General features: G+C 67.3%; 96 protein-coding genes, 1 tRNA gene, 1 other RNA gene and 1 pseudogene (1 of these 99 running past the window's edge). 33 read left to right on the top strand and 66 right to left on the bottom strand.

The annotated features are described in order from the left end of the window. The 4 genes and pseudogenes from ACT9AS_RS13615 to pilG form a co-directional block, all read right to left on the bottom strand. Positions 1-1908 carry the 5' portion of a methyl-accepting chemotaxis protein gene (locus ACT9AS_RS13615; protein ID WP_445100697.1) on the bottom strand. 114 nt of this gene lie to the left of the window's left edge, so only the first 1908 of its 2022 coding nucleotides appear in the window; its start codon is at positions 1906-1908; its stop codon lies off the left edge, out of view. A 64-nt stretch (positions 1909-1972) separates the two neighbouring features. Next, positions 1973-2533, bottom strand: a pseudogene (locus ACT9AS_RS13610) (chemotaxis protein CheW); the annotation flags it as partial. A 14-nt stretch (positions 2534-2547) separates the two neighbouring features. Continuing rightward, positions 2548-2913, bottom strand: coding sequence for a response regulator (locus ACT9AS_RS13605; RefSeq protein ID WP_445100696.1), 366 nt, complete (start codon positions 2911-2913; stop codon positions 2548-2550). 19 nt (positions 2914-2932) lie between these two features. After that, positions 2933-3331 carry a twitching motility response regulator PilG gene (gene pilG, locus ACT9AS_RS13600; protein ID WP_445100695.1) on the bottom strand — a complete coding sequence of 133 codons (399 nt, stop codon included), beginning with the start codon at positions 3329-3331 and terminating at the stop codon, positions 2933-2935. Positions 3332-3525: 194 nt separating this feature from the next. Between pilG and gshB the strand changes: the two genes are divergently transcribed. From gshB to ACT9AS_RS13585, 3 genes are all read left to right on the top strand, one after another. Next, a complete protein-coding gene (gene gshB / locus ACT9AS_RS13595; protein WP_445100694.1) occupies positions 3526-4479 on the top strand; it encodes a glutathione synthase in 954 nt (317 codons plus the stop codon). Then, a complete protein-coding gene (locus tag ACT9AS_RS13590) occupies positions 4476-5348 on the top strand; it encodes a TonB family protein (protein WP_445100693.1) in 873 nt (290 codons plus the stop codon). Before gshB ends, ACT9AS_RS13590 begins: the two co-directional genes overlap by 4 nt. 68 nt (positions 5349-5416) lie before the next feature. Continuing rightward, the gene (locus tag ACT9AS_RS13585) at positions 5417-7057 is read left to right on the top strand and encodes a hypothetical protein (RefSeq protein ID WP_445100692.1); all 1641 of its coding nucleotides are present in this window, start codon (positions 5417-5419) and stop codon (positions 7055-7057) included. Here ACT9AS_RS13585 and tsaB read toward each other — a convergent pair. The 4 genes from tsaB to mrcB are packed head-to-tail and all read right to left on the bottom strand — an operon-like array spanning position 7054 to position 12785. Beyond that, positions 7054-7788 (bottom strand): tRNA (adenosine(37)-N6)-threonylcarbamoyltransferase complex dimerization subunit type 1 TsaB, encoded by a 735-nt coding sequence (tsaB, locus tag ACT9AS_RS13580; protein WP_445100691.1) that lies wholly within the window; start codon positions 7786-7788, stop codon positions 7054-7056. The genes ACT9AS_RS13585 and tsaB overlap by 4 nt on opposite strands. Continuing rightward, positions 7785-9857: a helicase C-terminal domain-containing protein gene (locus ACT9AS_RS13575; RefSeq protein WP_445100690.1), complete on the bottom strand. Its 2073-nt coding sequence runs from the start codon at positions 9855-9857 to the stop codon at positions 7785-7787. The genes tsaB and ACT9AS_RS13575 overlap by 4 nt, the downstream gene beginning before the upstream one ends. 1 nt (position 9858) lies before the next feature. Further along, positions 9859-10392 (bottom strand): tetratricopeptide repeat protein, encoded by a 534-nt coding sequence (locus ACT9AS_RS13570; protein WP_445100689.1) that lies wholly within the window; start codon positions 10390-10392, stop codon positions 9859-9861. Next, positions 10389-12785: a penicillin-binding protein 1B gene (gene mrcB / locus ACT9AS_RS13565; RefSeq protein ID WP_445100688.1), complete on the bottom strand. Its 2397-nt coding sequence runs from the start codon at positions 12783-12785 to the stop codon at positions 10389-10391. Before mrcB ends, ACT9AS_RS13570 begins: the two co-directional genes overlap by 4 nt. 288 nt (positions 12786-13073) lie before the next feature. Between mrcB and ACT9AS_RS13560 the strand changes: the two genes are divergently transcribed. Both ACT9AS_RS13560 and ACT9AS_RS13555 read left to right on the top strand, forming a co-directional pair. Continuing rightward, entirely contained in the window at positions 13074-14207 is a 1134-nt protein-coding gene (locus ACT9AS_RS13560) for a glycosyltransferase (protein ID WP_445100687.1), read from the top strand. 7 nt (positions 14208-14214) lie between these two features. Then, the gene (locus tag ACT9AS_RS13555; protein ID WP_445100686.1) at positions 14215-15531 is read left to right on the top strand and encodes a glycosyltransferase; all 1317 of its coding nucleotides are present in this window, start codon (positions 14215-14217) and stop codon (positions 15529-15531) included. On the opposite strand, the gene ACT9AS_RS13550 is transcribed toward ACT9AS_RS13555, so the two are convergent. Further along, a complete protein-coding gene (locus ACT9AS_RS13550) occupies positions 15528-16940 on the bottom strand; it encodes a hypothetical protein (protein WP_445100685.1) in 1413 nt (470 codons plus the stop codon). The genes ACT9AS_RS13555 and ACT9AS_RS13550 overlap by 4 nt on opposite strands. Positions 16941-17087: 147 nt before the next feature. Continuing rightward, positions 17088-19280 (bottom strand): RelA/SpoT family protein, encoded by a 2193-nt coding sequence (locus ACT9AS_RS13545; protein ID WP_445100684.1) that lies wholly within the window; start codon positions 19278-19280, stop codon positions 17088-17090. A gap of 84 nt (positions 19281-19364) precedes the next feature. Here ACT9AS_RS13545 and ACT9AS_RS13540 point away from each other — a divergent pair, with 84 nt between their 5' ends. Continuing rightward, positions 19365-19913 carry a hypothetical protein gene (locus ACT9AS_RS13540; RefSeq protein WP_445100683.1) on the top strand — a complete coding sequence of 183 codons (549 nt, stop codon included), beginning with the start codon at positions 19365-19367 and terminating at the stop codon, positions 19911-19913. Here ACT9AS_RS13540 and hrpA read toward each other — a convergent pair. Further along, the gene (gene hrpA / locus ACT9AS_RS13535; RefSeq protein WP_445100682.1) at positions 19906-23913 is read right to left on the bottom strand and encodes an ATP-dependent RNA helicase HrpA; all 4008 of its coding nucleotides are present in this window, start codon (positions 23911-23913) and stop codon (positions 19906-19908) included. The two genes, ACT9AS_RS13540 and hrpA, sit on opposite strands and share 8 nt — an antisense overlap. Positions 23914-23997: 84 nt before the next feature. Between hrpA and ACT9AS_RS13530 the strand changes: the two genes are divergently transcribed. Beyond that, positions 23998-24576, top strand: coding sequence for a ferritin-like domain-containing protein (locus ACT9AS_RS13530; RefSeq protein WP_445100681.1), 579 nt, complete (start codon positions 23998-24000; stop codon positions 24574-24576). Between the two features lie 740 nt (positions 24577-25316). After that, entirely contained in the window at positions 25317-27140 is a 1824-nt protein-coding gene (recQ, locus tag ACT9AS_RS13525) for a DNA helicase RecQ (protein WP_445100680.1), read from the top strand. A gap of 21 nt (positions 27141-27161) precedes the next feature. Here the strand turns inward: recQ and ACT9AS_RS13520 are convergent. From ACT9AS_RS13520 to ACT9AS_RS13430, 19 genes are all read right to left on the bottom strand, one after another. Next, a tRNA-Lys gene (locus ACT9AS_RS13520) sits at positions 27162-27237 on the bottom strand. A gap of 34 nt (positions 27238-27271) precedes the next feature. Continuing rightward, the gene (gene queC, locus ACT9AS_RS13515; protein ID WP_445100679.1) at positions 27272-27973 is read right to left on the bottom strand and encodes a 7-cyano-7-deazaguanine synthase QueC; all 702 of its coding nucleotides are present in this window, start codon (positions 27971-27973) and stop codon (positions 27272-27274) included. Between the two features lie 167 nt (positions 27974-28140). After that, positions 28141-28818, bottom strand: coding sequence for a 7-carboxy-7-deazaguanine synthase QueE (gene queE, locus ACT9AS_RS13510; RefSeq protein ID WP_445100678.1), 678 nt, complete (start codon positions 28816-28818; stop codon positions 28141-28143). Positions 28819-28827: 9 nt separating this feature from the next. After that, positions 28828-29676 carry a tol-pal system protein YbgF gene (gene ybgF, locus ACT9AS_RS13505; RefSeq protein WP_445100776.1) on the bottom strand — a complete coding sequence of 283 codons (849 nt, stop codon included), beginning with the start codon at positions 29674-29676 and terminating at the stop codon, positions 28828-28830. A gap of 22 nt (positions 29677-29698) precedes the next feature. After that, on the bottom strand, positions 29699-30211 hold the full coding sequence (gene pal, locus ACT9AS_RS13500) for a peptidoglycan-associated lipoprotein Pal (RefSeq protein WP_445100677.1): 513 nt from the start codon (positions 30209-30211) through the stop codon (positions 29699-29701). Positions 30212-30283: 72 nt separating this feature from the next. Next, entirely contained in the window at positions 30284-31600 is a 1317-nt protein-coding gene (gene tolB, locus ACT9AS_RS13495; RefSeq protein ID WP_445100676.1) for a Tol-Pal system beta propeller repeat protein TolB, read from the bottom strand. Positions 31601-31707: 107 nt separating this feature from the next. Further along, positions 31708-32676 (bottom strand): cell envelope integrity protein TolA, encoded by a 969-nt coding sequence (tolA, locus tag ACT9AS_RS13490; RefSeq protein ID WP_445100675.1) that lies wholly within the window; start codon positions 32674-32676, stop codon positions 31708-31710. Next, positions 32673-33116, bottom strand: a complete 444-nt coding sequence (gene tolR, locus ACT9AS_RS13485; protein ID WP_445100674.1) for a protein TolR — start codon at positions 33114-33116, stop codon at positions 32673-32675. Before tolR ends, tolA begins: the two co-directional genes overlap by 4 nt. A 58-nt stretch (positions 33117-33174) precedes the next feature. Beyond that, positions 33175-33960 carry a protein TolQ gene (gene tolQ / locus ACT9AS_RS13480; RefSeq protein ID WP_445100673.1) on the bottom strand — a complete coding sequence of 262 codons (786 nt, stop codon included), beginning with the start codon at positions 33958-33960 and terminating at the stop codon, positions 33175-33177. Continuing rightward, complete coding sequence (ybgC, locus tag ACT9AS_RS13475) at positions 33957-34436, bottom strand: tol-pal system-associated acyl-CoA thioesterase (RefSeq protein ID WP_445100672.1); 480 nt, start codon at positions 34434-34436, stop codon at positions 33957-33959. The genes tolQ and ybgC overlap by 4 nt, the downstream gene beginning before the upstream one ends. Beyond that, a complete protein-coding gene (gene ruvB, locus ACT9AS_RS13470; protein WP_445100671.1) occupies positions 34417-35457 on the bottom strand; it encodes a Holliday junction branch migration DNA helicase RuvB in 1041 nt (346 codons plus the stop codon). Before ruvB ends, ybgC begins: the two co-directional genes overlap by 20 nt. A gap of 772 nt (positions 35458-36229) precedes the next feature. Continuing rightward, the gene (locus ACT9AS_RS13465; RefSeq protein ID WP_445100670.1) at positions 36230-38155 is read right to left on the bottom strand and encodes a KUP/HAK/KT family potassium transporter; all 1926 of its coding nucleotides are present in this window, start codon (positions 38153-38155) and stop codon (positions 36230-36232) included. A 39-nt stretch (positions 38156-38194) separates the two neighbouring features. Then, positions 38195-38785 (bottom strand): Holliday junction branch migration protein RuvA, encoded by a 591-nt coding sequence (gene ruvA / locus ACT9AS_RS13460; RefSeq protein ID WP_445100669.1) that lies wholly within the window; start codon positions 38783-38785, stop codon positions 38195-38197. Beyond that, entirely contained in the window at positions 38782-39309 is a 528-nt protein-coding gene (ruvC, locus tag ACT9AS_RS13455; RefSeq protein WP_445100668.1) for a crossover junction endodeoxyribonuclease RuvC, read from the bottom strand. Before ruvC ends, ruvA begins: the two co-directional genes overlap by 4 nt. Before the next feature lie 17 nt (positions 39310-39326). Continuing rightward, positions 39327-40055, bottom strand: coding sequence for a YebC/PmpR family DNA-binding transcriptional regulator (locus ACT9AS_RS13450; RefSeq protein ID WP_445100667.1), 729 nt, complete (start codon positions 40053-40055; stop codon positions 39327-39329). 63 nt (positions 40056-40118) lie between these two features. Then, positions 40119-40700: an esterase/lipase family protein gene (locus ACT9AS_RS13445; RefSeq protein WP_445100775.1), complete on the bottom strand. Its 582-nt coding sequence runs from the start codon at positions 40698-40700 to the stop codon at positions 40119-40121. A 59-nt stretch (positions 40701-40759) separates the two neighbouring features. After that, on the bottom strand, positions 40760-41284 hold the full coding sequence (locus tag ACT9AS_RS13440; protein WP_445100666.1) for a GNAT family N-acetyltransferase: 525 nt from the start codon (positions 41282-41284) through the stop codon (positions 40760-40762). After that, positions 41285-43072: an aspartate--tRNA ligase gene (gene aspS, locus ACT9AS_RS13435; RefSeq protein WP_445100665.1), complete on the bottom strand. Its 1788-nt coding sequence runs from the start codon at positions 43070-43072 to the stop codon at positions 41285-41287. Positions 43073-43689: 617 nt separating this feature from the next. Beyond that, on the bottom strand, positions 43690-44019 hold the full coding sequence (locus tag ACT9AS_RS13430) for an FmdB family zinc ribbon protein (RefSeq protein ID WP_445100664.1): 330 nt from the start codon (positions 44017-44019) through the stop codon (positions 43690-43692). Positions 44020-44190: 171 nt separating this feature from the next. Here ACT9AS_RS13430 and ACT9AS_RS13425 point away from each other — a divergent pair, with 171 nt between their 5' ends. Then, the gene (locus tag ACT9AS_RS13425) at positions 44191-45114 is read left to right on the top strand and encodes a PhzF family phenazine biosynthesis isomerase (protein WP_445100663.1); all 924 of its coding nucleotides are present in this window, start codon (positions 44191-44193) and stop codon (positions 45112-45114) included. A gap of 3 nt (positions 45115-45117) precedes the next feature. Here the strand turns inward: ACT9AS_RS13425 and ACT9AS_RS13420 are convergent, their stop codons facing one another. Further along, positions 45118-46350, bottom strand: a complete 1233-nt coding sequence (locus ACT9AS_RS13420; protein ID WP_445100662.1) for a cation:proton antiporter — start codon at positions 46348-46350, stop codon at positions 45118-45120. Between the two features lie 150 nt (positions 46351-46500). On the opposite strand from ACT9AS_RS13420, the gene ACT9AS_RS13415 reads away from it, so the two are divergent. Continuing rightward, positions 46501-47214, top strand: a complete 714-nt coding sequence (locus ACT9AS_RS13415; protein WP_445100661.1) for an SIMPL domain-containing protein — start codon at positions 46501-46503, stop codon at positions 47212-47214. A gap of 257 nt (positions 47215-47471) precedes the next feature. Here the strand turns inward: ACT9AS_RS13415 and ACT9AS_RS13410 are convergent, their stop codons facing one another. After that, on the bottom strand, positions 47472-49475 hold the full coding sequence (locus tag ACT9AS_RS13410; RefSeq protein ID WP_445100660.1) for an ATP-binding cassette domain-containing protein: 2004 nt from the start codon (positions 49473-49475) through the stop codon (positions 47472-47474). Between the two features lie 98 nt (positions 49476-49573). Between ACT9AS_RS13410 and ybaL the strand changes: the two genes are divergently transcribed. Beyond that, entirely contained in the window at positions 49574-51256 is a 1683-nt protein-coding gene (gene ybaL, locus ACT9AS_RS13405) for a YbaL family putative K(+) efflux transporter (RefSeq protein WP_445100659.1), read from the top strand. A 211-nt stretch (positions 51257-51467) separates the two neighbouring features. Here ybaL and clpB read toward each other — a convergent pair whose 3' ends face one another. Further along, the gene (gene clpB / locus ACT9AS_RS13400; RefSeq protein ID WP_445100658.1) at positions 51468-54050 is read right to left on the bottom strand and encodes an ATP-dependent chaperone ClpB; all 2583 of its coding nucleotides are present in this window, start codon (positions 54048-54050) and stop codon (positions 51468-51470) included. Positions 54051-54180: 130 nt separating this feature from the next. Here clpB and otsB point away from each other — a divergent pair, with 130 nt between their 5' ends. From otsB to otsA, 3 genes are read left to right on the top strand one after another with little or no spacing between them, the layout of a single operon-like run. Continuing rightward, the gene (gene otsB / locus ACT9AS_RS13395; protein WP_445100657.1) at positions 54181-54924 is read left to right on the top strand and encodes a trehalose-phosphatase; all 744 of its coding nucleotides are present in this window, start codon (positions 54181-54183) and stop codon (positions 54922-54924) included. Continuing rightward, positions 54921-56717 (top strand): glycoside hydrolase family 15 protein, encoded by a 1797-nt coding sequence (locus tag ACT9AS_RS13390; protein ID WP_445100656.1) that lies wholly within the window; start codon positions 54921-54923, stop codon positions 56715-56717. The genes otsB and ACT9AS_RS13390 overlap by 4 nt, the downstream gene beginning before the upstream one ends. Next, on the top strand, positions 56714-58081 hold the full coding sequence (otsA, locus tag ACT9AS_RS13385; protein WP_445100655.1) for an alpha,alpha-trehalose-phosphate synthase (UDP-forming): 1368 nt from the start codon (positions 56714-56716) through the stop codon (positions 58079-58081). The genes ACT9AS_RS13390 and otsA overlap by 4 nt, the downstream gene beginning before the upstream one ends. 229 nt (positions 58082-58310) lie before the next feature. On the opposite strand, the gene pgeF is transcribed toward otsA, so the two are convergent. Both pgeF and rluD read right to left on the bottom strand, forming a co-directional pair. Beyond that, positions 58311-59231 (bottom strand): peptidoglycan editing factor PgeF, encoded by a 921-nt coding sequence (pgeF, locus tag ACT9AS_RS13380; RefSeq protein WP_445100654.1) that lies wholly within the window; start codon positions 59229-59231, stop codon positions 58311-58313. Positions 59232-59233: 2 nt separating this feature from the next. After that, a complete protein-coding gene (rluD, locus tag ACT9AS_RS13375) occupies positions 59234-60208 on the bottom strand; it encodes a 23S rRNA pseudouridine(1911/1915/1917) synthase RluD (RefSeq protein ID WP_445100653.1) in 975 nt (324 codons plus the stop codon). Between the two features lie 114 nt (positions 60209-60322). Here rluD and ACT9AS_RS13370 point away from each other — a divergent pair, with 114 nt between their 5' ends. Next, complete coding sequence (locus tag ACT9AS_RS13370; protein WP_445100652.1) at positions 60323-61195, top strand: outer membrane protein assembly factor BamD; 873 nt, start codon at positions 60323-60325, stop codon at positions 61193-61195. Between the two features lie 308 nt (positions 61196-61503). Here ACT9AS_RS13370 and ACT9AS_RS13365 read toward each other — a convergent pair whose 3' ends face one another. Then, a complete protein-coding gene (locus ACT9AS_RS13365; protein WP_445100651.1) occupies positions 61504-63138 on the bottom strand; it encodes an NAD+ synthase in 1635 nt (544 codons plus the stop codon). Positions 63139-63260: 122 nt separating this feature from the next. Next, positions 63261-63914, bottom strand: coding sequence for an FCD domain-containing protein (locus ACT9AS_RS13360; protein ID WP_445100650.1), 654 nt, complete (start codon positions 63912-63914; stop codon positions 63261-63263). Between the two features lie 281 nt (positions 63915-64195). Between ACT9AS_RS13360 and ACT9AS_RS13355 the strand changes: the two genes are divergently transcribed. Beyond that, complete coding sequence (locus ACT9AS_RS13355; protein ID WP_445100649.1) at positions 64196-65365, top strand: M24 family metallopeptidase; 1170 nt, start codon at positions 64196-64198, stop codon at positions 65363-65365. A 174-nt stretch (positions 65366-65539) separates the two neighbouring features. Beyond that, positions 65540-68218: a collagenase gene (locus ACT9AS_RS13350; protein ID WP_445100648.1), complete on the top strand. Its 2679-nt coding sequence runs from the start codon at positions 65540-65542 to the stop codon at positions 68216-68218. Between the two features lie 228 nt (positions 68219-68446). On the opposite strand, the gene sucD is transcribed toward ACT9AS_RS13350, so the two are convergent. The 3 genes from sucD to ACT9AS_RS13335 form a co-directional block, all read right to left on the bottom strand. Beyond that, entirely contained in the window at positions 68447-69322 is an 876-nt protein-coding gene (sucD, locus tag ACT9AS_RS13345; RefSeq protein ID WP_445100647.1) for a succinate--CoA ligase subunit alpha, read from the bottom strand. A 12-nt stretch (positions 69323-69334) separates the two neighbouring features. Next, on the bottom strand, positions 69335-70501 hold the full coding sequence (gene sucC / locus ACT9AS_RS13340) for an ADP-forming succinate--CoA ligase subunit beta (protein WP_445100646.1): 1167 nt from the start codon (positions 70499-70501) through the stop codon (positions 69335-69337). Positions 70502-70785: 284 nt separating this feature from the next. After that, positions 70786-70863, bottom strand: a complete 78-nt coding sequence (locus ACT9AS_RS13335; protein ID WP_445100774.1) for a hypothetical protein — start codon at positions 70861-70863, stop codon at positions 70786-70788. Here ACT9AS_RS13335 and ACT9AS_RS13330 point away from each other — a divergent pair. The 3 genes from ACT9AS_RS13330 to ACT9AS_RS13320 all read left to right on the top strand — a co-directional run bounded on the left by ACT9AS_RS13330 (position 70832) and on the right by ACT9AS_RS13320 (position 74724). Then, the gene (locus ACT9AS_RS13330; RefSeq protein WP_445100773.1) at positions 70832-72442 is read left to right on the top strand and encodes an ATP-binding protein; all 1611 of its coding nucleotides are present in this window, start codon (positions 70832-70834) and stop codon (positions 72440-72442) included. The two genes, ACT9AS_RS13335 and ACT9AS_RS13330, sit on opposite strands and share 32 nt — an antisense overlap. Positions 72443-72467: 25 nt before the next feature. Continuing rightward, the gene (locus ACT9AS_RS13325; RefSeq protein WP_445100645.1) at positions 72468-73871 is read left to right on the top strand and encodes a sigma 54-interacting transcriptional regulator; all 1404 of its coding nucleotides are present in this window, start codon (positions 72468-72470) and stop codon (positions 73869-73871) included. Between the two features lie 178 nt (positions 73872-74049). Further along, the gene (locus ACT9AS_RS13320; RefSeq protein WP_445100644.1) at positions 74050-74724 is read left to right on the top strand and encodes a hypothetical protein; all 675 of its coding nucleotides are present in this window, start codon (positions 74050-74052) and stop codon (positions 74722-74724) included. A gap of 17 nt (positions 74725-74741) precedes the next feature. Here ACT9AS_RS13320 and ACT9AS_RS13315 read toward each other — a convergent pair whose 3' ends face one another. Both ACT9AS_RS13315 and ACT9AS_RS13310 read right to left on the bottom strand, forming a co-directional pair. Further along, positions 74742-75032, bottom strand: a complete 291-nt coding sequence (locus ACT9AS_RS13315; RefSeq protein WP_445100643.1) for a type II toxin-antitoxin system RelE/ParE family toxin — start codon at positions 75030-75032, stop codon at positions 74742-74744. Next, positions 75020-75280 carry a ribbon-helix-helix protein, CopG family gene (locus ACT9AS_RS13310; RefSeq protein WP_445100642.1) on the bottom strand — a complete coding sequence of 87 codons (261 nt, stop codon included), beginning with the start codon at positions 75278-75280 and terminating at the stop codon, positions 75020-75022. Before ACT9AS_RS13310 ends, ACT9AS_RS13315 begins: the two co-directional genes overlap by 13 nt. A 132-nt stretch (positions 75281-75412) precedes the next feature. Between ACT9AS_RS13310 and ACT9AS_RS13305 the strand changes: the two genes are divergently transcribed. From ACT9AS_RS13305 to ACT9AS_RS13270, 8 genes are all read left to right on the top strand, one after another. Next, positions 75413-75643: a ribbon-helix-helix protein, CopG family gene (locus ACT9AS_RS13305; protein WP_445100641.1), complete on the top strand. Its 231-nt coding sequence runs from the start codon at positions 75413-75415 to the stop codon at positions 75641-75643. Beyond that, positions 75644-75928, top strand: a complete 285-nt coding sequence (locus ACT9AS_RS13300) for a type II toxin-antitoxin system RelE/ParE family toxin (protein ID WP_445100640.1) — start codon at positions 75644-75646, stop codon at positions 75926-75928. A gap of 7 nt (positions 75929-75935) precedes the next feature. Further along, positions 75936-76208: a hypothetical protein gene (locus tag ACT9AS_RS13295; protein ID WP_445100639.1), complete on the top strand. Its 273-nt coding sequence runs from the start codon at positions 75936-75938 to the stop codon at positions 76206-76208. Between the two features lie 89 nt (positions 76209-76297). Then, positions 76298-78301, top strand: coding sequence for an acyltransferase family protein (locus tag ACT9AS_RS13290; RefSeq protein WP_445100638.1), 2004 nt, complete (start codon positions 76298-76300; stop codon positions 78299-78301). Positions 78302-78550: 249 nt separating this feature from the next. Then, on the top strand, positions 78551-78970 hold the full coding sequence (locus tag ACT9AS_RS13285; protein ID WP_445100637.1) for a pilin: 420 nt from the start codon (positions 78551-78553) through the stop codon (positions 78968-78970). Positions 78971-79100: 130 nt separating this feature from the next. Then, complete coding sequence (locus ACT9AS_RS13280) at positions 79101-79505, top strand: pilin (protein WP_445100636.1); 405 nt, start codon at positions 79101-79103, stop codon at positions 79503-79505. Between the two features lie 134 nt (positions 79506-79639). After that, positions 79640-81550, top strand: a complete 1911-nt coding sequence (locus ACT9AS_RS13275; RefSeq protein WP_445100635.1) for a hypothetical protein — start codon at positions 79640-79642, stop codon at positions 81548-81550. Between the two features lie 116 nt (positions 81551-81666). After that, on the top strand, positions 81667-83292 hold the full coding sequence (locus ACT9AS_RS13270; RefSeq protein WP_445100634.1) for a hypothetical protein: 1626 nt from the start codon (positions 81667-81669) through the stop codon (positions 83290-83292). Positions 83293-83320: 28 nt separating this feature from the next. Here ACT9AS_RS13270 and ACT9AS_RS13265 read toward each other — a convergent pair whose 3' ends face one another. The 4 genes from ACT9AS_RS13265 to ACT9AS_RS13250 all read right to left on the bottom strand — a co-directional run bounded on the left by ACT9AS_RS13265 (position 83321) and on the right by ACT9AS_RS13250 (position 86881). Next, the gene (locus ACT9AS_RS13265) at positions 83321-83566 is read right to left on the bottom strand and encodes an acyltransferase (protein ID WP_445100772.1); all 246 of its coding nucleotides are present in this window, start codon (positions 83564-83566) and stop codon (positions 83321-83323) included. Positions 83567-83912: 346 nt separating this feature from the next. Further along, the gene (locus ACT9AS_RS13260; RefSeq protein ID WP_445100633.1) at positions 83913-84776 is read right to left on the bottom strand and encodes a hypothetical protein; all 864 of its coding nucleotides are present in this window, start codon (positions 84774-84776) and stop codon (positions 83913-83915) included. A 38-nt stretch (positions 84777-84814) separates the two neighbouring features. Continuing rightward, on the bottom strand, positions 84815-85954 hold the full coding sequence (locus ACT9AS_RS13255) for a glycosyltransferase (RefSeq protein WP_445100632.1): 1140 nt from the start codon (positions 85952-85954) through the stop codon (positions 84815-84817). 42 nt (positions 85955-85996) lie between these two features. Beyond that, on the bottom strand, positions 85997-86881 hold the full coding sequence (locus ACT9AS_RS13250) for a glycosyltransferase (RefSeq protein ID WP_445100631.1): 885 nt from the start codon (positions 86879-86881) through the stop codon (positions 85997-85999). A gap of 132 nt (positions 86882-87013) precedes the next feature. On the opposite strand from ACT9AS_RS13250, the gene pilB reads away from it, so the two are divergent. From pilB to coaE, 4 genes are all read left to right on the top strand, one after another. Beyond that, positions 87014-88741 (top strand): type IV-A pilus assembly ATPase PilB, encoded by a 1728-nt coding sequence (pilB, locus tag ACT9AS_RS13245; protein ID WP_445100630.1) that lies wholly within the window; start codon positions 87014-87016, stop codon positions 88739-88741. Positions 88742-88796: 55 nt separating this feature from the next. After that, positions 88797-90062 carry a type II secretion system F family protein gene (locus ACT9AS_RS13240; RefSeq protein WP_445100629.1) on the top strand — a complete coding sequence of 422 codons (1266 nt, stop codon included), beginning with the start codon at positions 88797-88799 and terminating at the stop codon, positions 90060-90062. Between the two features lie 9 nt (positions 90063-90071). Further along, positions 90072-90935: a prepilin peptidase gene (locus tag ACT9AS_RS13235; RefSeq protein ID WP_445100628.1), complete on the top strand. Its 864-nt coding sequence runs from the start codon at positions 90072-90074 to the stop codon at positions 90933-90935. Between the two features lie 160 nt (positions 90936-91095). Continuing rightward, positions 91096-91728 (top strand): dephospho-CoA kinase, encoded by a 633-nt coding sequence (gene coaE / locus ACT9AS_RS13230; RefSeq protein ID WP_445100627.1) that lies wholly within the window; start codon positions 91096-91098, stop codon positions 91726-91728. A 156-nt stretch (positions 91729-91884) separates the two neighbouring features. Here the strand turns inward: coaE and ACT9AS_RS13225 are convergent, their stop codons facing one another. The 3 genes from ACT9AS_RS13225 to ACT9AS_RS13215 all read right to left on the bottom strand — a co-directional run bounded on the left by ACT9AS_RS13225 (position 91885) and on the right by ACT9AS_RS13215 (position 96775). Then, entirely contained in the window at positions 91885-92835 is a 951-nt protein-coding gene (locus ACT9AS_RS13225; protein ID WP_445100626.1) for a Nudix family hydrolase, read from the bottom strand. Positions 92836-92958: 123 nt separating this feature from the next. Then, positions 92959-95691, bottom strand: a complete 2733-nt coding sequence (gene secA / locus ACT9AS_RS13220) for a preprotein translocase subunit SecA (RefSeq protein WP_445100625.1) — start codon at positions 95689-95691, stop codon at positions 92959-92961. A 163-nt stretch (positions 95692-95854) separates the two neighbouring features. Next, positions 95855-96775, bottom strand: a complete 921-nt coding sequence (locus ACT9AS_RS13215) for a peptidoglycan DD-metalloendopeptidase family protein (protein WP_445100624.1) — start codon at positions 96773-96775, stop codon at positions 95855-95857. 7 nt (positions 96776-96782) lie between these two features. Here ACT9AS_RS13215 and ACT9AS_RS13210 point away from each other — a divergent pair, with 7 nt between their 5' ends. Then, positions 96783-97232 (top strand): DciA family protein, encoded by a 450-nt coding sequence (locus tag ACT9AS_RS13210; RefSeq protein ID WP_445100623.1) that lies wholly within the window; start codon positions 96783-96785, stop codon positions 97230-97232. Between the two features lie 204 nt (positions 97233-97436). Here the strand turns inward: ACT9AS_RS13210 and lpxC are convergent, their stop codons facing one another. The 17 genes from lpxC to ACT9AS_RS13125 all read right to left on the bottom strand — a co-directional run. Further along, the gene (lpxC, locus tag ACT9AS_RS13205; protein ID WP_445100622.1) at positions 97437-98348 is read right to left on the bottom strand and encodes a UDP-3-O-acyl-N-acetylglucosamine deacetylase; all 912 of its coding nucleotides are present in this window, start codon (positions 98346-98348) and stop codon (positions 97437-97439) included. Between the two features lie 228 nt (positions 98349-98576). Beyond that, positions 98577-99794: a cell division protein FtsZ gene (ftsZ, locus tag ACT9AS_RS13200; protein WP_445100621.1), complete on the bottom strand. Its 1218-nt coding sequence runs from the start codon at positions 99792-99794 to the stop codon at positions 98577-98579. Positions 99795-99874: 80 nt separating this feature from the next. Next, entirely contained in the window at positions 99875-101110 is a 1236-nt protein-coding gene (ftsA, locus tag ACT9AS_RS13195; protein WP_445100620.1) for a cell division protein FtsA, read from the bottom strand. After that, the gene (locus ACT9AS_RS13190) at positions 101107-101853 is read right to left on the bottom strand and encodes a cell division protein FtsQ/DivIB (protein WP_445100619.1); all 747 of its coding nucleotides are present in this window, start codon (positions 101851-101853) and stop codon (positions 101107-101109) included. Before ACT9AS_RS13190 ends, ftsA begins: the two co-directional genes overlap by 4 nt. Then, positions 101850-102833 (bottom strand): D-alanine--D-alanine ligase, encoded by a 984-nt coding sequence (locus ACT9AS_RS13185; protein ID WP_445100618.1) that lies wholly within the window; start codon positions 102831-102833, stop codon positions 101850-101852. Before ACT9AS_RS13185 ends, ACT9AS_RS13190 begins: the two co-directional genes overlap by 4 nt. Continuing rightward, positions 102830-104284 (bottom strand): UDP-N-acetylmuramate--L-alanine ligase, encoded by a 1455-nt coding sequence (murC, locus tag ACT9AS_RS13180; protein WP_445100617.1) that lies wholly within the window; start codon positions 104282-104284, stop codon positions 102830-102832. Before murC ends, ACT9AS_RS13185 begins: the two co-directional genes overlap by 4 nt. Then, entirely contained in the window at positions 104281-105414 is a 1134-nt protein-coding gene (gene murG / locus ACT9AS_RS13175) for an undecaprenyldiphospho-muramoylpentapeptide beta-N-acetylglucosaminyltransferase (RefSeq protein ID WP_445100616.1), read from the bottom strand. Before murG ends, murC begins: the two co-directional genes overlap by 4 nt. Next, positions 105411-106739, bottom strand: coding sequence for a putative lipid II flippase FtsW (gene ftsW / locus ACT9AS_RS13170; protein ID WP_445100615.1), 1329 nt, complete (start codon positions 106737-106739; stop codon positions 105411-105413). Before ftsW ends, murG begins: the two co-directional genes overlap by 4 nt. Beyond that, positions 106739-107821, bottom strand: coding sequence for a phospho-N-acetylmuramoyl-pentapeptide-transferase (mraY, locus tag ACT9AS_RS13165; protein ID WP_445100614.1), 1083 nt, complete (start codon positions 107819-107821; stop codon positions 106739-106741). The genes ftsW and mraY overlap by 1 nt, the downstream gene beginning before the upstream one ends. After that, positions 107811-109184 carry a UDP-N-acetylmuramoyl-tripeptide--D-alanyl-D-alanine ligase gene (locus ACT9AS_RS13160; RefSeq protein ID WP_445100613.1) on the bottom strand — a complete coding sequence of 458 codons (1374 nt, stop codon included), beginning with the start codon at positions 109182-109184 and terminating at the stop codon, positions 107811-107813. The genes mraY and ACT9AS_RS13160 overlap by 11 nt, the downstream gene beginning before the upstream one ends. After that, on the bottom strand, positions 109181-110653 hold the full coding sequence (locus ACT9AS_RS13155; RefSeq protein WP_445100612.1) for a UDP-N-acetylmuramoyl-L-alanyl-D-glutamate--2,6-diaminopimelate ligase: 1473 nt from the start codon (positions 110651-110653) through the stop codon (positions 109181-109183). Before ACT9AS_RS13155 ends, ACT9AS_RS13160 begins: the two co-directional genes overlap by 4 nt. Then, a complete protein-coding gene (locus ACT9AS_RS13150) occupies positions 110650-112509 on the bottom strand; it encodes a penicillin-binding transpeptidase domain-containing protein (RefSeq protein ID WP_445100771.1) in 1860 nt (619 codons plus the stop codon). Before ACT9AS_RS13150 ends, ACT9AS_RS13155 begins: the two co-directional genes overlap by 4 nt. Before the next feature lie 83 nt (positions 112510-112592). After that, positions 112593-112859, bottom strand: a complete 267-nt coding sequence (ftsL, locus tag ACT9AS_RS13145) for a cell division protein FtsL (protein WP_445100611.1) — start codon at positions 112857-112859, stop codon at positions 112593-112595. After that, a complete protein-coding gene (rsmH, locus tag ACT9AS_RS13140) occupies positions 112856-113815 on the bottom strand; it encodes a 16S rRNA (cytosine(1402)-N(4))-methyltransferase RsmH (RefSeq protein WP_445100610.1) in 960 nt (319 codons plus the stop codon). The genes ftsL and rsmH overlap by 4 nt, the downstream gene beginning before the upstream one ends. Then, positions 113812-114258 (bottom strand): division/cell wall cluster transcriptional repressor MraZ, encoded by a 447-nt coding sequence (mraZ, locus tag ACT9AS_RS13135; RefSeq protein WP_445100609.1) that lies wholly within the window; start codon positions 114256-114258, stop codon positions 113812-113814. Before mraZ ends, rsmH begins: the two co-directional genes overlap by 4 nt. A gap of 524 nt (positions 114259-114782) precedes the next feature. Next, an RNA gene (gene rnpB / locus ACT9AS_RS13130) (RNase P RNA component class A) lies at positions 114783-115150 on the bottom strand. Positions 115151-115162: 12 nt separating this feature from the next. Then, positions 115163-115343: hypothetical protein (locus ACT9AS_RS13125; protein ID WP_445100608.1), on the bottom strand; the 181-nt coding region annotated here is incomplete at its 5' end.

Below are 115343 nucleotides of genomic sequence, written 5' to 3'. Positions count from 1 at the left end.
CTGCTGAATCGTGTTCATCGTCTGGGTGATGTTGGCCGCCGCGCCGGACTGCTGCTGCGCCGCCGACGAGATGCCCTGAATCAAGCCGGACAGATCCGACGACACCTTTTCGATCTCGCCCAGCGCGGTACCCGCGTCCTCGGCCAGTCGCGCACCGGCGACCACTTCGGAGGTCGTCTGCTCCATCGAGCTGACCGCCTCGTTGGTATCGGCCTGAATGGTCTGGACCAGCGACTCGATTCGCTTGGTCGCGTTGGAGGAGCGTTCCGCGAGGCGCTGCACTTCGTCGGCCACCACCGCGAACCCGCGGCCGGCCTCACCGGCGGAGGCCGCCTGGATGGCTGCGTTCAGCGCCAAGATGTTGGTCTGCTCGGAGATGTCGTTGATCAGTTCAACGATGGAACCGATTTCCTGCGAGGATTCACCGAGGCGCTTGATGCGCTTGGAGGTTTCCTGGATCTGGTCACGGATGTTGTCCATGCCCTGGATCGTCTGGCGCACCACACCGGCACCGGCGGTCGCGATCTGCACCGAGCGTTGCGCCACGTCCGCGGACTCGGCGGAGTTCTTCGACACCTGGTCGATACTCGCCGCGATTTCGCTGATGCGGCTGGAGGCGGAGGTGATTTCCTGCGACTGGTGCTCGGCGGCCTCGGCCAGGTGCATGGCGGTGGCCTGCGTCTCCTGCGCGCTGGACGCGACCTGCACCGACGTGTCGGTAATCGTCTGCACCAGGCTGCGCAGCTGCTCGACGGCGAAGTTGATGGAGTCCGCGATCGCGCCGGTCATGTCCTCGGTCACGGTCGCCTTCACGGTCAGGTCGCCTTCCGCGAGCGAGCCCATTTCGTCCAGCAGGCGCATGATCGCCTCCTGGTTGCGGTCGTTGAGTTCCTTGGTGGTCTCGTAGCGCTTCTTCTGCTGGCTGTTGAGCGAGAGCACCAGGAACACGATCGCGAGCAGTGCCAGCGCACCGGACACGATCGAGATCCACAGGTTGCCGAGCAGGCTGGTGTCCTTCAGCGAGCCAAACGCAGTGAACGCATCGAACAGCGAGCGGCTGTCGGACAGCAGCTTGTCGGAACCGCTGGTGATCGCCTCGGCCGCGGCCTGCGCGCGGAACAGGTTCTGCGAGCTGGCGACGATGGCGTCGAGGTCCTTCTTCATCTCCGCCCACAGGGTCTCGGTCTGGGCCAGTGCGGCCAGCGCCCCCGCGTTGGTCAGCTTGTTGACGCCACCGGCCTCGTCGCCATTGCGCAGGCCGGCGAGCACGTTGTTGAAGATCGCGGCATCGCGGACCAAGCCGTCACCCGCGGCCTCGGCGCTGGCGCCGCCGGCGCGGATCTCGGTCACCCGGCGCGCCATGGTTCCCGACAACACCACCTGGCGCAGCGCGTAATAGACCTGCGACGACGGCGAGCCGCTGCCCGACATCGCACGGACCAGCTCGTCCAGCCGTGCCTGCAACTGCGGCACCTGCGCGGTGAAGTTGTTGGCGCTGTCAGCCAGGCCCAGCACCGCCTTCTGGCTCGCCAGCACCTGCTCGGCGCTCTTGTCCAGCGGCGCCCAGGTCGCGGTCACCGTGTTGATCGGCCCGGTCACGCCCGGGGTGGCGCCGAAGTCGGCGTTGAGGTCGCTGATGTTGCCGTCGATCTGCGACTGGGTGGTCCTGAACTCGGCAAACGCGCCGGCGTTGCCGCCGACCGCCTCCTGGCCCTGCACCGCGAGCTGCTGCGACTGCACCTGCAGGCTCGAGGCCGCGGCACTGGCGCCACCCAGGCGGGCGGCCTTCCAGGTCGCGTAACCGGTGTTGAGGCCGAATACCAGCACCGCCAGGCCCAGCACGATCAGCCAGGTGTTGACGCCGACATTGCGCGCCTTGCCGGCGACGGAATTCATCTCAGTGCTCATTTTCGACCTCAGGTACGTTGCTGGCGCGGGGTGTACCGCTGTGGTGTTCAGGCCGCGGCATGTCGGAAGCGGCTTGTCTAAACTCGGGCGTGCGGGCCAGCCGGTCCAGGCTGAAGATGCCCCACGTGGTGTCGTCCAGGCGGTAGGCCTGGGCGATGAAATTGGCGTAGCGGCCGTCTGCCAGGTGCGCCGCGACCTCGTCGCCGGCCGCCACCAGGTGCTGCTCGTTGAAGCTGCGCTGGCCGTAGAGCTCGTCGATCAGCACCGCCACGTCGCCGCCGGGCTGGCGCACCAGCAGGATCCGCTGGCTCTCGTGCAGCACGGTGCGCTCGCCTTCGAGGAACTGCTTGAGGTCGACGATCGGCAGCAGGTTGCCGCGGACGTTGGCCAGGCCGAGCATCCACGACTGCGCGCCGGGGACCGGGGTCACCTGCGGCAGCGGCAGGATTTCCAGCACCTCGCCGAAATCCGATGCCAGCCGCCGGCTGCCGATGCGGTAGCCGACGCCGCGCCACAGACCGGGCGCGTCGAGCTGCTCGGGCAGGCCGGCGACGTGTTCGAGGCTGCGGCGCTCGTAGTCGACCAGTACGTCGAACGGGGTCACGTCGATCGCCGGGGCGTTCATTGCGGGCGACTCGCTCACGACCCCAGCAGCGCGTTGATCCGGGCGATCAACTCGTCCTCGCGCGGCGGCTTGACGATGTAGTCCCTGGCGCCCTGGCGCAGGCCCCAGGCCTTGTCGGTTTCCATGCCCTTGGTGCTGACGATCAGCACCGGGATGGCCTTGGTCTCGTCGTCCCGGGACAGGGCGCGCGTGGCCTGGAAGCCGTTCATGCCGGGCAGGATGACGTCCATCAGGACCAGGTCGGGCTGCTCGCGGCGGCACAGGTCGATGCCGTCCTCGGCGCTTCCCGAGGCCAGTACGTCGTGGCCGTTGCGCTCCAGCAATTGGGTGAGTACCGCCGTATCGGTCGGCGAATCCTCGATCAGAAGAATACGTGCCATTTGGTGCCTTACCCCCCGGTCAGGCGTTGACGTGCGTGCGGATGGCGTCGAGGAGTTCCTCGCGCGTGAATGGTTTGGTGAGGTACTGCTCGGAGCCGACGATGCGACCGCGGGCCTTGTCGAACAGGCCGTCCTTGGACGACAGCATGATCACCGGCGTGCCCTTGAAGACCTGGTTGTTCTTGATCAGCGCGCAGGTCTGGTAGCCATCCAGCCGCGGCATCATGATGTCCACGAAGATGATCTGCGGCTGCTGGTCGGCGATCTTCGCCAATGCCTCGAAGCCATCGGTGGCCGTGACCACCGCGCAACCCTCTCGTTTGAGCAACGTTTCAGCGGTGCGGCGGATGGTCTTGGAGTCGTCGATCACCATGACTCGCAAACCATCGAGGCTGCCGTTGCGACCCTCGTCCTGCATTTTCCAATGTCCCCTGTTGCGAAGCGCGCCGACGCGGAACCCCCGGGCGCGTCGCGTAGAGTGCCTTTATTCCAAGCCCGGCGCGCGCTGTCAAGCTCGCAATTTTTGTCACGACGAACATGAATGCGAGTCCGGGGCCGGGTTGGCATGGACGTGCCTGCTACCATCGCCCGACTCCCACACCGCGTGCCGCCATGCCACTCGACGTCGTTGTCGTGATGGATCCGATCGGATCGATCAGGATCGCCAAGGATTCAACATTCGCGATGTTGTTGGAGGCCCGGCGGCGCGGCCATCGCCTGTGGTACGTGATGCCCGGCGGGCTGGCGCTGCACGACGGCCGGGCGGTCGCGAAGGTCGCCGCGCTGGAGGTCCGGGAGGATCCGGCGCACTGGTTCGATCTGGGACAACCGTCGCACATTCAACTCGGGACCGGCCACGTCGTGCTGATGCGCAAGGACCCACCGGTCGACGACGAGTTCATCCACGACACCCAGATCCTCGGCGTCGCCCAAGGCGCGGGCGCGCTGGTGGTCAACGACCCGCAGGGCCTGCGCGACTACAACGAAAAGCTGGCGGCGCTGCTGTTCCCGCAGTGCTGCCCGCCGACCGTCGTGACCCGCGACGCCGCGACCCTCAAGGCGTTCGTTGCCGAGCACCGCGAGGCCGTGCTGAAGCCGCTCGACGGCATGGGCGGGCGCTCGATCTTCCGGGTCGGGCATGGCGACCCCAATGCCAACGTGATCCTGGAAACCCTCACCCAAGGGGGTCGCAGCCTGGCGATGGCGCAGCGCTACCTGCCGGAGATCAAGGATGGCGACAAGCGCATCCTGCTGGTCGACGGGGTGCCGGTCGACTACTGCCTGGCGCGGATTCCGCAGGGCGACGAGTTCCGCGGCAACCTCGCCGTCGGCGGTCGCGGCGAAGGCCGTCCGCTCACCGAGCGCGACCGCTGGATCGCCGCCCAGGTCGCGCCGGAAATGAAGCGCCGCGGCATGCTGTTCGTCGGCCTCGACGTGATCGGCGACTACCTGACCGAGGTCAACGTCACCAGCCCGACCTGCATCCGCGAGCTCGACGCCCAGTTCGGCCTCAACATCTGCGCCGGCCTGTTCGACGCGATCGAAGCACGCGCCAACGCGGCATGAGCGCGGTCGCGGTGCAACCGGCGATCAACGAGGGCCAGCGCCTCGGCGCGACCCTGGTGCTGTCGTTGCTGCTGCACGGCGTGGTGTTGCTTGGCGTCGGCTTCGCACTGGAAAGCGCGGCGCCGGTGATGCCGACGCTGGACGTGATCCTGACCCGGACCAGCACCGTGCTGACCCCGGAGCAGGCGGATTTCCTCGCCCAGGCCAACAACCAGGGCGGCGGCGAGCACGACAAGAGCAACCGTCCGACCGAGCGCCAGTCCGGCCCGTTGCCGCAGGCGGCCAGCGGCGTGGCCCCGCGCGAGTTGCGCGCCCAGTCGCCGGCACCGCAGCCGCGGCCGGTGGAGCGCGTGGCCAGCAGCACCCGTGGCGAAACGCCCGTCGCGACCGCGCTTGCGACGCCCGAGCCGGACGAGCGACCGCTGCCGCCCGGCGACCGCAAGATCGCCCACGACATGGAAATGGCGCGGCTTGCAGCCGAGATCCACCTGCGCTCGGAACGCTACGCCAAGCGACCCAAGCGCAAGTTCGTCTCCGCCAGCACCACCGAGTACGCCTGGGCCGGCTACCTGCGTGGCTGGGTCGACCGGGTCGAGCGCGTCGGCAACCTCAATTACCCGGATGAAGCGCGCCGGCGCCGGCTGGCCGGACAGGTGGTGATCAGCGTCGCCGTGCGCCGCGATGGCAGCGTCGAGGATTCGGAGATCGTGGTCTCCAGCGGCATCCCGTTGCTGGACGCCTCGGCGCTGCGCATCGCGCGGCTGGCCGAGCCCTACCCGCCGCTGCCGAAGACCGACGAAGACCCTGATGTCCTGCATGTCACACGGACCTGGGCGTTCCTGGCCGGTGGCGAACTGGTCGACCGCTGAGGCCGGCAGCGCAGTCGCACTGTCAGCCGACCTCCCGTCGTGACCGCATCGATGTAGAGGACAATGCCATGGCTCGCCCCGGAATCGTCGCTGTGATGCTCGTGGCCGGTCTCGGCACGATTGCCGCCTGCACCGGCCAGGCATCCGGCCACGACCTGCGGATCCTGCTGCTCGAAGCCGATGACTGCGGGGCCTGCGAGCTGTACCGGAGCTTCGGCGACGGTTATCCGACCGAACTGCGCAACCATCCCGCGGTCGACGCCTCGATCCCGGTTTCGGTGGTCCACAAGTCAGCGATTCCCGCCGCGATCGCCGCGCAGTTCCAGCCACACGAATACTGGTCGCAATCGTTGTCGGTGGTGGTGCTCGACGGCGACGAGGTGCTGCATGTCGGCAACATCGCCGAGGCTTCCGACATCGCCAATGCGCGTTTTCCCGACGCGATCATGGCTCCGGCCAACGCCGCCGAGCGCGAACGCGCCGCGCAGTCGAGCCACTTCTACGGCGAGCATTTCAAGGCGACCTGGAAGCTCGGTTATTTCGTCGACGTCGCCCTCGGCCGGCGCCAGCCCCATCCGTCGATCCGCGAGGCGATGCTCGGCGCGGACGGCGGCATCGCCGGCGTGTCCGACAACAACCTGGTCCTGTGGGGCAGCACCGCCACCCCGTCGGGCAACCCGTTGTACATTTCCGAGCGGATCGCGGACACCCGCGAGGCGTTGGCCCCGATCGCCGGCCCGTCGTTGAACGTCATCACCCTGTACGGCAACGGCGACAATCCCCGCCCTGACACCAGCGTCCTGGTCGATGGCGAGGAGCGCTTCATCCAGTCGCCGATCGACACCCCGCATTCGCCCGACCTGCAGACGCTGGGCCGGTTGTTCGAAAGCCTCCGCGGCACCGGCCACAACCTGCTTGTCCAGATCGGCCACAGCGGTCCGACCGGCGCGCCGTTGTGGGGGCACCTGGCGACGGTCGATGCGCCGCTTCTCGAGAGCCTGGTCGACAAGACCGGCTCGGAACTGGTAATGGTCAGCGGCGCCTGCAACAGCGGCCAGTTCGCAGCGGCGCCGAGTTGCGGCTTTTTTGCTGCGCACCCCGAGGTCGTCGCCACCGGTTGCCAGAAGAGCCCGGAGGCACTGCGCGGCAGCGACGACTACCTGGGCGAGTTCTTTGGCGGCGTGCGCAGCAGCGAAGCCGATCTCGACCGCGACGGCGCGGTCAGTTTCGCCGAGGCGCACTGGTTCGCCAGCGTGCGGCTGGAGCACCACCAGATCCCATACGACAGCCTGGATGCACTCGTCGACGCGTACTGGCAGGCGAATGCCGATGCGTTGCCGGACGCGATCGGGTTCGCACGCTTGGGCAACCTCGCCCAACGGGTCGGCTCGGCGGAAGAGCAATGGGCCGTGGCGCAGTTCGTCGACCGCGTCCCGGGCGACACGCCGATCACCACCAGCGATGCGCTCCGGATCAATCGCGAGGCGCTGGAGAAGGTTGCCGCGATGACCGAAGCCTCGTCAGTGGAACGCAATGCGACGATGGCGCTGGATTACCCCCTGGTGCTGTCGTCGCTGGCACGGCGGCTGCTATGGCGCGACAGGGTCGAGGTCGGTCCCGCGGCGGCGAAGATCCGGCACTGTGCAAGCCAGGGGATTGGCGACTTCCTGCGCGGTGGCGAGCCGCAGGCCCTGCCTCCCCACGACTAGCGCGAGTCGCGCAACGCCTGCTGCTCGCGGATGGTAAGGGCAACGTTGTTGCGCAGGTAGGCTGGCTCGACGCGTTCCGGCGCGACGGCCTCGCCGCGCTCGAAGGCCACGGCGGCGAGTCGCGCGACATCGGCCGCGTGCGGTAGCGCGGTGGCGTCGATCGACTGCAATCGACCCGCAAAGCGATCACGCAGGGCGCCGTCGCAGGCGCCGAAACCGGTGCCGACGCCGTGCCAGCCGTCTCCACCATCGGGGACTTGCACCGTATCCGGTGCGCCGACGGTTTCACTGTCGAGCGCGATCGCATCGCCGCCGCGCAATTCGAACGCGGCGCTGTAGACCTCGTCCATGCGGGCGTCGATCGCGGCGAGGACGCGGGGGGCTGGCATGCCCTCACCCCGGCCCTCTCCGGCAAGCGGGAGGGGGAGCGAAGCGGCCAACGCCGCCAGCGTCGAGACCGGCACGATCGGCCGGTCCAGCGCCAGCGCGATGCCCTGCCCGATCGCGATCGCCAGCCGCACGCCGGTGAATGCGCCCGGTCCGCGACCGAGCGCGATCGCGTCGAGTTGCGACTTCGCCATGTCGGCCTCGGCCAGCAGGGCGTCGGCCCACGGCAGCGCCAGTTCGGCGTGCCGGCGCGGGGCGATCTCGAAGCGCTCGCGCACCTCGCCATCGATCCACAGCGCCACCGAGCAGGCCTCGGTCGCCAGTTCGAACGCCAGCAGTTTCACGGGTGGGTCTCCAATGCGCCGGCTTCACCATCGGCGTGGGCCAGCGATTCTGGCGCAAAGAACGCCTGCACGTCCTCGACCCGCCGCGTTTTCGGCAGCGGCGGCAGCGACTCCATGAACACCCGGCCGTAGCTCTTGCCGGTCAGGCGCGGGTCGCACAGCACCAGCACGCCGCGGTCGGTTTCGCTGCGGATCAGCCGGCCGGCGCCCTGCTTGAGCGCGATCACCGCCTGCGGCAACTGCTCGTCGCGGAACGGATTGCCGCCGCCGCGGCGGATCGCCTCCAGCCGGGCCTCGAACACCGGGTCGTCGGGCGCAGCGAACGGCAGCTTGTCGATGACGACCACGCTGAGCGCATCGCCGGCGACGTCGACGCCTTCGCGGAAACTGGCGGCGCCGAGCAGCACGCCGTTGCCGGAGGCGCGGAAGCGTTCCAGCAGCAGCGAGCGCGGTGCCTCGCCCTGCACGAACAGTGGCCACGGGCCATCGCGCAACAACTGGGCGGCCTCGCGCAGCGCGCGGTGCGAGGCGAACAGCACGAACGCGCGCCCGGCCGAGGCTTCGAGCACCGGCTTGATCGCGTCGACGATCGATTCGGTGTAGTGGCGCGCCGACGGTTCGGGCAGGCCGGAAGGCAGGTAGCACAGGGCCTGGGCCGGCCAGTCGAATGGGCTGGGTGCCAGCAGCGTGGTCGGCTCCCGCAGGCCGAGCTTGATCGCGTAGTGCTCGAAGCGGCCGCCGATCGCCAGCGTCGCCGAGGTAAACACCCATGCAGCCTGCGAGCGCGCGCGGTGCTGCGCCAGCGGGCCGGCGACGTCCAGCGGGGTACGGCTGAGGCGGAAGCCGCGTGCGGTGAGTTCGTACCAGAGCACGCTGGGGGCGTCGTCGTCGGCGCGCAGCGGGCCGCGGTCGTCGGGTGGCTCGTCGTCGCCGGTGGCCTCGTCGGCCATCTCGTCGCGCTCGCCGTCATCGTCGAATCCTTCGTCGCGCCAGCGCCGCAGGCGGTTCTCGAATTCCTTCGCCCGCGCCGTGCAACTGTCGAAACCGGGCGCGGCCTCGCGCAGTGGCAGCAACGCGGCATGCAGGTCGCGCAATGATTGCAGCAGGACGTCGATCGCAACTTCGACGTTGGCGTCCTCGGCCGCGCGGCGGCGGGTGCCGCGCACCGGCAGTTCGTCCATCGCCGCACGGAGGTTACGAACCGATTGCTCCAGCGCGCGTGTCGGCTCCTGCAGCACCGCCAGCGCGCCGGTGGCCTGCTTGCATTCGGCCAGTGCATCGCGCGCCAATTCGACCAGCGGCCGCGCGCTCAGCGCCTCGCCGAAGAACTGCGCGGCCAGCTCCGGCAACTGGTGGGCCTCGTCGACCACGAATGCCTGCGCCCCCGGCAGGATCTCGCCAAAGCCTTCCTGCTTGAGCGCCAGGTCGGCCAGCAGCAGGTGGTGGTTGACCACCACCAGGTCGGCCGCCTGCGCACGCTGCCGCGCCTGCACGACGAAGCAGTCGGCGAAGAACGGGCACTCGCTGCCGAGGCAGTTGTCGGTGGTCGATGTGACCATCGGCAGCAGCGGCGAGTCGTCGGGCAGGGTCTCCAGTTCGGCCAGGTCGCCCATCCGGGTGCGTCCGGCCCAGGCGACGATGCGCTGGAACTGGCCGGCCATCTCGCGGCTGTGGAAGCGGCCTTCGCCCTTGGCCTGCCCCAGCCGGTAATGGCATAGGTAATTGGCGCGGCCCTTCAGCAACGCGGTCTTGAGGCCGATCCCGAGCGCGTCGCGCACCCGCGGCAGGTCGCGGTGGTAGAGCTGGTCCTGCAGCGCGCGGGTGCCGGTGGAAACGATCGTCTTGAGCCCCGACAGGATCGCCGGCACGAGGTAGGCGAAGGTCTTGCCGGTGCCGGTGCCGGCCTCGGCCAGCAGCATGCCGCGGCTGTCGAACGCATCGGCCACGGCGCCGGCGAGGTCCTGCTGGGCACTGCGCGGCGCGAACGCGGCGATGTTGCGCGCCAGGTCGCCGCCTTCGCTCAATGCCGCGCGGCTGGCGCTGCCGAGCCGGCTTCCGCCCTCGCCCATCTCAGTACCGCGGTGGTGCGGCGACGGTGCAGGCGTCGCGCTGGCGGCGGGCGTCGGCGTCGGCCGGACTGGGTGTGGCAACGCCGGTGGCCGCCTGGGTCCGCGCGGCCAGCACCTGGACGATGGTTTCCCAGTGGCGGCGGCATTGCGGGCCGACTTCGGTCCCGATAGCGATCGCCTCGCGGGCGAGCCGCTCGGCACCTTCGAGGTCGTGCAGCAGCAACGCCGCCTCGGCGCGTTCCTGCAGCAGGGTCGGGTCGCCGGGACTGATCGCCAGCGCCTGGTCGAGCGCGCTCGCGGCGTCTTCGTGCCGGCCCTGGGCCTGCAACCGTGTCGCCTGCTCACGCAGGTCCTCGACTTCATTGCTGCCCAGCGGTTTGACCACCAGCTCGGCATCGCCGGAAGTGCCCGCGGCGCGGATCGCGGCGACCGCAGCCACTGCGTCGAAGCGTGGCGGCGGCTCGGCAGACGGAGCGCTCGCGCAACCCGCAAGCACGCCCGCCAACACCGTGGTGGCAAGCAGGGCGCGCATCATGGCGCGTCCATTGGCTGCGGCTGCGGGGTGGGCGCCGGTTCGGCCTCGCGTTCGTCGTCATCACGACCGAAACCGAACCACTCGCGCCAGCCGCCTTGCTCCGACTGCACCGGCTCCGGTGGCTGGCAGGGCTGGTAAGGCGGCGCGAACCCGGCCACGAACGCGAACCTGCGCGCACCGGCGCAACCCGCGTCGCTGGTGTTCGAGCCCACCACCCACTGCCAGTCCAGGCCCTTGTCGCCGACTTCCAGCGGCGCGCTGGGCAGGCGCTTGAACAGGTTGGACCACACCCGCATGCCGCCGGTGGATCCGTACAGGCCGGTCGGCTTGTTGTCGTCGTTGCCGACCCAGACCACTGCGAGGTGGTCGCCGGTGTAGCCGGCGAACCAGCTGTCGCGGCTGTCGTTGCTGGTGCCGGTCTTGCCGGCCGGGTGCAGGTCGCCGAGGCCATCCGACACCAGTCGCCGCGCGGTACCGCTGGTGACCGTGCGCTGCAACGCGATGTTGATCAGGCGGGCGGCGATCGCATCGCCTTCCTGCGCGGGGGCCGGGACGGTGTCGTAGCGGTTGAGCGCCCGGCCATCGGCATCGAGTACGCCCCGCACCGCATGCAGCGGCTGGATCTCGCCACCCGACGCGAGGAACTGGTACAGCTGCGCGATCGCGTACGGGCTCTGGTCGACCGAACCGAGGATCAGCGACGGGTTCGGTTCGGCCTCGATGCCTGCCAGGGTACGGATCAGGTCGGCGATCCGCCGCGGGTCGACCTGCATGCCGATCCGCACCGTCGCCTGGTTGTAGGAACTGGCCAGCGCATCGATCAGGCGCACGCTGCCGTGGCTGCGGCCATCGGAGTTGCCCGGGGTCCAGCGCTTGCCGTTGCCCAGCGCGACCGTGACCGGCGAGTCGTCGACCCAGGTCGCCAGCGAGAACCGGTCGGGCTGTGCCAGCGCGAGCAGGTAGACGAACGGCTTGAGCAGCGATCCGACCGGGCGCCGCGCCTCGATCGCGCGGTTGAAGCCGGGCCGCGCCGGCGTGCCGCTGCCGACCACCGCCAGCACCTCGCCGTCATGCACGTCGGTCAGCACCAGGCCGGCCTGCAGGTCGGGACGGTTCTTGCTGTCCAGGTCCTCCAGCGCCTTGACCACCGCGCCTTCGGCGTAGGCCTGAGCGGACGGCGACATGCCAGTCATCACGCTCAACCCGGCGCCGGCCAGCGCGTCCCTGGGGTAGTCGCTGGCGAGCTGGCGGCGGACCAGGTCGACGTAGGCCGGGAACCGGTTGGCCGACAGGCCGGGCTGCTCGGTCACGCCCAGCGGCGCCTTCAGCGCGCGCTGGTACTCGGCATCCTCGATGAGGCCGGTTTCGTGCATCTCGCCGAGCACGAAATTGCGGCGCGCGGTGGCGCGTTCGGGATGGTCGCGCGGGTCGTAGTAGGACGGCCCGCGGACGATGCCGATCAGCAACGCGATCTGCTCGGTGCTGATATCCGACAGGTCGCGGCCAAACCAGAAATCCGAGGCGGCGGCGACGCCATGGATCGCCTGCGCGCCGCGCTGGCCGAGGTAGACCTGGTTGAAATAGGCCTCGAGGATGGTCTTCTTGTCGTAGCGCGCCTCGATCAGCAGCGCGTAGATCGCCTCGTTGAACTTGCGGGTGAAGGTCTGCTCGCCGCCGATCCCGAGCAGGCCGCTGCGCGCCAGCTGCTGGGTCAGCGTGCTGGCGCCCTGCCGCGCCTCGCCGGCCTTCAGGTTGACCCATGCCGCGCGCAGGATCCCGCTGAGGTCGATGCCGTGGTGATGGGCGAAGTCCCTGTCCTCGACCGCCTGCAGGCCGGTGACCAGCAACTCGGGCACCTCCTCCAACTGCACGAGGCGGCGCTCCTCCTGCTTCTGGCCGTACAGGGTGGCGATGCGCGCCGGGTCGAGCCGGGCCGCCTTGAGCTTGTCGTCGCTGGCCGCGTCCGCCAGTCGCGCAACCTTGCCGCGCGACAGCGTCAGCTCGATCCGCCGCGGCGCGACCGCACCATCGACATCGTTGAAGCCGCGGCTGGAAATCAGCCACTGCCCGCCGTCGCGCTGGTAGCTGCCCGGACGCACGCCATCGCCCGCGTGGTAGCCGGCCGCGTCGAGTTCGGTCTTGAGCGTGGTCGCATCCAGCGCCAGGCCCGGCGCCAGCTCCAGCGGCCGCCCATAGACCCGCGTCGGCAGTTGCCAGCGCAACTGGTCGAAGCGCTGCCCGACCTCGTGGTTGAGGTACAGCGAATACGGAATCAGGAAGCCCAGGCCAAGTCCGATCGCCGCCAGCACCCAGGTGACCAGCCGGCGCCGCCACTGCGGCGTGTCGCCGTCGTCGGGGGTGAGGTCGTCGTCTTCGTAATCGATTCGGGCCACAGGTGCGACAATCGCCGTAAGTGCTTGGAATTTCCGAGTCTAGCGCACCCCAAAGCCGTCATTGCCTCATACCGGTGCGTCGCTGGTTACCATGTCCCGTTTGTTCATCAACCATCACCGATAACCGTGCCCATTTCCCTGCAGTTCCATTTTCGGCGCCACCTGCACCTGTTGCGCCGGGCATGGGAAAGCCTGCGGACCAAGGGTTGGCGCGCCACTTTGCAGCGCGTCCGCCCGACCGGCGCCGGAATGCCCGGGCAGGAAGCTCCGGAGACGCAGGGAATATCCATGCAACCGGCGCCCGCCTGGGGCCGTGATCCGTGGGTGCTGGTGGTGGATGGCGCGGTGCCGGCGCCGGACCGGGACTCGGGTTCGGTGCGCCTCCACAACCTGATGCGGGCACTGGTTTCGGCGGGCTACCGGGTTGCCTTCGTTCCCGACGAGGGCGGCACCGGTTCGGCCAATGCCGACCAGTTGCGCGCCAGCGGCATCCATGTGCCGCGACTGCGTGGCAGTCGCGACACCGCAGCCTGGGTTCGCCGGCATCGTCGGTCGCTGTCGTCGGCGATCCTGTGCAGGCATCACACGGCAGGGCACTGGCTTGCCTTCGTCCGCGCGCTCGCCCCGCAGGCCACCATCGTGTTCGACACGGTCGACCTGCACTTCCTGCGCGAAGGCCGCGAGGCCGAACTGCACGATGACCGGCGACTGCGGCGGCGGGCGGAATCGACGCGCCGCCGCGAACTCGGACTGGTCGACCAGGCAGACACCACCTGGGTGGTCAGCTCCATCGAGCGCGACCTGCTGCTCGAGATCCGGCCCGCTGCCGACATACGGATCGTGTCCAACATCATCGAAGAGGACACGCCAGGCCTGCCGTTCGAGCAGCGCCGCGACCTGCTGTTTGTCGGTGGCCTGCGGCACCCTCCCAACCACGATGCCGTCGAGTGGCTGGCGCGGGATATCTATCCCCTCATCAGGGAGGCGCTGCCGGGGGTGCAGCTGCACCTGGTCGGCTCGCCGGGCACCACCCCGACGACGGCGGCTTCCACCGACCCGGACATCCGGGTCCACGGCCACGTTCCGGATATCGCGCCCTACCTGGACGGGTGCCGGCTCGCACTGGCGCCGCTGCGTTTCGGTGCCGGGGTCAAGGGCAAGGTGAATCTCAGCCTGGCCCACGGCCAACCGGTGGTCGCGACCGATTGCGCGGTCGAGGGCATGCACCTCCGGCACGGAACCGAGGTGCTGGTGGCAAGCGATGCCGCGGCTTTCGCAGCGGAAGTCGTGCGGCTCTATGGCGACTCCGGACTGTGGCAGCGACTGTCGGCAAACGGGCGCGCGAACGTGCGTCGTCATTTCTCTCCCGCCGTGGCGCTGGAGGTTGCCAGCGCCACGCTCGGACCACCCCGTGATGCCTGAACCACCCATGCCCACCCGCAAACACCCGAGTCCGATGCGGATCCTGTTGATCGCCTACGAATTTCCACCCAGCCCGTCTCCGCAGTCGCTGCGCTGGGCCTACCTGGGCCGCGAGTTGCATCGACTCGGGCACGAGGTCCACGTGTTGACCATCGATCTCGGCGGTTCCTCGCCCGGCCTGCCCGACCTGCCCGCGGGGATCACCGTGCATCGGACCTATCCGGGCCACGTACGTGGGCTGATCGCCTGGCGCCGGCGCCACTTCCGGAAGGACCGGGCGTCCCGGGCCACCACCGCCGCAAGCGATGCACCTCCGGTCACGCCTTCGCGTGGCGGCTGGAAACACCGGGTCTCCGCGGTGCTCCAGCGCGTGGGCGAGCACATCTGGTTCCCGGATCTTCGCGGTGAATGGCACGCATACGCGCAAGCCCGGCTGGACGAACTGCTGGGCGAACACCATCCCGATGTGGTGATCAGCTCGCACGAGCCGGCCACGACCCTGCAGCTCGGACTGCGGGCGAAACAGGCGGGATTCCGCTGGGTGGCGGACCTGGCCGATCCAGTGCTGGCGCCCTACACCCTGCCGCGCTGGCGACCGACCGCGCGGCAACTGGAAGCCGATGTCTGCGACAACGCCGATGCCATCCTGGTGACCACGCCCGCGGCGCGCGAACTGTTGATGGACCGGCACGCGGGCATGGCACCCGTCACGGTCCTGACCCAGGGCTTCGACGACTCGGCGCCACCCGCGTCCCGGGTGGCCTCCCGCGAGCCCGGCACGCTGGAACTGCTCTACACCGGCAGCTTCTACAGTTTCCGCACCGCCAACACGCTGTTGCAGGCAGTACTCGATACGCCCGGCGTCCGCCTGAACATCGCGACGATCCAGGCACCGGACGACGTCGTCGCAGCCAGCCGCCAGCACCCGGACCGCATCCGCCTGCTGGGTTTCCTGCCGCACCTGGACGCCCTGGCCTGGCAGCGCCGGGCCGACGTGCTGGTCAACCTTGCCAATCGCGACCCGGCCCAGGTGCCCGGCAAGTGTTACGAATACATGGGTGCCGGACGCCCCATCCTGCACCTTGGCGTCGACCCCGGGGACGCGGTGGCCGCGCAGGTCCGCGGGCGTCACCGGGGTTGGGTCTGCGCACCGGATACGGCCACCGTCACCGGCCAGTTGCGGCAACTCGCGCAACTGCATGCCAACGGCCGCCTGGCGGAAGGCCTGCAACTGGATCGCACCGGCGTTGTCGAATTCGGCTGGAGCCAGCTGGCCCGTCGCCTGGACGAACTGCTCGGCACTATCGGGCAACCCCGGGACTAGCCTCCGCCGGCAAGCGCCAATCGGGCCGCGAGGTCGTCCAGACCCGGGGCATCCGCGTCCAGCGCCCGCGCGCTGGACAATGCGGCACCCGCCGCGGCCAGTTCGTACGCGCCCAATCGCTCGTTGGCGTAGGCGATCCACCGCGCGGCGAGCCGACGCCGGGCGTCGTCGACCGGCACACCCTCCGCGCCCAGCACGATCCAGGCGTCGAGACAGGCTCCGGCTTTCGACAAAGCATTGGCCCGGAGATTGCGCTGGAAGCAGTCCTGCGCCGACGGCGCGAGCCTCCCCGCCGCCGTCTGGACTTCCGCATCCCCCGGGGCGATCGCCCGGGCGGCGCGCAGTTTGTCGTAGGCGCTTTCGCCGGGAGGGTCGAGCAGGTCGCCGCGGGCTTCGGCCGCGGACGCTTCGGCCAGCAGCAGGGCCAGTTGCTGCTTGCGCCGGACGGTCGGTTCGCCGGTGCCGAGCCGCGCGTGCGATTGCCGGGCCTGGGCCAGGTAGGCCTTGGCAGCGACGACGTCCGGCGCATCCGGCGCGATTGCCTGCGCCTCCAGCAACGCGGCCTGGGCCTGCACGAACCGGAAGTCGGCGGCGTGGCGTTCGCTGGCGGCGGCGTGGGCACCCGCCACCGCGACCAGCCCGCGCGCGGCTTCGATGTTGTCCGGGTCGACCTGCTGCACCGCGCGGTACCCCGCCACTGCCAGGGACAGGCGGCCATGATCCAGCTCACCATCCGCCCGTCCCAGCTGCCGGGTGGTCGCGCGAGCCAGTGCCGCCCGGGCGTCCGGCAGGTCGAAATGCCCCGGGTCGACCGCCTGCACGCGTGCGACCAACGTTCCAGCACCAACGAGGTCATCGCCGGCGAGTGCATCGCGGGCGCGCTGCAGCAGGTCCGCCAGCGTGTCCTCGCGACCTTCCAGCGCATCGATGTGATTGGGCTGCACGGCCAGCACACGCTGGTACAGCGGCAGCGCGCTCTCGGCCGCCCCGTCCAGCCGGCCCGCCGCGCGCGCGGCATGGGCGGTCGCCAGCAGCAGATCGAGGCCGGCCGCATCGGCGGCGCGCTCGCGCAGCCTGGCTTCCAGTGCCTCGGTCCGGTTGCGCGGCACCGCAAGGTCGCGCGCCAGTTGCAGGGAGGCGTGGGCATCGTCGAAACGCCCCTGCGCGAACGCGGTCTCGGCCTGCACCAGCGCCGCACGGCCCACCCGGGCCAGGCCGTCGCGGGCATCCGGGCGGTCGGGATCGAGCGCCAGCGCGGCGGCATAGAGTTCGCGTGCGCCGCGCCCGTCGGCGCGGGTCAGCTCGCCGGCCAGCAGCGCGTTCGCGGCATCCGCACGCAATTGCTGGACGCGGGTGTCGGGCCAAAGCCATGCGGACACCGGTTCGCGTGCCAGCAGGAGCAGGGCCACGCCACCCACCGCGAGGCCCGATGCGGCCCAGCGCCGCCACGTGGGCACGGACGGTGCCTGCGTCTCCCGACCCACCGCGTCGTATCCGTCCACTGCGCCGCTTCTACGCATCGTCAAAGCATAGTCCGGCTGCACCTGCGCGGGGCATCACGCCCGCCGGGCCTGCTCGACTCCCGGCAGCGAGGCGAGCTTGCCGAGCAGGGTCGACAACTGGCCATAGTCATCCACCTTCAGCCGCATCAGGAACCGGATCCGCGCGGCGTTGCGCTGCTGTTCGCTGTGGATGCGGGTCACGTGGGCATTGCCCTGGGCGATCAGGTTGGTGATCTCCTTCAACAGCCATTTGCGGTCGACCGCGAGCACTTCGACGTCGACCTCGTAGGCGCTGCCCGCGCGACCCCAGTCTACCGGCAACGTGCGCTGCGGCTGGGCGGCCGCCAGCCGGCGGTACGAGGCGCAATCGCGGCGATGCACCGTGATCCCGCGACCGCGGGTCAGGTAACCGGCAATCGGCTCGCCCGGCAGCGGCTGGCAGCAGCGCGCCAGTTGCACCAGCAGGTTGTCGACACCCTGCACGGTGAAATCGGCGGCCTTGCCACGCGGGACGCGGCGCGGCAGGGCCGGCGCAGGGCGCTCGACCGGGGCTGGCGCACTGGCCGCGCGTTCGTGTTCGAGCAGGATCCGGCCGACCTGGTGCGGGCCGACATCGCCGAGCGCCACCAGCACGTGCAGGTCGGCGTCGCCGGCCAGGTTGAAGCGCTCGCGCGCCGGCGCGAGATCGGCGCCGAGCAGCCCGAGCCGGCGCAGTTCCTTGTCGAGCAGTTCCTTGCCGGCCGCTTCGTTGCGCGCGCGGTCGAGCTTGTGGAACCAGTTGCGGACCTTCTCGCGCGAGCGGCTGCTGGCGAGGAAGCCGTTCGACTCGATCAGCCAGTCGCGGCGCGGCTCGCCGGTCTTGGCGGTCATGATCTCGACCCGGTCGCCGCTGGCCAGCCGGTGGTCCAGCGGCACGATCCGGCCGTCGACCTTGGCCCCGCGGCAACGGTGGCCGACCTCGGTATGTACGCGGTAGGCGAAGTCCAGCGGGGTGGCGCCGGCCGGCAGGTCGATCACCTCGCCCTTCGGGGTCAGCACGTAGACCCGGTCCTCGACCAGTTCGGTGTCGAGCTCGCGGGCCAGCGCCGCCTCGTCGCGCTCGGCGCCGTCCGCGGCCGGCTCCAGCAGCTTGCGCATCCAGGCGATCTTGCGATCGAACGCGGCGTCGCCTGCGCCCGCGCCTTCCTTGTACTTCCAGTGCGCGGCGACGCCGAGCTCGGCCTGCCGGTGCATTTCGGACGTGCGGATCTGCACTTCGAGGGTCTTGCCTTCGGGGCCGATCACCGCGGTGTGCAGCGAGCGGTAGTCGTTGCGCTTGGGCCGGGCGATGTAGTCGTCGAACTCGCTCGGGATCGGGGTCCAGCTGGCATGCACGACGCCAAGCGCGGCGTAGCAGTCGCCGACGCTGTCGACCAGCACCCGCACCGCGCGCAGGTCGTAGAGCTCGCCGATCGGCACGTCCTTGCGCTGCATCTTCTTCCAGATGCTGTAGATGTGCTTCGGCCGTCCGGCGATGTCGGCCTTGATTCCCTGCGCGTCCATCGCCTCGCGCAGGGTCTGCTTGACCGCCTCGATGTAGCGCTCGCGGTCGACGCGCTTCTCGTCCAGCAGGCGCGCGATCTGCTTGTAGGTGTCCGGTTGCAGGTAGCGGAACGCGAGGTCTTCCAGCTCCCACTTGAGTTGCCAGATGCCGAGCCGGTTGGCCAGCGGCGCGTGGATGTCACGGGTCAGCGTCGCCAGCGCGGTGCGGCGGTCGGCAGGCAGCGCGTCGGCCAGCTGCATCCGCGCCAGTTGCCGCGCCAGCAGGATCGGCACAACCCGCAGGTCGCGCACGATCGCCAGCAGCAGCCGGCGCAGGCCTTCGCTGCCACTGCGGCCGGTCTGCTCGGCATGCAGCATCCACACCTGGGCGGCGGCCCGCTGGCCGTCCAACAGGGTGGCGATGCCCGGGTGTTCGCGCTCGAATGCCGGGCCGAGCCGTTGCTGCAGCACCGGATAGCTGTGGACGATCGCCGCGACCAGGGTGTCGCTGTCCGCGTCGAGGCGCTGGAGGGCCGCGAGCATGCGTTCGACCACGTCGGGCGGATCGCGCGCATCAAGCCCGGCACCGTCACCCGCGACCGGGCACAGCAGCTGTTGCATTGGCCGGGCGATCGCGGGACTGGCGAGCAGCGCGGCCAGCACCGGCTCGGTGGCAGCGGCTGCACGGGTCGTGGCGGACCCGGGTTCGGGGCGACGCGTAGTCATGGCGACGCAGGTTCATTTCGACGCGGGAGGGAATGACTACACTAGCGAGCAACCGTCCGCAGTCATAGCCTCAGGACCCGCCACATGAATGGTTCAACCTGCCCGATCGCGCCGACCTCTCGCCGGCTCCGTTCTTCCGCTGTGGCCAGCGCGCTGCTGGCGGTCCTGTTGACCATGCCGCAGGCGTTCGCGCAGCAGGCCGGGGAGCGGATCGAACAGCAGATGACGCCCGCGCAGTTCAAGGCCGCGGGGCTGGACCAGCTCAGCACGGAGCAGTTGCAGAACCTCAACGCCTGGCTCAACCGTACGCTGGTTGCGGAAACCACCAAGGCCGCCAGCGAGGCGACCCGGCAGGCCATGCAGGACGCCGGAGACAAACCACGGGGCATCCTGGATTCCAGTTCCGACGAGCCGGTCAGCGGGCAGTTGCAGGGCGAGTTCCACGGCTTCGCCAAAGGCCGCCAGTACCAGCTCGACAACGGCCAGGTGTGGCGCCAGACCGACACGTCCAGCCTTGTCGGCGTTCACCTGGACAATCCGGAGGTGACAATCAAGCCGTCGCTGATCGGCAGCGCCTGGTACCTCCGGGTCGAGGGCTACAACACTGCCGCCAAGGTCGAGCGGGTCAAGTAATCCGCGACAACCGCGTTGCCAGTTTCTTCGGCGAGACTCCACGTGCGCCGAGCTCCTGTGCGAACAGCGACACCCGCAATTCCTCCAGGTCCCAGCGCAGCGCCTGCCACTCGGGCTCGTCGCCCTTGCCGGCGGCGTTGGCGGCGTCCAGCGCGTCGGCGAACGGCTTGAGTTCGAGCATCTTGTCCTGGTCGCGCATCGGGTCGCGCAGCGCGCGCTCGCCGCGCAGGGCCAGCGCCTTCAGGTAGCGCGGATAGTCGCGCAGCGCCTCGGCCGGCACGTCGCGCAGGAATCCGGGCGGGGTCAGCATGGCGAGCTGGGCGCGCATGTCGTCGAGGTTGCCGCTGGCCCAGCCCATCAGCGGCGATTCCAGCTTGGCGCGCACTTCGGACACCGCGGCGAGGATGGTTTCGGCCTGGCGCAGGCGCTCGATCGCCTCGGGAAACAGTTGCTTGCCAACGTAGTCGCGGCGGGTGGCGAACGCATCGGCATCGCGGATGTCATCGAGACCTTCGGCGACCAGCGCGGCGAACGCGCCATCGACCAGGTCGTCACGCAGGCGGTCGCCGCCGGGCCCGCGTGGGGCCGCCGACTCGATCGCGGCGTACAGCAGGCCGGCCTTCGGCGAGACCGGCAGCTGCTTGCGCGCCTGCCTGCGCTTGTCGGCCAGCGCCAGCCACAGCAGCCGGCGGACGCCACGCGGATGGTGGCGCACGGCGGTGTCGCGCTCGGCGTGGACCTGCAGCGAGACGCTGTCGCCGTCGTCATGCAGCGCCGGGTACGCCGGCACACCCGCGGCACCGGGCACGCTGGTCGGGATCGGGGTGGCGGGGAAGTCGACCAGGCCACGCTGGCCGAGGCCGTCGGCGGCTCGCGCGGCGAATGCGCGGGCGGCGCGCGAGCCGAAGTCCGCGCGCAGGGCGTCGAGGTCGCGCGATTCGGCCAGCACTGTGCGGCCGTCGCGGTCATGCAGCCGCAGGTTGGCGCGCAGGTGTGGCTCGAGCGCGGCTTCGTCGAAGTCGGTCGGCGCCACCGCGGCGCCGGTAACCTTGTGCAGGAAACGCGCCAGCGCGCCGGTGAATGCATCCACGTCCGGCCCGGGATACGCCGCGGCGAACGCGCGGGCGAAGTCCGGCGCCGGCACGAAGTTGCGCCGCTGCGCCTTCGGCAACGCCTTGATCAGCGCGGTCGCCTTGTCGACGACGAAGCCCGGCGCCAGCCAGCCCAGCCGCACCGGATCGAGCGCGTTGAGCAGGTGCAGCGGCACCGCGACGGTCATGCCGTCGTCGATCGCGCCGGGCTCGAAGCGGTACTTCACCGCGAGTCGTGCCTCGCCGAGTTCGATCACCGGCGGGAAGCGCGTGGCGTCGGTCTCGTCGCCGATCAGCAGGTCGTCGAGCGACCATTCCAGCGCAGCCTTTTTCGGCTCGGGCAGTTTCTTGAACCAGGCATCCAGTGCCTGAGCGTTGTGCACGTCGGCCGGTAGCCGGTCGAGATACCAGCGCGCCATCCAGTCCTCGTCGACGACGATGCCGGCGCGGCGCTGCTTGGCCTCTTCCTCGCGCGCCTTCTCGACGGTGGCGAGGTTGCGCTTGAGGAACACGCTGCGGCTGTCGATCTCGCCGGTCACCACCGCGTCGCGGACGAAGATCGCGCGGGCCTCCTCGGGATACAGCCCGCCGTAGTGGATCGGCCGCTTCGGCGCCAGCACCAGCCCGAACAGGCTGACCTGCTCGCTGCCGAGCACCCGGCCCTGCGAGCGTGACCAGCGCGGGTCGAAGTGGCGCCGCGCCAGCAGGTGCGGCAGTTCGTCGATCGCCCACTGCGGCTCGATCGAGGCGTTGTTCATCGCCCAGACCTTCTCGGTGTCGAGCAGGGTCGCCGACAGCACCCACGGCGGCGGCTTGCGGATCAGCCACGAGCCCGGGAACAGCCCGAACTTGCGCCCGCGCGGGCCGTCGTAGACCGCGGCGGGCTTGCGTTCGCCCGGCTTTTTCGCGGGTGCCTTGGTGTCGGCAGGAGGCACGCGATGGCCGACCTGGGTCGGCAGGCCGGTGATCACGGCGCGATGCAGCTTGGCGTAGGCCGATGCGTCCAGGTAGCGGCCGGGCTCCGCCGGTCTCGATGGCGCGGGGCCCGCCGCGAGCGCCCATCCCAGTTCCTGCACCATAAGCTTGAGCTGGCGATGCAACTCGCGCCACTCGCGCATGCGCAGGAAGCCGAGGAAATTCTTCTCGCACCACTTGCGCAGTTGCGACTGGGTCAGGTCCTCATGCGCGGCCTGGTAGGCGTCCCACAACTTCAGGGTGCCGACGAATTCGGAGCTGTAGTCGACGAACTGCGCGTGCGCGTTGTCGGCGGCGGCGCGCTGGTCGGCCGGGCGCTCACGCGGGTCCTGGATGCCGAGGAACGAGGCGACCACCAGCATCTCGCGCAGGCAGCCTTTCGCATTCGCGGCGACCAGCATCCGCGCCAGCTTGACGTCGATCGGCATGCGCGCCATCAGCTTGCCGGTGGCGGTGAGCTTTCGATGCTCGTCGGTGGCGCCGAGCTCGACCAGTTGCTGCCAGCCATCGGCGACCGCGCGCGAATCGGGCGGTTCCAGGAACGGGAAGCTCTCGATGTCACCGAGGCCCAACGACAGCATCCGCAGGATCACCCCGGCCAGCGCGGCGCGGCGGATTTCCGGATCGGTGAATTCCGGCCGCGACTCGAAGTCCGCCTCGCTGTAGAGCCGGTAGCAGGTGCCTTCCGACACGCGGCCGCAGCGGCCCTTGCGCTGGTTGGCGCTGGCCTGGCTGACCGACTCGATGTGCAGGCGGTCGAGCTTGCCGCGCGGACTGTAGCGCTTGACCCGCGCCAACCCCGGATCGACCACGTAGCGGATCCGCGGCACCGTCAGCGAGGTCTCGGCGACGTTGGTCGCCAGCACGATGCGGCGCTGCGTGCCGGGATTGAACACCCGGTCCTGGTCGCGCACCGACAGACGCGCGTACAGCGGCAGCACCTCGGTGTGGCGGTACTTGCGACGCTCCAGCGCCTGGTGGACGTCGCGGATCTCGCGCTCGCCGGGCAGGAACACCAGCACGTCGCCGCGCGGGTCTTCGCGGGTGACCTCGTCGCAGGCGGCGACGATGCCGTCGACCACGGTGCGTTCGCCTTCGCGGTCGCCCTCGCCTTCCAGCGGCCGGTAGCGCACCTCGACCGGGTAGCTGCGGCCCTCGACATCGACCACCGGCGCGTCGTCGAAATGTTCGGCGAAGCGCGCGGTGTCGATCGTCGCCGAGGTCACGATGACCTTGAGGTCGCTGCGCTTCTTCAGCAACTGCTTGAGGTAGCCGAGCAGGAAGTCGATGTTGAGGCTGCGCTCGTGGGCCTCGTCGATCAGGATCGTGTCGTAGCGCGACAGCCAGCGGTCGGACTGGATCTCGGCCAGCAGGATGCCGTCGGTCATGAACTTGATCGCGGTGTCGTCGCCGACCTTCTCGTTGAACCGCACCTGGTAACCGACCGCGCCGCCCAGCGGTACCTGCAACTCCTCGGCGACGCGCTTGGCGACCGCGCGCGCGGCGATCCGCCGCGGCTGGGTGCAGCCGATCATGCCGGCGACGCCGCGGCCGGCGGCCAGGCACAGCTTGGGGATCTGGGTGGTCTTGCCCGAGCCGGTCTCGCCGGCGATCACCACCACCGGGTGTTCACGGATCAGCGCGACAATGCGGTCGGCTTCGGTCGCGATCGGCAACGACGGCTCGACCGGCGCCGACGGCAACCGCGCCGCGCGGGCCTGGCGCATCGCGACCGAAGTCGCCAACGCCTGCTCGAACGCGGCCTGCATTGCCGCATCATCGGGGCGTCCCCGCCAGCGCGACCACAGGCCATGCAGGCGCCCGCGGTCGCGGCTCAGCGCGTCGTCGATCGCCCCGCGTGCCTGGCGCAGCGCGGGCGGCAACGACGGCTTGCGTCGTGACGCGGTCTTAGCAGTGGCGTCGATAGGCTTCATTGATCACGGCGGAAGAAACAAACCATTTCACACGGCAAATCGCGGCGTCTATTGTCGCTGCATCAGGCAAAAAGGGAGAAACGCATGGCCAAGACCACCAAGAGCAAAGCCACCGGAAGCAAGTCCACCCGGGGCAAGTCGAAGGCACTCAAACCGGCGGCCTCGCCGGCGGGCGGCTCCAGCGCTCCGGCGATAGATATCGGGATCGGCAACGCCGATCGCAAGAAGATCGCCGACGGCCTGTCGCACTTCCTCGCCGACGCCTACACCCTGTACCTGAAGACCCACAACTTCCACTGGAACGTCACCGGGCCGATGTTCAACGCCCTGCACGTGATGTTCGAAACCCAGTACACCGAGCAATGGACGGCGCTGGATGACATCGCCGAGCGTATCCGCGCGCTGGGCTTCAATGCGCCGGGCTCCTACGCGGAGTTCATCAAGCTGTCGTCGATCCCGGAAGAAGCCGGGTTGTCCGATATCCCGGACTGGAAGGAGATGGTGCGCCAGCTCACCGTCGGCAACGAAGCCGTCTGCCGCACCGCGCGCAAGGTGCTCAAGACCGCCGATGATGCCGGCGACGATCCGACCGTCGACCTGCTGACCCAGCGGCTGCAGACCCACGAGAAGTACGCCTGGATGTTGCGGTCGCTGCTGCAGTGATTTTTCGTACGGCTTGTGGATGCAGGAAACCCCGGACTTTCGCTCCGGGGTTTTTTGATGGTTGGCTCTTGGCAGTTCTTCGGTAGATGCGGGAGCCGGCCTGTGGGGACTTGCTACTCCCCTCGGTCAGGCCCGCTCTGCGGTCCGGCCAGGCGCAGCGCGCCGGGCGTTCGCACAGGCGCGCGGCAATGCCGCGCAAGCCGCCTGCGCTCACCCTGCCCTGACTCGGGGCCGCCGGCCATCCATGGCCGGCTTTCCGCAATTCCCCACAGGCCGACTCCCACCCGACTGCCCCATCCACTTCGGCGAAGGAGCCTTGTGTAGGAGCGACGTAAGTCGCGATTTCCTCGACAACCGTGGGTTCAGAGCGTCGCGACTTACGTCGCTCCTACAACGAAGGGGTCCGCTTTGGTGGGGATTGCCCGCAACTGACGCTCCGCACCCGATCAACAAAGCCGCACCCTCCCAAACCGCGACGCGGCGTCCTGTCCGGGTATTGCGGAGAGTGGGCCATGGATGGCCCACGGCGGTGAGTGCGGCCATGGATGGCCGCCCGAACCGAGTAGCAATGCCCGGACAGGGCGGCGCTCCACCCGAAGGCGCATACACCACGCCCCGCTGCTGCTGTTGCTGTTGCTGTTGCTGTTGCGGTACGCCGGGGTCGCTGCGACATCCCCCCTACCACCCAAAGCGGACTTTTCCGACCACTCCCCACCCCGGCGCTTGCTACCCTGTAACCCATGCAAAACGCCGCACTCGACCTGCTCCGCACCACCTTCGGCCACCCTGAATTCCGCGGCGAACAGGCTGAGATCGTCGACTGCGTAGCCAAAGGCGGCGACGCCCTCGTATTGATGCCCACCGGCGGCGGCAAGTCACTGTGCTACCAGCTCCCGGCCCTGCTGCGCCACGGCTGCGGCATCGTCGTCTCGCCGCTGATCGCACTGATGCAGGACCAGGTCGAAGCCCTGCGCCAGCTCGGCGTGCGCGCCGCCTGCCTCAACTCCACCCTCGACGCCGCCACCGCCGCCGAAGTCGAGCGCGACCTGCTCGCCGGCGAGCTCGACCTGCTCTACGTCGCCCCCGAACGCCTGCTGACCGGCCGCTGCCTCAACCTGCTCGACCGCGCCAATGAGCGGCACGGCGTCGCCCTGTTCGCGATCGACGAAGCCCACTGCGTCTCCCAGTGGGGCCACGACTTCCGCCCCGAATACCGCCAGCTCACCGTCCTCCACGAGCGCTGGCCCGCGATCCCGCGGATCGCCCTGACCGCGACCGCCGACGCCCCGACCCGGCGCGAAATCGCCGAGCGTCTCGCACTGGAAGACGCCCGCCAGTTCGTCAGCTCCTTCGACCGCCCGAACATCCGCTACCGCGTCGTGCAGAAGGACGGCAGCGGCCAGCGCGCCCTGCTCGACTTCATCAAGGACCACCGCGGCGACAGCGGCATCGTCTACGCGTTCTCGCGCAAGCGCGTCGAAAAGACCGCCGAACAGTTGCAGGCCGCCGGCATCGACGCCCTGCCCTACCACGCCGGCATGCCCGCGGCCGAGCGCGCCGCCAACCAGCGCCGCTTCCTGCAGGCCGACGGCGTGGTGATGGTGGCGACGATCGCGTTCGGCATGGGCATCGACAAGCCCGACGTGCGCTTCGTCGCCCACGTCGACCTGCCCAAGTCGATCGAGGGCTACTACCAGGAAACCGGCCGCGCCGGCCGCGACGGCCAGCCGGCCGAGGCTTGGCTCAATTATGGATTGGGCGACGTGGTCAACCTGCGCCTGCTGATCAACCAGGGCGAAGCCGGCGAGGAGCGCAAGCAGCTGGAACTGCGCAAGCTCGACGCCCTGCTCGGCTACTGTGAATCGACCCAGTGCCGTCGCCAGGCGCTGCTCGGCTGGTTCGGCGAGGACCATGCCGGTGCCTGCGGCAACTGCGACAACTGCCTCGACCCGCCGGAAAGCTGGGACGGCACCGACGCCGCGCGCAAGGCGCTGTCGTGCGTGTATCGCAGCGGCCAGCGCTTCGGCGCCGGCCATGTCATCGACATCCTGCGCGGCATCGACACCGAGAAGGTGCAGCGCTTCGGCCACGAGCAGCTCAGCACCTGGGGGATCGGCGCCGACCTCGACGCCAAGCAGTGGAGCGGCGTGTTCCGCCAGCTGGTCGCCGGCGGCCTGCTGGAGGCCGATGTCGAGCGCCATAACGCCTTGCGACTGACCGCCAATGCCGGGCCGGTGCTGCGCGGCGAGCGACGCCTGAGCTTCCGCAAGGAGGCACCGAAGGCCCCTCGCCGCCGCGACCGCGGCACCGCCACCCCGCTGATCGACCTCGCACCCGAGTCGCTGGCGCGCTTCAACGCCCTGCGCGAATGGCGCGCGACCACCGCGCGCGAACAGAACGTGCCGGCCTACGTGATCTTCCACGACGCCACCCTGCGCGCGATCGCCGAGGCCGCGCCGGAAGAACTCGACGACCTCGCCACGATCCCCGGCATCGGCGGCACCAAGCTGGAGCGCTACGGCGAAGCGGTGCTGCAGCAGTTGCTGGATTGTGACGTCGCCTGAGCGCGGTGCCGCGTCGAAAAATGGTGGGCCGTGATGGATTCGAACCATCGACCAGCGGATTAAAAGTCCGATGCTCTACCGACTGAGCTAACGGCCCACGCGCGCCCGGCCTTGCGCCGGGGCCGGCAATTCTAACGCAAGTGGTCGACGTAGCGGGTCGGGTCGGCGACACCGGCGGCGGCGAAGCCTTCGGCGCGCAAACGGCAGGCGTCGCAATGGCCGCAGGCGCGACCTTCCGCGTCGGCCTGGTAGCACGACACGGTCTCCGCGAAATCCACGTCCAGCCGCAATCCCTCGCGGGCGATGTCGGCCTTGCTCATGTGTTGCAGCGGCGCGTGCACACGGATGCCGGCGCCTTCGACCCCGGCCCGGGTGGCGAGGTTGGCGAGCCGTTCGAAGGCCTCGATGAACTCGGGCCGGCAATCCGGGTAGCCCGAATAGTCGACCGCGTTGACTCCGCAGAAGATGTCGGCCGCGCCCAGCACCTCGGCCCAGCCCAGCGCCACCGACAGCATGATGGTGTTGCGCGCGGGGACGTAGGTGACCGGGATCTCGTCGACGACGCCCTGCCCGGACGACACGTTGTCGAGCGGAACCTCGATCGCCTCGTCGGTCAGCGCCGAGCCGCCGATGCTGCGCAGGTCGACGTTGACGGTCTTGTGCGCGACCGCGCCGAGGCTGCGGGCAATGCGGTCGGCGGCGTCCAGTTCGGAGGTGTGGCGCTGGCCGTAGCGGACGCTCAGCGCATGCACGGCGAAGCCCTGCTCGCGGGCCATGGCCAGCACGACGGCGGAGTCCATGCCACCGGAAACGAGGACAACTGCATTTTTCATGGGCGGGTTCATCAGAACGTTATTGAGGTGGCAGTGGCCGCAATGACGGGAATCGATCGCGACCAGGTCATGTTTGGGTAGGAGCGACGTGAGTCGCGACCTGTACTTCGTCATGGTTCGGCGGGTCGCGACTTACGTCGCTCCTGCAGAAGGCCGGGACCACGAGTTCACCGACCCGGCGCGTCGTCCCACAGGATCTTGTGCAATTGCAACTGGAAGCGCACCGGCAACCGGTCGGCGACGATCCAGTCGGCGAGGTCGCGCGGTGCGATCTGGCTGAAGCTCGGCGAGAACAGCACGTCGCAGGTTTCCACCAGCCGGTGCTCGGCGACGATCGCGCGCGCCCACTCGTAATCCTCGCGCGAGCAGATCACGAACTTGACCTGGTCGTGCGCCGTGAGCAGCGCGATGTTGCTCCACAGGTTGCGTCCGACCTCGGCCGAGCCCGGCGTCTTGATGTCGAGCACGCGCGAGACCCGCGGGTCGACCTCGCCGATATCGATCGCGCCGGAGGTTTCCAGCGAGACCTCGTAGCCGGCGTCGCACAGCCGCGCCAGCAGGCCGATGCAGCGCTTCTGGGACAAGGGCTCGCCGCCGGTGACGCAGACGTGGCGGACGCCGTGGCGGGCGACCTCGGCGAGGATGCCGTCGTAGTCCCACCACTCCCCGCCATGGAAGGCGTACGCGGTATCGCAGTACTGGCAACGCAGCGGGCAACCGGTCAGGCGCACGAACACGGTCGGCCAGCCGATGCTGCGCGATTCGCCCTGCAACGACAGGAATATCTCGGTCAGGCGCAGCCGCTCGGGCGACGCCGCGGCCGCCTCGGGGGTAACGGCGTTCATCCGGTGATTTTAGCGCAGACGGCCCAGTTCGATCGCGCCGAGCCGGTCGCTGGCGACGCGGGCGGCATCGGTGCCGGGGTAACGGGTCGCCACCTCGGCCAGGGTGCGTTCGGCCGCGTCGAGTTGCTGCAAACCCTGTTGCGACAGGCCGACCTTGAGCAACGCGCCCGGGGCCTTGTCGTGGGTCGGATAGCGTTGCAGCAGGGCTTCGAACTGCTCCAGCGCAAGCTTGTAGTTCTGGGTGACGTAGTAGCTCTCGCCGAGCCAGTACAGCGCGTTGGGCGCGTAGGCGCCGCCGGGATAACGCCCCAGGAAGGCATGGAACTGGCGCGCGGACTCGGCGTAATCGCCGCCCCGCAGTGCGCCGAACGCGGCATCGTAGGCTTCGCGCTCACCGGCCACCTGGTCCAGCTTGCCCGGATCGCCATATATCACCGGCACGTCCGCGGCCGCCGCGGGGAGGTCCGCACCTTCGACGCCATCGGAAGGCGCCGGTGTTCCGCCGGCAGGCGTAGCAGGCGTGTCCTGGCCGCCCTGGGGGTCCAGCGCCGGCACCACGCCGCCCTGCATCCGGTTGAGCCGCCCGTCGAGGTCCAGGTACTGCGCACGCGCGGTGGCCCTGGCCTGCTCCTGCTCGTGGGTCAATTGCTCGACCTGCGCACGCAGCGAGGTCACCTCGTCCTTCAGCATGTTGACCTGTCGCAGCAGGTCCACCGTGGCCTGGTTGTCGCCTTTCTGCTGTTCCAGCAGGGTGACCCGCTCGGCCAGGCTCATGCGCTGGGCCGAAGCGGGAGCGGCGGCCACCAGGGCCGCCGCCGCAACCAGCGATGTCGCAAGTGTGATCGACAGTTTGCGCATCATGGCTTACCTCTTTTCGTGCTTACTTCGCGGTGTAGATGATCTCGACACGGCGGTTCTTGGCCCAGCAATCCTCGCTCGACTGGGTGCAGGTCGGGCGCTCTTCGCCGTAGCTGACCACGGTCTGCTGGCTGCCCGAACCGCCGTTGGCCTGGATCGCCGACGACACCGCGTTGGCACGGCGCTCGCCGAGGCCCAGGTTGTAGTCGCGGCTGCCGCGCTCGTCGGCATTGCCTTCCAGGGTCATGCGCGAGGACGGGCGGTCACGCAGGTACTTGGCGTGGCAGCCGACCACCGACTGGAACTCCGGACGCAGCACGTCCTGGTCGAGGTCGAAGTAGATCGTGCGCTGGCGCAGGCAGGCATCGGTATCGAGGTCGCCCGGGCCGTAGGCACCGGCGGTGGTCGGGGCGGTATCGGTGACAGGAGCGGTGGTGCCGGTATCGACCGGAGCCTCTTCCTTGACCTTCTTGGAACAGGCGACGGCTGCGGTGCAAAGCAGGGCGACAAGCAAAACGCGCGTGCTGGTATTCATCTCTCGGTTCCTCGTCTTGGCGTGACTGTAAAGCTGCTATAGATCGAAAACACCGTCTCGTCGACGGTGGCACTACGGCTTGCGGAACGGCCCCCAGGCCGGTTCGCGGACATCGCCGCCGGCCAGCACCAGGCGCTGTCGCACCCGGCCGTCGGCGGACACGGCATACAGGACGCCGCGCCCGCCTTCACGCGCAGCATAGATGATCATCGCGCCATTTGGGGCAAAGCTCGGCGACTCGTCGAGCGATCCCGGCGAAAGTGTGCTCCAGCGCGCCGAACCGAGCGTGCTGTCCATCATCGCGATGCGATAGGTATTGCCGGCCCCTTGCGCGGTGGCGATCTTCTTGCCGTCGTACGACACCGTCGGGCTGGCGTTGTAGCTGCCCTGGAAGCTCACCCGGCTGGCGCTGCCGCCGCCGGCCGGGGCCTTGTAGACCTGCGGCTGGCCGCCACGGTCGGAAGTGAAATACAGGGTGCCGCCGTCGGCGCTCCAGGTCGGCTCGGTGTCGATCGAGAAATGGTTGGTGATCTGGGTCAGCGCCTTGCTGCCCAGGTTCATCACGTAGATCTCGGGGTTGCCGCTGCGCGACAGGGTCAGCGCCAGCCGGTTGCCGTCGGGCGAGAACGCCGGGGAGCTGTTGATGCCGCGGAACTTGGAGACCAGCTGACGGCTGCCGGTGCTGATGTCCTGGATATAGATCGAGGAGTTGCCGCCTTCGAAGCTGACATAGGCGAGCTTGTTGCCGTCCGGGCTCCACGACGGCGACAGCAGCGGCTCGGGCGAGCTGACCACGGTCTGCGGGTTGTAGCCGTCCGAGTCGGCCACCATCAACGCGTACTGGGCGTTGCTGCCGGTGCCGGTCGCGGTGATGTAGGCGATCCGGGTGAAGAACGCGCCGGGCACGCCGAGGATCTTCTCGTAGATGGCGTCGGCGATCTGGTGGGCGACGTCGCGCATGGCGTTGGCGCGCGCGGTCATCGCGAAGCCGAGCAGGCGCTGCTGGGTGGCGACGTCGAACAGTTCGTACTCGACCCGGTAACTGCCGCTCGCGCCATCGACCACCCGGCCGACGACGAGGTAGTCCTGGTTGAGTGCGCGCCAGGTCGGGTAGTTGACCTCGCCGCCGCGGGTCGGGCGTTCGACCAGGTCGGATTCGGGCAGGCTGCGGAACTGGCCGGAGCGGTTGAGGTCGGCCGCGACCACCGAAGCCACGTCGGTCTCCGGTGCGCTGCCACCGCCCTGGTACGGCATCGGCACAACCGCGATCGGCAGCGCCGCGGCGTTGCCGCCGACGATGTCGAGTTCGAGCCCCTGCTGCTGGGCGGCGACGGCGAACGGAAGCAAGGCGGCGAGCAAAGCGGCCAGCCAGGGGGCAAGTCGTTTCATTGGCGGTTCCTGACGTCGAAGCTTGAGGTTTAACAGCATCCGTGTGAACGCTTTCTCAAAGCTGAATGTGCACGGGAGGCTGCGGATGAGCGGGGGAACGGGTCGCGTCAGCGGTCGCGGGCCTCGAAATTGAGGGTGAGCGTGCGCGCGAACACCTGCTCGAACCCGGCGTATGGCAAGGGCTGCGCCTTGAGCACGGCCGCCTCGATCGAGCGCTTGCCCATCTCATCGTAGGCACACGGCGATGACACTTCCGCGCTCATGACTTCGCCACCGGGCAGTTGCCTGATCACCAGCCTGCACTTGGCGCCCAGGGGGACGGTTTCCGGGCGGGTCCATTTGGCCAGGATGGCCTCCTGCAAGGCGGCGGCGTAGCGCGCCTGCAGGCCGGCATCCACGCCGTTGTTGCCCGGCGGCGGATTCGTGCTGCTGGCGCTGTCGCTGGCCTGGGCGGCGCGGGCGTCGGCGATCTGCTTGAGTTTCTGCTCGGCGAGCTTGGCTTCCCTCGCCGCGGCGGCCTTCTTGCGGCGGATCTCGGCCAGCTTCTCCTTGCGCGCCTCCGCCTCGGCGGCGAGGCGGCGCTTGCGCTCGGCCTCTTCCTGCTTCTTCTTCTCGGTCAGGTCGACCTGGGCCTGGCGACGCTTTTCTTCCTGCAGCTTTTCCTCGTCGGACGGTGTCGGGGTCGGCGCGTCGACCACTTCGTCCTGTTCGACGCTGTCGGGCTCGGGCAGGAACTCCTGCGCCTGCTCCTGCGGCGGGGTCGGTGCGTCCTCGGGCACCGGCTCGGGAACCGGTTGCGGCGGCGGGGCGGTTTCTTCCTCGACCGGTTCCGGCAGCGGCTCGGGTTGCGGCTCGGGCTCTTCCACCGGCTCGGGGCGCTCGCGCAGGGTCTCGCGCATGGCCGGCGACAGCGCGTTGGCGTCGATCAGGGTGGCCTCCACCGGCGAACCGGCCGCGCTGATCGGGCGGCTGGTGTGGGTCCAGAACAGGCCGGCGAACATCAGCGCGAACAGCACGATGTGCAGGCCGATCGCCTGCAGCACCGCCTGCCGGGTATCGGCGCGGGTTTCCCTCACTGCTGCACGGCCTCCGACGGCGCGCTCATCAGTCCGACCCGCGGCACGTCGGCGTTCTGCAGCAACACCATCGCCTGCAGCACGACCTCGTAGTTGGCGGCGCGGTCACCGGCGACGTATACCGGCACGTCCGGGTTCTGCCGCACGAACGCGGAGACCCTGGCCTGCAATTCCTCGCCGGTCAGCGCCTCCTGCTCGGCGCCCTGCAGGGTCAGGAAGTAGTGGCCGTCCTTGTCGACGCTGACGATCACCGGATCCTTGTCCTGCGAGATGGTCTTGGCGTTGGACTTGGGCAGTTCGATGTCCACGCCGAGGTTCAGCAGCGGCGCGGTGATCATGAAGATGATCAGCAGCACCAGCATCACGTCGATGTAGGGCACGACGTTGATGTCGGCCTTGAGCTTGCGTTTGCGGATGCGGCGGCCGGTGGCGACAGGCATGGCGTTTCCCGTGGTTGCGTCGGGCCGGCGCCGCGTGGCGGCCGCGCCGGCGCGACAGTCAGTTCTGGTGGGTGTGCTGGCGTTCGAGGATCGAGGAGAACTCCTCGGAGAACGCGTCGTAGCGCACCGCGATGCGCTCGACCTTGGTCGCGAAACGGTTGTACGCCCACACCGCCGGGATCGCGGCGAACAGGCCCATCGCGGTCGCGATCAGCGCCTCGGAGATGCCCGGCGCGACCGTGGCGATCGTCGCCTCTTGCACGTTGGCCAGGCCCTGGAACGAAATCATGATGCCCCAGACGGTGCCGAACAGGCCGACGTAGGGACTGATCGAGCCAACGTTGGCGAGGAACTCCAGGTTGTGCTCCAGCCCGTCCAGCTCGCGCGCGACCGCGACCCGCATGCCGCGCTGCGCGCCTTCCAGTTGCAGGCGGCTGTCGGCGACCCGGCGTTCCCGCGAGAACTCGCGGAAACCGGCCTCGAAGATCGCCTCCATGCCGCCGACGTCGCGGTTGCGCTGGCTGGCGCCGGCATAGAGTTTGGTCAGGTCGGCGCCGGACCAGAAGCGCTCCTCGAACTGCTCGGACTCGCGGTCGGCGCGGTCGAGCACCTTCTTCTTGCGGAAGATGATCACCCACGAGGCGATCGACGCGAACAGCAGCAGCACCATCACCAGTTGCACCGGCAGGCTGGCGTGCAGCATCAGTTGCAGCAGGTCGAGGCCGCCGTCGCCGGTGGCCGTCGGTGGCAGCGCGGCAACGGCGTTGCCGACCGCGCCAGCGGTGTCCTCCGGCAGCGGTTCGACGGTGGTTGCGGCCTGCAGTGCACTCAGCAATGGGGTCATGCCTGGGTCTCCGGCGCCCGTTGTCCCGGGCGGGTTGTCGTGGGCGGCGCCGGTTGCTCCAGCGCCTTGAGTTGGTCGAGCAGTGGCTGCGGGATCGCCCGCGGCCGGAAGCCCGCGGCGTCGAGTGCGGCGACGCGCACCTGCGCGGTCAGCAGCAACTCGCCATCGCGGCGGATGTCCTGCGCGAACACCGCGCTGGCGCGACGGCATTCGTGCAGCGACGCGCCCACCTGCAGCGCGTCGTCGAGCCGGGCGGGCTTGAGGAAATCGATCTGCATCGCCCTTACGGCAAACACCAGACCGTGCTCGAGCCGCAGCAGTTCCTGACCGTACCCCTGCGCGCGCATCCACTCGGTCCGCGCGCGTTCGAGGAACGCCAGGTACTGCGCGTGGTAGACCACGCCACCGGCGTCGGTATCCTCCCAGTAGACCCGTGTCGGCCAGCTGAACACGGACTCAATTTCCACTGACGCCATCCTCGAACAGGCCGGCCGCGCCGGGTTTGGGCTTGAGGCCGATATGCCGGTAGGCCTTGGGCGTCGCCATGCGACCGCGGGCGCTGCGGACCAGGTAGCCCTGCTGGATCAGGTACGGCTCGATCACGTCCTCGAGCGTGCCGCGTTCCTCGCTGAGCGCGGCGGCCAGCGACTCGACCCCGACCGGGCCGCCGTCGAAGTTGTCGATGATGGTGCGCAGCATGCGGCGGTCGAGCTCGTCGAAACCTTCCGGGTCGACCTTGAGCATCGCCATCGCGGCATCGGCGACGTCGCGGCTGATGGCGCCGTCGGCGCGGACCTGGGCGTAGTCGCGCACGCGTCGCAGCAGCCGGTTGGCGATTCGCGGGGTGCCGCGCGAGCGCTTGGCGATCTCGGCCGCGCCATCCGCGGCGCAGGCGATGTCGAGGATCTGCGCCGAGCGGCGGACGATCTTCGTCAACTCCTCGGCGCTGTAGAACTCCAGCCGCTGGACGATGCCGAAGCGGTCGCGCAGCGGCGCGGTCAGCAGCCCGGCACGGGTGGTCGCGCCGACCAGGGTGAACGGCGGCAGGTCGAGCTTGATCGAACGCGCGGCCGGCCCCTCGCCGATCATGATGTCGATCTGGTAGTCCTCCATCGCCGGGTACAGCACTTCCTCGACCACGGGCGAGAGGCGATGGATCTCGTCGATGAACAGCACGTCGTGCGGCTGCAGGTTGGTCAGCAGCGCGGCGAGGTCGCCGGCCTTCTCGATCACCGGGCCGGAGGTCTGGCGCAGGCCGACACCGAGTTCGTTGGCGATGACGTGGCTGAGAGTGGTCTTGCCGAGACCGGGCGGGCCGAAGATCAGCACGTGGTCGAGCGCCTCGCCGCGGCCCTTGGCGGCCTCGATGAAGATCTTCATCTGCTCGCGGACCGGTTGCTGGCCGAGGTACTCGTCCAGCGACCGCGGCCGGATCGAAGCCTCGACGGCATCGTCTTCCAGGGTCGCGCCAGCGGCGATGATGCGCTCGTCGTTCATCGGGCTATGGTCGCATGGGGGCGAGGTGGGCGCGTAGGGGTGGGGTTGGCAGAAATGGCGTGCTGACTTGGGGCCAACTCGGCGGGTGGGGCGAACTTGCTGCGTGAGGAGTTCGGGGCAAATGCAAATGCAGCTTCGGAACGAGATGGCGCAGGAGGCGGCCGGTGGGGGGATTGCTCCAGCCCTTCATCAGGGCATCCTGCCCTGAGGCGGGCCGCGGGCCATCCATGGCCCGCTTTTACGCAATCCCCCCACCGTCCACCTCCTGCCCGGGTGTCCGCGCTTTGGGGAAGGAAGAGCAATGCGCTTTTCGTAGGAGCGACGTCAGTCGCGAATGCCTCGCCGCCTCGGGGGTTCAGAGCGTCGCGACTTACGTCGCTCCTACAACGGAAGGAAGTCGCGCGTTGGCGTACGCCACGCCACCGACCGGCCCGCTCCGCCACGTCGACGAGACGTGGCAGCCGAACAAAGCCACAACCCACAAACCGCGAAGCGGCGTCCTGTCGGGGTATTGCGGAGAGAGCGCCATGGATGGCGCACGTCCCCGACTCGGGCCATGGATGGCCCGACGGAGGGGCGGAGACAATACCCCGGCAGGGCGGCGCCTCTTGCCGAAGGTCGACAACCCAAGCTTTCGCCGTTGCCGTTGCTCCTATCGCTATCGCTATCGCTATCGCTATCGCTGTTGCTGTTGCTGTTGCTATTGCTGTTGCTATTGCTGTTGCGGCGATTGCGACTGTTGCTGTTGCCGCCGCAGCAGCCCCACCGCCAGCTAGATCTCGACCTGCGCCCCCAACTCCACCAGCCGATTCCCCGGAATCCGGAAGAACCCCGTCGCCGGTGCCGCGTTGCGGTGCATGACCGCGAACAGCTTGTCGCGCCACACCGGCATGCCGCGGTGGGCGATCGCCACCACGGTCTCGCGGCTGGCGAAATAGGTCGTCTCCATCGGATCGAAATGGATCCCGCCGGCATCGCATGAACGCATCAGCGCCAGCGGCACGTCCGGGGTTTCCATGAAGCCCGCGCGGATCACCACCCGGTAGAACTCGTCGCCGATCGCCTCGATGCTGAGCCGCTTGCCCGTCGGCGCATACGGCACCGCCAGCGTGTCCACCGTCAGGAACACGTTGCGCTCGTGGAGCACCTTGTTGTGCTTGAGGTTGTGCATCAGCGCGTGCGGCACCACGCCCTTGTCGGCGGTCAGGAAGATCGCCGTGCCCGGCACCCGCACCGGCGGCGCCAGCATCAGCCCCGGCAGGAAGCTGTCGATCTTGATGCCTTCCTTCTGGATCTCGTCCCGCAGCAACTCGCGGCCGCGACGCCAGGTCCGCAGCAGGGTGAACAGCACGATGCCCAGCGCCAGCGGGAACCATCCGCCCTGCAGCAACTTGGCGCCATTGGCGATCACGAACGCGATGTCGCCGATGACGAACAGCACGCACAGCGGCAACACCCACCACCGCCAGCGCGGCCACAGCGCACGCGCGACCAGTGCCAGCAAAAGGGTGTCGATCAGCATCGTGCCCGATACCGAGATGCCGTAGGCAGTAGCGAGGTTGGACGAACTGCCGAAGCTGACCACCAGCAGGATCACGATCACCATCATCGACCAGTTGATCCCGGGAATGTAGATCTGGCCGATGGTGTCGCGCGAGGTGTGCTTGATCGTCATGCGCGGGATGTAACCCAGCTGCATCGCCTGCCGCGTCACCGAGAACGCGCCGGTGATGACCGCCTGCGAGGCGATCACGGTGGCGGCGGTCGCCAGCACCACCATCGGCATCCGTGCCCATTCCGGCACGCCGACGTAGAACGGGTTGCGGATCGCCAGCGGGTCTTCCAGCACCAGCGCGCCCTGCCCCAGGTAGTTCAGCATCAGCGCCGGCAACACGAAGTAGTACCAGGCGTAGCGGATGGGTTTGGCACCGAAGTGGCCCATGTCGGTGTAGATCGCCTCGCCACCGGTGACCGCCAATACCACCGCGCCGAGGATGAAGATGCCGTGCCAGGAATGGGTGGCGAAGAAGTTCATCGCCCACCACGGATTGATCGCGTGCAGCACTTCCGGCTCGTGCAGGATGTTGAGCACGCCCAGCGCGGCCAGTGTCAGGAACCACAACCCGGTCACCGGCCCGAACACCTTGCCGACCTTCTCGGTGCCGAAGCGCTGGGTCGCGAACAAGGCCACCAGCACCGCCACCGTCATCGGCACGATCCAGGCGTCCAGTTGCGGCGCGACCACCTCCAGGCCCTCCAGCGCCGACAGCACCGAGATCGCCGGGGTGATCACGCCGTCGCCGAAGAACAGCGCCGCGCCGAACACGCCCAGGATGCCGACCCCGTAGGCCGACCGAGACCCCTTGGGCAACGTGCGCTGGGCCAGCGCCATCAGCGCCATGATGCCGCCCTCGCCCTCGTTGTCGGCGCGCATGATGATGGTCACGTACTTCAGCGTGACCACCGCCATCAGCGCCCAGAACACCAGCGACAGGATGCCGAGCACGGTGTCGTGGTTGGCGACCAGGCCGTAGTGCGGACTGAATGCTTCCTTCAGCGTGTACAGCGGGCTGGTGCCGATGTCGCCGAAGACGACGCCGATCGCGCCGACGACCAGCGCGGCAAGGCCCTGCCCGCCGTGATCATTGGAATGCGAAGCGGCGCCGGACGGCGCGGCACGATCGGATTTGGCGGTCATGGGTGCGTTTGGCTCGGGGGCGGACGTACCGCCGCTTGCTCAACGAAGCGCGGACTGTAGCGCCTTGCGGATGATGGTGCCGACGTCGTCGCCGGCAGCGGTGGCATCGCGCGCCATGCGCGCGGCCTCGGCGGGCTTGTAGCCCAGTTGCTGCAGGGCGATCACCGCCTCGGTCTGCGGATCGCCGGGGCCACCGTTGGCGTTGAGCACCGCACCGCCGCCACTGAAGTCGGCCGCACGATCGCGCAGCTCGACCACCATGCGCTCGGCGGTCTTCTTGCCGATGCCGGGAATGCGGGTCAGCGCGGTGACATCGCTGGACTGCACCATCCGCGCGAACTCGTCGACGCTGACCCCCGACAGCACCGCCAGCGCGATCTTCGCGCCGATGCCGCTGACCTTCTGCACGTCGCGGAACAGCCGCCGCTCGACCTCGCGCAGGAAGCCGTACAGCGACACGCTGTCCTCCTTCTGCGCGTAGTGGGTGAACAGCGAGACCTCGCGGCCGATGTCCGGCAGGTCGTAGAACGTGCTCATCGGCGCTTCGAGTTCGTACCCGACGCCGTTGACGTCGACCACCAGCCACGGCGGCTGCTTGTGGACGACGATGCCCTTCAATCGACCGATCATGTACCGCGCCTCCGTAACTGGTTCACCGCGACGCCGGTACGCATCTGGGTCGCGCTCATGTGGGCATGGGTCAGGGCGACCGCCAGCGCATCGGCGGCGTCAGCCTGCAGCCTGGCGTCGGGCAGCCTCAACAGCAACCGCACCATGTGCTGGACCTGGGCCTTGTCGGCGGCGCCGCCACCGACCAGCGACTGCTTGATCACCCGCGGCGCGTACTCGCTGATCGCCAGCTTGCGCCGCACCACGGTCGCCAGCGCGGCGCCGCGGGCGTGTCCGAGCTTGAGCGCGGAGGTCGCCGACTTGGCCATGAACACCGTCTCGATCGCGACCTGCTGCGGCTGCCAGTCGTCCAGCACCCGTTCCAGCCCGTCGCATAGCAGCCCCAGGCGCGACGGGAAGTCGGCGGCGTCGAGCAGCTTCAGCGCCTCGCAATGCACGTAGCTGCAACGGCCGTCGGCGCCAACGTCGATCACGCCGATGCCGGTCCGCTGCGAACCGGGGTCGATGCCTAGGATGCGGATCACGTCGCCAGCTTACGCCCTCAGGCGCGAGCGTCCCCGAGGTCGGCGTTGGAGTAGACGTTCTGCACGTCGTCGAGGTCTTCCAGCCAGTCGAGCAGCTTGACCACCTGCTGGGCGGTGTCGCCATCGACCGCGACGTCGTTGTCGGCGCGGTAGCTCACCTCGGCCAGGCCCGGCTCCAGCCCGGCGTCGATCATCGCCGCCTTGACCGCATCGAACGCATCGGGCGAGGTCAGCACGTCGATCGCGCCGTCTTCCGGATAGACCACCACGTCGTCGGCGCCAGCCTCGATCGCGGCGTCGGTGATCGCCTCCTCGTCGGCGTTGGCGGCGTAGCTCAGCACCCCCAACCGGTTGAACATGAAGGCGACCGAGCCGGCCGTGCCCATGTTGCCGCCGAACTTGCCGAACGCGTGGCGAACGTCGGCAACGGTGCGGACCTTGTTGTCGGTCAGGCAGTCGACGATCACCGCGATGCCGCCGGGCGCGTAACCCTCGTAGCGGATTTCCTCGTACTCGACGCCTTCCAGCTCGCCGGTGGCCTTCTTGATCGCGCGTTCGATCACGTCCTTGGACATGTTGGCCGACAGCCCCTTGTCGATCGCCGTGCGCAGCCGTGGATTACCCCCGGGGTCGCCTCCGCCGGCACGCGCGGCGACGGTGACTTCGCGGATGATCTTGGTGAAAATCTTGCCGCGCTTGGCATCGGTGGCGTTCTTGCGCCCCTCGATCGACGGACCTCGACCCATGGGAAATTCCGGACGGTTGCGGTGGAAGGAGCGGGATTCTACCCCCTTGCCCGGCCCGCTTCCTTATCCTGCATCATGGACAAACCGGCCATCGGCGAGGAAATGCGCCACCTGGCGGGCGGCGCGGGCCGAAAGCAGCAGGCCGGTATGGCTGGTCGGCAGCACGATGTGGTCGGCCAGCCCGTCGATCCGGGTCTCGGCGACCGCCACGGTGCCGTCGCTGCGGCCGGCAAAGCGGCCGAACATCTGTCCCAGTCCGATCGGCGAGTCGCCGGCGACCATGCCCAACTCGGCATGCCCGGTCCACGGCGGGCAACCGTCGCGCAGCAATCCGGCACTGCGGCCGAGCGTCCTCGCCCCCAGCGGCAGGCGTGCCATGCCGGCGGCGGCGGCGCTGCCGCACAGCGGCGAGCCCAGGCAGACCACCCGGCGAACCGGCAGGTCCGGCTCCTGTTGCAGCGCGTGCACCGCGACCAGTCCACCGAGGCTGTGGGCGAGGATGTCGCAGGGCTCGCGCAGCGTTTCCAGCAATGCCGGCACCGCCGCCTCCGGACCGCCGGCGACCGTGGCGTAGCTGAAGATGTGCGGGGTGTAACCGGCCTTGCGCAACTGCCGTGCATGCCATCGCATCGAAGCGCGCGGCATCCACAGGCCGTGCAGCAGGACGACGCGGCGGCCGGCGTTGTCCGGCGCAACGTGACCGCTCACCAGGCCTCCCGGCGCAGGATGAACTCGTGGTCGCGCACCCTGCCAACCGGGAATTCGTAGTCGCCGACGTGGACGAAGCCGTGGCGCGCATAGAACCGCTGTGCTCCGGGGTTCTGCGACCAAACACCGATCCACAACGCGCGCGGACCGTCGCGGAGCAGCCAGTCCAGCGCGGCAGCGAACAGGCGCCCGCCGTGGCCGCCGTTCTGCCACTCCTTCAGCACGTACAGGCGCTTGAGTTCGCCATCATCCGGCGCGACCTCCGCATGTGGCAGCCCGCACGGGCCGGCGGCGGCGTGGCCGATCGCTTCGCCATCGTGTTCCAGCAGCCAGACCGCGTAGTCCGGGTGCGAGAGGATGATCCGCTGGCGCTCGACCGCGTAGCTCGCGGCCAGGAACGCCTGCAGGTCCTCGTCCGGATACAGGTGGCCGAACGTCTCGGTGAACGTGCGCGTGGCCAGCCGCGCCACCAACCCGGCATCGTCCGGAGTGGCGCGGCGGATGACCGGCTCGCCCGCCATCTACTCGGCAGAAGCCTTGACCGGCTTCGGCCGCACCGCGATGTGGACCTCGGCCAGCTGCGCATCGGCGATCGGCGACGGCGCATCGGTCATCAGGCACTGCGCGCCGGTGGTCTTGGGGAACGCGATGACGTCGCGGATCGACTCGGTGCCGGCCATCAGCGCGGCGATGCGGTCGATGCCGAACGCGATGCCGCCATGTGGCGGCGCGCCGTACTTGAGCGCGTCGAGCAGGAAGCCGAACTTGGCCTGCTGTTCCCCGGCGCCGATGCCGAGCAGCTCGAACACCGCCGACTGCATCGACGAGCGGTGGATACGGATCGAGCCACCGCCGATCTCGTTGCCGTTGAGGACCATGTCGTAGCCGCGCGACACCGCGGTCTTCGCATTGGCCTTGAGGTCGGCGACGTCGTCGACCGCCGGCGCGGTGAACGGGTGGTGCAGGGCGACGTAGCGGTTGGCCTCGTCGTCCCATTCGAACATCGGGAAGTCGGTGATCCACAGCGGCTTCCAGCCCTCCTGCACCAGACCGAGGTCCTTGCCGAGCCTGAGCCGCAGCGCGCCCATGAAATCGGACGCGAGCTTGTACGTCGCCGCGCCGAAGAAGATCGCATCGCCGCCCTGCGCGCCGGTCGCCTCGAGGATCGCCGCCAGCGTGGCGTCATCGAGGAACTTGGCGATCGGCGAGCTGATGCCCTCGCGGCCCTTCGCCGGGTCCTCGACCTTCATCCACGCCACGCCCTTGGCGCCGTACTTGGCCGCGTGCGCGCCAAGCTCGTCAATCTGCTTGCGCGACAGCACGGCGGCGCCCGGGGCACGCAGCGCGATGACGCGGCCGTCCTCGGCGTTGGCCCAGTCGGTGAAGACTTTGAACTCGCAGCCCTTGACCAGCCCGGCGATGTCGGTGAACTCCATCGCGATGCGCAGGTCGGGCTTGTCGGAGCCGTAGCGGCGCATGGCTTCGGCATAGGTCATGCGCGGGAACTCGCCGAGCTCTACTTCCATCACCTCGCGGAACACCTCGCGGATCATGGTTTCAGTGGCGTCCTGCACGTCACGCTCCTCGACCCACGCGAACTCCATGTCGAGCTGGGTGAATTCAAGCTGGCGATCGGCACGCAGTGCCTCGTCGCGGAAGCAGCGGGCGATCTGGTAGTAGCGGTCGAAGCCCGCCATCATCAGGATCTGCTTGAACAGCTGCGGGCTCTGCGGCAGCGCATAGAACTCGCCGGGATGCATCCGCGCCGGCACCAGGAAGTCGCGCGCGCCCTCGGGCGTGGCCTTGGTCAGGATCGGCGTCTCGATGTCCTGGAAACCGCGCGCATCGAGCCAGCGCCGCAACGCCGCGACCAGCTGCGTGCGGATGCGCATCCGGCGCTGCATCTCCGGGGTGCGCAGGTCGAGGTAGCGATACTTGAGGCGGATGTCCTCGCCCGGGTTCTCGTGGGCATGGAACGGCAGCGGCTCGGCCTTGTTGAGCACCTCGATGGCGCTGGCGACCACTTCGACCTGGCCCGTCTTGATCCTGTTGTTGACCGACTCGCGCTTGCGCACCACGCCGGTAATGCGCAGGCAGTCCTCGTAGCCGACCTGGGCAGCGGTGGCGAGGACGGCGGCATTGCCCTCGGCATCGGACGGTTCGGCGACGATCTGGACGATGCCTTCGTGGTCGCGCAGGTCGATGAAGCACAGGCCGCCGAGGTCGCGGGCGACGTCGGCCCAGCCGCACAGGGTGACGGTCTGGCCGATCAGCGCCTCGTCGATGAGGCCGCAGAAATGGGTACGCATGGGGGCTCCGGGGGCGAACGGTCGGCGGCGGGCGCCGGAAAGCCCATTAGTTTAGCGGGCTTCGGATGGGGGGACTTTCCGGTTCGACGAACCCTGGCTCAACGAACTCGCGGATTGGGTCCGGGGCTCACTGATTCGAACGGCGAACTCGTGGGCTACAGGGGTTGGGGCTTCGGGTGGTGAACTTGTGACTTCTGGGTGCGAGCCGGGGGGCGTACGGGCTTCGGGGTGGGCGACGCCCGATGGGGGTGCTGCTCCCCGGTTCGGTCAGGGCTTCCTGCCCTGACTCACCGCCGCAGGCCATCCATGGCCTGCTGTACGCAGCACCCCCACCGGACGCCGCTTCGGCGTCTGCATGCCTGCCTCCCCGGGTGCTCGCACCCCAGCATTCGCGCACAACCACCAAGCAGCCAGACCTGTCCCAGCAGGTCGCTACTGCTTTGGCTTCCGTCACATCGAAGCGGCAGAAATGGGAGGGGACGTGGGTGGAGGGGGTAGTGCGGAAAGCCGGCCATGGATGGCCGGCGGCCCCGAGTCAGGGCAGGACGCCCTGACCGAGGGGAGTAGCACTACCCCCTCCGCCCGCGGCCCCGCGACACCCTCACGTAAAGCACCCTTCAGGCAGCCGGCTTCGGCTCACTCTTGGCAGGCTTCACATCAGCCTTCGCAGCGCTCTTGCCAGCATCAGCCTTGTCGGCTTTGCCACCACCTCCACCCGACTTCTCCGCCCCGCCATCACCCGCCAGGTTGCGCTTCTTGTCGCCATCCTTCTTGAAATCCGTCTCGTACCAGCCGCCGCCGGCAAGGCGGAACTGCGGTGCGGTCAACTGCCGGCGGATTTGCGCTTCACCGCATTCCGGGCACTCGACCGGATCGGCATCGGACAGCTTCTGCAGGCGGTCGAAACTGTGGCCGCAGGCGGCGCATTCAAAGGCATAGATCGGCATTTTCGGGATTCACGCAGGCGACAACAGGTTCGCGGAGTGTGGGGCCCGCCGGCCGGGTTTCAAGCACCGCACACATGCCGCCGGCGATCGGCACGCGCGGAAACCTCCGCTCGGACACCGCGTTTCCCATTGTTTTCAGCATGTTAAGTTTGATTGTCCGTTGCGGAGCCGATGACGTTGGACGATTTGCACGTTTACCGGATCGATGCCTTCACCACCGAACCGGGCCGGGGCAACCCGGCTGGGGTCGTCACCAATGCCATAGGGCTGGACGACGCGCGCATGCAGGCGATCGCGCACGAGCTCGGGTTCTCGGAGACCGCCTTCGTACTGCCCGCCCGGGGTGACGACCATGAGTTGCAACTGCGCTTCTTCACACCGACCACCGAGGTCCCCGTCTGCGGCCATGCCACCGTCGGCGCGCACTTCGCGCTCGCGATGGAAGGCGGGCCGGTCGGACGACGACGCCAGCTGACCGGTGCCGGGGTGCAGGTGGTCGAGGTGATCCGGCGCGGCGACGACCACGTGGTCCGGATCGAGCAGAACCCGCCGGTGTTCCATCCCCCGCTGCAGCCGGCCCTCGTGCAGGACGTGATGGCCGCGCTCGGGGTGGTCGCTACCGACCTCGACTTCCGCTGCCCGCTGCAGTTCGTCGGCACCGGCCACGGCAAGCTTCTGATCGGCCTGGAAAAACGCGCGCGCCTGACCGCGCTGCGGCCCGACCTGGCACGGCTCGCCGAACTGAGCCCCGCGGTCGGCAGCAACGGCTACTTCGTCTTCACCCTGGAAACCGAGGAGGATGACGACGCGTTCTGCCACGGCCGCATGTTCGCGCCCGCGATCGGGGTCGACGAGGACCCGGTGACCGGCAATGCCAACGGCCCGCTGGGCGCCTACCTGGTCCGGTACGGGCTGCTGCCCGTGCCGGCGGACGGACGGGCCCGCTTCCGCGCGCGCCAGCAGACCGCCGCCGGGCGTGGCGGTTTCATCGATGTCGAAGTCCGGGTGGAACGGGGCGAGCCGGTCGACGTGGCGATCGTGGGCCATGCCGTGCTCGGCTCCCACGTCACGCCGCTGGAGCCGCACCGGGCCTGACGGTCAGCCGGTGAGGCGCGGGGGTTGCCGGGTGGGCGGCGGCGGCCGGGGCGCATCGTCCTCGGCGCGCATGCGGTCCTCCGGGTGCGACCCGGGACGGTCGTCGACCGGGTCGACATCGAAGGGCGAGTGCAGGAGGAACGACGGCAGCATGGTGTTCAGCACGGTGTAGAGGATCAGCGCACCGAACAGCACGCCGGGCAGGTCGAAGCGCACGTGCAGGATGTTGGCCAGCACCAGCGTGAACACCAGCGTCGGCGCCAGCGCGACCGAGACCTTGAAGCTGCTGCCGCGCTCCTCGCGGAACATCAGCCGGCGCTGCAGCCAGGTGATCCCGACCCGCAGCGGCAGCACCACCAGCGTGATCACCACGCCCAGCCCGGCCGCCTCCCAGGTCAGCGCATCGCGCGAGATCCCGGTACCGGCGTGGAAGAAATAGAACGGCACGAAGAACGTCGCGAACAACCGCAACGCGTGCATGTTGTCGTCCGACGCCAGCCGCGGCATCCGCAGCCGCAGCATGCGCGCGACCAGTCCGGCGATGAACGCGCCCACCAGGTAGTACACGCCCAGCTTGTAAGTGATGAAGGCCGCGACCATGCCGACCATCACCAGCAGCGAGAACTCCGAGCCCGGGGCGTGCGGCACCACCCATCGCCCCAGCGCGATGAACAGCAGCGGCAGGCCGACGATCATCGCCAGCATCACCAGCGATGACGTGGCCAGTTCCATGGGGTCGCCGGCCTGCAGCACCACGAACAGCGCCGCCAGCGCCAGCAGCTCGCCGGCGATCGCCTTGCTGGTCACCCAGAAGCGCTCCTCCTTGTCGAGGCCGAGCCGCTCGAGGGTATCGAGGATGAAACCGGTCGAGGGCGTCAACAGCGCCAGCGCGACCAGCGCCGCCGCCTGCCAGGACAGGTCGAGGTAGCGCCAGGCCAACCAGCCCACGCCGGCCAGGGTCAATGTCCGGATACCCAGATGCACCGTCAGCCGACCCACGCCCTTGCTCAAGGCGGCCAGGTCGACCTCGAGGCCGGCGAACAGGAACAGCGAGGAGATTCCCAGCGTCGACAGCAGCACGATCACCGGGTCGTTCACCCGGTCGCCGAACGCCAGCATCGCGCCGACGCCCAGCGCCAGACAGGTGATCGGCGCCGGCAGCTTGAAGCGCTGCAGCGCGCGGGGAATGACCAGCAGGCCGAAGATCAGCAGCAGGTAGATCAGTTCGTTGCTCATGCGGCCTGGCCCGTGCGTTCGCGGCATGGTCGTTGCAAACGGGCTTGGCAGGCAACCCCGACCGTGTTTCGAGGCGCGCGCAACGGGTACATGCGGTCTTCATGCGCACGCGATACGCTGCCGTCGAATTCCCCCGCGAGGAACCGCCCGATGTCCGACAACCGCCGCCCCAGTGTCGCCCTGCTGGTTTCCGCCGTGCTGCTCGCGGCCGGGTTCGCCCTCGCCGGCTGGTTCGCCGCGCAGGGCATGGCGCGGCTGAAGACCGCCGACCGCTATGTCACCGTCAAGGGCTCGGCCGAGAAGATCGTCGAAGCCGACCGGGTGGTCTGGCCATTGCCGCACACCGTCGGCGGCAACGACCTGGCGCAGGTACAGCGACAGCTCGATGCCAACACCGCGGCGATCCGCAAGTTCTTCGTCGATGCGGGCTTCAAGGCCGACGACATCGTGGTGTCGCCGCCGCGGCTGGAGGACCGCTGGGCGTACGCCTACGGCGACAGCCGGCCGCCGGAGCGCTACCGCTACTCGACCACCGTCAGCCTGCGCACCACCGACGTGGCCAAGGCGCTCAGCGTGCTGCGCCGCAGCGGCGAACTGGTCGCCCAGGGCGTGATGATCGGCGAAGGCAGCGCGCCGGACTTCGACTACACCAAGCTCAACGACATCAAGCCGGCGCTGATCGCCGAAGCGACCGCCGCCGCCCGCGACTCGGCGGTGCAGTTCGCCAAGGATTCCGGTTCGCGCCTGGGCGGCATCCGCAGCGCCAACCAGGGCGTGGTCAGCATCAGCGACCGCGACCAGAGCAGCCCGCAGGTCAAGCGCGTGCGGGTGGTGACCACGGTGGAGTATTTCCTGCGGGACTGATGTGGGCGTCCGGCGCGAGGCGGCGGACCGCGATATTCCAACCGCCCCTCTTTTGTAGGAGCGACGTAAGTCGCGAACGCGCGGGGAACCGTCGGCCGATACCGCTGCAACCGCCGAAAACCCCAGCGCAAGCAACCCCGCCCTTCCGATGCGGTCTGATCGTGGATGAGTGGGCAGGAACGCCCGACTCCTGCGCGTTCGCGACTTACGTCGCTCCTACAGTCAGGCTGATAGGGTGCGGTTACCGGCAGGTGGAGCTACGCGGCGTCGGCTTCGTACAGCGCCAGCAATTCGGCTTCCGCCTGCTCCAGCTCGGCGCCCAGTTGCGCCTGCTGTTTGCCGAGGTCGGCGACGCGGGCGCCGCCGTCGGCGTAGATCGACGGGTCGGCCAGTTGGGCCTCGATCGCCGTCCGCTGCTCAGTCAGCTCCTCCACCCGCGCCTCGAGCTTCGCCAGCTTGTGCGGGTTGGCCTTGCCGCGTTTGGGCTTGGATGCCGCGGCCGCTGGCGCGGCCTCGGCCGGCTTGGCCGGCGCGCGGCCCTTGCCGTCGTTGGAGTTGTCGCGCGAACGCAGCCAGCTGGCATACGCATCGAGGTCGCCGTCGAACGGCTGGGCGACGCCATCGGCGACGCGCCAGAACGTGTCGCAGACCAAGCCGATCAGGTGCCTGTCGTGGCTGACCAGCACGATCGCGCCGTCGAAGCTCGCCAGCGCCTCGGCCAGCGCCTCGCGCATGTCGAGGTCGAGGTGGTTGGTCGGCTCGTCGAGCAGCAGCACGTTGGGCTGGCGCCAGGCGATCAGCGCCAGCGCGAGGCGCGCGCGCTCGCCGCCGGAGAACACGTCGACCGACTCGAACGCGCGGTCGCCGGGAAAATTCCACTTGCCGAGGAAGTCGCGCAACTGCTGGGTCGCCACGCCCGGCGCGATGTCGGCCAGGTGGTCGATCGCGCTGGTGCCGGCGCGCAGAGACTCGACCGTGTGCTGGGCGAAGTAGCCGATCCGCAGGTCCGGGTGGCCGCCGCGTTCGCCGGCCAGCAATGGCAGTTCGCCGACCAGCGACTTGACCAGGGTCGACTTGCCGGCGCCGTTGGGGCCGAGCAGGGCGACGCGGTCGCCGGCTTCGAGGATGAAGCCGACGTCGTGGAGGATCGTGGTGGTTGCCGTTGCTCCCTCTCCCGCTTGCGGGAGAGGGCTGGGGTGAGGGCGCGCGGAGTGGCCAGCGGTGTCGTCAACCATCGCTTCTCGCGTGCCCTCATCCGCCCTTCGGGCACCTTCTCCCGCAGACGGGAGAAGGGAGTAGCCGCAGTCGGCGTGTTCAAGCCGCAGCAGTGCATGCGGCAGCTTCGCGGGCGCGGGGAACTCGATCCGCAGCGCGCGCTCGACCCGCACCGCTTCGGTGTTCTGCATCTTCGCCAGCCGCTTGACCCGTGACTGCGCCTGCTTGGCCTTGGCCGCGCTGGCGCTGAAGCGGTCGATGAACTTCTGCAGGTGGGCGCGCTCGGCCTGCGCCTTCTCGTGGGTGATCTGCTGCAGCCGCAGCTGCTCCTCGCGCTGCCGTTCGAACGCGGTGTAGTCGCCGGTGTAGACCTTGGCCTTGCCATCGTGCAGGTGCAGGGTGTGGGTGGTGACCTCGTCGAGGAACTCGCGGTCGTGGCTGATCAGCAGCAGCGTGCCGGGATACTTCAGCAGCCACTGCTCCAGCCACAGCACCGCGTCGAGGTCGAGGTGGTTGGTCGGCTCGTCGAGCAGCAGCAGGTCCGACGGCGTCATCAGCGCGCGCGCGAGGTTGAGCCGCACCCGCCAGCCGCCGGAGAAACTGCTGACCGCGCGCTGGTGGGTGTCGGCGGCAAAGCCGAGGCCGTGCAGCAGCTTGCCGGCACGGGCGCTGGCGTCGTAGCCGTTGAGCTCCTCCAGCCGGTGGTGGGCCTCGGCGACCGCCTCCCAGTCCTCGTTGGCGAAGGCGTTGGCCTCGGCCTGGATCGCCGCATGCACCGCGGCATCGCCCGACAGCACAAAGTCCAGCGCCGGGTCAGGCAGCGACGGAGTTTCCTGCGCGACGCTGGCGATGCGCACCTTGTTGGGGATGCCCAGGTCGCCCTTGTCGGCCTCCAGCTGGCCCTGCACCGCGGCGAACAGCGAGGACTTGCCGGTGCCGTTGCGGCCGATCACGCCGACCCGCCAGCCCGTTTGCAGGACCAGGTCGACGTTGGACAGGAGCAGGCGTTCGCCGCGCCGCAGGGCGAAATCTTTGAAGGCAATCATGCCGTCATTGTACGTGTGCGAGCCTGTACGCCCGACGCCGCGCTTGCATCCGGCCGGGCCGCCCCACATTCTGGGAAGTCGAATTGAATGGATTGCCGATGCCGCACGAAACGTCCCTGATCACCATCCTCGTCGCCGGCTTCGTGCTCGCGTTCATCTTCGGTGCGCTGGCGCAGCGGCTGAAGCTGTCGCCGCTGGTGGGCTACCTGGTGGCCGGGATCGTGGCGGGGCCGTTCACCCCGGGCTTCGTCGGCGACATGGAGCTGGCGCCGCAGCTGGCAGAGATCGGCGTGATCCTGCTGATGTTCGGCGTCGGCCTGCACTTCTCGTGGCGCGACCTGATGTCGGTCAAGGGCATCGCCCTGCCCGGCGCGGTTGCCCAGATCACCGTCGCGACGCTGCTGGGCTGGGGCCTGGCGCGCTGGCTGGGCTGGTCGCACGGCGCCGGTTTCGTGTTCGGCCTGTCGCTGTCATGCGCCAGCACCGTGGTGCTGCTGCGGGCGCTGGAGGACCGCCGGCTGGTGGAGACCCAGCGCGGGCGGATCGCGGTCGGCTGGCTGATCGTCGAGGACATCGCCTGCGTGCTGGCGCTGGTGCTGCTGCCGGCGCTGGCCGGGCTGCTCAATGGCGAGGCGGCCGACGCGACCTCGGTGTTGACGGCGCTGTTCAGCACCTTCCTCAAGGTTGGCGCGTTCATGGTGCTGATGCTGGTGGTCGGCAGCCGGGTGATCCCGTGGATTCTCGAGCGCGTCGCCGGCGCCGGCTCGCGCGAGCTGTTCACCCTGTGCGTGCTGGCGATCGCGCTGGGCGTGGCGTTCGGCTCGGCGGCGCTGTTCGGGGTGTCGTTCGCGCTGGGTGCGTTCTTCGCCGGCATGCTGCTCAACGAATCGGAATTCAGCCACCAGGCGGCCAGCGAAACGCTGCCTTTGCGTGACGCGTTCGCGGTGCTGTTCTTCGTCTCGGTCGGCATGCTGTTCGACCCGATGATCCTGCTGGAGCACCCGACCGAGGTGCTCGCGACGTTCCTGATCATCGTGCTCGGCAAGTCGATCGCCGCCTACGTGATCATGCGGTTGCTGGGCAAGCCCAAGGGCTCCGCGCTGCTGATCTCGGCCAGCCTGGCGCAGATCGGCGAGTTCTCGTTCATCCTCGCCGGCCTCGGCCTGGCGCTCGACGTGTTGCCGCAGGAAGGCCAGGACCTGATCCTGGCCGGCGCGCTGCTGTCGATCATCACCAACCCCTTGCTGTTCGCCTGGCTGGATCGGCGCGAGAAGCGCGCCCGGCAGCCCGATCCGGTGGTCTACACCGCGCAGCCGGCGATTCCGCCGGACCTGCGTGACCACGTGATCCTGATCGGCTTCGGCCGCGTCGGCAGCGAACTGGGACGCCTGCTGCAAACCCGCGACATTCCGCTGGTGGTGGTCGACGACGAGGAGTTGCTGATCGACCGCGCGCGCGCCGCCGGCATCCCGGCAATCCGCGGCAATGCGGTCAACGAGCGGGTGCTGGCCGAAGCCCGCCCCGAGACCGCGCATACCGCGATGCTGGCGATCCCCAACACACTGGAGGCCGGCGAGATCATCGCCAAACTGCGCGAGATCAACCCGTCGCTGACCATCGTCGCCCGCGCCCACTCCGATGCCGAACTCAAGCACCTGCTGGAGCACGGCGCCGACGCCGCGGTGATGGCCGAGCGCGAGCTGGCGCACAGCCTTGCCGAGATGGTGATGGCGACACCGCCGTACCGCGGCGATCACCACCTGCCGCCGGCGGTCGCGTAACCCCGTCGAAGCTTGCCCCCGCACGCGCCCCATGTAGGAGCGACGTAAGTCGCGAATGCGTCGGGAGCCGGCGGACCTTGCCGGTCGAACCACGTGGACCCGCGTCGAAGCGCAACGTCGCTTGCGGGTGGACTTCCTGCGTGTCCACCCGCGTTGACCACCGATTCCAGCGCGTTCGCGACTTACGTCGCTCCTACAGTCTCCTGACGTGTCAGGCGGTTCGGAACACCAGTACGCCGCCTTCGGCGTCCACCCGGATCACGTCGCCGTTGCCGAACTCGCCAGCCAGGATCTTCTGCGCCAGCGGGTTCTCCAACTGCTGCTGGATCGCCCGCTTGAGCGGTCGCGCGCCGTAGACCGGGTCGAAGCCGACGTTGCCGAGCAGCGCGAGCGCCGCGTCCGACAGTTCGAGCTTCAGTCCGCGCTCGGCCAGCCGGCGCTCCAGCCCGGTCATCTGGATCTTCGCGATCTCGCGGATCTGCGCCTTGTCGAGCGGGTGGAACACGACGAGGTCGTCGAGCCGGTTGATGAATTCCGGGCGGAAGTGGTTCTGCACCACACCCATCACCGCGGCCTTCATCTGGGTGTAGGTCTCCGGCGTATCGGCGTCCATCTCCTGGATCATCTGCGAACCGAGATTGCTCGTCATCACGATCACGGTGTTGCGGAAGTCGACGGTGCGGCCCTGGCCATCGGTCAGGCGGCCGTCGTCGAGCACCTGCAGCAGGATGTTGAACACGTCCGGGTGCGCCTTCTCGACCTCGTCGAGCAGGATCACGCTGTACGGCCGGCGCCGCACTGCCTCGGTGAGGTAGCCGCCCTCCTCGTAGCCGACGTAGCCCGGGGGCGCGCCGACCAGCCGGCTGACTGCGTGCTTCTCCATGAACTCGCTCATGTCGATCCGCACCATCGCGTCGGTGCTGTCGAACAGGAACTCGGCCAGCGCCTTGCACAGCTCGGTCTTGCCGACGCCGGTCGGGCCGAGGAACAGGAACGAGCCGCTCGGGCGGTCGGGATCGGACAGCCCCGCGCGTGAACGCCGTACCGCATCCGACACGACCTTGATCGCCTCGTCCTGGCCGACCACGCGCGCGTGCAGCGCGTCCTCCATCTTCAGCAGCTTCTCGCGCTCGCCTTCGAGCATCTTCGACACCGGGATGCCGGTCCAGCGCGCGACCACCTCGGCGATCTCCTCGGCGGTGACGCGGTCCTGCAGCAGGGTGAAACCCTGGGTCTCGGCCTCCTGCGCGGCCTTCAGCTGGGTCTCCAGCTGCGGCAGCTGGCCGTACTGGATCTCGCTCATGCGCGCGTAGTCCTGCCGGCGCTGCGCGGCCTCGAGTTCGAGCCTGGCGGCCTCGATCTGCTCCTTGATCTTCGTCGCGCCCTGCAGCGTGGCCTTCTCGGCCTTCCAGATTTCCTCGAGGTCGTTGAACTCGCGCTCCAGCGTGTCGATCTCGGCCTGCAGGTCCGCCAGGCGTTGCTTCGACTCGGCGTCCTTCTCCTTCTTCAGCGCCTCGCGCTGGATCTTCAGCTGGATCAAACGACGCTCCTTGCGGTCGAGCTCCTCGGGCTTGGAGTCGATCTCCATGCGGATGCGCGACGCGGCCTCGTCCATCAGGTCGATCGCCTTGTCGGGCAACTGGCGGTCGGCGATGTAGCGGTGCGACAGGGTGGCGGCGGCGACGATCGCGGGGTCGGTGATCTCGACGCCGTGGTGCACCGCGTACTTCTCCTTGAGCCCGCGCAGGATCGCGATGGTGTCCTCGACACTGGGCTCGCCGACGAACACCTTCTGGAACCGGCGCTCCAGCGCGGCGTCCTTCTCGACGTACTTGCGGTACTCGTCCAGCGTGGTCGCGCCGATGCAGTGCAGCTCGCCGCGGGCGAGCGCGGGCTTGAGCATGTTGCCGGCATCCATCGAGCCCTCGGCCTTGCCGGCGCCGACCATCGTGTGCAGCTCGTCGATGAACAGGATGATCTGGCCCTCGTTCTTGGCCAGGTCGTTGAGCACGCCCTTGAGGCGCTCCTCGAACTCGCCGCGGAACTTCGCGCCGGCGATCAACGCGCCCATGTCGAGCGACAGCAGCCGCTTGCCGCGCAGGCCCTCGGGCACCTCGTTGTTGATGATGCGCTGGGCCAGCCCTTCGACGATCGCGGTCTTGCCGACGCCCGGCTCGCCGATCAGCACCGGGTTGTTCTTGGTCCGGCGCTGCAATACCTGGATGGTGCGGCGGATCTCCTCGTCGCGGCCGATCACCGGGTCGAGCTTGCCGCTCTCCGCGCGCGCGGTCAGGTCGATGGTGAACTTCTCCAGCGCCTGGCGCGCATCCTCGGCGTTCTCCGACTGCACGCTCTCCCCGCCGCGGACCTTGTCGATCGCCGCCTCGATGCGCGCCTTGTCGGCGCCGGCGGCCTTCAGCGCGCGGCCGAGTTCGCCGCCGTCGTCGAGCGCCGCCAGCACGAACAGCTCCGACGCGATGAACGCATCATTGCGCTGCTGCGCCAGCTTGTCGGTGACGTTGAGCAGCCGCGCCAGGTCGTTGCCGACGCTGACGTTGCCGGCCTGGCCGCTGACCTTCGGCAGCTTCTCCAGCGCCTCGCCGAGCCGCTCGCGCAGCAGCGGCACGTTGATACCGGCCTGCGACAGCAGAGGTCGGGTGCTGCCACCGGACTGGTCGATGAGCGCGGTCATCAGGTGGGCCGGTTCGATCACGCTGTGGTCGCGGCCCACCGCGAGCGATTGCGCGTCGGCGAGCGCCTGCTGGAAGCGCGAGGTGAGCTTGTCCATCCGCATGGTGGGTTCCTCGATTCGGGGCGGCGCAACGCCGCGATGTCCCGGGAATGCGGGCTACGGCGCCGGGGTTCAAGTTTCCGGCCGCCCGCGTGCACCCGATGCTTACACTTCCGTGCTCACAATCGCGTGCATGGATGCCCCCGCCCATCTGCCGCCACCCCCGGCGATCGCCGACGACTGGGCGCTGTTCCTGGATGTCGATGGCACGTTGCTCGAGTTCGCCGAGTCGCCCGAACTGGTGCGTGTGCCGGCGGGACTGGTCGACATGCTGGCATCGCTGCGGCAACACCTCGACGGCGCGCTGGCACTGGTCAGTGGACGCCGGCTGGCACAGCTCGACCAGCTTTTCACGCCGCTGCGCCTGCCCGCCGCCGGGCTGCATGGACTGGAGCGCCGCCACGCCGACAACCACATCGACCCGCCGTCGCCGCCGTCGCTGCTGGCCATCCTGCAGCGCAAGGCCGAGCTGGTCACCGGGCGTTTCCCGGGCGCGCTGGTGGAAGACAAGGACTCGACCATCGCCTTGCACTGGCGCGGCAACCCGGCGGCCGAGCAACCCCTGCGCGAGCTCGCCGAAGCCGCGTTGCCGTGGCTGCACGACTACCGGCTGCAGGCCGGCGACGGCGTGGTGGAGGTGCGCCCGTCCGGCACCGACAAGGGCGACGCGATCGCGGCGCTGCTGGGCGAGGCCCCATTTGCCGGACGCACGCCGGTGTTCGTCGGCGACGACCTCACCGACGAGCACGGTTTCGAAGTGGTGCTCCGGCACGGCGGCCTGGCGGTGCTGGTCGGTGATCGCCAGCCCAGCCTCGCCCGCCATCGCCTGCCCGACATCGCCGCGGTGATGGCATGGCTGGACGCAGCGACCCCATGAGCCAGGCTTCCGCGCCACCGACGCTCGACCTCGGCATGGTCGGCAACGGCGGTTTCGCCGCGTTGATCGACGCGCGCGCACGGGTGGTCTGGGGCTGCGTGCCGGCGTTCGATGGCGACCCGGCCTTCTGCGCGTTGCTGCAGCCGACCGCCCATCCCGGCGGCGATTTCGCGATCGAGCTGGAAGACTTCGCCAGCGCCGAGCAGCACTACCTGCCCAATACCGCGGTCCTGCGCACGGTGCTGCGCGACAGCCACGGCGCCGCGGTGGAAGTCACCGACCTCGCGCCGCGCTGGCGCCAGTACGACCGCGTCTACCGGCCGGTCATGCTGGCCCGCCACCTGCGGCCACTGGCCGGCAGCCCGCGCATCCGGATACGGCTGCGACCGCTGGGCGACCATGGCGCACTGCAACCGGAGACCACCTGGGGCAGCAACCACATCCGCTACCTGGTGCCCGGCTTCACCCTGCGCCTGACCACCGATGCGCCGGTGCGGCTGGTTCGCGAACAGCGGCCGTTCGTGCTCGAACGCGACCTGCACCTGGTCCTCGGCCCCGATGAAACCCTGACCCGGCCGGTCGCCGATTTCGTGCAGGGGGCGCAGCGGCGGACCGTCGCCTACTGGCGCGACTGGGTGCGCTCACTGTCGATCCCGCTGGACTGGCAGGACGCGGTGATCCGCAGCGCGATCACCCTGAAGCTGTGCCAGTACGAGGAAACCGGCGCGATCGTGGCCGCGATGACCACCTCGATCCCCGAGGCGCCGCACACGGTGCGCAACTGGGACTACCGCTACTGCTGGCTGCGCGACGCCGCCTTCGTGGTGCGCGCGCTCAACCGGCTCGGCGCCACCCGCACGATGGAGGGCTACCTGCGCTACGTGTTCAACATCGCCAGCACCGAGGATGCCGAACTGCAGCCGCTGTACGGCATCGGCTTCGAAGCCGAGCTGGCCGAGCACGAGGTCGACAGCCTCGCCGGCTACCGCGGCATGGGACCGGTGCGACGCGGCAACCTGGCCTGGCTGCAGAAACAGCACGACGTCTACGGCAGCGTGGTGCTGGCCTCGACCCAGTTGTTCTTCGACCAGCGGCTGGAGCACCCGGGCGATGCGGCGATGTTCGAACGGCTGGAGCCGCTCGGCGAGCGCGCATTCGCATTGCACGACCAGCCCGACGCCGGGCTGTGGGAGTTCCGTGGCCGCGCCGAGGTCCACACCTACTCCAGCGTGATGTGCTGGGCGGCCTGCGACCGGCTGGCCCGGATCGCCGTGCACCTGCGCCTGCCCGCGCGCGTGCGCCACTGGCGCGAGCGTGCCGACGCGATCCATGCGCGGATCATCGACGAGGGGTTCGATGCCGGACGCGGCCACTTCGTCGACACCTTCGGCGGCGAACGTCTCGACGCCTCGTTGCTGCTGCTGGCCGACTTCGGTTTCGTCAGCGCCGACGACCCGCGCTTCATCGGCACCGTCGACGCGATCGGGCGCGAGCTCAAGCGCGGCCACGGCCTGTTCCGCTACATCGCGCCGGACGACTTCGGCATGCCGGAAACCAGCTTCACCATCTGCACGTTCTGGTACATCGACGCGCTCGCCGCGATCGGCCGGACGGATGAAGCGCGCGAACTGTTCGAGGCCGTGCTGCAACGGCGCAACCCGCTCGGGCTGCTGTCGGAGGACCTCGCATTCGAGGACGGCGAGGCCTGGGGCAACTTCCCGCAGACCTACTCGCATGTCGGCCTGATCATCGCCGCAATGCGCCTGAGCCGCTCGTGGCAGGAGGCGACATGAGCCGGCTGGTGGTGGTCTCCAACCGCGTCGCCCTGCCGGACCAGCCGCAATCCGGCGGCCTGGCGGTGGCGTTACAGGCAGCGCTCGAAGAAACCGGCGGCCTGTGGTTCGGCTGGAGCGGCCGGATCGACCCCGGGCAATCCGGGCAACTGTCCGAACAAAGCCACGGCGACATCGACTACGTCACCCTCGACCTCTCCCAGCGCGACCACGACGACTACTACAACGGTTTCGCCAACCGCACGCTGTGGCCACTGCTGCATTTCCGGGTCGACCTGGTCGACTACAGCCGCGAGACCTACGCCGCCTACCGCCGGGTCAACGCGCTGTTCGCCGAGAAGCTCGCGCCGCTGCTGCGCGAGGACGACATCGTCTGGATCCACGATTACCACCTGATCCCGCTGGCCGGCCTGCTGCGCGAGCACGGCGTGCGCTGCAGGCTCGGCTTCTTCCTGCACGTGCCGATGCCGTCGTCGGACCTGCTGGCCGCGCTGCCGCACCACAAGCGGCTGTTCGAGGGGCTGTCGGCGTACGACCTGATCGGCTTCCAGACCGAGCGCGACCTGGAGCGCTTCCAGGATTACGTGCGGCTGTTCGGTCGCGGCCGGGTGATCGAGAGCGGCGTGCTGGAAACCGCCGGCGGCCGGCTGCTGCGTGCCGGCGCCTTCCCGATCAGCATCGACACCGCCCACATCGAGCAACAGGCCGCCGCGGCGGTCGGCAAGCCCAGCTTCAAGCGGCTGGCGCGCAGCCTGTCCGGCCGCGCGCTGGCGATCGGCGTCGACCGGCTCGACTACTCCAAGGGCCTGCCCGAGCGCTTCCGCGCGTTCGAACGCTTCCTGCAGCACTATCCGGACCATCTCGGCAAGCTGACCTTCCTGCAGATCGCGCCGGTGTCGCGGGGGGACGTGCTCGAGTACCAGAGCCTGCGCAGCGAGCTGGAGCGGTTGTCGGGCCATATCAACGGCGGCCATGCAGAGCCGGAGTGGACGCCGATGCGCTACGTCAACCGCAACTTCCCGCACGCGTCGCTGACCGGGTTCTACCGCCTCGCGGAAATCGGGCTGGTGACGCCACTGCGCGACGGCATGAACCTGGTCGCCAAGGAGTACGTGGCCGCGCAGGACCCCGACGACCCCGGCGTGCTGGTGCTGTCGACCTTCGCCGGCGCCGCGCGCGAACTGGACGGCGCCCTGCTGGTCAACCCGTACGACCTGGACGGCGTCGCCGCCGCGATCGCCCGCGCCGTCGAGATGTCGCCCCAGGAGCGCCGCGACCGCTGGCAACCCATGATGGACCGGCTGCGCAAACACGACATCACCGCCTGGCGCCGCGGCTACCTGGAGGCGCTGCGCGCGACGTAGCGGGGCCGTGTCCCCACGCTCCGACCGTATTACCGCCGCGCCCCGACTGTAGGAGCGACGTAAGTCGCGATCTCCTCAAAGCCTCCGGAGCCAGACAGGTTGGCTGCGACGAAAGCAACAGGAAATCACCGTCGACAACCCGGCCCGCATGCACGTACCACCCCTTCGGCCAGACCGTGGAATTCGCGACTTACGTCGCTCCTACAATCCCGCGACTACATCCCGGTGATTACGACTCCGCGATCCACACCACGCTCGCCATCCGCCCGGTGTGCCGGTCGCGACGGTGCGAGTAGAACCGGTCGGGGTCGCCGATCGTATCCAGGCCGCCGCCGTGGATATTGCCGGTGCCTAACCCGGCGCGTTCCAGCCGCCGTCGCGCCAGCGCATACAGGTCGACCCGCCAGTGGTGCGGCCGGGTGCTGGCAAACGCGCTGCCGGTGGACCAGTCCTGCGCGACGAAGGCGTCGTAGACCTCGACCCCGACTTCGTAGCTCGCCGGCCCCGCGGCCGGGCCGAGCCAGGCCAGCAGCCGCTCCGGCGGGGTCCGCATCGCGGCCACCGTGGCCTCCAGCACGCCCGCCGCCAGCCCGCGCCAGCCCGCGTGGGCGGCGCCGACTTCACTGCCGTCGTCGGCGCAGAACAGCACCGGCAGGCAATCGGCGGTGAGGATGGCGAGGACGATGCCGGGGGTGGAGGTGATCGCCGCGTCCGCTTCCGGCTCGCTGTCGCTCGCGCCCTCACCCCGGCCCTCTCCCGCAAGCGGGAGAGGGAGCACTGCCTTCCCTCTCCCCGCTTGCGCGTGAGGAGCCCCCGCTGTCCCTTCTCCCGTCCGGGCGAGAGGAGCCCCCGCTGTCCCTTCTCCCGCTTGCGGGAGAAGGTGCCCGAAGGGCGGATGAGGGCGCGCGCCAGCGCAAAAAACCTCCGTCCCATGCACCTGCCGCAACCACACCGGCGCCGACGGCAATCCAGCCACCTCCACCAGCTCCGCCCGGTTGCGCGCCACCGCCTCCCCCACGTCGCCACAACGCGAGCCCATGTTGAAGTGGTCGAACGGCGCCTCCGACACCCCGGCACCATGGCGCAGCGTGGTGAAACCGCGCACCCCGCGCGGCGCGGGCCAGTCGGCCGGCAGCAACGCGGGGGCCATCGTCAGCGATTCCGTTCCGCGAAGGCACGGCTGTCGTCCTGCAGCGCCTTCACCAGCGCCTGCATGTCGGCCGGCATCGGCGCGCTGCAGCGCACCGGTTCGCCACTCACCGGATGCACGAACTCCAGCGTCTCGGCGTGCAGCGCCTGCCGCCTGAAGCCGCGCAGCGCGGCGACCAGCTCATCGGTCGCGCTGCGCGGCAGCTTCAGCGAGCCGCCGTACAGCGGATCGCCGATGATCGGATGCTTCAGGTGCGCCATGTGGACGCGGATCTGGTGGGTGCGGCCGGTTTCGAGCCGGCATTCCAGCAGGGTGTGGGCGCGGAAGCGCTCGCGCAGGCGGTAGTGGGTGATCGCGTCGCGGCCGTCCTCGCGCACCGCCATGCGGATGCGGTCGCGCGGGTGGCGGTCGATGGCGGCGTTGGCGGTACCGCCCGACACCAGCGCCCCGGACACCACCGCCAGGTACTGCCGGTGCACCTCGCGCGCCGAGAGCTGGGCGACCAGCGCGGTGTGCGCCACCAGCGTGCGGGCGACCACCATGACCCCGGAGGTGTCCTTGTCCAGCCGGTGGACGATGCCGGCGCGGGGCAGCGCGTTCAGCGACGGGTCGCGATGCAGCAGGGCGTTGACCAGGGTGCCGGTCGGGTTGCCCGCACCGGGATGCACCACCAGCCCGGCCGGCTTGTCGATCACGATCACGTGCTCGTCCTCGAACAACACGTCCAGCGCGATGTCCTCCGGCTCCGAGCGGGTCTGCACGTCCAGCACCACGCTCAGGCTGACGGCCTCGCCGCCCCGGACCGGGTCGCGCGGGCGGACCTGCTGGCCGTCGAGCAGGGCGTCGCCGGACTTGATCCAGGCGGACAGCCGGGAGCGCGAGTAGTCCGGGAACAGCTCGGCCAGGACCGCATCGAAGCGGCGACCGGCGGCGGTCTCGGGAATCACGGCGTGAAGGTCGACGGCGGGTTCGGTCATGGGGGTTTGGAGGTCTTTGGGAGGTCTGGACGCCAATGGGGCGCGGTTAAGGGCGCGGGGCGTGGGACTGCTATTATCGGCGCTTCGTGCCCCCGGCGCCCGTTGACTTCGACCATGACCCATCGCTTCGCCCCGCGGCACCCCGTCGCGCGCACCGTCATCCTGCTGCTGACCCTCGCCCTGTTCGCCAGCGGCTGCGCCCGCTTCGGCAAGATGTTCAAGGACGAGGACGCCAACGAGGGCGTGCCGGTCGAAGAGCTGTACGACAAGGCCCACACCTCGATGACCCGCGGCAACTGGGCCAACGCCACCACCACCTTCAAGCGGCTGGTCGCGCAGTACCCGTATGGCCCGTACACCGAGCAGGCGCTGGTCGAGACCGCCTACGCGCAGTACAAGTCGGGCAAGCACGAGGAGGCGATCAGCAGCATCGACCGCTTCCTGCGCACCTACCCGACCCACCGCATGGCGTCGTACATGTACTACCTGCGCGGGCTGGTGAACTCCAGCCGCGACACCGTGTTCCTGCAGCGGGTCTGGCACCTCGACGCCAGCCGCCGCGACCTGGCCACGCCGATGCAGGCCCACAACGACTTCTCGATCGTGGTCGACCGCTACCCCAACAGCCGCTACGCCGCCGACGCGCGCCAGCGGATGGCGACCCTGCGCGACCTGTTCGCCCGCCACGAGCTGGAAACCGCGCTGTACTACCTGCGCCGCACCGCCTACGTCGCCGCCGCCGACCGCGCGACCTACCTGCTGGAAACCTACCCGCAGAGCCAGTACCAGAACGACGCCGTCGCCACGATGGCGGCCGCCTACGACGGGCTGGGCAACGAGCAATTGGCCGCCGACGCCCGCCGCGTGCTGGAACAGAACGAGCCGGACCACCCGTTCCTGTCCGGCGACTGGCCGGACTACCCGAGCAATTTCCGCAAGCTCAACCCGTTCGCGGGCGACAAGTCGGCGCTGGACAACGACGAGTAGTCGTCGTCCGGGCTCGGAGTGAAAAGACGCCGCCTACGGGCGGCGTCCTGCCATGCGGATGCCCCGCGCTTTCCGGCCCATGCTTTTTGTAGGAGCGACGTAAGTCGCGAACACCTCGAAGCCACCGGGTTCCGCGGATCCCGGCCGGGAGACGGCTTCCCGGAGGACGTTCCTGCAGTCCCAACGCCAACCGGGTCCCTCCCCTCCGGCCAGGTCGTGGAGTTCGCGACTTACGTCGCTCCTACAGTCAATGCGGCCTCATCTTCCGGCAACGTGCGGCCCACGGTCATGGGCCAGCAGTGCCTGCATCAGCCCTTGTAGCCGTTGCTGATCGGGTAGCGGCGCTCGCGGCCGAACGCGCGCCTTGACACCTTCGGCCCCGGCGCGGCCTGGTGCCGCTTCCACTCGCTGATACGCACCAGGTGCAGCACCCGGTCGACGGTCTCGGCGGCGAAGCCGGCGGCGGTGATCTCCTCGCGCGACTGCTCCAGGTCGATGTAGCGCGCCAGGATCGCGTCAAGCACGTCGTACGGCGGCAGCGAGTCCTGGTCCTTCTGGTCGGCGCGCAATTCGGCCGACGGCGGCCGCTCGATCACCCCGACCGGGATCACCGGGTCGCCGACCGTGTTGCGCCAGCGCGCCAGCTCGTACACCTCGGTCTTGTACAGGTCCTTCAGCGGCGCGTAGCCGCCGGCCATGTCGCCGTAGATCGTCGCGTAGCCGACCGCGTATTCGCTCTTGTTGCCGGTGGTCAGCAGCAGGCCGTGGAACTTGTTGGTCAGCGCCATCAGCATCGCGCCGCGGGTACGCGACTGCAGGTTTTCCTCGGTGGTGTCGACCGGCTCGCCCTCGAACAGCTCGGCGAGGGTGTCCAGGTAGCCCTGGAACGGTTTCTCGATCGGCAGCGTCAGCAACCGCACGCCCTGCTCGGCGCACTGCTCGGCGGCGAGGTCGTTGGACAGGTCGGCGGTGTAGCGCGACGGCATCCGCACCGCGGTGACGTTCTCCGCGCCGAGCGCGTCGACCGCGATCGCCAGGCAGACCGCCGAGTCCAGCCCGCCGGACAATCCCAGCCACGCTTTCCTGAAACCGTTCTTGAGCGCGTAGTCGCGGGTGCCGCGCACCACCGCGCGCCAGGCCAGCGCATCCCGGCTCTCGTCGCCGTCCTCCATCCATTCGACCGCACGGAAGCCGCGGGTCTCCGGGTCGAAGTCGACCACCAGCATCTGTTCGGTGAACGCCGCCGCGGCCGGTCGCACGGTGCCATCGCCGTCGGCCACCAGCGAGCCGCCGTCGAACACCACCGCGTCCTGTCCGCCGACGCAATTGACGTAGGCGATCGGCACGCCGAACCGGCGCGTCGCATCCTCCAGCAACGCATCGCGGCGCGCGTGCTTATCGCGCTCGAACGGCGAGGCGTTGATCGACAGGATCAGCTCGGCGCCCGCTTCCACCGTGGTATGCAGCGGTTCGGCGAACCACATGTCCTCGCAGACCAGCACCCCGCAGCGCACGCCATTCAGTTCGAACACGCAGTCGCCGCCATTCGGGTCGACCACGAAATAGCGGCGTTCGTCGAACACCGCGTAATTGGGCAACTCGCGCTTGCGGTAGGTCCGCTCGATCCGCCCGCCGCGCAGGATGCTGGCCGCGTTGTAGACCACCGAGCCCGCCGTCTCCGGCCAGCCGACGATCGCGGTGATGCCGGTTGCTGACGCGGCTATGCGTTCCATCGCGCGCTGGCAGTCGTGCAGGAAGCCGGGCCGAAGCAGCAGGTCCTCCGGCGGATAACCGCTGAGTGCGAGTTCCGGGAACAGCACCAGGTCGGCACCGCACACATCGCGCGCCTCGGCAATGAACTCGATGATCCGCTCGGCATTGTCGAACACGGCGCCGACCGGAAAGTCGAACTGGGCTAGGGCGATGCGCAGAAGCTTGGACATGAAGAGAACCGGGAGAAATGAGACGTCAAGTGACCACGGGCGAACGTACTGACAGATGCGCCCTAGCCTGCGATGCGATATTGCTCCAGAAACTGACGGACTGACTCCATCCGGTTCGAGAATTAGCCTTTTGTCCCGTTGAGCTGGATGCGCAGGTCATCAAGGGTGAGCTGCAGGTGTTCGGTCAACAGTCGTCGGACCAGGCCGCCATCGCGCGCGCACCAGGCATCCAGCAAACGCTGGTGCTCATCGTCGGCGCGACGATAACGTCCTTTCGGCTCCAAGTGCATATGGACATAACGATCCGCGAGCAGATGAAGCCGCTCGATCAGCAAAGCAGAGAGCGGGTGGTGGAGCGATTGGACCAGGAGCAAGTGGAAACGGCGATTGCATGCGGCCAAGCTCGCTTTGTCCTGCATGTCCACCGCTTCCAGCGCAACCAAGGCGTTTCGCGCTGCCTCCTGTTGGGCCTTATCGGCCTCAAGGCAGGCATCGGCTGCCGCATCGGGCTCCAGCTTCAGGCGCAGAGCAAATACCTCTTCGGCTTCCACTTCACTCAGCGCAGGGACAAAAAAGCCCCGATTTGGCAACGAGCGCAGCAGACCGCCCTGCTCTAGGCGCTTCATGGCCTCGCGTAGAGGGATCTTGCTGATGCCCAGATCATCCGCCAGCGCTTCTTGGCGGACAGGCGCCAAGGCCGGGATCTCGCCAGACAGGATGCGTTCCCGGATCACCTCGAACGCCTGGTCGGACAGGCTGCGACTTACGATGCTCATCCGCGCAGTGTACCGATGCAGGGATAGCGGCCGGGCGCCGCCGGCCCATTGCCCGTCTTGAGCAAGCCGACTCGGCACGCGTGGGAACCGGCAGAGAACACCACCAGAAGAGCGCCACAAACGACGAAAGGTGACGCTCACTGTAATTGTATACTATATTTTATATATGATATACATGATCAGTGCCGTCACTGCCTACCAGTCATACGTTTCCTGGACTCCTTCCCATGCAGGCAACAGCAACTCCTTCGGCCGGACGCAGTGCGCACCAGCGCTCCAGCATGGATGACGTATCCCCGGTTCCAGCCAATCACGAGCACACGGCCATCGGACGAGAGGAGTACCGGCAGCGCATCGCACAGGCGCGCCGCTACATGCAGGAGGCCGCGCTGGACGCGTGCGTCATCCATGCCGGCGCGAATTTGCGCTATTTCAGCGGCGTTGCCTGGGGCCCGACCGAGCGATTGGTCGCCATGGTTCTGTTCTCTGACGGCCTGCCGGTGATCGTGTGCCCCGAGTTCGAGGTCGGCTCGCTGCGCGACGCGATCCGGATCGATGCCGACCTGTGTACGTGGCAGGAGCACGAGAACCCGGCCGAATCAGTTGCCGCGATCATTCGCGACAAAGGGTGCGGTCGCATCGGTGCGGACCCGTTGGCGCCCTGGTTCATGGTCGAAGCGATGCAGCGGGCCTTGGCCGGCATCCAGGTCGGATCGGCCGCGGTGGTCACTGAACCCTGTCGCATGCGGAAGTCGGCGGCTGAACTTGCTCTGTTGCAACAGGCCATGGAAATCACGCTGCAGGTGCAGCAGCGGGCTTTCGAGTCGCTCAGGCCAGGCATCACCACCGGACAGCTGCGTACCTTTGTCGACCGCACCCACCGCGCTCTGGGCGCCGACGGGGGCAGCACCTTCTGCGCCATCCAGTTCGGTGCGGCGACGGCCTACCCGCACGGCATCGCCGGCGAACAGAGCCTGCGCGCCGGTGACTTGGTGCTCATCGATACCGGCTGCCAGGTCCAGGGCTACCACTCCGACATCACCCGTACCTATGTGTTTGGGGACCCGACCGACGAGCAGCGCGCGACTTGGCAGTTGGAACGCGATGCGCAGCAAGCCGCATTCGACGCGGTGAGGGTGGGTGCGACCTGCGAGAGCATCGACCATGCCGCTCGATCGCTGCTGGTCCGGGCCGGACTGGGACCGGACTATCGGTTGCCCGGATTGCCACACCGGACGGGCCACGGCATCGGGCTGGCCATCCACGAACCGGCCTACCTCGTGCCCGGTGATCGCACATACCTCCGCACGGGCATGTGCTTCAGCAACGAACCCATGATCGTCATCCCTGGCCGGTTCGGCATCCGGCTTGAAGACCACTTCCATGTCACCGAAGCCGGTGCGGCATGGTTTACCGCGCCTTCGGAGTCCATCACCCACCCATTCGGTTGACTCATGCCATGACCGCTGCGCGAGGGGGTTGCGCTGCGGGCCGGAGTCCATTCCGGGAGCGGCACCCGGCCCCGGGCACGAAAACGCCCGGAGCCGGACTACAGACGACAAGGCGCACGGGGGGCGTTGTCGACGGCGGAATCATCCGCCTCACACATCCAAGGGAGATCTGCAATGTCATCATCAAGCACCCGCCGGGCAAGACGCCTGGCCGCCATCGGCAGCGTGGCTGCCGTCGCCACGTTCCTTAGCTATGCCAGCCAGAACAACCGTCCCAACCTTGTCGCCGGACCGGCTGCCACGGCTTCGACAACGTTCAATGGCGATCAACAGGGACCGGAGCGGAAACAACGTCGAAGCACGTTGCTCCGCAGGGGTGACAATCCGGAACGTCGCATCGCGCGCAGCCAGGCCGTTGAGAAGTCACCCCAGACCGAACGCCAAGTGTTCGGCCATCACATCCAGCAACGCGAACATCCGGCATCCCGACGCATGCCGACGCAACCGCCGATCAGCCAATGGGTCGACACCGCCTACGACCATGCGGACCCGCGCATCAACGTCCTGCAACGTCCATCACTGGAGTCGTCAGTGATGATGCGTGGAGCTGCCACGACGGCCGCCTGCAACAGCACCGAGTTCGCGTCGCTGAGCGGATCGGCGCTGGTGGCAGCCGTCAAGAGCGCCACGACGGCATGCATAAACGAGCTGTTTTCGCTCACCGGGAGTACCGCGGGCGACACTTTCAACGAAGCCAAGATGGTGACCGTGGCGACTGCTCTGGCGAGCTCGGCGAATGGTTACGATGGCACCAACCAGGACAGCACGCTGCAGTTGGTGCTGTTCCTGCGCGCCGGCTACTACGTGCAGTTCTACGACAGCAATGTCGGCGACTACGGCAGTGCGCTGCGCAATGCGATCCGTCCCGCACTGGATGCATTCGCTTCCAATGCAAACTTCGGACTGGTCAACGACACTCACGGCGAAATTCTCGCCGAGTACCTGACCCTCATCGATAGCTCCACGGAGAACGCCCGCTACCTGTATGTGGTCAAACGACTGCTGAATGCCTACGACAGTCGCCACGACGCGTACTACTGGATGCGTACGGCAACCAACAACGTCTATCTGATCCTGTTTCGCGGGCACCAGAACGCCGACTTCCGGCAGGCTGTACAGGCTGACCCGTCGATCGTCGACACCTTGTATGACTTCGTCAACAGCCACTTCAGCATGATGGGCACGGAAAGCGACTATCTCGTCTCCAATGCGGGGCGCGAACTGGGTCGATTCCTGCAGTACAGCGGCTCGTTGAAAACGCTGGCCCGCTCCCGTTCCAAGGCTTTGCTCGACCGTTCTTCCGTGACCGGTGTTACCGCACCACTGTGGGTGGGCGTGGGCGAAATGGTCGACTACTACGACAACGCCAACTGCAGCTACTACAACCTCTGCGACTTCGGCGAACAGGTCGAAGCCGCCGCTCTGCCCATTCGGCACACCTGCAGCCCAACCTTGAAGATCCGGGCCCAGGCCATGAGTTCCGTCGAACTGGCCCAGACCTGCCAGGTCGTCGGCGGCCAGGAAAGCTACTTCCACGACCGGCTGCAGACGGGCGGCGCCCCGGTGGCCGACGACTACAATGCCGCGCTGGAAATGGTGGTGTTCAACAGCAGTACCGACTACGGCACCTATGCCGGCGCGATCTTCGGCATCGACACCAACAACGGCGGCATGTACCTGGAAGGCAACCCGGCCGCCAATGGCAACCAGGCCCGCTTCATCGCGTACGAGGCGGAGTGGATGCAGCCGGAGAAGTTCGAGATCTGGAATCTCACCCACGAGTACGTCCACTACCTGGACGGTCGCTTCAACATGCATGGCGACTTTGGTGATGCCATTTCCCAGGACACGATCTGGTGGATCGAGGGCCTGGCCGAGTACATGTCGTACTCGTACCGCGACATCGCCTACACCGCCGCCCAGCAGGAAGCCGCGAAAGGCACCTACGACATCGGCACCATCTACGCCAATGACTACAACAGTGGACAGACCCGGGTCTACAACTGGGGTTACCTCGCCGTGCGCTACATGTTCGAAAACCGCCACGGCCAGGTGGATTCGATCCTCGGCTACATGCGTCCCGGCAACTACACGGGCTATGCCGGATTCATGGGCAGCATCGGCAGTACCAACAACACCCACTTCAAAGGATGGTTGCCGTGCGTGGCCGATCCCGCCACACCGACCTGCGGTGGGACAGGCAACACATCACCGGTCGCTGACTTCACCTCGACCACAGATGGTCTCACCGCACGCTTCACGGATGGATCGACGGATTCCGATGGTCGTGTCGTTGCGCGGGTCTGGGACTTTGGTGATGGCGCCACATCGACCGCAATCAATGCCACCCATGTCTATGCGAGCGCGGGAACCTACGCCGTCAGACTCACTGTCACCGATGACGCCGGTGCCACTCACAGCCAGCAGAAGAACGTGACCGTCAGCGGTGGTGGCACAGGTCTGCCGGAATGCAGTGGCGGTGCAGAGGCACTGGGCAAGAACTGTTCCCGGAGCAATGTATCGGTACGTGCAGGAGACTACACCTACATGTACCTCTACGTTCCCCAAGGCACCCGGAACCTGCGCATTACCACCCAGGGAGGCAGTGGCAACGCCGATCTGTACGTGAATACCCTAGGCAGCTGGGCCAGCCGCGATTCGCACAACTACCGCTCCACCAACGGTGGCAACAGCGAGACGGTGATAGTGGACTACCCGCCTGCCGGCTACGTCTATGTGAGCCTCTATGGCAGCACGGCCGCTAGCGGCGTGACCGTGAGCACCGAGTACTGAGTTCGGCATCGGACGGAGTGCGCCGGGAACTACCCGACGCACTTTCCATGTCGCTGGGGCGGGGAGTAGCGCGTTTCAATTGCACAACCTGTTTCAGGGCATGCGGCCTTGGCTGCGATGATTATTGATCGTATTCATCACGCACAACCTGCAACGAAAAAGGCCACCCACCGGTGGCCTTTTTCGTATTGGAAGGGTCGCCTAAAGCAGCCGAAGGCAAACGCCGGCTTACTTCGCCAACAGCTTCGCGATCGCCGCGCCAAGGTCACCCGGCGACTTCACCGTGGTGACACCGGCCTTCTCCATCGCCTCGAACTTGCCCTCGGCGGTGCCCGAGCCGCCCGACGCGATCGCGCCTGCGTGGCCCATGCGCTTGCCCTTCGGGGCCGACGCGCCGGCGATGAAGCCGACCACCGGCTTGGTCACGTACTGGCTGATGAACTCCGCCGCTTCTTCCTCGGCCGAACCACCGATCTCGCCGACCATGATGATGCCCTCGGTCTGCGGGTCATCCTGGAACAGCTTGAGCGCGTCGATGAAGTTGGTGCCGTTGATCGGGTCGCCGCCGATACCAATACAGGTCGACTGGCCTAGACCCGCGTCGGTGGTCTGCTTGACCGCTTCATAGGTCAGCGTGCCCGAGCGCGACACGATGCCGACCTTGCCCGGCATGTGGATGTGGCCCGGCATGATGCCGATCTTGCACTCGCCCGGGGTGATCACGCCGGGGCAGTTCGGGCCGACCAGCACGACGTCGTCGTACTCGCGCAGCACGTTCTTGACCCGCAGCATGTCCAGCACCGGGATGCCTTCGGTGATGCAGACGATGACCTTGATGCCGGCGTCGGCCGCTTCCAGGATCGCGTCGGCCGCGAACGGTGGCGGCACGTAGATCACCGACGCATCGGCGCCGGTGTCGTCGACCGCGTCGGCGACGGTGTTGAAGACCGGCAGGCCGAGGTGCTCGGTGCCGCCCTTGCCCGGGGTCACGCCGCCCACGACCTTGGTGCCGTAGTCGAGCATCTGCTCGGCGTGGAAGGTGCCCTGCGTGCCGGTGAAGCCCTGCACGATCACCTTGGTGTTCTTGTCGATCAATACGCTCATGTCAGTCCCGCCTCACTTGCCCGAGACGGCGGCAACCGCCTTCTTCGCGCCATCGTTGATGTCGTCGGCCGGCGTGATCGCCAGGCCGGAATTCTTCAGCAGGTCCTTGCCGGCTTCGACGTTGGTGCCTTCCAGGCGCACGATCACCGGCACCTTGACGTCGACTTCCTTGACCGCGGCGATGATGCCCTCGGCGATCATGTCGCAACGGACGATGCCGCCGAAGATGTTGACGAAGATCGCCTTCACCTTGTCGCTCGACAGGATCAGCTTGAACGCCTCGGTCACGCGCTCCTTGGTGGCGCCGCCGCCGACGTCGAGGAAGTTGGCCGGCTCGCCGCCTTCCAGCTTGATCACGTCCATGGTCGCCATCGCCAAGCCGGCGCCGTTGACCATGCAGCCGATGTTGCCGTCCATGGTCACGTAGTTGAGGTCGTGCTGGCTGGCCTTGACCTCGGTCTCGTCTTCCTGGCGGATGTCGCGCATGGCGACCAGCTCCGGGTGGCGGAACGAGGCGTTGTCGTCGGAGTCGACCTTGCCGTCGAGCACGGCGAGGTTGCCGTTGGTGAGGATCGCCAGCGGGTTCAGTTCGACCAGCGCCAGGTCCTTTTCGTGGAACAGCTTGAACAGGCCCAGCATGATCTTGGCCAGCTGGTTGGACTGCTTGGCGGTCAGGCCCAGCTCGAAGCCCAGCGCGCGGCACTGGTAGGCCTGCAGGCCTTCGACGTAGTTGACGTTGATCGACTTGATGGCCTCGGGCTTCTCGGCCGCGACCTGCTCGATGTCCATGCCACCTTCGGCGGACGCGATGAAGGTGACCGACTGGGTGCCGCGGTCGACCAGCACCGACAGGTACAGCTCCTTGTCGATGTCGGTGCCTTCGCAGACCAGCACCGAATCGATCGGCAGTTCGACGCCGGCGGTCTGGTAGGTCGCCATCTTGCTGCCGAGCATCGCGCCGGCGTACTGCTTCACTTCGTCGAAGCTCTTCGCCAGCTTGACGCCGCCGGCCTTGCCGCGGCCACCGGCGTGGATCTGCGCCTTGACCACCCAGAGGTCACCGGGGATCGACTTGGCGGCCTCGACGGCCTCTTCGGGAGTGCGCGCGATGCGCCCGGCCGGCACCGCGATGCCGTAGTCGGCAAAGAGCTGCTTTGCCTGGTATTCGTGAAAATTCATGCGTCATCCGAGGGGAGTTGAAGACGTCCCACGCGGAGGCGACCGATGGACGGCGCGGGCGCGAGGGGGCCGGGCATTGTCGCCGATCGGGGGCGGTCGGGCAAAACCGGGGGCCGTCGGGGGCGTCCGGCGGTGATCCAGGCCGGTGCGATTTCGCCCGGTGGCGGTCCCGCCCCCTGTAGGAGCGACGTAAGTCGCGAATGCCATACATCCCGGTTTCGCCGTGCGATCGCGACTTACGTCGCTCCTACATGCATGGCGGGCATCCCGGACGGGCGCAGCGCCTATACTCCGGCAGGGATCCTTGGGGAAACACGCTTGCCGACAGCCATCGCCGCCACCGAGGCCGACGACGCCGACAGCGCGCTGCGCCGGGAGTTGTACTTCTACACGCTGTACCGGCTGCTGGAAGCGTCGATGCTGGTGCTGGTGCTGTTCGGCCCGGTCGCCGACATGATCGGCCCACCACGGCACGACCTGCTGGCGCGCGCGGTGGCGCTGTCCTACCTGTTCATGGCGGCGCTGCTGTTCCTGTTCGGGCGGCGTGGCGAACTGCGCGGCAACGCCCTGGCCGGCATCGCTACCGACCTGTTCTTCGGCCTGCTGGCGATCCATACGATCCCGGTCGCCGGCACCGGCATCGCGCTGATGCTGATGTTCAACGTCGGCGCCGCCGCACTGCTGCTACCGGCGCGCTACGGCCTGGGCGCGGCGATGGTCGCGGTCGCCGGGATCATGGTGGAGTACTTCTGGAGCGCCGCGGTCGACGAGAGCGCGCGGATGCTCGCCGAGCCGCTGATGTTCTCGGTCGGCTACCTCGCCATCGCCACCCTGACCAGCATCCTCGGTCGCCAGATGCGCGCCAGCCATGATCTGGCCGCACGCCGCGGGGTCGAGACCGCGCACCTGACCGAGGTCAACGAACTGATCATCCGGCGCCTGCGCACCGGGGTGCTGCTGGTCGACGGCAACGACCAGGTGCGACTGGCCAACGAGGCGGCGATCCTGCTGCTGGGCGATGCCGGCGAGGGCCATCGCGACCTCGGCGTCGCGCTGCCGGAGCTGGCCCGCCGCCTGGCCGCGTGGCGGGTGGACGGCAAGACCGACGAGACCCCGCTGCAGATCGCCTCCGACCAGCCCGAGGTGGTGCCGCGCTTCACCCGCCTGCTGGCCGGCAGCGACCAGACGCTGGTGTTCCTCGACGACACCTCGCTGGTCTCGCGCCGCGCCGAGTCGATGACGCTGGCCACGCTGGGCCGGTTCTCGGCCAGCCTCGCGCACGAGATCCGCAACCCGCTGGCGGCGATCAACTACGCGGTGCAACTGCTGGAGGAGTCCGACGACGTCGCCACCGCCGACCGCCGCCTGCTGGAGATCATCCGCCAGCAGGGCGTGCGCATGAACGGCATCGTCGAGAACGTGCTCGGCCTGGCCCGGCGCGAACCGGCCAAGCCCGAGCACGTCGAACTGGTCGCCCTGATCCGCCACTTCGTCGACGACTACCGCGCCGGCCATCCACTGGAAAACGACAGCCTCAGCGCCACCGCCAGCCAGCCGCAGGTCACCACGCTGCTCGATCCGCGCCAGCTGCACCAGGTGTTGACCGTGCTGGTGCACAACGCCCTGATCTACGGCCGGGTCCCCGGCGAACCGGCGCGCGTGGGCATCCACGTCCACCTCGACAACCACGGCCTGCCGATGGTGGACGTGGTCGACCGCGGCCCGGGCATCCCCGAGCGGGTCGCCCGGCAGCTGTTCCGGCCGTTCTTCACCACCTCCGGCCACGGCACCGGCCTGGGCCTGTACATCGCCCGCGAGCTGTGCCGCGCCAACCAGGCCTCGCTCGACCACGTTCCGCTGCCCGGCGGCGGCAGCTGCTTCCGCATCCGTCTCGCGGGTTCGCCCCTCAAGGACCGCGGCCGCGCCCCCGAAAAGCTTTAAGATGGGCGGGATACTGGAGGGTCGGATGGCTGAAACACGTAGTGCACTGATTGTCGACGACGAGCGCGACATCCGCGAGTTGCTGGTCATGACACTGGGGCGGATGGGCCTGCGGTGCGACACCGCGTCCAGCCTGGCCGATGCGCGCAACCACCTGTCGCGCAGCCAGTACGACCTGTGCCTGACCGACATGCGCCTGCCGGACGGCTCGGGGATCGACCTGATCGCCGAGATCACCCAGCTGCACCCCAACACCCCGGTCGCCATGATCACCGCCTTCGGCAACGTCGAGGCCGCGGTCGAGGCGCTCAAGGCCGGCGCGTTCGATTTCGTCGCCAAGCCGGTCGAACTGGCCGTGCTGCGCGACCTGGTCCGCCACGCGCTGGAACTCAACGAAGGCGGCAGCAAGCCCGCCGTCGACACCTTCGCATCGCGCCTGTACGGCGATTCCCCGGCGATGAGCAGCCTGCGCCAGACCATCGCCAAGGTCGCCCGCAGCCAGGCCCCGGTCTACATCGCCGGCGAGTCCGGCGTCGGCAAGGAACTGGTCGCCCGCACCATCCACGCCGAGGGCGGCCGCGCCACCGGGCCGTTCGTGCCGGTCAACTGCGGCGCGATCCCGTCGGAGCTGATGGAAAGCGAGTTCTTCGGCCACAAGAAGGGCAGCTTCACCGGCGCCCACGCCGACAAGCCCGGCCTGTTCCAGAGCGCCGACGGCGGCACCCTGTTCCTCGACGAGGTCGCCGAGCTGCCGCTGGCGATGCAGGTCAAGCTGCTGCGCGCGATCCAGGAAAAGTCGATCAAGCCGGTCGGCGCCAATGCCGAAGTCGTGGTCGACGTGCGCATCCTCTCGGCGACCCACAAGGACCTCGCCCCGATGGTGGCCGACGGCCGCTTCCGCCAGGACCTCTACTACCGCATCAACGTCATCGAACTGCGCGTGCCGCCGCTGCGCGAGCGACTGGAAGACCTGCCGGGCCTGTCGCAGAAGATCCTCGGACGCCTCGCCGCCGGCCTCGGCCGCGAGACCCCGCGCCTGTGCGACGACGCCCTGGAGGCACTGCAGAACTACCCGTTCCCCGGCAACGTGCGCGAGCTGGAAAACATCCTCGAGCGCGCCCTGGCCCTGGCCGAGGGCGAGTGCCTCGACGCCGACGACCTGTGCCTGCCCAAGCCGCAGGGCGGCGCCGCCCCGGTGGTGCCCCGCACCCCGCAGGCCAACGCCGCCGCCGCCGGCATCGACCCGCGCACCGTCGACCCGCGCGACACCGCCACCAGCGCCCTGCCCTCGTACATCGAGGAGATCGAGCGCGCCGCCATCCAGCACGCCCTGCAGGAAAACCGCTACAACAAGACCCGCACCGCCGCCGCGCTGGGCATCACCTTCCGGGCGCTGCGGTACAAGCTCAAAAAGCTGGGCATTGACTAAAAAAATCCTGATTACGGTACATTTGTAAAAAAATCCGTGCGGGAGTAAAAAAAATGTCGGTTGTCGGGTACGAGTTCCTGCGTCAGCACCTCTGCCTGGCAGCACTGCCCCCGCGCCGACAGGCCGTGATCAAACCCGTCACCCGGATCTAGCACTTCGCCAGCTACCGGCGTCGCGCTTGATCGCAGAGCTGGAGCGGACGCCAAGCGGCGCATACCTCCGACAGGCATGCTTCCTCTGGGAACATGCGAACAACGCCACACTGGACGACGCGCCGCCTCCGTCCGGCGCGGTGACACCGCTGTTCGATCCCGATCGCTACGTCACGGGTCCGGTGCAACGCAACGCTCGATGGCGGGTCGACTTCAACGGTTTGGGTTCCATCGATTATTGCGCCACCGTCGAACGTACCGACGCAGTCCGTGCCGGTATCGACGCCGACCTGCCCGGAAGGGCCAATCACTACGCCAGCGGGCGCCTGTCGCGCTTCCTCTTCCACCATGCGCTGTGCCGTGCCGGAGCCCTGCAGGACGGCCTGATCCTGCCGGTATCGGTGGCAATGAAGAAACACGAGGCCGAGTATCTCAAGACCCTCCAGGAATTCTCCCGCCCCGTGCGCGAGCGCTGGAGAGTCGAGTGGTTCGACGAAGGCAAGTACGCGTTTGATTATCGAGGTGATCCCGTTCATGGGATCTATCGATACTGGGACGCCACCGAAGCCGTGGAGTTCAGCTTCCGAATGGCGGAAAAGGTATCCAAACGCCGCCGGGACCAGTTCAGGCCACGGGTGCCTGAGGCTGCCTTCGAGTTCATTGAAGAAGTGACTATCAAGGCATTAAAGAGCAACCAGTAGCGCACACAGGACGGCGCTCAGTAGCCCGCCTCGCGTACGTGGCGCACCGCAAGCATCACGACTTCAGTGCGGTCGTAGCGATACAAGGCCACGTAACCGCCGGCACCGAACTCAATCAACCATTCCCGGAACTCGGGCTCCATCTCGGCCATCGGACGGCCCGCCTCCGGATGGCGCTCCAGCGTGGCAACCCCTTCACGGATCGCAGCGATCGCCCTGCGTGCGGCATCCCCGCTCTTGCCAGCCAGGAATGCATGAAGCCGCGCGATGTCCCCGAGCGCCTCGGGCGTCCACTTCAGCCGTGGCATTCCGGCGCGTCCGCATCCTTGCCCGTCTCTAGCCCGGCCAGCCAGGCATCCGCCTCCGCCGCCGTCAGGTGCAGGCCCGTCTCCTGATAGGCCGCCCATGCCGCGAGTCCCGCCTGGCGAAAACTCTCGCGCTTCTCTTCACGCTCGACGTACTGCTCCACCGCTTCGCGCATCAGCCAATGGGCCGAGCGATGCCGCGCCTCCGCAAGCCGCTGCACGCGTGCCTTGATTTCCGGGTCGATCTTCAAGCTGGTGGTGGAAGTAGTCATTGCGGCGCCAAAGGTGTTACCTATTGTTACTTTACACCATCAACCCAGCCCCAAAGCTACCTCGATGCCCGCGCATGCTAATGTGTACATCTGCACACATGGAGAACGCCGATGTCCACCACCATGACCGTGAGGCTTGAGTCCGACATCAAGGACCGCCTGGACCAACTCGCCCTCAGCACCCATCGCAGCAAGTCATACCTCGCCGCGGAGGCCATCCGCGAGTTCGTGGAGCTCAACGAGTGGCAGATCCGCGAAACCCGGGCCGCCATGGCCGAAGCCGACGCCGGCGACTTCGCGACCGATGCCGAAGTCCAGGCCCTTGCGAGCAAGTGGTCGTAAATGCGCGTTCGCTGGCTGCGTACCGCACTGAAAAACCTGGGCAACGAAGCTGAATTCATCGCCACCGACGACCCGCGTGCCGCGCACGCAATCGTCATCCGCGTCCTCCAGAGTGTCGCACTGCTGGCTGACCAACCGGGACTTGGCCGCCCAGGGCGAGTGCCGGGAACGCGCGAACTGGTCATCCCCGGCACCCACTACATCGTGCCGTACCGTGTGCGACAGGACATCGTGGAAGTGCTCAGACTGTTCCACACTGCACGGCGCTTGCCGAACCGTTGGTAGCTTCCTTGTGCTGGCCGCCAGGTCTCGCTTTGTCGTATCGGAAGCCCTGCTGGCCGAGTACCGCGACGTCCTGGCCCGGCCAAAGCTGTGCAAGGTACACGGCCTCAATCCCGCCGAGCGCGAATCCCTGCTGACGGAGATCGTCCAGCACGCCATCGTGCTGCGGTCCGTCGCGACCCATCCGGCACCGGATCCCGCGACCAGCGCCTTTGGGAGCCTGCTGCTCGTCACTGGCGACAATTGTTCCTCGACAACCTCGCGATGCGCCCGCGGTTGCTGACTGCGGAAGCGTTTGCCTTGTCCCGGCGCTGATACGTCCCGGAAATTCCCCTATTCTTCGCGCAATCGAAGCTTCGCCTGTTCGTGCCGATGAGCAACCCACCCACGCCCGCGGGCCACACGCGCTTGGCTTTTCGCGGCGACCTCGAAGGATTGCGGGCGATCGCCATTCTTCTGGTCATCGCTGCACATGCCCATGTTCCGGGACTGGCCGGCGGCTTCGTCGGGGTCGACGTGTTCTTCGTCTTGTCCGGCTATCTGATCACCGGGCTGCTACTGAAGGAGCGCCAAGCCACCGGCAAGGTCGAGCTGCTCGCCTTCTATGCACGCCGTGCACGCCGCCTGATGCCGGCACTGCTCCTGATGGTCGCTATCGTCTGTGTACTAGGCGAATTACTGCTTGCTCCCGCCGACCGTCCGGCCCAGGGATTGGCAGCGATTACTGCATCCCTTTGGATCAGCAACCTGCATTTTGCGTTTGCCGAGCTCGACTACTTTGGCAGCGGCGCCGAATCCAACCTGTTCCTGCACACCTGGTCACTAGGCGTGGAGGAGCAGTTCTACCTGGTCTGGCCGGCCCTGCTCGGTCTGGCGGCGCTGGGGCAAAAGGCACCCTTCGGCCCTGAGCGACGCACGCTCAACCGCCTCTTGCTCGGCGTAGCGGCCCTGAGCCTGATTGCCTGCGTGGTGCTGACCCGGGATGCGCCCAACCTGGCGTTCTACCTGATGCCTACCCGTGCTTGGCAGTTCGCGTTGGGGGCGTTGGTGTTCCTGCATTTCGGCGACGGCCAACGCACCCTGCCGTCATGGGTGGCCGGTTCGGGACTGGTGCTTCTGTTTGCCAGTGCGCTGGTGCTTGGCGGTGACCAGCAGTACCCCGGACTCTGGGCAATTGCACCATCCGTGGCCGCGGCCGCAGTCATCGCCGCAGGCAGCAGCGGAACAAGCCCCGGCGTGTCCAGGCTCCTCGGCACCGGCGTACTCCAGGCGGTCGGACGCCGTTCGTATTCCTGGTATTTGTGGCATTGGCCGGTCCTGTTGCTCGGTGCCACGGTGCTGGACATGGCCAATGGCTGGAACCGGCTGTTCCTCGTGGTCATCTCGGCGCTGCTGGCGGCCGCGTCCTATCGCCTGGTCGAAATGCCGATTCGCCACAACCAACGCCTTATTCAACGACCCGGAGTGGCGGTCCTCGCGTCCGTCGGCGCGATGCTGCTGGCCGGCTCGTTGATGCTGCGTTGGCACAACAGCGCAGCGGACTGGCTCGATCGGAATGAAGCCGCATCGGCGCGCATCACCGTACCGGCCATATACAAGATGGGCTGCGACGACTGGTTCCACAGCGCCGATGTCAAGATATGCGAGTTCGGCAGTGACGAGGCCACCCATACCGTCGTGGCGGTAGGGGACAGCATCGGCCTACAGTGGTTCCCGGCGCTGGCCGAGATTTTCGACAACCCCCAGTGGCGCCTGCTGGTAATCACCAAGTCGGCTTGTCCGATGGTGGACGCCCCCATCTACTATGAGCGCATTGGTCGCCAATACACCGAGTGCGAACAATGGCGTGACAAAGCAATTGCCATGATCGGTTCAATCAAGCCCGACATGGTGATCATGGGCTCCACGTTCACCTACGACTACACCGAACAGCAGTGGCGCGATGGTACCCGCGCGGTGCTGGCGCCGTTGACCGCTGCGGCGCGAGAGGTCTACGTGCTTCGCTCAACCCCGGTCCTGCCCTTCAATGGACCTGCGTGCCTGAGCGAGCGAAGTCGCCTGCATCAATGGCTAGCCGGCAAGGACCAATGCACGGCTCCCGCAGGCAACGTCCGGTCCGAGCAGGTATTTTCCTGGCTGTCGCAAGCCGTAGCGGCTTCGCCCAATGCACAGGTAATCGACATGACCAATGCAGTCTGTCCCGATGGAACCTGCCGCGCGCGATCGAATGGAATGCTGACCTTTCGGGACGAGCAGCATTTGAATGCGGAATTCGCCGGTACCCTGTCGCCGCAACTGGGCGCCGCGCTCGGCTTGGGTGAGCCGGGCGCTTCAGCGTCATCAGCCTCATCTTCCGGGACCCAGGCCTCGAAGTGACATAAAACGTCACATCACCGACAGGCCAACCGACGATTCTTGTCACCCCTCCCGGATCCACGCATCACCCAAGCGTGACCCGTTCTCCACTTTAGCTATCAGGCTGCTAACGGCGCCTCATTCCTCTGGACTTGGCACGCGTCCTGCGTACTCTTCCATGCACGTGCAGCTTGCACGGCAAGGCCGAAGGACCGGAACAGCCGGACCTGCAGGTACGTGAGATTTACAATCACTCCTAGGGGAAACACCATGAAGAACAACCAGCAAGGCTTCACCCTGATCGAGCTGATGATCGTTGTTGCGATCATCGCGATCCTCGCCGCCATCGCGCTGCCGGCTTACCAGGACTACGTGGCCCGCTCGCAGGTCACCGCCGGCCTGGCCGACATCCGTGGCGGCGTGACCGCGTTTGAAGAGATTGTGAACAAGGGTACGCCGTCGACCTACGACAATGACGACATCGGCCTGCAGACCACCACCACCCGCTGCTCTCCGATCAGCGTTACTGCGGGCGCTGATGGCGTCATCGAGTGCAGCCTGACCGGCAACCCGAAGGTCGCTGGACAGGATGTCACCCTGACCCGCAACAGCGACACCGGTGCCTGGGACTGCACCACCAGTGCAGGTCTGGACGACAAGTACCGTCCGGCCGGCTGCCCGAGCGCCTGATTAAGGCACTCCACCAGCTGCAAAAAACCCCAGCTTCGGCTGGGGTTTTTTTTGTCCAATCGAAGTTTATTGGCATGAATCGTGCGTGATATTTTGAATCAGACCATGCAAATCTGCGGGGGGAGCGGGGATGCAAGTGCAGCGCGGCTTTACATTGATAGAGTTGATGATCGTAGTAGCGGTAATAGGAATTCTTTCCGCCATTGCCATTCCCGCGTATCAGGACTACAACATCCGGGCTCAGGTAACCGGCGGACTAGCTGAGATCACTCCCGGCAAATCCACATTTGAGTCAAAACTTTTGGCCGAAGGCGTTACCACCTTCGATGCAGCTGCATTGGGACTGACAACCACTACAGCACGGTGCAATGTCACCATGGACCCCAGTGAAACCGGGTTCATCAGATGCACATTGAAGGGCAATCCCCTGATCGCCAATGAGACCATCACGCTTAACCGCGGATCCGACGGGAGTTGGCAATGCGACGTCAGCGGCGGCATTATCGGTCGTTATCGACCAGAAGCTTGCAGCTGAGTCGCCACCCCGCGGGACACACATATTTCCGACTGCACTGTCGGTTTCGACATCCGAGTGCAACGGCTATCTCGGAAACAATAAATGGCCTTATCGTATGCTGCGATCAGGCCATACTCTCTTGATATCCGGACATGCCTCTGCGCCTCTTTCCAATGGTCATCGCGTTGTGCTTGCTCACTACAGCCGTTTATTGGCCGGGGCTGAGCGGCGGCTTTCTTTTTGATGACTACCCAAATATTCTCACGAATCAGAGAGTCCATGCAGAAACTCTGAATCTACGAACACTCGAGTTAGCCGCAAGTGCCTATCAGCAAGGTCCTATAGGTCGACCACTCGCAACCCTAAGCTTTGCAGTCAATTATGCGATTGGAGGAAAAGATCCATGGGCCTTCAAGCTGACAGGACTGATAGTACACCTGATCAATACCGTAGCCGTATTCTGGTTGCTACGTCGACTGTTTGGATTACCCAGCAGCGCGGGCATTCCTCGCCAAAATAATGCCACTCCCTGGAACACGGCAGCGATTTTTACGATCACCCTTCTATGGGCGACCCACCCACTACAGGTTTCATCGGTGCTTTATGTGGTGCAGCGGATGGAAACCCTGTCACTCACTTTCGTCCTCATTGCCCTAATAATCTATATACATGGACGCACGGAACAGATCAATGGCAAGAATGGATGGCACTGGCTCGCCGGAGCCATCCTGGCAGCCGGCGCCGGGTTATTGAGCAAAGAAACTGCTGTTCTTTTCCCGGCCTATAGCCTGGCCCTGGAACTTTCCCTCCTTCGTTTCCGGGCGAAATCCCACACTACCCAGTCCATAATTAAGCTTACATACGGCGCTGGCGTAGTAATGGCCGCGATTCTATTCGTCGCACTCGTTCTTCCGCATTATACTTCGCCACAGGCATACGCAATCCGGGATTTTACTGTTGGCGAACGCCTACTCACACAGATGCGCGTTCTACCGATGTATCTGGAACAGATGTTGCTCCCACTTCCCGCCAACCTGGTCTTCTACTATGACGACTACCAGAAATCGACCAGCCTACTCGAGCCGATCACCACATTAGCTGGTGGTGTCTTCTTGCTCTTTTTGCTTTCCCTCGCCGCCTATGCACGGAAAAGAGCACCCTTGCTCGCTCTAGGGATACTGTGGTTTTTCTCCGCCCATGCTCTTACAAGCAACGTGGTGAACCTCGAACTGGCATTTGAGCATCGTAACTATTTCGCATTGCTTGGAGTACTTATCGCATTGGCAGAAATAGTGCGACACATCCCGACTGGCACCAGGCCACTCGTCCGTCAAGCGACCGTCGGGGTATTGGTCATTGGTATAGGAGCGCTGGGCATGCTGCGAAGTGCCACTTGGGGCGATCCTCTACTACTAGCCATGAATCTAGTCGCCCTGAACCCGGAGTCTGCGCGAGCGAGCAGCGACCTTGGTGAGCAGTACATGATCTTGGCAAACGGGCGCACCGAATCTCCGTTTTACGCCAAGGCCATCGATGAGTTCGAGCGAGGTTCCGTTCTGCCAAACTCTTCGCCACTGCCGGAACAGGGCCTAATTCTCATGTCTGCCCTATCAGGAGAACCCGTACTAGACGAGTGGTGGGACCGCATCGAAAGGAAGCTGGCTGCTCGCCCAATTGGGCCCCAGGAGTCCATCATGGTTCTGGGGTTGGTCCAGCAGCGCTATAAAGGCGTTCCACTAGATGATCGTCGCTTGGCCGATCTATATACAGTGCTGGCGGAGCGCGCTTCCATGCCCCCATTGCAATTTGCACATCTTGGCGACCACGCCCTTATCTATTTACATGACCAGGCATTGGCTAACGCCATGTTTGTGAAGGCTATTGAGAGTTCCGTTGGAAACCCCGCATACGCCGAACAGCTCATCGGTGTGCTGCGAACCGACGGACACCTCGAACAGGCTCGAGCCGCTGAAAATAGAGCGAGAGAGCTTGGGCTTGTTCCGAAAGGAAGTTTCGGCGGGCAAGCTGGCGACACCGGCGCAATCATCGCACCTGCGCCGTAGCAATAGGCTGATCGATTTTGAACAGCTATAGGGCGACGTTCCATCTGATATTAGTCTTCATAGCTTCCGGCGCGGTATTCGTGCCAGGACTTTATGGGGGATTCCTGCTAGATGACGTGCCAAATATCGTCAGCAATGTCGACATACAAGCCACGAGTTGGGATTCCGCAGCACTGCGACGCGCCTTCTTTGCCTATGACGGACCCATTGGCCGGCCCTTGGCCACCCTCAGCTTCGCGATAAACCATATCTTAACCGGCCTAGATCCTTGGTGGATGAAGGCGACCAACCTTGGCATCCATTTGGCGAATGGACTGTTGATAGGCACGTTGGCGAGAAAGTTCCTGGCGCTGGGATGGAAGGCCCGAACCGGCTACAACGTCTCCTTGGCGGCCACCGGAATAGCGCTCACATGGATGATCCACCCGCTGCAGGTTTCCAGTGTTCTGTATATCGTCCAGCGAATGGAGCTTCTTGCTACAACTTGCATCTTGCTGGCACTGCATACGTATTTTCAGGGAAGAATTCGCCAGATATCCATGCAGAGGGGTGGCTGGTATTGGCTGGCGGCAAGCGGGCTATTGTCGCTGTTGGGCGCGGCATCAAAGGAAAACGCCGTGCTGACACCTCTCTTCATGCTGGCCACCGAGTTTACGCTCCTTCATTTTTCTGCTGCCGCTCCCCGCGACTCGAAAATACTTCGGGGCGCACACACCGCGGCTCTGGCACTTCTTTTAACCGCATTGGCTGTCGCCACCATCCATACGATGCCATCCTACTCGACCCGTGAGTTCACGATGTACGAGCGGGTACTCAGTCAGCTCCGCGTTCTGGTGACATACCTGCAGTGGATGGTCTGGCCCTCGCCATCCAACCTGACCTTCTATCACGACGATTTTGTAACCTCGCGCGGCCTACTGGCTCCCTGGACGACACTCGCCAGCGGCGCATTTCTTGGGTTGCTGGCGAGCCTCTCATGGCTGATGCGATCTTCGCGCCCAATTTCCAGCTTGGGCATAATTCTGTTTTTCTGCTCTCACATTATAACGAGCAGTGCAATTCCACTTGAACAAATTTTCGAGCACCGGAACTACTTTGCACTGTTCGGAGTTATCTTGTTCGTGGCGGATACATTGGCCCATGCGTTGCCAAGAAACAGCATCATCGCCAGCTCAGGGACAGTTATTGCAATCACATTAGGGCTGGGATGGACCACAGTTTTGCGCTCCGCAATGTGGGGAAACCCAACGACACTTGCAATCAGCATGGCTGAGCACAACCCATCCTCGGCTCGTGCCGCTTATGATCTCGGAATCGCCTATCTTGAACTCTCCGATTACAGGCCTGACTCACCGATCTATCCGAAGGCAATCCAGGCATTGGAACATGCTGGTTCTATTCCGGGCTCCTCGCCACTTCCCGAGCAGGCATTAATTCTACTTGCCAGTAACAACGGCAGTCCGGGCAAAGGGCAATGGTGGGATGGATTACAACGCAAAATAGAAGCCAATGCGCCAGGACCACAGGAGTTTACGGCGATATATGCGCTGCATGCGTCGCGAATGAAGGGATCAACACTACCAATTAATCGTCTTCAACCCCTGTACGAAAGCTTCCTGAGAAAAAATCCGGATAATATATACATGAATCTTATCTATTCCGACTTTGCGCGTGTTGTTCTCAAAGACGAAACGCTTGCCCGGAAGCACAGAAATATTGCAGAGTCGATCAGATCCAAATAAGTCGGCCAACGAAGGGCTTGGGCTGGAGCTAGTCTTGCACCAGTGAACGCATAGCCCGTGCAGGCTGACCAAAGCATACCGAATTGGCGGGTAACTGCCCAAGTACAAGGCTAGCAGCTCCAACAACGGTACGTGCGCCAATCTCCGAGCCCTCTAGCAGGACTGTGCCAACTCCTATCCAAGTATCCGCACCGATCCGGCAGCCAAGGCTACTAGGTGGGAATTTTTGGGACAGGGCATTGGAATGCGACGATCCGGCATCGGAATGTGTCATGAGGATGCATCTGGCGGATACCGTCGCGCGATCTCCGATATGCAGAGGCCCGGCAAGATCCAGAAGGCAGTCCGGCCCCAGATATACCCCGTCACCAATAGAAAGGTTGGATAAACCCAGCTCGTGGTTCATAAACTTGCAGGAATGAACCCGGACCCCTTTGCCAACTTCTGCGCCCAGCAGGCGAATAATCCAGGCACGCCAACGGGGGTGCGGCACCCATCGAAGTACAGCAGACGCCGTGACATACCATGCCATTTTTATCTGGCCCATAAGGAAAGCACCGGCGTCAACCTGGGAAAAGGCATTCGAGATGGCGGTTGGTGATTGGCGACTACCAACACCTTCACCGGTCGGGACCAGATACCTTTCGGTACGCCAACCACGAGATTCCGATTGTCGCGCAAATTGCATCTAGGCCCAACAACCACATGCGGCTGACAAAAGCATAGGCCGTGATTTCGGATGGCGCAATACCCGGGACCAGCCCCTCCAGCCAGATCAGTGCCGCCTCTCTTGTTCCTAGGCCTGCCGGTAACAGGGAAAAAAATCCGGCAATTACCGAGAGGCTACTTGAAACATAAAGACTCAAGCTCCGCTCCCAGTCGTACCCCACCGCGCCGCGAAGCAACATTATCCAAGCAGCCGCAGCGCTAACAGATGCAAAAACGCATCCAATAATCATCACGCGCGTAATAGCGGGCTTCTTCCACACGGCCATCCATTGCCACGAACTGAACCCTGCCAGCAAACGCAGAACGAGTGCTGCGAGCGAAATCAACGCAGCGCCTCCCGCGATCACCGCGGGCAGAAGCCAGGGTCCAAAGTTCATCCATACCCACGCTGAAATCGAGCCCATGACGTGAGAGCCTACCACTATCCCAGCCAGTACGATATTTGCGCCAACAACCCCTTTTAATGTCGCCTCATCGCCCAGCAGCGCTTTCTGTGCCGCAAGCCCCCACACTCGACCGGGCACATACTTTAGCATCTGGCTTGCCATGAAAATCGCGACAGTGCGCGAGATTGCCGGCCGACCTAGCAGCAAAGAAAGAATCCATCCCAGAACCAGAATGTGCACCACTCCGGCCAAAAGCGACAAAGCTAACCATCCAGGCTGCAGCTCAAAGAGCATCGGAAACAGCAAATCAGAAGAAAACGTTAGTTTTCGAAGAAAATATACGCAGGACGCTATAGTCAACAGAAGCAATACGCACTTCCCTGCCATGACAGCCACTCGTGAACTCTTCACTTCCGCGACCTGTTAGATACATCCAGGAAGACGCGCGCTGCACTTTTTTCTACATTAAATATGTTGGCGAGCCGCTCCATACTTTCACGGGCCGCCTCATTTTCAGGCGTACAGCCGCGGCGTATGGCCTCCGCAAAGTGAGCCGCTGTCACGGACCTTGCAACTACCCCATGCTCCAGTAGGCCGGGGAGGTCACCCACGGGCATTGCAATGATCGGAATGCGATACGCCAGAGCGTCTGAAAAAATCACGGGGATGCTTTCGATCCTGGAGGGCAAAAGCAGGCGATCCGCCCTCGCCAGCGCGGCCGACGCCTCGGATCGGCCAAGATACCCACTTATCTGCACGGGTCGCGCGGCAGAGTTCAATCGGGCGACCTGGGCGCGAACCAGTTCTTCCATAGGTCCTCCGCCCGCTATATGCACCTCCGCAATGCGGTGCCAATCAGCGTCCTCGAGGAGATTCAAAGCCTCAAGCAGCAAATCGACGCCTTTATTGGGATGCCAACGCCCCAAGAACAGTAGACGATAGGGAGCCGTGGTTGCGGCCGGCTTGGAGCGGATTCCGTCGAGGCGTCGACAGCTTGGGAGAAAGCTGAAATCTCGCCCACAAAGGCTACCTGCTTCCGCAGCCAGGCCAACTCCATCAGCGTAGACTTCAGATGCGCTCTCGCACACCCGCCTCAGAAACCCATTCAGGACAGGAAGGCGTCCCAGCGACCAGATGTCACTACCCAATGCCCAAACGGAGTACGGGATGGCATGTTTACGCTGAAGCTGCTTTGCGACCCAGCCTGATGGAAGGACCCACAGCGCAAAGGTATGGAGGACCATACCGTCTGCGGATGCCGCAAAAGCCTGGCGCCTCAACGAGCGCAGCGCGGAGAGAATTGCGATCCAGTGCCAGGGCCTCATCGGCGAGAGCAGCGATAAAGGCTTACTCCCCGAGCTGAATCGCCATACTTCAATATTACCTATTTTCTCACGCCCGGCCCGTCGCCCCGGCGCCACCACTCGCACGGGCATGTGGTGGGACATTGCTTCCGCGAAATCAGCCACGAATGCCCCGGCCGCTTCCCTCCCATCCACTTCCATTGGAAAAGATGTCGCGAGGATAAGTAGCGCCTTTTGCTTCACGAGAGCCGCACCCGCACCTAGTTGACTCATCGACGGCAAGAGCTATTCACGCGCTACTGGCGCCATTGAGTCTTGCCCGGCCTTTGTATAAGTGAGGGACGTTATTTGCTCCGACACAAGCCCAATAAGAAATACAATTACTGCCGCGCTGAACAACAACGTACTCATGTTTGTAAATCGCCCCATGGTCACGAAAGTCCAGCCGTAGTAGCTCAGACCGGTGACAAAGAATCCGGCGCTCACAGGCACAAACAGCTTTAGCGGCGAGTACAGCGTCGCAATCTTGAAAATAATCAACAGAAACCGGAGACCGTCCCTTAGCAGTCGTATGTGACTCCCGTTACCCACCCGCTTGGCCACTGGAATGGGCACATAGGCCACCGGATAGGCGCTACGGAAGAATGCCATGGTGCTGGTGGTGGGATAACTGAAACCGTTCGGTAGCAGATGCAGGAACTCGCGGAACTTTTCGGCCCGCACAGCCCGAAACCCGGACGTCAGATCGGCCACCTTGTGCCCGGTCATCCAACTGGCTAGACGGTTGTACAAGGCGTTAGCGAAACCCCGGTGGAAGTTTGCCTGTCCGGAGCCATCACGGGCACCGACCACCATGTCGTACCCTTCCGCCAGCTTGTCCAGCAGGGATTGGATATTCGAGGGATCGTGCTGGCCATCGGCATCCATGAACACAAGGATGTCACCGCCCGCAGCTCGTGCACCACGCTTGATCGCCGCGCCATTGCCCATCGAGTACGGAGACGACAACACCCGAACACCCTGTTCAGCCGCAACCTGCGCAGTCTCGTCGGTCGAGCCGTCGTCGACCACGATGATCTCGGCCTCCGGGTAGCGTTGCCGCAGGCCGGGCAGCGTCCGGGCCAGACCCGCGGCCTCGTTCTTGGCCGGTAGAACTATCGAAAGTCGCATCACCCCTCCCCTTTGGCACAGGTTAGGCCAGCGGCGCCTTTGCGGAAAGGTGCAGCCGTACCACTTATGCGGGGCGGGGATTGCGGTACAGTCGGCCCGGGGAAAGACTGTACGGGAACACAGGGGACCGCGATGAGTTCCGTAGCCACTGCCAACTTGGTGGGAATCACCGGCATCGCCCGGCGCCTGGTGCTGGACGGCGCTCTTGACGAGGCGGCGGCGCGGCAGGCCATGGCTGGCGCCACCGCCGAGCGCAAGCCGCTTGCGACCTACATCACCGACAACCGCCTGGTCAGCCCTGCCAATCTGGCTGCAGCCAACTCGGTCGAGTTCGGCGTGCCATTGTTCGATGCCGCGGCGATGGACCCGGCGCAGTCGGCGGTCAAGCTGGTCAGTGAGGAGTTGGCGCGCAAGCATTGCGTGCTGCCGCTGTTCAAGCGCGGCAACCGGCTGTTCGTCGGCATTGCCGACCCCACCAATACCCGCGCGCTGGACGAGATCAAGTTCCAGGCCAACCTCGCGATCGAGGCCATCCTGGTCGACGAGGACAGCATCCGCCGCCACTTGGACCGCTGGCTGGAAACCGCCGATGCATTGAGCGACGCGGTAGGCGACGACACTGAAGGGCTGGAGAACCTCGAAGTCGGCAAGGACGACGATCTGTCGGGCGACAGCGGCGTCGATCCGAAGACCGACGACACTCCCGTCGTCAAGTTCATCAACAAGGTGCTGGTCGACGCGATCCGCCGCGGCGCCTCGGATATCCATTTCGAGCCGTACGAAACCGACTACCGGGTCCGCCTGCGCATCGATGGCCTGCTCAAGCAGGTCGCGAAGGTGCCGGTCAAGCTGCAGCAGCGCATCGCCGCACGCCTGAAGGTGATGGCGCAGCTCGACATCGCCGAGAAGCGGGTACCGCAGGACGGCCGCATCAAGCTCAACCTGAGCAAGACCAAGCAGGTCGACTTCCGCATGAGCACGCTGCCGACCCTGTTCGGCGAGAAGATCGTGCTGCGTATCCTCGACGGCGGTGCGGCCAAGCTCGGCATCGAGAAGCTGGGCTACGAGGAAGAGCAGAAGGACCTGTTCCTGGCCGCCGTGCAGAAGCCCTACGGCATGGTGCTGGTCACCGGGCCTACCGGCTCGGGCAAGACCGTTTCGCTGTACACCGCGCTCAACATCCTCAACGACGAGACCCGCAACATCTCCACGGTCGAGGACCCGGTCGAAATCCGCGTGCCCGGCATCAACCAGGTGCAGATGAACCTCAAGCGCGGCATGACCTTCGCCGCCGCGCTGCGCAGCTTCCTGCGACAGGATCCGGACGTGATCATGGTCGGCGAAATCCGCGACCTGGAGACCGCCGAGATCGGCATCAAGGCGGCCCAGACCGGCCACATGGTGCTGTCGACCCTGCATACCAACGATGCCCCGCAGACCATCGCGCGCCTGATGAACATGGGCGTGGCCCCGTTCAACATCACCTCGTCGGTGACCCTGGTGATTGCCCAGCGCCTGGCGCGGCGACTGCATGACTGCAAGAAGGAAGTGCAGCTGCCGGAGCATGCGCTGTTGGCCGAAGGTTTCACAGCCGAGGAAATCGCCGATCCCGCGTTCAAGCTCTACGAGGCGGTCGGCTGCTCCGATTGCACCGAGGGCTACAAGGGCCGCACCGGCATCTACCAGGTGATGCCGATGAGCGACGAGATCCAGACCATCGTGCTGGCCGGCGGCAATGCCATGCAGATTGCCGAGGCGGCGCAACTGGCTGGCGTGAAGGATTTGCGCCAGTCGGCCCTGCTGAAGGTCCGCAACGGCATCACCAGCCTGGCCGAGATCAACCGCGTGACCAAGGACTGATGCCGGTGTCCACTCCCATTCCAAGTTGCATTACCGCTCCAGAAGGATTCAAGTCATGGCCGTGACCCGACCTGCCGCCAGCGGCACCACCAAGACCGTCGTGCGTCGCGCGGAAGCGACGGCGATTTACGTATGGGAGGGCACCGACAAGCGCGGTGTCGTGATGAAGGGCGAGCAGGCGGCCAAGAACGCCAACTTCCTGCGGGCCGAACTGCGTCGCCAGGGCATTACCCCCAAGACAGTCAAGCCCAAGCCCAAGCCGCTGTTCGGCGGGACCGGAAAGCGCATCACGCCGCTCGACATCGCCATTTTCAGCCGCCAGATCGCGACGATGATGAAGGCCGGCGTGCCGATCGTCGGTGCGCTGGAGATCATCGGCAGCGGCAACAAGAATCCCAAGATGCAGCAGCTGGTCAACGCGGTCCGTTCGGATGTCGAGAACGGATCGTCGCTCAGCGAGGCGATCAGCAAGCATCCGGTCCAGTTCGACGAGCTGTACCGCAACCTGGTCCGTGCGGGTGAATCGGCCGGTGTGCTCGAGACCGTGCTCGACACTGTCGCCACCTACAAGGAAAACCTCGAAGCGCTGAAGGGCAAGATCAAGAAGGCGCTGTTCTACCCGGCGGCCGTTGTCGCGGTGGCGCTGCTTGTGAGCTCGATCCTGCTGGTGTTCGTTATCCCGCAGTTCGAATCGGTCTTCGAAGGATTCGGCGCCGAGCTTCCGGCGTTCACCAAGATGGTGGTCAACCTCAGCGACTTCATGGTCAGCTACTGGTGGGCGGTGTTGCTGGCGGTCGTCGGCACGGGCGTGGCCTTCATCATGACCAAGAACCGCTCGCCGGCATTCGCACACTTCCTTGACCGGCTGATCCTCAAGGTGCCGGTGATCGGCCAGATCATGCACAACTCGGCGATCGCACGGTTCTCGCGCACCCTGGCGGTGACCTTCAAGGCCGGCGTGCCACTGGTGGAAGCGCTGGACACGGTGGCTGGCGCCACTGGCAACACGGTCTACGAGAAGGCGGTATTCCGCGTGCGTGACGACGTCGCGGTCGGCTACCCGGTCAACATGGCGATGAAGCAGACCAACATGTTCCCGCACATGGTCGTGCAGATGACCGCCATCGGCGAAGAGGCCGGCGCACTCGACACCATGCTGTTCAAGGTCGCCGAGTTCTACGAGCAGGAGGTCAACAACGCGGTGGATGCGCTGTCGAGCCTGCTGGAACCGTTGATCATGGTGTTCCTGGGCGTGATCGTCGGCGGCATGGTGGTGGCGATGTACCTGCCGATCTTCAAGCTCGCGGCGACCGTCGGCTAAGCTCCCCGGATGGCATTCCTCGATCAGAATCCCGAAATCGGCTACCCGCTCGTCGCCGGTTTCGGCCTGCTGCTGGGCAGCTTCCTCAACGTGGTGATCCTGCGCCTGCCCAAGCGGCTGGAGTGGGAGTGGAAACGCGACAGCCGCGAGGTGCTGGGCGAGCCGGACGACTACGATCCGCCGCCTCCCGGCATCGTGGTGGAGCGGTCGCATTGCCTCCACTGCAAGCACCAGCTCAGCTGGTACGAGAACATCCCGGTGTTCAGCTGGCTGGCGCTGCGCGGCAAGTGCCGCAACTGCAAGGCGCCGATCTCGCCGCAGTACCCGCTCGTGGAGCTGCTGACCGCGGTGCTGATGGTCGCCTGCGTGTGGCGCTTCGGCTTCGGCTGGCAGGGCTTCGGGGCGATGGTATTCACCGGCTTCCTGATCTCGCTGTCGGGGATCGACCTGAGGACCCAGTTGCTGCCCGACCAACTCACGTTGCCGTTGATGTGGCTGGGCCTGATCGCCGCGGCCGACAACCTGTACATGCCGGTCAAGCCGGCGCTGCTGGGTGCGATTGCCGGTTACCTGGCGCTGTGGGTGGTCTGGTGGGTGTTCAAGCAGGTCACGGGCAAGGAAGGCATGGGCCACGGTGATTTCAAGCTGCTGGCCGCCATCGGCGCCTGGACCGGCTTGAACGGCATCCTGCCGACGGTGCTGCTGTCGTCGCTGGTGGGCGCGGTGATCGGCTCGATCTGGCTGGCGATGAAGGGCCGCGACCGCGCCACCCCGATTCCGTTCGGCCCGTATCTGGCGGTTGCGGGCTGGATCGCGTTCTTCTGGGGCGACCGGATGGTGGACGGCTACATGCGGTATTCGGGGCTGGGCTGAGGGCGCGTTCCGGCTGGGTCTGCGTGCTGCGTTGGCCTCGTGTAGGAGCGACGTGAGTCGCGATTGCGGGGAGTCCCGGTTGCGTCGTGCTGTCGCGACTTACGTCGCTCCTACATTTGGACCGGTGGTCCCGGTGCGCTGACGTGGCATCCTGCGCGGCATGAGCGGATACATCATCGGTGTTACGGGCGGGGTGGCCTCGGGCAAGAGCACGGTCACCCGGCGCTTCGAGGTGCTGGGCGTGGCGGTGGCCGATGCCGACCTGGCCGCGCGGGAGGCGGTTGCGGCGGGTTCGGACGGGCTCGCCGAGGTGGTCCGGGTGTTTGGCCGCGAAGTGCTGGCAGACGACGGCAACCTTGACCGGGCGGCGATGCGCAGACGGGTGTTCGCCGATGCCGCGGCGCGCGCCGAGCTGGAGTCGATCATCCATCCGCGGGTGCGGACGCGGCTGCATGCGCTGTGCGCGGCCGCCGGCGGGCCGTATGCAATCGCCGCCATCCCGCTGTTGGCGGAAGGCGGAGGCCGCGCGGCCTATCCGTGGCTGGCCCGGATCCTTGTGGTGGACGTGCCGGAAGCGGTGCAGCGCGAGCGGCTGATGCGGCGGGACGGGGTGGATGCGGCGTTGGCCGGATCGATGATCGCGGCGCAGGCGACGCGCGCGCAGCGGTTGGCGGTGGCGGATGACGTGATCGTCAACGACGGGCCGCTGGATGCGCTGGATGCGCATGTGCGGGCGTTGGATGGGCGTTACCGCGCGCTGGCGGTGGCCGATGATGGGGGGACACGCGATTAACCCATGTAGGAGCGACATAAGTCGCGATTGCACGGCGAAGCCGGGTATCAGTGAAATCGCGACTTACCGGCGACAGCATGCTGTCGCCACTCCTACAACGAAGCGGGACGTGCGGCGTCGGGGGACTTCTCTAACGCGGGAAGTTCATCGCGGTTTTCACGCTGGCCACAGGCTGCGGATCGCGGCGATGCCCTGCGCGCCGTGGCTCCGGGCTTCGGCCAGATCGTCGGGGCCCAATCCGCCGATGGCGTAGAGCGGCAACGCCACCTGTTCCCGCAGACGCGCGAAGCCGTCCCAGCCGATGCCGGCCTTGCCGGGATGGCTCGGGGTTGGCTTGATGTTGCCGACCACCGCGAAATCGCAGCCGACCGCCTCGGCGGCACGCAATTCCTCCAGATCATGGCAGGAGGCCGCCAGCATCACGTCGGCGGCGACAGGACGCGAATCCAGGCCGACCAGTTGCGCCGCGCGCAGGTGCAGGCCGGCGCCGTGCTCGCGGGCGAGTTCGATGTCGCCGTTGACCATCGCCTGGGCCCCGCCCTTGCGGCACCGGCGCACTGCCCGGCCGACCAGTGTCGACCAGCGGTCGCGGTCGATCCCCGGCGCGCGGAGATGGATCCGGCGGACGCCTGCCGCAAGGGCGCGGTCGAGTGCTGCCAGCCAGGACTTCTCGTCGTCGGGCGACGGCGTGACCAGGTAGCGGTCAGGCTGCAGCAATGCACCGACCACCGGGCGGTCGGCGGGGGGCATCGAGTAACTGGCCAGCTTCTGCGGCGGCACCCAGGCCAGCGCCTGGCCTTCGCGCCCGCGGGCGGGACCGTGCCAGTCCCGGATCACGCGCACGTCCAGTCGCAGGCGTTTGTCGGGATAGGCCTGGGGGACGTTGATCAGCGGCGCGCCGATCTCGACGGTGATGCCCAGTTCCTCGTGGAGCTCGCGGGCAAGCGCGGCTTCCGGCGACTCGCCCGGCTCGCGCTTGCCGCCGGGGAATTCCCACAGGCCGGCGAGGTCGCGGCCCTCGGTGCGACGGGCCAACAGAACGCGGCCGCGGGCGTCACGGATGACGCCGGCGACGACTTCGACTATTCGTGATGGGCCATCGCTCACCGGGGGACTGCCCTCACCCCAGCCCTCTCCCGCAAGCGGGAGAGGGAGCCAGAAGCGATGCAGGCCGCCTTCCCTTCTCCCGCTCGCGGGAGAAGGTGCCCGAAGGGCGGATGAGGGCGCTCTTCAGGCCAGCTGCCCATGGCAGTGCTTGTACTTCTTGCCGCTGCCGCAAGGACACGGATCGTTGCGACCGACGTTGGCGAAGGCCTGGTTGGCCCGATCGGCGCCGGCCTGCTCGGCCTCTTCGTCGGCCCCGAGGCCGCCAGCGGAGGCGTGCTGGAACTGCATCTGCCGGGCACGCGCTTCGGCCTGCGCGCGCTCCTGCGCTTCCAGTGCGGTGATCTCCTCCTCGCTGCGGATGCGCACGCGCGCCAGCAGGGTCACCACTTCCAGCTTGACCTTCTCCAGCATGTCGCTGAACAGCCGGAACGCCTCGGACTTGTATTCCTGCTTGGGCTGCTTCTGGGCGTAGCCGCGCAGGTGGATGCCCTGGCGCAGGTAGTCCATCTTGGCCAGGTGCTCCTTCCAGCTCTGGTCGAGCACGTTGAGCATGATGTGCTTTTCGAGCATCCGCATGGTTTCGGCGCCGATCTGCTCCTCGCGCGCGGCGACGTGCCGGGCCACCTCGGCCTCGACGTGCTCGGCGATGCCCTCGGCGTCGATCTCCCTGCTGTCGCGGACCAGCGCCTGCAGGTCCACCTGCACGCCGAAGTCCTGGGCCAGCGCGGCCTGCAGGGCCGGCAGGTCCCACTGCTCGTCGATCGAGCCCGGCGGCACGAAGCGGGCGACGGTGTCGGCGACGACGTCCTCGCGGATGCTGTCGATGTTGTCCTTGACGTCCTCGGCCTCCAGCAGCTCGTCGCGCTGGGTGTAGATGACCTTGCGCTGGTCGTTGTTGACGTCGTCGAAGTCCAGCAGGTTCTTGCGGATGTCGAAGTTGTGGGCCTCGACCTTGCGTTGCGCGCCGGCGATCTGCTTGGTCACCAGCGGGCTTTCGATGATGTCGTCTTCCTTCAGGCCCATCTTCGCCATGACCCGCTGCACCCAGTCGGCGGCGAAGATGCGCATCAGGTTGTCTTCGAGCGACAGGTAGAAGCGCGAGGAACCGGGGTCGCCCTGGCGACCGGCGCGGCCGCGCAGCTGGTTGTCGATGCGGCGCGACTCGTGGCGCTCGGTGCCGACGATGTGCAGGCCACCGGCGGCCTTGACCGCTTCGTGGCGCTCGCGCCATTCGGCCTTCAGGCGCTCGCGCGTGGCCTCGTCGACTGGCTCGCCGCTGGCGGCCTCGAGCTGCTCGATCTCGTTTTCCCACGAGCCACCCAGCACGATGTCGGTGCCGCGGCCGGCCATGTTGGTGGCAATGGTGATCGCGCCCGGACGACCGGCCTGGGCGATGATCACCGCCTCGCGTTCGTGCTGCTTGGCGTTGAGCACCTCGTGGTGGATACCGGCCTCGCGCAGCTGCTCGGAGAGCATCTCCGAGACCTCGATCGAGGTGGTGCCGACCAGCACCGGCTGGCCCTTGGCGTTGGCTTCCTTGATCTCGGCCAGCACAGCACGATACTTGCCGGCGCGGTTGAGGAACACCGCGTCCGGGCTGTCCTTGCGCTGCACCGGGCGGTTGGGCGGGATCACCACCACTTCCAGGTTGTAGATGCTCTGGAACTCGAACGCCTCGGTGTCGGCCGTGCCGGTCATGCCGGCCAGCTTGTTGTACATCCGGAACAGGTTCTGGAAGGTGATGCTGGCCAGCGTCTGGTTCTCGCGCTGGACCGGCACGCCCTCCTTGGCCTCGACCGCCTGGTGCAGGCCGTCGGACCAGCGGCGCCCGGCCAGGGTGCGGCCGGTGAATTCGTCGACGATCACCACCTCGCCGTCGCGGACGATGTAGTCGACGTCGCGCTGGTAGATCGCATGCGCGCGCATCGCGGCGTTGAGGTGGTGCACGACGCTGAGGTTCTGTGGGCTGTAGAGGCCCTCCTCGTCTTCACCGCTGATGATCCCGGCCTCGCGCAGCAGGCGCTCGGCGTGCTCCTGGCCGTCCTCGGACAAGTGCACCTGCTTGCCCTTCTCGTCGACCCAGTAGTCGCCCTCGCCTTCCTCGGTCTCCTGCCTGACCAGCGACGGCACCAGCCGGTTGACCTTGATGTACAGCTCCGGCGAATCGTCGGCCGGGCCGGAGATGATCAGCGGGGTGCGGGCCTCGTCGATCAGGATCGAGTCGACCTCGTCGACGATCGCGTAGTTGAGCCCGCGCTGGTGGCGGTCCTCCTTCGACAGCGCCATGTTGTCGCGCAGGTAGTCGAAGCCGAACTCGTTGTTGGTGCCATAGGTGATGTCGGCGTTGTAGGCCGCGGCCTTGTCCGAATGCGGCATGCCCGGGTAGACCACCCCGACCGACAGCCCCAGCCAGTTGTACAGGCGACCCATCCAGGCCGAGTCGCGCCGGGCCAGGTAGTCGTTGACGGTGACGACATGGACGCCGTCGCCGGTCAACGCGTTGAGGTAGACCGGCAGGGTGCCGACCAGGGTCTTGCCCTCACCGGTGCGCATCTCGGCGATCTTGCCCAGGTGCAGGACCATGCCGCCGATCAGCTGGACGTCGTAGTGGCGCATGCCCAGCACCCGGACGCTGGCCTCGCGGCAGACCGCGAAGGCTTCCGGCAACAGCTTGTCGAGGGACTCGCCGTCTTTCAGGCGCTGCTGCAGTTCGGGCGTCTTGGCCTGCAGCTCGGTGTCGCTGAGCTTCTGCATCTCCGGCTCGAGCGCGTTGATCCTGGTGACGGAGCGTTGCAGTTGACGGAGCAGGCGGTCGTTGCGGCTGCCGAAGACGCTGGTAAGCAGGTTGTTGAGCATGTGCGGTCCGAAAAGGAGTCCGAAAGCGGTCGCCAACGAAAACGGGGCGCCAGGCGCCCCGTTATGGCGAAACGATCATTCTAGCGTGGGGGTCGCCGCGGTGCCTATCAAGGGCCTGCGCCCATCAAGGGCGCCCACCCGGGCCCGCCACGCCCCCAGGCGCTCAGCCGCGCAGGGGCGACTGCTGCTGCAGGAACTTGTTCGGGTTGACCGCCACGCCGTTCTTCCACACCTCGAAGTGCACGTGGGCGCCGGTCGAACGGCCGGTCGACCCCGCCTTGGCGATCTCCTGCCCGGCGCGGACCAGCGAGCCGACCTTGCGCTCCAGCCGCGAGTTGTGCGCGTAGCGGGTCACGTAGCCATTGCCGTGGTCGATCTCGATCACGTTGCCGTAGCCCGAGCGACGACCGGAGAAGCTGACCACGCCATCGGCGACGGCCATCACCGGATCACCGACGTCGGCTTCGAAATCGATGCCCTTGTGGTAGGCGCGGCCACCGCGGATCGGATCGGCACGGCTGCCGAAACCGGAGGTGATGTAGCTGTGGATCGGCTCACGCGACGGCACCGAATTCATGTCCAGCTGGCGGTTGAACAGCAGCGATTCCAGCACGCCGAGCTGCTCGCCTGACGCCTTGAACTGCGCGTCGAGCTGGGCCAGCCCGCTGTCGAGCTCGGCCTTGGGCATGTCCTCGACGATGCCGGTGCCGCCGATGCCGACCGGCTTGTTGAAGTCGAACTCGCCGTCCTGCAACTGGCCGATCCGGGTCAGTCGCTCACCGAGCGCATTGAGGCGGTTGGCCTCGGCCTGCAACTCGCCAAGGCGGGCAGCCAGCGCATTGATCTCGCGCTGCGCATCGGCCCGGGTGCTCTCGATCTGCGCCTGCTGGTGCTCGACCTGCGCGCGCAGCGCCATGTTGCCGGCGATGCCGCCGCCGACGCCGGTCGCCAGCCCGCCGCCCAGCAGCAGGGCCGCGGCCACGCCGGGGCGCTGCATGCCGTGGTGGACCAGCGCCTGGCCGACATTCCTCGCCTGGGTGGCCAGCATGTCGCGCGATTTGTTTAGGATGTCGTTAAAGGTCATATGTCCGATGTCTGATTCCAGATCCAACCCACCGCGCCGTCCCTCGACCCCCACCGCCGCGCTCGATGCGCTGCTGGCGGAGCCCGCTGGCGACCCGATCCGCCGTGCCATGTGGCTCGACGAGCTGGACCGTCGGTTACGCCCCCTCCTGCCGTCCCCGCTCGCCGCGCATGCGCGACTGGCGAACTACGAGCGCGGCAGGCTCGTATTTGTTGTCGACGCTCCGGTGTGGCGGGCAAAACTGCGCCTGCTCGCGCCGGAACTGCTCGATGCCGCCCGATCCATCGGGTTGGCCGCGGCCGAGTTCGTCGTCAAGACGAGCCTCGTTCCGGACGCGCCGCCCCTGCAGGCGCCCCGGAAAACCGTGACCATGTCGCCGGCTGCTAAGGAAGCCCTGCAGGCCGCGCTGGCGTCGCTGAAACCCGACAGGAAGCCTGGCTCCGACGACACCAGATGAAACCCGGTGGGTGGCTGTCCGCCCCTTGGCACGCTTCGTGCCGTGAAGACCGGGTGATCATCGACGGGGCATCCTAAAACGCAAAACCCCCTCGCTTGTTAAGAAACGAGAAGGGTTTTGTTAATTTATCGTTATCACGTCACGGGGTATTCACATCCGTGACGGGGCGCACCCGGGGACCGAACCGGGCGTCTTTTTTTGGCGTCAGACCGCTGCGGGCTGGCTGTAGGCCACCGGGACCGGCGCATCTTCGCCGGTGTAACTGACGATGTCCCAGGCCGACTGCTCGGCCAACAGCGCGCGGACCAGCTTGTTGTTGAGGGCGTGGCCGGACTTGTGGCCCTCGTAGGCGCCGATGATGGCGTGGCCGGCGAGGTAGAGGTCGCCGACCGCGTCGAGGATCTTGTGGCGGACGAACTCGTCGGCGTAGCGCAGGCCGTCCTCGTTCAGCACGCGGAACTCGTCGAGCACGATCGCGTTGTCCATCGACCCGCCGAGGCCGAGGTTGCGCTCGCGCATGTATTCCAGGTCGTGCATGAAGCCGAACGTGCGGGCGCGGCTGACTTCCTTGATGTAGTTGGCGGTCGAGAACTCGACCTCCGCGCGCGACTGGGTCTCGGGGATCGCCGGGTGGTTGAACACCACGGTGAAGCCGAGCCGGAAGCCGTCGTAGGGCTCGAAGCGGGCCACTTTATCGCCGTCGCGGACCTCGACCGGGTGTTTGATGCGGATGAAGCGCTTGGGCGCTTCCTGCTCGGCCACGCCGGCCGACTGCAGCAGGAACACGAACGGACCCGCCGAACCGTCCATGATCGGGACTTCGGGGGCGGACAGGTCGATATAGCAGTTGTCGATGCCCAGGCCGGCGAGCGCCGACAGCAGGTGTTCGACCGTCATGACCTTGCCGGCGCCCTGGCTGAGGCCGGTGCACAGCACGGTCTCGGTGACCAGGTCGGCGCGCGCGGGAATCTCCACCACCGGGTCGAGGTCGACGCGGCGGAACAGGATGCCGGCATCGACCGGGGCCGGGCGCAGCGTCAGGAAGACCTTCTCGCCACTGTGCAGGCCCACGCCGGTGGCGCGGATCACGTTCTTGAGGGTGCGCTGGCGCAGCATCGGATCGGGGCGGGCCTTGGTTTTAGGGCGGAAAGATTAACACCCAACGTGCTGAACCCGACTGGAAAGAGGTGTGAAGAACGTCGGGGAACGCGGAAATCGGGGAGAAACGACCGGTCGGCCAACCGCCAGGGCGGCCGACCGGTCAAATTGCCCCGGGCATGGGGGCCCCGGGACCAAACTTGGACACGGTTTTTACAGCGGATCAGATCAGACAGGTCAGGTCATTCAGTCGGCCTGGCGACGCAGGAACGCCGGGATGTCCAGGTAGCTGTCGTTGCCGAAGTCCGCCGCGGCCGCGGCAGGCGCCGCTGCCGGTGCGTCCGAGCGACCGGCACTGCCACGCAGGCTGCCGCCAAAGCTCGGCATCGGCGCGGCGACCGCGTCCTCGGCCGGGAACATCGGCTGGCCGGTGGTGCCGTCGCGGACCAGCTGGATCGGCGCGCGGTTGACCTGGTCGTTCGGGCGACCCTGGCGGGCGACCGCGCGGTTCAGGCCGGTGGCGACCACGGTGACCTTGACCTCGTCCTGCATGTCCGGGTCGAGCACGGTGCCGATGACGACGGTCGCGTCCTCCGAGGCGAACGCCTCGACGGTGCGGCCGACCTCGTCGAACTCGGCCATGGTGAAGTCCGGGCCGGCGGTGATGTTGACCAGGATGCCGTTGGCGCCGGACAGGTTGATGTCGTCCAGCAGCGGGTTCTGCACCGCCGCCTCGGCCGCGGCCTGGGCGCGGTCGTCGCCGCGGGCGGCGCCGCTGCCCATCATCGCCAGGCCCATCTCGGACATGACGGTGCGCACGTCGGCGAAGTCGACGTTGATCAGGCCCGGCCGCACGATCAGGTCGGCGATGCCCTGCACCGCGCCGAGCAGCACGTCGTTGGCGGCGCGGAACGCCTGCACCATCGTCGCGTTGCGACCGAGCACGGTGATCAGCTTCTCGTTGGGGATCGTGATCAGCGAATCGCAGTGGTGGCTCAGTTCCTCGATGCCCTTGAGCGCGACCTGCATGCGCCGGCGGCCCTCGAACGGGAACGGCTTGGTGACGACGGCCACGGTCAGGATGCCCATCTCCTTGGCCAGCTGTGCCACCACCGGCGCCGCGCCGGTGCCGGTGCCGCCGCCCATGCCGGCGGTGATGAACACCATGTCGGCGCCCTGCATCGCGTCCATCAGGCGCTCGCGGTCCTCCAGCGCGGCCTGGCGGCCGACTTCCGGGTTTGCGCCCGCGCCCAGGCCCTTGGTGACGTTGCTGCCGAGCTGCAGCTGCAGCTTGGCGCCGCAGTTCTTGATCGCCTGCGAGTCGGTGTTGGCGGTGATGAATTCCACCCCGTCGACGTTGCCGCTGACCATGTGGGCGACCGCGTTGCCGCCGCCGCCACCGACGCCGATCACCTTGATGATCGCGTTGGGGGCCATGTTTTCTACCAGTTCAAAGTGCGCCATGTCCGTGTCCTCGTATGTCTAGTTATATGGAGCTGGTGTGTTGCGTGCGGTGTTGCCGGGGGAACGCCTTCGCCGCCTGCTCAGAACTGGCCCCGGTACCAGTTCTTGAGCTGGTTGAAGAAACTGCCCGCGCGGCCGGTGCTGATCACCGGCCGCCGCGGGTTCTCGATCTGGCTGCCCATCAGCAGCAGGCCGACGCCGGTGGCATGCACCGGGTTGCCGACCACTTCGCCCAGGCCGGTCACGTGCTGCGGGATGCCGACGCGCACCGGCATCTGCAGCATCTCCTCGGCCAGTTCGACCACGCCTTCCATCTTTGCCGCGCCGCCGGTCAGCACCATGCCGGCGCGGACGTGCTGCTCGAAACCGCTGCGCCGCAGCTCGGCCTGGACCATTTCGAAGATTTCCTCGTAGCGCGCCTGCACCGCCTGCGCCAGCGAGTGGCGCGGCATGCGGCGCGGCGGGCGGTCGCCGACCGACGGCACCTGGATCGATTCCTCGGCGGTCGCCATCTGCGCCAGCGCGCAGGCGTAGCGGACCTTGATCTGCTCGGCCTCGGGCGTGGGCGTGCGCAGCATGTGGGCAATGTCCTCGGTGACCTTGTCGCCGGCGATGCCGAGGCTGGCCGAATGCGCGATCGCGCCCTGCACGAAGACCGCGATGTCGGTGGTGCCGGCGCCGATGTCGACCAGCACCACGCCGAGCTCGCGCTCGTCCGAGGTCAGCACCGCGTTGGCCGAGGCCAGCACGCCGAGGATCAGGTCGTCGACCTGCAGGCCGCAGCGCTGCACGCACTTGCTGACGTTGGCCGCGGCCGACTGCGCGCAGACCACCAGGTGGGCATGTACCTCCAGCCGCACGCCGGTCATGCCGACCGGGTTGCGGATGCCTTCCTGCGAGTCGTCGAGCACGTAGTCGCGCGGGATCGCGTGCAGGATCTTCTGGTCGGCCGGGATCGCCACGGCCTTGGCGGCGTCGAGCACGCGGTCGAGGTCGGCGAAGCTGACTTCGCCGTCGCGGATCGGCGCGATGCCCTGCGAGTTGCGGCACTGCACATGGCTGCCGGAGATCGACGCGTAGACCGAGCGGATCTCGCAGCCGGCCATCAGTTCGGCCTCCTCGATCGCGCGCTGGATCGACTGCACGGTCGACTCGATGTCGACCACCACGCCGCGGCGCAGGCCGCGCGATTCATGGCTGCCGATGCCGATGACCTCGATCGGGTTGCCCGGCGAGAACTCGCCGACCAGTGCCACCACCTTGGAGGTGCCGATGTCGAGGCCGACGATCAGCGATTTGTCGCCTTTGCGATTCATGACTTTCCCTGCTTGTCGGCTGGCGTGGACCGGCTGCCGGAATCGGCGACCGGGGCCCAGCTCAGCGCAAAACCATTGGTGTAACGAAGGTCGGCGCGGACCAGCCGCTGGACCTGCTGGGCGAGCAGCTGCGGCATCAGCCGCACGAACCGGCCGATCCGCGCGCGCGCCTCGTTGCGGCCGACCACGACTTGCGCGCCATTACCCAGCCCCAGCGTCCAGCTGCCGCGCGGGTCGAGCACGACCGCCTCGACGTCCACGCCGATCGGCGCGAACAGCACCTGCAACTCGTTGTAGAGCGCGACCACGTCCTCGATCCGACCTTCCGGCCCGTGCAGCAGCGGCAAACCCGCCGGAACCTCGATGCCGGCGGCGGGGAAGATCCGGCCGTGCTCGGACAACACCTGGTCCTTGCCCCAGCGCGCGAACGGCACGTGCTCGACGACGTTCACTTCGAGCACGTCGGGCCAGCGCTTGCGCACCTCGGCGCGCTCGACCCACGGCAGTTTCGCCACCGCGGCCTGCGCATCGTCCAGGCGGACCGCGAAGAAACCCTGCCGCGCATACGGCAACAGTGTCTGCCGCAGCAGCGCGTCATCGACGCGATGGAACTGGCCGGTCGCGCGCAGCTTCGCCAGCGGCCAGTGGTCGCTGCCGACCCAGCCGTTGAGCACGGCCACCAGCGGCAGCGCGACCAGCGCCACTGCGAGCAGCCAACCCAGCAGGCGCAGCATCGCGTTCACGCGCGCGCACCTCCTGCGATGTCCAGACTCGATTCGAGCACGCGCCAGCACAGGTCCTCGAAACCGATCCCGACTTCGCGCGCGGCCTTGGGTACCAGCGAGTGACTGGTCATGCCGGGCGCGGTGTTGACCTCGAGCAGGAAGAACTCGCCGCTGCTGCGGTCGCGCATGACATCGACCCTGCCCCAGCCGCTGCAGCCGGCGGCCTCGAACGCGGCCAGCGCGATGCGGCGAATCTCGTCCTCGGCCGCGCCATCGAGGCCCGGGCACAGGTACTGGGTGTCCTCGGCGACGTACTTGGCGTTGTAGTCGTACCACTCGCCCTTCGGCACGATCCGGATCGATGGCAGCGCGACGTGGCCGGCGCCGTTAGCGATGACGGCGACGGTCAGCTCGTCGCCGACCACCATCTGCTCCATCAGCAGTTCGCCGGGGTAGCGGGCCGCGAGCGAGACGGCGTCGTCGAGCCCGGCTTCGTCGAGCACGCGCGAAATGCCGACGCTGGACCCTTCGCAGGACGGCTTGATGATCAGCGGCAAGCCGATCTTGCGGGCGGCGTCATGCACGTCGTCGCCCTTGCCCAGGCGCAGGTAGCCCGGCGTCGGCAGGCCGACGCTCAGCCACACCTGCTTGGTCCGGATCTTGTCCATGCTCAGCGCCGAACCGAGCACGCCGGAGCCGGTGTACGGAACCTTCAGCGCGTCGAGCAGGCCCTGCAGCACGCCATCCTCGCCACCGCCCTTGTTGCCGTGGAGGATGTTGAAGACGCGGTCCACCCCGCCCTCGCGCACCGCGTCGACCAGCGCCGGGATGCCATCGACCGCGAACGCATCCACGCCGCGCGACTGCAGCGCTTCGAGCACGTTGCGGCCGGAATCGAGCGAGACCTCGCGTTCGGAACTGGTGCCGCCCATCAGTACCGCGACGCGGCCGAAGGCGGTCGGATCGGTCACGCGCGGCGATGCGATCGCCAGGCTCATGGCGTGCCCTCCCCGACTGCGGTGAACCCGTGCATCGCCACGTGCTGCGCGACCTGGCCGATGTCGCCGGCGCCCATCATCAGCAGCAGGTCGCCGTTCTCGAGCACGTCGCCGAGCACGGTCGGCAGTTCGCTCGCGCCGCCGACCACCACAGGGTCGATCCGGCCGCGTGCGCGGATCGCCCGCGCCAGCGACTTGGCATCGGCCCCGGCGACGGGCGACTCGCCGGCCGCGTAGACCTCGGTCAGCACCAGCGCGTCGACGCTCGACAGCACCGCGGCGAAGTCGTCGAAAAGGTCGCGCGTGCGGCTGTAGCGATGCGGCTGGAAAGCCACCACCAGCCGCTTGTCCGGCCAGCCGCCACGAGCCGCGGCGAACACCGCTTCCAATTCCTTCGGGTGGTGGCCGTAGTCGTCGACCACGGTGACCATGCCGCCCCGGGCCAGCGAGGTCTGCGACAGCAGGTTGAAGCGGCGGCCGATCCCGGCGAAGCCTTCCAGCGCGCGCGCGATCGCAGCCGGCTCGACGCCGAGTTGCCACGCCACCGCGGCCGCGGCCAGCGCGTTCTGCACGTTGTGGCGACCGGGCAGCGCCAGCGTCACCGGGCAGCGCGCGCCGTCGGGCAGGCTCAGGGTGAAGTGCATGCGCGCGCCCTGCTGGCTGACGTCCTCGGCGCGCACGTCGGCGTCTTCCGAGAACCCGTAGGTCATCACATGGCGCGGGGTGCGCTCAGCCAGCGCGGCGACCTCGGGGTCGTCGATGCACAGCACCGCCAGGCCGTAGAACGGCAGGCGATGCATGAACTCGAGGAACGCGGCCTGGACCTGGGCGAAGTCGCCGCCGTAGTTCTCCAGGTGGTCGGCGTCGATGTTGGTGACGATCGCGATCTGCGGGTTGAGGCGCAGGAAGCTGCCGTCGCTCTCGTCGGCCTCGGCGACCAGCCAGTCACCGCCGCCGAGCCGCGCGTTGGCGCCGGCGGCGAGCAGTTGCCCGCCGATCACGAAGGTCGGGTCGATCCCGCCCTCGGCCAGCACGCTGGCGGTCAGCGAGGTGGTGGTGGTCTTGCCGTGGGTACCGGCGACCGCGATGCCGCGCTTGAAGCGCATCAGCTCGGCCAGCATCTCCGCGCGCGGCACCACCGGGATGCGCTGCGCGCGCGCTTCCATCAACTCGGGGTTGTCGGCCTTGATCGCGCTCGACACCACCACGCAGTCGGTGCCGAGCACGTTGGCCGCGCTGTGCTCGCGATGCACGGCGATGCCGAGCTTCGCGAGGCGGCGCGTGACCGCGTTGTCGGCCTTGTCCGAGCCGGACACCTGGTAGCCGAGCGTGCACATCACCTCGGCGATGCCGCTCATGCCGGTGCCGCCGACACCGATGAAGTGCACGCGCGGAAACGCCTTGGCGAGGTCGCCGCTGTGTTGCAGCCGGCGGCGCACGGTACTGCTCATGCAGCCTGCTCCTGGTCTGGGGATTTGGGGTGGGACGCAAGCCGGGAAACGATGCCGGCGACGCGCGCGGCGGCATCCGGCCGCGCCAGCGCGCGCGCGGCCTGCGCCATCCGCAACAGGTCGACGCGCTCGGCGAGGATTTCGAGCGTCGCCGACAGGCGCTGCGCAAGCTCGCGTGTATCGGCACCCTGCGGCAACAACTGCGCGGCACCGCGGTCGACCAGGTACTCGGCGTTGCGGGTCTGGTGGTCGTCGACCGCCTGCGGGAACGGCACCAGCACGCTGCCGACGCCAACCGCGCACAGCTCGGCGAGGGTCAACGCACCGGCGCGGCACACCACCACGTCGGCCCAGCCGTAGACGGCGGCCATGTCGGCGATGAACGGTTCGATGCTGGCCTCGATCCCGGCATCGGCGTAGGCGCGGGCGGCGCTGTCGACCTGCTTCTCGCCGCACTGGTGGCGGACCTCGAAGCCGTCGATCCGACCGCGCAGGCCGGCGAGCGCGGCCGGTACCGATTCGTTCAATGCACGCGCGCCCTGGCTGCCACCGAGCACGAGTACGCGCAACGGCCCCTGACGGCCGGCGAAGCGGTGTTCCGGTCCATCGACTGCGGCGATCTCGGCGCGTACCGGGTTGCCGACGACCTGCTCGTTGGCGAAGGTGTCGGGGAACCCCGTCAACACGGTACCGGCGAACTTCGCCAGCACCCGGTTGGTCATGCCCGGTGCGCGGTTCTGCTCGTGCACGACCAGCGGAATGCCGGCCAGTCGCGCGGCAAGCCCGCCCGGCCCGGCGGCATAGCCACCGAAGCTGACCACCACGCCCGGCCGGCGCTTGCGAAGCACCGCGGCGGCCGCGCGCACCGCGCCGAGCACCTTGAACGGGGCGCCCAGCAGCGTGGCCACGCCCTTGCCGCGCAGGCCGCGCACCGCGATCGTGTCGATCGTGATGCCGTGCTGCGGGACCAGCCGGGTTTCCATGCCGCCCTCGGCGCCGAGCCAGGTCACCGGCACGCCGCGGTCGAGCAACTCACGCGCGACCGCGAGGCCCGGGAAAATGTGGCCGCCGGTACCGCCGGCGAGGATCATCACCGGACGCACCGCGGCGCTGGCAACCGGGCCGCTCATCCGAGCCTCCCGATCACCGGCTCGACGCGCTGGCGCAACCGGCTGGTGCCGCGTGCCACGCTGTTCACCGCGGCCGGCCTCGAGGCGGGTTGCGACGGCAGCGGCTGGGCCGTCGACGGCGTTCCGGCCGACGGCTGCGCCGCCTCGCCCCGCAGGCGCGCGACCTGGCGCTGCGCGCGGTCGAGTTCGTACGACACCCGCAGCAGCAGCCCCATCGCCGCGCACGTCATCAGCACGCTGGAGCCGCCCGACGAGATCAGCGGCAGGGTCAGGCCCTTGGTCGGCAGCAGGCCGAGGTTGACGCCGATCGAGACGAAACTCTGCAGCCCGATCCACAGCGCGATGCCGAACGCGCAGTAACCGGAGAAGTGGCGGCGCATCTCGACGCACTTCAGGCCGAGCCAAAGCGCACGCCCGACCAGCAGCGCATACAGGCCGATCACCACGCACACGCCGACGAAACCGAGTTCCTCGGCGATCACCGCGAGGATGAAGTCGGTGTGCGCCTCCGGCAGGTACGACAGCTTCTGCACCGAACCGCCGAGGCCGACCCCGAACCACTCGCCACGGCCGACCGCCATCAACGCGTTGGTCAACTGGTAGCCGGAGTTGAACGGATCGGCCCACGGGTCGAGGAACGAGGTCAGCCGCCGCACGCGGTAGGGCTCGGCGATCGCCACCACCGCCAGCAGGGGCAGCAGCACCAGCACCGGCCCGAACATCCGCGGCATGTTGACCCCACCCAGCACCAGCATTCCGCCGGTGATCGCCAGGATCAGCGACAGCGAGCCGAAGTCGGGCTGCAGGATCAGCAGCAGCACCATCAGCACCGCCACGCCGAGCGGCTTGAGCATCGCCGACCACGTCGCCGTGACCTCTTCGCTGTAGCGCTTGAGGTAACTGGCCAGCCAGATGATGTAGAGCAGCTTGACCGCCTCGACCGCCTGGAAGCTCGATACCCCGAGGTTGATCCAGCGCCGCGCGCCGTTGACCTCGTCGCCGAGGCCGGGGATGAACACCGCGATCAGCAGCCCGAAGCAGCCGAGCAGCAACCAGTGGTTGTGCGACTCGACGGTCTTCAGGTCGGTCCGCATCAGCCAGGCCGCCAGCCCCACGCCGATGCCGAGGAAGGCGACATGGCGGACCAGGTAATGGAACGGGCCGACGCCGTAGTCGAGCGCGATCGAGATCGAGCTGGAGCCGACCATCACCACGCCCAGGCAGGCCAGCGCGCACACCACCCCGAGCAGCCAGCGGTCGTAATGACCGCTGATCGCGTCGAGGCGGGTGGCCTGGCTGGATGCCTGGTGCGCGGTGTCGTTCATCAGCGCACCTTCAACGTCGCCAGGCCGACCAGCACCAGCACCACCGAGATGATCCAGAAGCGCACGATCACGCGCGGCTCCGGCCAGCCCTTGAGCTCGAAGTGGTGGTGGATCGGCGCCATCTTGAACACGCGCTTGCCGGTGAGCTTGAACGACGCCACCTGGATCATCACCGACAGCGTCTCGATCACGAACAGCCCGCCCATGATCACCAGCACCAGTTCCTGGCGAACAATAATTGCGATGGTGCCGAGTACCGCGCCCAGCGCCAGCGCGCCGATATCGCCCATGAACACCATCGCCGGATAGGTGTTGAACCACAGGAAGCCGAGCCCGGCCCCGGCGATCGCCGCGCAGATGATCACCAGTTCGCCCGCGCCGGGCACCGCCGGGATCTGCAGGTATTCGGAGAACACCGCGTTGCCCGAGGCATACGCGAACACGCCGAGCGCACAGGCGACCAGCACCGTCGGCATGATCGCCAGCCCGTCCAGGCCGTCGGTCAGGTTGACCGCGTTGGAGAAGCCGACGATCCAGAAGTAGGCGACCACGATCACGCCGGCGCCCAGCGGCAGCGCCAGCGCCTTGAACAGCGGCACGTAGAAGGTGGTCGCGGCCGGTACGTCGGCGGTCGCGAACAGGAACACGCCGGCACCGAGGCCGAACAGCGACTGCAGCAGGTATTTCCAGCGCGACTTCATGCCGTTGGGGTCGCGCTTGACGATCTTCAGCCAGTCGTCCCACCAGCCAATCGCGCCGAACGCGACCATCACCGCCAGCACCACCCACACGTACTTGTTGCGCAGGTCGCCCCACAGCAGCACCGAGGCCAGTACGGTGAACAGGATCAGCGCGCCGCCCATGGTCGGCGTGCCGGCCTTGGAAAAGTGCGTCTGCGGGCCGTCGGTGCGGATCGGCTGGCCGCCCTTGTACTGGGCCAGCTTGCGGATCACCGCCGGGCCCCACCACAGCGACAGCGCCAGTGCGGTCAGCGCGCTGAGGATGCCGCGGAAGGTCAGGTAGCCGAACAGCGCGAAACTGCTCTGCAGTTGTTCGAGCCAACGGGCCAGTTCAAGCAGCATCGGTACCCCCTTTGTTGTCGGACAGCAGCGCCGTCACGACCTTGTCCATCGCACTTCCGCGCGAGCCCTTGACCAGAATCCGGACGCCGGCGGCCAGTTCCCCGCGCAGTGCCTCGATCAGCGCGGTGTGGCTGTCGAAGGCCTGCCCGCCCTCGCCAAACGCCTCTGCCGCGGCGGCGCTGAGCCCACCCAACGCGAACAGGCGCCCGATCCCGGCCGCCTTCGCACGGCGCCCGGCTTCGGCATGCATCGCCTCGGCGTCGTCGCCGAGTTCGCGCATGTCGCCCAGCACCAGCCAGCCTTCACCCGGCGCCTCGGCGAGGGTGTCGATCGCCGCGGCGAGCGAGCCGGGGTTGGCGTTGTAGCTGTCGTCGACCAGCACCACGCCGTTCTTCAACGTATGCGCGACCAGTCGACCGGCGACCGCGACGGCCTCGTTCAGGCCGCATGCGATGGCGTCCATCGAAGCGTCCAGGCCGATGGCCAGCGACGCGGCGGCGAGCGCATTGCGGATGTTGTGCCGCCCCGGCAACGCCAGTTCGACCGCGGCCTCGCCATGCGGTGCGACCAGGGTGAAGCGCGATCCATCCGCGGTGGCGACGATGTCGCGTGCGGTGACGTCGCTGCTGGCCTCCAGGCCGAACCGGACCAGCCGGCGGCCATGCGCGCGCTCGGCGAAGTACGGCGCGAATGCATCGTCGGCATTGATCACCGCGACACCATCGGCCGGCAGCGCGTCGTAGATCGCGGCCTTGGTGTCGGCGACGCCGAGCAGGCTGCCCATGCGCTCCAGGTGCGCCGGCGCGACGTTGTTGACCAGCGCCACGTCGGGGCGGACCACCTTGGTCAGGTAGGCGATGTCGCCCGGCTTGCCCGCGCCCATCTCGTAGACCGCGAACCGCGCGTCCTCCGGCGCATCGAGCACCGCCAGTGGCAGGCCGATCTCGTTGTTGCGGTTGCCGGGGTTGGCGTAGGCGTTGCCGGCGTGGCGCAGGATCGACAGCAGCAGCGTCTTGACGCTGGTCTTGCCGTTGCTGCCGGTGATCGCGGCGATGCGGGTATCGCGGCCGCCCTGCACCGCGGCGGCGAAGTCGGCCAGCGCACGCTCGGTGTCGGCGACGACGACCTGCGGGACTGGCGCATCGACCTGGCGCGACACCAGCGCCGCGGCGACCCCGCCCTGCGCCGCCGCGGCGACGTGGTCGTGGCCGTCGAAATTCCCGCCCTTGAGCGCGACGAACAGCGCGGCGCCGGCACCCGGCAATGCGCGGGTGTCGGTGGCGATCGCGTCGACGATCACGTCCTCGCCGTGCAGGCGGCCACCGGTCATGCGTGCGATGTCGGAGAGCGTGAGCGGCTTCATGCCCGTGCCTCCAGGGCCGCACGCGCGACCTCGGTATCGTCGAACGGGTGCAGCACGCCGCCGATGTCCTGGTTGGGTTCGTGGCCCTTGCCCGCGACCAGCACGATGTCGTCGGCGGTGGCGATGCCGACCGCGCGTGCGATTGCCGCGGCGCGGTCGCGCTGCACGGTCACCGCTTCGGCATCCATGAAGCCGGCCATGATTTCGGCAACGATCCCGTCACCGTCCTCACGACGCGGGTTGTCGTCGGTGACGATCACCACGTCGGCATGGGTCTGCGCGATCGCGGCCATCTGCGGGCGCTTGCCACGGTCGCGCTCGCCACCACAGCCGAACACGCAGATCAGCCGTGCGCCCGCATGCGCGCGCAGCGACACCAGCGCCTGCTCCAGCGCGTCGGGAGTGTGGGCGTAATCGATCACCACCAGCGGCAACCGGCCGTCGCCGCCAAGCCGGTTCATGCGGCCGCGCACCGGCTGCAGTTGCGACAGCACTTCGGCGATGCGCGCCGGCTCGTCACCGAGTGCGAGCAGCGCGCCGGCGACCGCCAGCAGGTTGTCGACGTTGAAGCGACCGAGCAGCGGCGATGCGACCGGATGGCGCTCGTCACCGGCCACCAGTTCGAAGCCGATCCCGGCGTTGTCGAGTTGCAGCGATTCGGCCCGCAGCACGGCGTCGGTGTTGCCATGCGAGCTCAGGCCGATCACCGGCAGTTCCGGCGGCAGTGCGTCCTTCATCGCGCGGCCGTGGGCGTCGTCGAGGTTGATCGCCGCCGCCTTCAGTCCGCGCCAGTGGAACAGCCGCGCCTTGGCCGTGCCGTAGCCGGCCATGTCGCCGTGGTAATCGAGGTGGTCGCGGGTGAGGTTGGTGAACACCGCGACATCGAAATGCACGCCGTCGACGCGGCCCTGGTCGAGCGCGTGCGAGCTGACTTCCATCGCCAGTGCATCCGCGCCCGCATCGTGCAGGTCGTCGATCAGGTCATGCAGTTGCAACACCAGCGGCGTGGTGAAGCCAGTCGGCACGACCTCGCCATGCAGGCCGGCGCCGAGCGTGCCGATGGTCGCCGCGCGCACGCCGCGCAGGTGCCAGGCCTGGCCGAGCAGTTGCACGGTCGATGTCTTGCCGTTGGTACCGGTGACGCCAACCACCGTCATCGACCCGCTGACCCGGCCGTGGAAGCGGTCGGCCAGCTCGCCCAGCCGCGCGCGCAGGTTGGGCACCGCGATCGCATCGGCGGGCGCCGGGATTTCGGCCGACGCCGGTGGCTCGAAAAGGATCGCCGCAGCGCCGGCGGCACGCGCCTGGTCGACGAACTTCAGGCCGTGGGTGCCGAAGCCGCCAATCGCGACGAAGGCATCACCCCTTTTGATGGCACGGCTGTCCTGCACCAGCCCGGTGATGACCAGCTCCGGTGCGATATCCGCGACATCCGGCAGCAGTTCGGCCAGCAGCATGCTGCGATTCATCGGGCACCCCCGACGGTGACCGGATCGGGCAGGCCGGGGTCCGCAGCACCCGTCGCATCCGCCACCGCGACCGGCAGCACCGGCGCGTCCGCGACGGGCTTGCCGCCATTGGCGCGGATGCGCTTGGCCTGCGCGTCCGCCTGCGCGGCCAGCCAGGTCTCGATGTCGTCCGGTGGCACGTCCATCAGCCGCAACGCACCGGCCATGACGTTCTTGAACACCGGCGCCGCCACCGCGCCGCCGCCATAACCGTGGCCAGCGCTGGCGTCGGGCTCGTTGACCACGACCACCATCGAGAACCGCGGATTCTCCACCGGCACCACGCCGGCGAACAGCGCGACGTACTGGTCCGAGTAACCGCCCTGCGGGCTGAACTTGCGCGCGGTGCCGGTCTTGCCGGCAACGTGGTAACCAAGGATCGCCGCGCCGGTGGCGGTGCCGCCACGTTCGGTCACGGTCTGCATCATCGCCAGCACTTCGTGCGCCAGTTCCGGCTCGATGATGTCCTCGGCCTCGTTGCGCTGGCCCTTGACGAAGGTCGGCGCGATCAGCTTGCCGCCGTTGGCCAGCGCGGCGTATGCCACCGCGACCTGCAGCGGCGTCACCGACAGGCCGTAGCCGTAGGCCATGGTCGCCTTGTCGGTGCCGTACCACTGGTCCGGTGACTTGAGTACGCCGGTCGACTCGCCGGGGAAGCCGCTGCCGGGCTTGCTGCCGTAGCCGAACTGGCGGACGAACTTGTAGTAATAGTCGTCGGACAACTTCAGCGCGAGCTTGGCGGCGCCGACGTTGGAGCTGTGGGTGATCACCCCGGTGACCGTCAACGCACCGTAGTTGCGGAAGTCGTTGATGGTGTAGGGACCGTTGCGCATGTAGCCCGGCGAGGTGTCGACGATGGTGTCGGGCGTGACCTTGCCGCTCGCCAGCGCGGCGGCGATGGTGATCGGCTTCATGGTCGAGCCGGGCTCGACCACGTCGGTCACCGCGCGGTTGCGGCGCGCGTCCTGGCGGCCGCCTTCGAGGTCGTTGGGGTTGTAGCTGGGCAGGTTGGCCATCGCCAGCACTTCGCCGGTATCGACGTCGAGCACCACTGCCGAGCCGCTGGACGCATCGTGTTCCAGCAGTGCGCGGCGCAGTTCGCGGAAGGCCAGGTACTGGATCCGGCGGTCGATGGTCAGGGTCAGGTCGTGGCCCGGTTGGGCGGGCTTGAGCAGGTCGACGTTCTCGATGATCCGGCCCTGGCCGTCGCGGATGACGCGCTTGGAGCCGGGAGTGCCGCGCAGCCAGTCGTCGAACGCCAGCTCCAGCCCTTCCTGCCCGCGGTCGTCGATGTTGGTGAAACCCAGCACGTGGGCCAACGCCTCGCCCTGCGGGTAGAAGCGGCGGAACTCGCGCTGCGAGAACACGCCGGGGATCTCGTGGTCGAGCACGCGTTGCGCCTCGGCCGGGCTGATCCGGCGCTTGAGGTACATGAACTCCTTGTCCGCGCGCTGGCCGAGCTTGCGGGTCAGGTAGTCGGCCGGGACGCCGAGCAGCTTGGCCAGCTCGGGGATGCGGTCGACGTGCTTGAGCAGCTCCTGCGGGTTGGCCCAGACCGACTCGACCGGCGTCGACACCGCCAGCGGTTCGCCGTTGCGGTCGGTGATCATGCCGCGCGAGGTCGGGATCGGAATCTCGCGCAGCGCGCGGGCATCGCCCTGGCGCACGTAGAAGTCGTTGTTGAGCACCTGCACGTCGAACGCGCGGCCGACCAGCGCCACCGAGCACAGCGCCAGCGTGCCGCCGACCAGCGTCAGGCGGTGGCGCGGGTTGTAGCGCACGCCACGGCGCGGGCGCCTGTCGTCGCTGGCGAACAGCTCCTTCAGCGAGCGCCACGACGGGCGCGGGTCGCCGCGACCGCGGTCATTACCGCGCGGCTTGCGCTGGCCGTTGCGCCAGCTCATGGACGGATCACCACGATTTCGGCGCCTTCGGGGAACTTCATCCCGAGGCGGTCGCGCGCGACCTGGTCGATGCGGTTGCTCTCGGCCCAGGTGGCCTGCTCCAGCTGCAGCTGGCCGAACGCGATGTTGAGCTCGTCGCGCGCCTTCTCCAGCCGGCTGACTTCGACGAACAGCACGCGGTGGCGATGGCGTGCATGCACCACGCCGAGCGCGGTCACGACATTGGCCAGCACCAGCACCGTCAGCAGCAGGCGGCCGCTCATGCGACCTCCTTCAACGGAAGCTTTTCGGCGACCCGCAGCACCGCGCTGCGCGCGCGCGGATTGCTGGCGGTCTCGTCATCGTCGGCCTTCCGTGCGCCGCCGATCGCCTGCAGGACAGGCGTGAACTCGACTTCTACCGGCATCCGGCGGTTGGCCGGGGGCGCCTTGGCGTGGCGGTTGATGAACTGCTTGACGATGCGGTCTTCCAGCGAATGGAAGCTGATCACCGCCAGTCGCCCGCCGGGCTTGAGTTTCGCTATCGCGGCGTCGAGGCCGGCTTCAAGGTCCGCCAGCTCGCGGTTGATGAAGATCCGGATCGCCTGGAAGCTGCGCGTGGCCGGATGGATCTTGTCTTTGCCGCGCGGCATCACCGACGCGATCAGCTCGGCCAGTTGCGCGGTACGGACCAGCGGCTGCTCCTCGCGACGGGCGACGATGGCGCGCGCGATCTTCCGCGACTGGCGCTCCTCGCCGTAGGTCCACAGCACGTCGGCGATTTCGCGATCGTCCGCGGTCGCCAGCCACTCGGCGGCGCTCGGCCCGTGGTCGGGATCCATCCGCATGTCGAGCGGACCGTCCTTTCCGAAACTGAAACCGCGCTCGGCGACATCCAGCTGCGGCGACGACACGCCGAGGTCGAACAGCACGCCGTCGAGCCCGGCAGCGGTCGCGTTCCAACCGGCGAGGTCGGCGAAGCTACCACGGAAGATCGCCACGCGCGGGTCCGCGCCGAACTCGCGTTCGGCCACGGCAATCGCGTCGGGGTCCTTGTCCATCAGCAGCAGCCGGCCTCCGGGGCCGAGTTGGTCGAGCACGCCGCGCGCGTGGCCGCCGCGGCCGAACGTGCCATCGAGGTAGGCTCCATCCCCACGCACCCGCAGGCCTTCCAGGACCTGCCGGTACATCACGGGAAGGTGGCCGGAAGTCGCCGAGCGCTCCATGCCACCGTCCGTCATAGCTGCAGGTCGAGCAGCTCGTCGCTCAGGTCGTCATCGGAGACCGTCTGACGGATCTGTGCGTGATGCGCCTGCTCGCTCCACAACTCGAACTTGTCGCCCATGCCCAGCAGCACGGCCTTCTTCTCGATCCCGACCGCGGCGCGGTGGCTGGCCGGGACGGTGATGCGGCCGTTGCCGTCGAGCTCGACGAAGGTCGCCGCACCGACCAGCTTGAGCTGCAGGTTGCGGTTGACCTTCTTGGCCTTGGGCAGCTTGTTGACCTGGTCGCGCACGCGCTCCCAGATCGCCTCGGGGTAGATGTAGAGGGAACCGGATTCGAAGGGGTTGTAGGTGATGACCAGGCGGTTGCCGCATTCGCGCGCGACGACGTCGCGGTGGGCGGTGGGCACCGCCAGCCGGCCCTTGTCGTCAATCGTGATGGCGGTCTCGCCCTGGAACATTGCGCACCTGGTTGTTGGCCCGTCTCTGCGGACGGTTTGCCTGTCGGACATCCGGCGCAAAAAACCGGATGCAGCCACCGAAAACCACAAAAAACCCGGTTTTCCCTCTGGCGCCCACCTTAGGCAGGCCAAAATGGCTTGTCAACAACTTTCCAGACGCAATTTCATTAACGGGATCAACAAGTTGCAGCGAACTTCAGAGTCTTATTCAAGACTTATCCACTAACCGTTGTTTCGTCTCATATTTTGAGACAAACAGACTTTGGGGCAGATGTGAAATTCGGTTCAGGAACCCGCCCCGCCCGGCTCTCGGGGCCATGCTGCGATGCAGCAACCAGCGGTCGATCGCTCCGGCCAATCGATATCTGGGTTTTGACAGGTAGCACGTCAGGATCAGAGCGCTCACGCAGCGACCGGGAATCCGGGGAGCAAGCGTCGGCGCCGCGATGCGCGGCATCATGGATTTCGCGCGGGCGAAGGGCGTCCGCCACTGTTCAGAACCCGCGAATACGGGCTCTGGACAGTGGCGGAGCCGGCCGATAAGCCGGGTTCTGTCGTGGACAGTCATTCCTCTAGGCGCATCGTCACCGATACGCTCGAGCAACCTACCCGGACCCGACGCGGGCCGCGCCATGAGGTCCCTATTTGGTCTTGCTCCCGGTGGGGTTTGCCGTGCCGGTCTGTTGCCAGACTCGCGGTGCGCTCTTACCGCACCGTTTCACCCTTGCCACGCACTCCCGGAGGAGCCGTTCGGCGGTCTGCTCTCTGTTGCACTTTCCGTCGGCTCGCGCCGCCCAGGCGTTACCTGGCACCGTGCCCTGTGGAGCCCGGACTTTCCTCGGCACCGTCACGGGCGAACCCGATCCGGTGACGCGACTGCCTGGCCGACTCCGCCGCGTGCAGTTTAGCGGGTCGCGGGGGCGCAAAGGTGGGATTTTTGGGGCTCGGCCGGGATTGGGTTCAGGGCGGGAACCTGGAGCGAGAGCTTCGTCGGGTTGTTGTCACGCAGGAGGCGGCCGGCGGGGGAATTGCTCCAGCCCTTCATCAGGACATCCTGTCCTGAGGCGGGCCGCGGGCCATCCATG

The organism is Lysobacter sp. F60174L2 (genome assembly GCF_052547135.1).
The sequence above is the reverse complement of the archived record's forward strand: the minus strand, read 5'-3'. Positions and strand labels throughout refer to the sequence as shown.

Coding starts and splice junctions, on each gene's coding strand:
- ACT9AS_RS13605 (WP_445100696.1), bottom strand. CDS start 2,913: ATGGCACGTATTCTTCTGATCGAGGATTCGCCGACCGATACGGCGGTA.
- pilG (WP_445100695.1), bottom strand. CDS start 3,331: ATGCAGGACGAGGGTCGCAACGGCAGCCTCGATGGTTTGCGAGTCATG.
- gshB (WP_445100694.1), top strand. CDS start 3,526: ATGCCACTCGACGTCGTTGTCGTGATGGATCCGATCGGATCGATCAGG.
- ACT9AS_RS13590 (WP_445100693.1), top strand. CDS start 4,476: ATGAGCGCGGTCGCGGTGCAACCGGCGATCAACGAGGGCCAGCGCCTC.
- ACT9AS_RS13585 (WP_445100692.1), top strand. CDS start 5,417: ATGGCTCGCCCCGGAATCGTCGCTGTGATGCTCGTGGCCGGTCTCGGC.
- ACT9AS_RS13575 (WP_445100690.1), bottom strand. CDS start 9,857: ATGGGCGAGGGCGGAAGCCGGCTCGGCAGCGCCAGCCGCGCGGCATTG.
- ACT9AS_RS13570 (WP_445100689.1), bottom strand. CDS start 10,392: ATGATGCGCGCCCTGCTTGCCACCACGGTGTTGGCGGGCGTGCTTGCG.
- ACT9AS_RS13560 (WP_445100687.1), top strand. CDS start 13,074: ATGCAACCGGCGCCCGCCTGGGGCCGTGATCCGTGGGTGCTGGTGGTG.
- ACT9AS_RS13555 (WP_445100686.1), top strand. CDS start 14,215: ATGCCCACCCGCAAACACCCGAGTCCGATGCGGATCCTGTTGATCGCC.
- ACT9AS_RS13545 (WP_445100684.1), bottom strand. CDS start 19,280: ATGACTACGCGTCGCCCCGAACCCGGGTCCGCCACGACCCGTGCAGCC.
- ACT9AS_RS13540 (WP_445100683.1), top strand. CDS start 19,365: ATGAATGGTTCAACCTGCCCGATCGCGCCGACCTCTCGCCGGCTCCGT.
- hrpA (WP_445100682.1), bottom strand. CDS start 23,913: ATGAAGCCTATCGACGCCACTGCTAAGACCGCGTCACGACGCAAGCCG.
- ACT9AS_RS13530 (WP_445100681.1), top strand. CDS start 23,998: ATGGCCAAGACCACCAAGAGCAAAGCCACCGGAAGCAAGTCCACCCGG.
- recQ (WP_445100680.1), top strand. CDS start 25,317: ATGCAAAACGCCGCACTCGACCTGCTCCGCACCACCTTCGGCCACCCT.
- queC (WP_445100679.1), bottom strand. CDS start 27,973: ATGAAAAATGCAGTTGTCCTCGTTTCCGGTGGCATGGACTCCGCCGTC.
- queE (WP_445100678.1), bottom strand. CDS start 28,818: ATGAACGCCGTTACCCCCGAGGCGGCCGCGGCGTCGCCCGAGCGGCTG.
- ybgF (WP_445100776.1), bottom strand. CDS start 29,676: ATGCGCAAACTGTCGATCACACTTGCGACATCGCTGGTTGCGGCGGCG.
- pal (WP_445100677.1), bottom strand. CDS start 30,211: ATGAATACCAGCACGCGCGTTTTGCTTGTCGCCCTGCTTTGCACCGCA.
- tolB (WP_445100676.1), bottom strand. CDS start 31,600: ATGAAACGACTTGCCCCCTGGCTGGCCGCTTTGCTCGCCGCCTTGCTT.
- tolR (WP_445100674.1), bottom strand. CDS start 33,116: ATGCCTGTCGCCACCGGCCGCCGCATCCGCAAACGCAAGCTCAAGGCC.
- tolQ (WP_445100673.1), bottom strand. CDS start 33,960: ATGACCCCATTGCTGAGTGCACTGCAGGCCGCAACCACCGTCGAACCG.
- ybgC (WP_445100672.1), bottom strand. CDS start 34,436: ATGGCGTCAGTGGAAATTGAGTCCGTGTTCAGCTGGCCGACACGGGTC.
- ruvB (WP_445100671.1), bottom strand. CDS start 35,457: ATGAACGACGAGCGCATCATCGCCGCTGGCGCGACCCTGGAAGACGAT.
- ACT9AS_RS13465 (WP_445100670.1), bottom strand. CDS start 38,155: ATGACCGCCAAATCCGATCGTGCCGCGCCGTCCGGCGCCGCTTCGCAT.
- ruvA (WP_445100669.1), bottom strand. CDS start 38,785: ATGATCGGTCGATTGAAGGGCATCGTCGTCCACAAGCAGCCGCCGTGG.
- ACT9AS_RS13450 (WP_445100667.1), bottom strand. CDS start 40,055: ATGGGTCGAGGTCCGTCGATCGAGGGGCGCAAGAACGCCACCGATGCC.
- ACT9AS_RS13445 (WP_445100775.1), bottom strand. CDS start 40,700: ATGCCGCGCGCTTCGATGCGATGGCATGCACGGCAGTTGCGCAAGGCC.
- ACT9AS_RS13440 (WP_445100666.1), bottom strand. CDS start 41,284: ATGGCGGGCGAGCCGGTCATCCGCCGCGCCACTCCGGACGATGCCGGG.
- aspS (WP_445100665.1), bottom strand. CDS start 43,072: ATGCGTACCCATTTCTGCGGCCTCATCGACGAGGCGCTGATCGGCCAG.
- ACT9AS_RS13430 (WP_445100664.1), bottom strand. CDS start 44,019: ATGCCGATCTATGCCTTTGAATGCGCCGCCTGCGGCCACAGTTTCGAC.
- ACT9AS_RS13425 (WP_445100663.1), top strand. CDS start 44,191: ATGACGTTGGACGATTTGCACGTTTACCGGATCGATGCCTTCACCACC.
- ACT9AS_RS13420 (WP_445100662.1), bottom strand. CDS start 46,350: ATGAGCAACGAACTGATCTACCTGCTGCTGATCTTCGGCCTGCTGGTC.
- ACT9AS_RS13415 (WP_445100661.1), top strand. CDS start 46,501: ATGTCCGACAACCGCCGCCCCAGTGTCGCCCTGCTGGTTTCCGCCGTG.
- ACT9AS_RS13410 (WP_445100660.1), bottom strand. CDS start 49,475: ATGATTGCCTTCAAAGATTTCGCCCTGCGGCGCGGCGAACGCCTGCTC.
- ybaL (WP_445100659.1), top strand. CDS start 49,574: ATGCCGCACGAAACGTCCCTGATCACCATCCTCGTCGCCGGCTTCGTG.
- clpB (WP_445100658.1), bottom strand. CDS start 54,050: ATGCGGATGGACAAGCTCACCTCGCGCTTCCAGCAGGCGCTCGCCGAC.
- otsB (WP_445100657.1), top strand. CDS start 54,181: ATGGATGCCCCCGCCCATCTGCCGCCACCCCCGGCGATCGCCGACGAC.
- ACT9AS_RS13390 (WP_445100656.1), top strand. CDS start 54,921: ATGAGCCAGGCTTCCGCGCCACCGACGCTCGACCTCGGCATGGTCGGC.
- otsA (WP_445100655.1), top strand. CDS start 56,714: ATGAGCCGGCTGGTGGTGGTCTCCAACCGCGTCGCCCTGCCGGACCAG.
- pgeF (WP_445100654.1), bottom strand. CDS start 59,231: ATGGCCCCCGCGTTGCTGCCGGCCGACTGGCCCGCGCCGCGCGGGGTG.
- rluD (WP_445100653.1), bottom strand. CDS start 60,208: ATGACCGAACCCGCCGTCGACCTTCACGCCGTGATTCCCGAGACCGCC.
- ACT9AS_RS13370 (WP_445100652.1), top strand. CDS start 60,323: ATGACCCATCGCTTCGCCCCGCGGCACCCCGTCGCGCGCACCGTCATC.
- ACT9AS_RS13365 (WP_445100651.1), bottom strand. CDS start 63,138: ATGTCCAAGCTTCTGCGCATCGCCCTAGCCCAGTTCGACTTTCCGGTC.
- ACT9AS_RS13360 (WP_445100650.1), bottom strand. CDS start 63,914: ATGAGCATCGTAAGTCGCAGCCTGTCCGACCAGGCGTTCGAGGTGATC.
- ACT9AS_RS13355 (WP_445100649.1), top strand. CDS start 64,196: ATGGATGACGTATCCCCGGTTCCAGCCAATCACGAGCACACGGCCATC.
- ACT9AS_RS13350 (WP_445100648.1), top strand. CDS start 65,540: ATGTCATCATCAAGCACCCGCCGGGCAAGACGCCTGGCCGCCATCGGC.
- sucD (WP_445100647.1), bottom strand. CDS start 69,322: ATGAGCGTATTGATCGACAAGAACACCAAGGTGATCGTGCAGGGCTTC.
- sucC (WP_445100646.1), bottom strand. CDS start 70,501: ATGAATTTTCACGAATACCAGGCAAAGCAGCTCTTTGCCGACTACGGC.
- ACT9AS_RS13325 (WP_445100645.1), top strand. CDS start 72,468: ATGGCTGAAACACGTAGTGCACTGATTGTCGACGACGAGCGCGACATC.
- ACT9AS_RS13315 (WP_445100643.1), bottom strand. CDS start 75,032: ATGCCACGGCTGAAGTGGACGCCCGAGGCGCTCGGGGACATCGCGCGG.
- ACT9AS_RS13305 (WP_445100641.1), top strand. CDS start 75,413: ATGTCCACCACCATGACCGTGAGGCTTGAGTCCGACATCAAGGACCGC.
- ACT9AS_RS13300 (WP_445100640.1), top strand. CDS start 75,644: ATGCGCGTTCGCTGGCTGCGTACCGCACTGAAAAACCTGGGCAACGAA.
- ACT9AS_RS13290 (WP_445100638.1), top strand. CDS start 76,298: ATGAGCAACCCACCCACGCCCGCGGGCCACACGCGCTTGGCTTTTCGC.
- ACT9AS_RS13285 (WP_445100637.1), top strand. CDS start 78,551: ATGAAGAACAACCAGCAAGGCTTCACCCTGATCGAGCTGATGATCGTT.
- ACT9AS_RS13280 (WP_445100636.1), top strand. CDS start 79,101: ATGCAAGTGCAGCGCGGCTTTACATTGATAGAGTTGATGATCGTAGTA.
- ACT9AS_RS13275 (WP_445100635.1), top strand. CDS start 79,640: ATGCCTCTGCGCCTCTTTCCAATGGTCATCGCGTTGTGCTTGCTCACT.
- ACT9AS_RS13265 (WP_445100772.1), bottom strand. CDS start 83,566: ATGACACATTCCGATGCCGGATCGTCGCATTCCAATGCCCTGTCCCAA.
- ACT9AS_RS13250 (WP_445100631.1), bottom strand. CDS start 86,881: ATGCGACTTTCGATAGTTCTACCGGCCAAGAACGAGGCCGCGGGTCTG.
- pilB (WP_445100630.1), top strand. CDS start 87,014: ATGAGTTCCGTAGCCACTGCCAACTTGGTGGGAATCACCGGCATCGCC.
- ACT9AS_RS13240 (WP_445100629.1), top strand. CDS start 88,797: ATGGCCGTGACCCGACCTGCCGCCAGCGGCACCACCAAGACCGTCGTG.
- ACT9AS_RS13235 (WP_445100628.1), top strand. CDS start 90,072: ATGGCATTCCTCGATCAGAATCCCGAAATCGGCTACCCGCTCGTCGCC.
- coaE (WP_445100627.1), top strand. CDS start 91,096: ATGAGCGGATACATCATCGGTGTTACGGGCGGGGTGGCCTCGGGCAAG.
- secA (WP_445100625.1), bottom strand. CDS start 95,691: ATGCTCAACAACCTGCTTACCAGCGTCTTCGGCAGCCGCAACGACCGC.
- ACT9AS_RS13215 (WP_445100624.1), bottom strand. CDS start 96,775: ATGACCTTTAACGACATCCTAAACAAATCGCGCGACATGCTGGCCACC.
- ACT9AS_RS13210 (WP_445100623.1), top strand. CDS start 96,783: ATGTCTGATTCCAGATCCAACCCACCGCGCCGTCCCTCGACCCCCACC.
- lpxC (WP_445100622.1), bottom strand. CDS start 98,348: ATGCTGCGCCAGCGCACCCTCAAGAACGTGATCCGCGCCACCGGCGTG.
- ftsZ (WP_445100621.1), bottom strand. CDS start 99,794: ATGGCGCACTTTGAACTGGTAGAAAACATGGCCCCCAACGCGATCATC.
- ftsA (WP_445100620.1), bottom strand. CDS start 101,110: ATGAATCGCAAAGGCGACAAATCGCTGATCGTCGGCCTCGACATCGGC.
- ACT9AS_RS13185 (WP_445100618.1), bottom strand. CDS start 102,833: ATGAGCCTGGCGATCGCATCGCCGCGCGTGACCGATCCGACCGCCTTC.
- murC (WP_445100617.1), bottom strand. CDS start 104,284: ATGAGCAGTACCGTGCGCCGCCGGCTGCAACACAGCGGCGACCTCGCC.
- murG (WP_445100616.1), bottom strand. CDS start 105,414: ATGAGCGGCCCGGTTGCCAGCGCCGCGGTGCGTCCGGTGATGATCCTC.
- ftsW (WP_445100615.1), bottom strand. CDS start 106,739: ATGAACGACACCGCGCACCAGGCATCCAGCCAGGCCACCCGCCTCGAC.
- mraY (WP_445100614.1), bottom strand. CDS start 107,821: ATGCTGCTTGAACTGGCCCGTTGGCTCGAACAACTGCAGAGCAGTTTC.
- ACT9AS_RS13160 (WP_445100613.1), bottom strand. CDS start 109,184: ATGAAGCCGCTCACGCTCTCCGACATCGCACGCATGACCGGTGGCCGC.
- ACT9AS_RS13155 (WP_445100612.1), bottom strand. CDS start 110,653: ATGAATCGCAGCATGCTGCTGGCCGAACTGCTGCCGGATGTCGCGGAT.
- ftsL (WP_445100611.1), bottom strand. CDS start 112,859: ATGAGCGGCCGCCTGCTGCTGACGGTGCTGGTGCTGGCCAATGTCGTG.
- rsmH (WP_445100610.1), bottom strand. CDS start 113,815: ATGACGGACGGTGGCATGGAGCGCTCGGCGACTTCCGGCCACCTTCCC.
- mraZ (WP_445100609.1), bottom strand. CDS start 114,258: ATGTTCCAGGGCGAGACCGCCATCACGATTGACGACAAGGGCCGGCTG.